92 protein-coding genes, 1 tRNA gene, 1 pseudogene and 1 riboswitch (1 of these 95 cut by a window edge) are annotated in these 102,315 nt (G+C 64.6%); of the genes and pseudogenes, 69 read left to right on the top strand and 25 right to left on the bottom strand.

Annotated elements, in window-relative coordinates:
• Positions 1–858 precede the first annotated feature (858 nt).
• From sucC to O3684_RS04460, 8 genes and pseudogenes are all read left to right on the top strand, one after another.
• Positions 859–2,046 carry an ADP-forming succinate--CoA ligase subunit beta gene (gene sucC / locus O3684_RS04495; RefSeq protein WP_500062569.1) on the top strand — a complete coding sequence of 396 codons (1,188 nt, stop codon included), beginning with the start codon at positions 859–861 and terminating at the stop codon, positions 2,044–2,046.
• A 27-nt stretch (positions 2,047–2,073) separates the two neighbouring features.
• Entirely contained in the window at positions 2,074–2,994 is a 921-nt protein-coding gene (gene sucD, locus O3684_RS04490; protein ID WP_500065301.1) for a succinate--CoA ligase subunit alpha, read from the top strand.
• A gap of 127 nt (positions 2,995–3,121) precedes the next feature.
• Positions 3,122–4,585 (top strand): cell division protein PerM, encoded by a 1,464-nt coding sequence (locus tag O3684_RS04485; protein ID WP_500065300.1) that lies wholly within the window; start codon positions 3,122–3,124, stop codon positions 4,583–4,585.
• Between the two features lie 3 nt (positions 4,586–4,588).
• Positions 4,589–4,673, top strand: a riboswitch (ZMP/ZTP riboswitch).
• Positions 4,674–4,696: 23 nt separating this feature from the next.
• The gene (purH, locus tag O3684_RS04480; RefSeq protein ID WP_500065298.1) at positions 4,697–6,538 is read left to right on the top strand and encodes a bifunctional phosphoribosylaminoimidazolecarboxamide formyltransferase/IMP cyclohydrolase; all 1,842 of its coding nucleotides are present in this window, start codon (positions 4,697–4,699) and stop codon (positions 6,536–6,538) included.
• 147 nt (positions 6,539–6,685) lie between these two features.
• A complete protein-coding gene (locus O3684_RS04475; protein ID WP_500065297.1) occupies positions 6,686–7,270 on the top strand; it encodes a biotin transporter BioY in 585 nt (194 codons plus the stop codon).
• 151 nt (positions 7,271–7,421) lie between these two features.
• Positions 7,422–8,978, top strand: a complete 1,557-nt coding sequence (guaA, locus tag O3684_RS04470) for a glutamine-hydrolyzing GMP synthase (RefSeq protein ID WP_500065306.1) — start codon at positions 7,422–7,424, stop codon at positions 8,976–8,978.
• Positions 8,979–9,241: 263 nt separating this feature from the next.
• Complete coding sequence (locus O3684_RS04465) at positions 9,242–10,021, top strand: alpha/beta fold hydrolase (protein WP_500065295.1); 780 nt, start codon at positions 9,242–9,244, stop codon at positions 10,019–10,021.
• Between the two features lie 86 nt (positions 10,022–10,107).
• Positions 10,108–10,266: pseudogene (locus tag O3684_RS04460) on the top strand (helix-turn-helix domain-containing protein); the annotation flags it as partial.
• Positions 10,267–10,381: 115 nt separating this feature from the next.
• Here O3684_RS04460 and O3684_RS04455 read toward each other — a convergent pair.
• Positions 10,382–10,651, bottom strand: a complete 270-nt coding sequence (locus tag O3684_RS04455) for a type II toxin-antitoxin system RelB/DinJ family antitoxin (RefSeq protein WP_500065293.1) — start codon at positions 10,649–10,651, stop codon at positions 10,382–10,384.
• A gap of 148 nt (positions 10,652–10,799) precedes the next feature.
• On the opposite strand from O3684_RS04455, the gene O3684_RS04450 reads away from it, so the two are divergent.
• The 3 genes from O3684_RS04450 to O3684_RS04440 all read left to right on the top strand — a co-directional run bounded on the left by O3684_RS04450 (position 10,800) and on the right by O3684_RS04440 (position 12,360).
• Positions 10,800–11,012: a type II toxin-antitoxin system Phd/YefM family antitoxin gene (locus O3684_RS04450; RefSeq protein WP_500065291.1), complete on the top strand. Its 213-nt coding sequence runs from the start codon at positions 10,800–10,802 to the stop codon at positions 11,010–11,012.
• Positions 11,009–11,392, top strand: a complete 384-nt coding sequence (locus tag O3684_RS04445) for a type II toxin-antitoxin system death-on-curing family toxin (RefSeq protein ID WP_500065290.1) — start codon at positions 11,009–11,011, stop codon at positions 11,390–11,392. The genes O3684_RS04450 and O3684_RS04445 overlap by 4 nt, the downstream gene beginning before the upstream one ends.
• Positions 11,393–11,490: 98 nt before the next feature.
• Positions 11,491–12,360 carry a DUF2262 domain-containing protein gene (locus tag O3684_RS04440; protein WP_500065289.1) on the top strand — a complete coding sequence of 290 codons (870 nt, stop codon included), beginning with the start codon at positions 11,491–11,493 and terminating at the stop codon, positions 12,358–12,360.
• On the opposite strand, the gene O3684_RS04435 is transcribed toward O3684_RS04440, so the two are convergent.
• Positions 12,357–12,905: a hypothetical protein gene (locus tag O3684_RS04435; protein WP_500065288.1), complete on the bottom strand. Its 549-nt coding sequence runs from the start codon at positions 12,903–12,905 to the stop codon at positions 12,357–12,359. The genes O3684_RS04440 and O3684_RS04435 overlap by 4 nt on opposite strands.
• A 435-nt stretch (positions 12,906–13,340) precedes the next feature.
• On the opposite strand from O3684_RS04435, the gene O3684_RS04430 reads away from it, so the two are divergent.
• Entirely contained in the window at positions 13,341–14,327 is a 987-nt protein-coding gene (locus tag O3684_RS04430) for a hypothetical protein (RefSeq protein WP_500065287.1), read from the top strand.
• A gap of 204 nt (positions 14,328–14,531) precedes the next feature.
• Here O3684_RS04430 and O3684_RS04425 read toward each other — a convergent pair whose 3' ends face one another.
• Entirely contained in the window at positions 14,532–15,380 is an 849-nt protein-coding gene (locus O3684_RS04425) for an aldo/keto reductase (RefSeq protein ID WP_500065285.1), read from the bottom strand.
• Positions 15,381–15,638: 258 nt separating this feature from the next.
• Between O3684_RS04425 and O3684_RS04420 the strand changes: the two genes are divergently transcribed.
• The 6 genes from O3684_RS04420 (at position 15,639) to O3684_RS04395 (ending at position 19,640) form a co-directional block, all read left to right on the top strand.
• A complete protein-coding gene (locus O3684_RS04420) occupies positions 15,639–16,229 on the top strand; it encodes a TetR family transcriptional regulator (protein ID WP_500065284.1) in 591 nt (196 codons plus the stop codon).
• Complete coding sequence (locus tag O3684_RS04415; protein ID WP_500065283.1) at positions 16,226–16,681, top strand: hypothetical protein; 456 nt, start codon at positions 16,226–16,228, stop codon at positions 16,679–16,681. The genes O3684_RS04420 and O3684_RS04415 overlap by 4 nt, the downstream gene beginning before the upstream one ends.
• A gap of 133 nt (positions 16,682–16,814) precedes the next feature.
• Complete coding sequence (locus O3684_RS04410; RefSeq protein WP_500065281.1) at positions 16,815–17,264, top strand: DUF3290 domain-containing protein; 450 nt, start codon at positions 16,815–16,817, stop codon at positions 17,262–17,264.
• A gap of 1 nt (position 17,265) precedes the next feature.
• Positions 17,266–17,925: a DUF421 domain-containing protein gene (locus O3684_RS04405; RefSeq protein ID WP_021611464.1), complete on the top strand. Its 660-nt coding sequence runs from the start codon at positions 17,266–17,268 to the stop codon at positions 17,923–17,925.
• A gap of 118 nt (positions 17,926–18,043) precedes the next feature.
• Complete coding sequence (locus O3684_RS04400) at positions 18,044–19,009, top strand: Fic family protein (RefSeq protein ID WP_500065280.1); 966 nt, start codon at positions 18,044–18,046, stop codon at positions 19,007–19,009.
• Between the two features lie 85 nt (positions 19,010–19,094).
• Positions 19,095–19,640: a GNAT family N-acetyltransferase gene (locus O3684_RS04395; RefSeq protein WP_500065278.1), complete on the top strand. Its 546-nt coding sequence runs from the start codon at positions 19,095–19,097 to the stop codon at positions 19,638–19,640.
• 138 nt (positions 19,641–19,778) lie between these two features.
• Here the strand turns inward: O3684_RS04395 and O3684_RS04390 are convergent, their stop codons facing one another.
• The gene (locus O3684_RS04390; RefSeq protein ID WP_500065277.1) at positions 19,779–20,792 is read right to left on the bottom strand and encodes an NADP-dependent oxidoreductase; all 1,014 of its coding nucleotides are present in this window, start codon (positions 20,790–20,792) and stop codon (positions 19,779–19,781) included.
• A 33-nt stretch (positions 20,793–20,825) separates the two neighbouring features.
• The gene (locus O3684_RS04385; protein ID WP_500065276.1) at positions 20,826–21,242 is read right to left on the bottom strand and encodes an Rrf2 family transcriptional regulator; all 417 of its coding nucleotides are present in this window, start codon (positions 21,240–21,242) and stop codon (positions 20,826–20,828) included.
• Between the two features lie 217 nt (positions 21,243–21,459).
• Between O3684_RS04385 and O3684_RS04380 the strand changes: the two genes are divergently transcribed.
• Entirely contained in the window at positions 21,460–22,593 is a 1,134-nt protein-coding gene (locus O3684_RS04380; RefSeq protein WP_500065305.1) for a glycosyltransferase, read from the top strand.
• Here O3684_RS04380 and O3684_RS04375 read toward each other — a convergent pair.
• The 3 genes from O3684_RS04375 to O3684_RS04365 are packed head-to-tail and all read right to left on the bottom strand — an operon-like array spanning position 22,590 to position 25,000.
• Positions 22,590–23,306, bottom strand: a complete 717-nt coding sequence (locus O3684_RS04375; RefSeq protein ID WP_500065275.1) for a TetR/AcrR family transcriptional regulator — start codon at positions 23,304–23,306, stop codon at positions 22,590–22,592. The two genes, O3684_RS04380 and O3684_RS04375, sit on opposite strands and share 4 nt — an antisense overlap.
• A 22-nt stretch (positions 23,307–23,328) precedes the next feature.
• Positions 23,329–24,090: an ABC transporter permease gene (locus O3684_RS04370; RefSeq protein WP_500065274.1), complete on the bottom strand. Its 762-nt coding sequence runs from the start codon at positions 24,088–24,090 to the stop codon at positions 23,329–23,331.
• Complete coding sequence (locus O3684_RS04365) at positions 24,077–25,000, bottom strand: ABC transporter ATP-binding protein (RefSeq protein WP_500065273.1); 924 nt, start codon at positions 24,998–25,000, stop codon at positions 24,077–24,079. Before O3684_RS04365 ends, O3684_RS04370 begins: the two co-directional genes overlap by 14 nt.
• A gap of 193 nt (positions 25,001–25,193) precedes the next feature.
• On the opposite strand from O3684_RS04365, the gene hemQ reads away from it, so the two are divergent.
• The gene (gene hemQ / locus O3684_RS04360) at positions 25,194–27,407 is read left to right on the top strand and encodes a hydrogen peroxide-dependent heme synthase (protein ID WP_500065272.1); all 2,214 of its coding nucleotides are present in this window, start codon (positions 25,194–25,196) and stop codon (positions 27,405–27,407) included.
• 94 nt (positions 27,408–27,501) lie between these two features.
• Here hemQ and O3684_RS04355 read toward each other — a convergent pair whose 3' ends face one another.
• Positions 27,502–28,509 (bottom strand): alpha/beta hydrolase, encoded by a 1,008-nt coding sequence (locus O3684_RS04355; RefSeq protein WP_500065271.1) that lies wholly within the window; start codon positions 28,507–28,509, stop codon positions 27,502–27,504.
• Positions 28,510–28,921: 412 nt separating this feature from the next.
• Between O3684_RS04355 and O3684_RS04350 the strand changes: the two genes are divergently transcribed.
• Both O3684_RS04350 and arfB read left to right on the top strand, forming a co-directional pair.
• Entirely contained in the window at positions 28,922–29,521 is a 600-nt protein-coding gene (locus O3684_RS04350) for a uracil-DNA glycosylase family protein (protein ID WP_500065270.1), read from the top strand.
• Between the two features lie 31 nt (positions 29,522–29,552).
• A complete protein-coding gene (gene arfB / locus O3684_RS04345) occupies positions 29,553–29,993 on the top strand; it encodes an alternative ribosome rescue aminoacyl-tRNA hydrolase ArfB (protein WP_500065269.1) in 441 nt (146 codons plus the stop codon).
• Between the two features lie 33 nt (positions 29,994–30,026).
• Here arfB and O3684_RS04340 read toward each other — a convergent pair whose 3' ends face one another.
• Positions 30,027–30,860, bottom strand: coding sequence for a class I SAM-dependent methyltransferase (locus O3684_RS04340; protein WP_500065304.1), 834 nt, complete (start codon positions 30,858–30,860; stop codon positions 30,027–30,029).
• Between the two features lie 140 nt (positions 30,861–31,000).
• Here O3684_RS04340 and O3684_RS04335 point away from each other — a divergent pair, with 140 nt between their 5' ends.
• From O3684_RS04335 to O3684_RS04325, 3 genes are all read left to right on the top strand, one after another.
• Positions 31,001–32,050 (top strand): threonine aldolase family protein, encoded by a 1,050-nt coding sequence (locus O3684_RS04335; protein WP_500065268.1) that lies wholly within the window; start codon positions 31,001–31,003, stop codon positions 32,048–32,050.
• Between the two features lie 106 nt (positions 32,051–32,156).
• A complete protein-coding gene (locus tag O3684_RS04330) occupies positions 32,157–32,414 on the top strand; it encodes a type II toxin-antitoxin system RelB/DinJ family antitoxin (RefSeq protein ID WP_500065267.1) in 258 nt (85 codons plus the stop codon).
• A 71-nt stretch (positions 32,415–32,485) separates the two neighbouring features.
• The gene (locus O3684_RS04325) at positions 32,486–33,208 is read left to right on the top strand and encodes a nitroreductase (RefSeq protein WP_500065266.1); all 723 of its coding nucleotides are present in this window, start codon (positions 32,486–32,488) and stop codon (positions 33,206–33,208) included.
• A 63-nt stretch (positions 33,209–33,271) separates the two neighbouring features.
• On the opposite strand, the gene O3684_RS04320 is transcribed toward O3684_RS04325, so the two are convergent.
• Complete coding sequence (locus tag O3684_RS04320) at positions 33,272–33,535, bottom strand: type II toxin-antitoxin system prevent-host-death family antitoxin (RefSeq protein ID WP_500065265.1); 264 nt, start codon at positions 33,533–33,535, stop codon at positions 33,272–33,274.
• A gap of 152 nt (positions 33,536–33,687) precedes the next feature.
• Between O3684_RS04320 and O3684_RS04315 the strand changes: the two genes are divergently transcribed.
• Complete coding sequence (locus O3684_RS04315; RefSeq protein ID WP_500065264.1) at positions 33,688–35,010, top strand: YkvI family membrane protein; 1,323 nt, start codon at positions 33,688–33,690, stop codon at positions 35,008–35,010.
• Position 35,011: 1 nt separating this feature from the next.
• Here O3684_RS04315 and O3684_RS04310 read toward each other — a convergent pair whose 3' ends face one another.
• Positions 35,012–35,617, bottom strand: a complete 606-nt coding sequence (locus O3684_RS04310; RefSeq protein ID WP_500065262.1) for a methylated-DNA--[protein]-cysteine S-methyltransferase — start codon at positions 35,615–35,617, stop codon at positions 35,012–35,014.
• Complete coding sequence (locus O3684_RS04305; protein ID WP_048775147.1) at positions 35,586–36,179, bottom strand: protoglobin domain-containing protein; 594 nt, start codon at positions 36,177–36,179, stop codon at positions 35,586–35,588. Before O3684_RS04305 ends, O3684_RS04310 begins: the two co-directional genes overlap by 32 nt.
• 218 nt (positions 36,180–36,397) lie before the next feature.
• Here O3684_RS04305 and O3684_RS04300 point away from each other — a divergent pair, with 218 nt between their 5' ends.
• Entirely contained in the window at positions 36,398–38,269 is a 1,872-nt protein-coding gene (locus O3684_RS04300) for a cation:proton antiporter (protein ID WP_285098597.1), read from the top strand.
• 13 nt (positions 38,270–38,282) lie between these two features.
• On the opposite strand, the gene O3684_RS04295 is transcribed toward O3684_RS04300, so the two are convergent.
• Complete coding sequence (locus O3684_RS04295) at positions 38,283–38,855, bottom strand: GNAT family N-acetyltransferase (protein WP_500065260.1); 573 nt, start codon at positions 38,853–38,855, stop codon at positions 38,283–38,285.
• 217 nt (positions 38,856–39,072) lie between these two features.
• Here O3684_RS04295 and O3684_RS04290 point away from each other — a divergent pair, with 217 nt between their 5' ends.
• From O3684_RS04290 to O3684_RS04205, 18 genes are all read left to right on the top strand, one after another.
• Positions 39,073–42,495: an ATP-binding cassette domain-containing protein gene (locus tag O3684_RS04290; protein ID WP_500065259.1), complete on the top strand. Its 3,423-nt coding sequence runs from the start codon at positions 39,073–39,075 to the stop codon at positions 42,493–42,495.
• Positions 42,496–42,606: 111 nt separating this feature from the next.
• Positions 42,607–43,191, top strand: a complete 585-nt coding sequence (locus O3684_RS04285) for a DJ-1 family glyoxalase III (RefSeq protein ID WP_500065258.1) — start codon at positions 42,607–42,609, stop codon at positions 43,189–43,191.
• Between the two features lie 50 nt (positions 43,192–43,241).
• Entirely contained in the window at positions 43,242–44,153 is a 912-nt protein-coding gene (locus O3684_RS04280) for a TatD family hydrolase (RefSeq protein ID WP_500065256.1), read from the top strand.
• Between the two features lie 222 nt (positions 44,154–44,375).
• Positions 44,376–45,533 carry a resuscitation-promoting factor gene (locus O3684_RS04275; RefSeq protein ID WP_500065255.1) on the top strand — a complete coding sequence of 386 codons (1,158 nt, stop codon included), beginning with the start codon at positions 44,376–44,378 and terminating at the stop codon, positions 45,531–45,533.
• Between the two features lie 96 nt (positions 45,534–45,629).
• Positions 45,630–47,069 carry an aggregation-promoting factor C-terminal-like domain-containing protein gene (locus O3684_RS04270; protein ID WP_500065254.1) on the top strand — a complete coding sequence of 480 codons (1,440 nt, stop codon included), beginning with the start codon at positions 45,630–45,632 and terminating at the stop codon, positions 47,067–47,069.
• A 589-nt stretch (positions 47,070–47,658) separates the two neighbouring features.
• Complete coding sequence (locus O3684_RS04265; RefSeq protein WP_500065252.1) at positions 47,659–48,228, top strand: DUF4230 domain-containing protein; 570 nt, start codon at positions 47,659–47,661, stop codon at positions 48,226–48,228.
• Between the two features lie 704 nt (positions 48,229–48,932).
• Positions 48,933–49,922, top strand: a complete 990-nt coding sequence (gene rsmA / locus O3684_RS04260) for a 16S rRNA (adenine(1518)-N(6)/adenine(1519)-N(6))-dimethyltransferase RsmA (protein WP_500065251.1) — start codon at positions 48,933–48,935, stop codon at positions 49,920–49,922.
• Positions 49,923–49,961: 39 nt separating this feature from the next.
• Positions 49,962–50,939: a 4-(cytidine 5'-diphospho)-2-C-methyl-D-erythritol kinase gene (locus O3684_RS04255; protein ID WP_500065249.1), complete on the top strand. Its 978-nt coding sequence runs from the start codon at positions 49,962–49,964 to the stop codon at positions 50,937–50,939.
• Complete coding sequence (locus O3684_RS04250) at positions 50,939–52,873, top strand: ABC-F family ATP-binding cassette domain-containing protein (protein WP_500065248.1); 1,935 nt, start codon at positions 50,939–50,941, stop codon at positions 52,871–52,873. The genes O3684_RS04255 and O3684_RS04250 overlap by 1 nt, the downstream gene beginning before the upstream one ends.
• Before the next feature lie 37 nt (positions 52,874–52,910).
• Complete coding sequence (locus O3684_RS04245) at positions 52,911–53,288, top strand: hypothetical protein (protein WP_500065247.1); 378 nt, start codon at positions 52,911–52,913, stop codon at positions 53,286–53,288.
• A complete protein-coding gene (locus O3684_RS04240) occupies positions 53,285–53,584 on the top strand; it encodes a pyrroloquinoline-quinone synthase (protein WP_500065246.1) in 300 nt (99 codons plus the stop codon). The genes O3684_RS04245 and O3684_RS04240 overlap by 4 nt, the downstream gene beginning before the upstream one ends.
• Positions 53,585–53,595: 11 nt before the next feature.
• Complete coding sequence (locus O3684_RS04235) at positions 53,596–53,937, top strand: lactate dehydrogenase (RefSeq protein ID WP_500065245.1); 342 nt, start codon at positions 53,596–53,598, stop codon at positions 53,935–53,937.
• A 28-nt stretch (positions 53,938–53,965) separates the two neighbouring features.
• A complete protein-coding gene (locus tag O3684_RS04230) occupies positions 53,966–55,711 on the top strand; it encodes a TNT domain-containing protein (protein ID WP_500065244.1) in 1,746 nt (581 codons plus the stop codon).
• Positions 55,629–56,222, top strand: coding sequence for an Imm61 family immunity protein (locus O3684_RS04225; RefSeq protein WP_500065243.1), 594 nt, complete (start codon positions 55,629–55,631; stop codon positions 56,220–56,222). The genes O3684_RS04230 and O3684_RS04225 overlap by 83 nt, the downstream gene beginning before the upstream one ends.
• An 81-nt stretch (positions 56,223–56,303) precedes the next feature.
• Positions 56,304–56,756, top strand: a complete 453-nt coding sequence (locus O3684_RS04220) for a glycohydrolase toxin TNT-related protein (protein ID WP_500065242.1) — start codon at positions 56,304–56,306, stop codon at positions 56,754–56,756.
• Positions 56,756–57,274 carry an Imm61 family immunity protein gene (locus O3684_RS04215; protein ID WP_500065241.1) on the top strand — a complete coding sequence of 173 codons (519 nt, stop codon included), beginning with the start codon at positions 56,756–56,758 and terminating at the stop codon, positions 57,272–57,274. Before O3684_RS04220 ends, O3684_RS04215 begins: the two co-directional genes overlap by 1 nt.
• 592 nt (positions 57,275–57,866) lie before the next feature.
• Positions 57,867–59,882 (top strand): glycosyl hydrolase family 28-related protein, encoded by a 2,016-nt coding sequence (locus O3684_RS04210; RefSeq protein ID WP_500065240.1) that lies wholly within the window; start codon positions 57,867–57,869, stop codon positions 59,880–59,882.
• 351 nt (positions 59,883–60,233) lie between these two features.
• Entirely contained in the window at positions 60,234–60,509 is a 276-nt protein-coding gene (locus tag O3684_RS04205; RefSeq protein ID WP_016461454.1) for a DUF1540 domain-containing protein, read from the top strand.
• A gap of 71 nt (positions 60,510–60,580) precedes the next feature.
• Here the strand turns inward: O3684_RS04205 and O3684_RS04200 are convergent, their stop codons facing one another.
• On the bottom strand, positions 60,581–61,213 hold the full coding sequence (locus O3684_RS04200) for a TetR/AcrR family transcriptional regulator (protein WP_500065239.1): 633 nt from the start codon (positions 61,211–61,213) through the stop codon (positions 60,581–60,583).
• Between the two features lie 111 nt (positions 61,214–61,324).
• Here O3684_RS04200 and O3684_RS04195 point away from each other — a divergent pair.
• The 6 genes from O3684_RS04195 to O3684_RS04170 all read left to right on the top strand — a co-directional run bounded on the left by O3684_RS04195 (position 61,325) and on the right by O3684_RS04170 (position 66,807).
• Positions 61,325–61,395, top strand: a tRNA-Gln gene (locus O3684_RS04195).
• A gap of 39 nt (positions 61,396–61,434) precedes the next feature.
• Positions 61,435–62,484 carry a bifunctional UDP-N-acetylglucosamine diphosphorylase/glucosamine-1-phosphate N-acetyltransferase GlmU gene (locus tag O3684_RS04190; RefSeq protein ID WP_500065238.1) on the top strand — a complete coding sequence of 350 codons (1,050 nt, stop codon included), beginning with the start codon at positions 61,435–61,437 and terminating at the stop codon, positions 62,482–62,484.
• 24 nt (positions 62,485–62,508) lie between these two features.
• Entirely contained in the window at positions 62,509–63,480 is a 972-nt protein-coding gene (locus O3684_RS04185) for a ribose-phosphate diphosphokinase (RefSeq protein WP_500062523.1), read from the top strand.
• Positions 63,481–63,647: 167 nt separating this feature from the next.
• Complete coding sequence (locus O3684_RS04180) at positions 63,648–64,253, top strand: 50S ribosomal protein L25/general stress protein Ctc (protein WP_500065237.1); 606 nt, start codon at positions 63,648–63,650, stop codon at positions 64,251–64,253.
• 78 nt (positions 64,254–64,331) lie between these two features.
• Positions 64,332–65,456, top strand: coding sequence for a mannose-1-phosphate guanylyltransferase (locus O3684_RS04175; RefSeq protein ID WP_500065236.1), 1,125 nt, complete (start codon positions 64,332–64,334; stop codon positions 65,454–65,456).
• Between the two features lie 169 nt (positions 65,457–65,625).
• Positions 65,626–66,807, top strand: a complete 1,182-nt coding sequence (locus tag O3684_RS04170) for a BMP family ABC transporter substrate-binding protein (protein WP_500065235.1) — start codon at positions 65,626–65,628, stop codon at positions 66,805–66,807.
• Between the two features lie 65 nt (positions 66,808–66,872).
• Here O3684_RS04170 and O3684_RS04165 read toward each other — a convergent pair whose 3' ends face one another.
• The gene (locus tag O3684_RS04165) at positions 66,873–67,646 is read right to left on the bottom strand and encodes a phosphomannomutase (protein ID WP_500065233.1); all 774 of its coding nucleotides are present in this window, start codon (positions 67,644–67,646) and stop codon (positions 66,873–66,875) included.
• Between the two features lie 139 nt (positions 67,647–67,785).
• Here O3684_RS04165 and dapE point away from each other — a divergent pair, with 139 nt between their 5' ends.
• The 3 genes from dapE (at position 67,786) to O3684_RS04150 (ending at position 70,050) form a co-directional block, all read left to right on the top strand.
• A complete protein-coding gene (gene dapE / locus O3684_RS04160; protein ID WP_500065232.1) occupies positions 67,786–68,967 on the top strand; it encodes a succinyl-diaminopimelate desuccinylase in 1,182 nt (393 codons plus the stop codon).
• A complete protein-coding gene (locus tag O3684_RS04155; protein ID WP_500062517.1) occupies positions 68,968–69,693 on the top strand; it encodes an LOG family protein in 726 nt (241 codons plus the stop codon).
• A 192-nt stretch (positions 69,694–69,885) separates the two neighbouring features.
• Positions 69,886–70,050 (top strand): DUF3117 domain-containing protein, encoded by a 165-nt coding sequence (locus O3684_RS04150; protein WP_500062516.1) that lies wholly within the window; start codon positions 69,886–69,888, stop codon positions 70,048–70,050.
• 63 nt (positions 70,051–70,113) lie between these two features.
• On the opposite strand, the gene O3684_RS04145 is transcribed toward O3684_RS04150, so the two are convergent.
• The 4 genes from O3684_RS04145 to O3684_RS04130 all read right to left on the bottom strand — a co-directional run bounded on the left by O3684_RS04145 (position 70,114) and on the right by O3684_RS04130 (position 73,957).
• Positions 70,114–70,743: an O-methyltransferase gene (locus tag O3684_RS04145; protein ID WP_500065303.1), complete on the bottom strand. Its 630-nt coding sequence runs from the start codon at positions 70,741–70,743 to the stop codon at positions 70,114–70,116.
• 194 nt (positions 70,744–70,937) lie between these two features.
• Positions 70,938–72,068, bottom strand: a complete 1,131-nt coding sequence (locus O3684_RS04140; RefSeq protein ID WP_500065231.1) for an Mrp/NBP35 family ATP-binding protein — start codon at positions 72,066–72,068, stop codon at positions 70,938–70,940.
• Positions 72,069–72,078: 10 nt separating this feature from the next.
• Positions 72,079–72,660, bottom strand: a complete 582-nt coding sequence (locus O3684_RS04135) for a DUF1003 domain-containing protein (protein WP_500062514.1) — start codon at positions 72,658–72,660, stop codon at positions 72,079–72,081.
• Positions 72,653–73,957: a magnesium transporter gene (locus tag O3684_RS04130; RefSeq protein WP_500065230.1), complete on the bottom strand. Its 1,305-nt coding sequence runs from the start codon at positions 73,955–73,957 to the stop codon at positions 72,653–72,655. Before O3684_RS04130 ends, O3684_RS04135 begins: the two co-directional genes overlap by 8 nt.
• Before the next feature lie 100 nt (positions 73,958–74,057).
• Between O3684_RS04130 and O3684_RS04125 the strand changes: the two genes are divergently transcribed.
• Positions 74,058–74,789 (top strand): YflT domain-containing protein, encoded by a 732-nt coding sequence (locus O3684_RS04125; RefSeq protein WP_500065229.1) that lies wholly within the window; start codon positions 74,058–74,060, stop codon positions 74,787–74,789.
• Between the two features lie 22 nt (positions 74,790–74,811).
• Here the strand turns inward: O3684_RS04125 and O3684_RS04120 are convergent, their stop codons facing one another.
• The 3 genes from O3684_RS04120 to O3684_RS04110 form a co-directional block, all read right to left on the bottom strand.
• A complete protein-coding gene (locus O3684_RS04120) occupies positions 74,812–76,320 on the bottom strand; it encodes an aminopeptidase P family protein (protein WP_500065228.1) in 1,509 nt (502 codons plus the stop codon).
• Positions 76,321–76,444: 124 nt separating this feature from the next.
• On the bottom strand, positions 76,445–77,443 hold the full coding sequence (locus O3684_RS04115) for an asparaginase (protein WP_500065227.1): 999 nt from the start codon (positions 77,441–77,443) through the stop codon (positions 76,445–76,447).
• 15 nt (positions 77,444–77,458) lie between these two features.
• Entirely contained in the window at positions 77,459–78,919 is a 1,461-nt protein-coding gene (locus tag O3684_RS04110; RefSeq protein ID WP_500065225.1) for an amino acid permease, read from the bottom strand.
• A 238-nt stretch (positions 78,920–79,157) separates the two neighbouring features.
• Here O3684_RS04110 and O3684_RS04105 point away from each other — a divergent pair, with 238 nt between their 5' ends.
• The 10 genes from O3684_RS04105 to O3684_RS04060 all read left to right on the top strand — a co-directional run bounded on the left by O3684_RS04105 (position 79,158) and on the right by O3684_RS04060 (position 90,734).
• Entirely contained in the window at positions 79,158–80,006 is an 849-nt protein-coding gene (locus O3684_RS04105; protein ID WP_500065224.1) for a PHP domain-containing protein, read from the top strand.
• The gene (locus O3684_RS04100) at positions 80,003–80,632 is read left to right on the top strand and encodes a MarC family protein (protein WP_500065223.1); all 630 of its coding nucleotides are present in this window, start codon (positions 80,003–80,005) and stop codon (positions 80,630–80,632) included. Before O3684_RS04105 ends, O3684_RS04100 begins: the two co-directional genes overlap by 4 nt.
• A gap of 201 nt (positions 80,633–80,833) precedes the next feature.
• Positions 80,834–81,403 carry an LPXTG cell wall anchor domain-containing protein gene (locus O3684_RS04095; RefSeq protein WP_500065222.1) on the top strand — a complete coding sequence of 190 codons (570 nt, stop codon included), beginning with the start codon at positions 80,834–80,836 and terminating at the stop codon, positions 81,401–81,403.
• Positions 81,404–82,132: 729 nt separating this feature from the next.
• Entirely contained in the window at positions 82,133–84,499 is a 2,367-nt protein-coding gene (locus tag O3684_RS04090) for a glycogen/starch/alpha-glucan phosphorylase (protein ID WP_500065221.1), read from the top strand.
• 170 nt (positions 84,500–84,669) lie between these two features.
• Complete coding sequence (locus O3684_RS04085; RefSeq protein WP_500065220.1) at positions 84,670–85,032, top strand: GntR family transcriptional regulator; 363 nt, start codon at positions 84,670–84,672, stop codon at positions 85,030–85,032.
• Positions 85,033–85,051: 19 nt separating this feature from the next.
• Complete coding sequence (locus tag O3684_RS04080) at positions 85,052–85,780, top strand: ABC transporter ATP-binding protein (protein WP_500065219.1); 729 nt, start codon at positions 85,052–85,054, stop codon at positions 85,778–85,780.
• A complete protein-coding gene (locus tag O3684_RS04075) occupies positions 85,780–86,592 on the top strand; it encodes a hypothetical protein (protein ID WP_500065218.1) in 813 nt (270 codons plus the stop codon). The genes O3684_RS04080 and O3684_RS04075 overlap by 1 nt, the downstream gene beginning before the upstream one ends.
• Positions 86,593–86,677: 85 nt before the next feature.
• Positions 86,678–87,667: an AlbA family DNA-binding domain-containing protein gene (locus O3684_RS04070; RefSeq protein ID WP_500065217.1), complete on the top strand. Its 990-nt coding sequence runs from the start codon at positions 86,678–86,680 to the stop codon at positions 87,665–87,667.
• Between the two features lie 50 nt (positions 87,668–87,717).
• Entirely contained in the window at positions 87,718–88,809 is a 1,092-nt protein-coding gene (locus tag O3684_RS04065; protein WP_500065216.1) for an ankyrin repeat domain-containing protein, read from the top strand.
• A gap of 50 nt (positions 88,810–88,859) precedes the next feature.
• A complete protein-coding gene (locus tag O3684_RS04060; protein WP_500065215.1) occupies positions 88,860–90,734 on the top strand; it encodes an ankyrin repeat domain-containing protein in 1,875 nt (624 codons plus the stop codon).
• A gap of 688 nt (positions 90,735–91,422) precedes the next feature.
• On the opposite strand, the gene O3684_RS04055 is transcribed toward O3684_RS04060, so the two are convergent.
• Entirely contained in the window at positions 91,423–93,216 is a 1,794-nt protein-coding gene (locus O3684_RS04055) for a DEAD/DEAH box helicase (RefSeq protein ID WP_500065213.1), read from the bottom strand.
• Between the two features lie 254 nt (positions 93,217–93,470).
• On the opposite strand from O3684_RS04055, the gene O3684_RS04050 reads away from it, so the two are divergent.
• Positions 93,471–94,100, top strand: a complete 630-nt coding sequence (locus O3684_RS04050; protein ID WP_500065212.1) for a ferritin-like fold-containing protein — start codon at positions 93,471–93,473, stop codon at positions 94,098–94,100.
• Between the two features lie 91 nt (positions 94,101–94,191).
• Here the strand turns inward: O3684_RS04050 and O3684_RS04045 are convergent, their stop codons facing one another.
• A complete protein-coding gene (locus tag O3684_RS04045) occupies positions 94,192–94,419 on the bottom strand; it encodes a DUF3107 domain-containing protein (RefSeq protein WP_500063540.1) in 228 nt (75 codons plus the stop codon).
• 78 nt (positions 94,420–94,497) lie between these two features.
• On the opposite strand from O3684_RS04045, the gene O3684_RS04040 reads away from it, so the two are divergent.
• From O3684_RS04040 to O3684_RS04030, 3 genes are all read left to right on the top strand, one after another.
• Positions 94,498–97,683 (top strand): PD-(D/E)XK nuclease family protein, encoded by a 3,186-nt coding sequence (locus O3684_RS04040; protein WP_500065211.1) that lies wholly within the window; start codon positions 94,498–94,500, stop codon positions 97,681–97,683.
• Positions 97,684–97,702: 19 nt separating this feature from the next.
• Positions 97,703–101,131 (top strand): ATP-dependent helicase, encoded by a 3,429-nt coding sequence (locus O3684_RS04035; RefSeq protein ID WP_500065210.1) that lies wholly within the window; start codon positions 97,703–97,705, stop codon positions 101,129–101,131.
• A gap of 292 nt (positions 101,132–101,423) precedes the next feature.
• Positions 101,424–102,315: the 5' portion of an ABC transporter substrate-binding protein gene (locus O3684_RS04030; protein WP_500063536.1), read on the top strand. It continues 362 nt past the right edge of the window; the window shows 892 of its 1,254 coding nt (coding positions 1–892); the start codon lies at positions 101,424–101,426; the stop codon falls past the right edge of the window.

The following is a 102,315-nucleotide window of genomic DNA, read 5'->3' as shown; positions in this document are numbered from 1 at the left end:
CCCCAGCCTGACCCTCGGCCCCTGCAGCGCGCTCGACACTGGTGGCGGTGGGGGTTTTGCGCCATGCGAAGCCCTCTGGCGGCGTGTCGCCGGCGTGTCGCACCCTTGCATGGCGCAATTCCCCCCGTTTGGTAGCGGCGCGGCCGTGGTTTGCAGTGGTGTGGCGCTCAAATCGCAGACCACCTCGGTGAAAAACACTGAAAACGGGCTGCTAGTGGCGAAGTGGTCTGCGTTGTGGGCACAACGATGTCTGGCATGGTGTGCGTGCTCGCACGTGAACCCGCTATTGCGAGTGTAAACCCGCTCTATCGCACGCAAACCCGCTATTGAGAGCGTGAGCGGGGCTGCCCAGGCTCGTATTAGCGAGTTAACGTGCGCATGAGAGGGACCCGGCTCGTATTAGCGAGTTAACGTGCAAATTGGTAGGACCCGCATAAGGCCGAGTCGCATCGTGAGAGCTGGCCTCGTCGCCGTGGGAGTGAGCATGTGAGGCAGTGGGGCAGTGGGAACGCCCTGCCTGCCCCAACGAGGTCGAGAACCTGCCCCAACGAGGTCGAGAACCTGCCCCAACGAGGTCGAGAACCTGCCCCAACGAGGTCGAGAACCTGCCCCAACGAGGTCGACAACCCGACCCCACGACGCCCGGAACCCACCCGGAACCCACCCGGAACACACCCCGGACCACACCCCGGACCACACCCGGGCAACCCACCCCGCAACGCAAAGCAAAGTCAAAGGAACAGTGTGCACGGGTCAAGGGGGTGACAAGCCTTCATAATGTAAGGAAATGGCGCGTTTGTGCCGGTTGCACGGTAGAATTATTGCGCTGACCACACCACGTTCAACGGAGGGAATAAGGTGGATCTCTACGAGTACCAGGCCCGGCAGATGTTCAAGGAGCACGGCGTGCCCGTGCTCGACTACCGCCTGGCGTCGACCCCCGAAGAGGCGCGCGAGGGCGCGCGCGAGCTGCTCGCGGAGGGTGCGTCGCTGCTGGTTGTCAAGGCTCAGGTGAAGACCGGTGGCCGCGGCAAGGCTGGCGGCGTCAAGCTCGCCCACACCGCCGACGAGGCCTACGAGAAGGCTGAGGCGATCCTCGGCCTCGACATTAAGGGCCATATCGTCAAGAAGGTCATGATCGCTGTCGGCGCGGACATCGCCGCCGAATACTATTTCTCGATCCTGCTGGATCGCTCGAACCGCCGCCACCTGGCGATGTGCTCGCGCGAGGGCGGCATGGATATTGAGACCCTCGCCAAGGAACGCCCTGAGGCGCTCGCCCGCGTCCCGCTGGATCCGGTTGTCGGCATCGACGCCGAGGTTGCCCGACGCATCGCGAAGGAAGCCGGTTTTGACGAGGCCACGGCCGAGGCCATCGCCCCCGTCCTCGAAACCCTGTGGACCGTCTACCGCGACGAGGACGCGACCCTGGTCGAGGTCAACCCGCTCGTCTCCAGCCCTGACGGCTCTGTGTGGGCCGTGGACGGCAAGGTGACTCTCGACGACAACGCCCGCTTCCGTCACCCCGGCCACGCCGAGCTGGTGGACGTGGCCGCGCAGGATCCGCGCGAGGCCGCAGCGAAGGCGGCTGGTCTCAACTACGTGCGCTTGGAGGGCCAGGTCGGCATCATCGGTAACGGCGCGGGCCTCGTCATGTCGACGCTCGACGTGGTCGCGATGGCCGGTGAGGAGTTCGGCGGCATGAAGCCCGCGAACTTCCTGGACATCGGCGGCGGTGCTTCGGCCGAGGTCATGGCCAAGGGCTTGGATATCATCCTCGGCGACGAGCAGGTTCGTTCCGTGTTCGTCAACGTCTTCGGTGGCATCACTGCGTGCGATCAGGTCGCCCGAGGCATCATCGGCGCGCTCGAGACGCTGGGCGATGCGGCCTCGAAGCCGCTCGTCGTGCGTCTCGACGGCAACAAGGTCGAGGAGGGTCGTGCGATTCTTGCCGAGGCCGCGCATCCGCTTGTCCACATGGAAGAAACGATGGACGGCGCGGCCCGGCGTGCGGCCGAGCTCGCAGCCCAGGCCTCGTCGAAGTAACGACCCGAGAATTCCAGGAGAATCATCATGACTATCTTCGTCAACTCTGACACCCGGGTCATTGTCCAGGGCATGACCGGCGCCGAGGGCCGCAAGCACACTCAGCGCATGCTCAGCTCGGGCACGACCATCGTGGGCGGCACGAACCCGCGCAAGGCCGGCACGACCGTCACCTTCGACGTGCAGGGCTACGGCCCGGGCACCGACAAGGTGACCGACGGCCAGGTTGAGATCCCCGTCTTCGGCACGGTCGCCGAGGCCCGCGAGGTCACCGGCGCGAACGCCTCCGTCATCTTCGTGCCCCCGGCCTTCGCGAAGGGCGCCGCCCTCGAGGCCATCGAGGCGGGCATCGAGACGATCGTCCTCATCACCGAGGGCATCCCCGTCCAGGATTCGACCATCGTCGTTGAGCGTGCACTCGAGGCGGGCGTGCGCCTGATCGGCCCGAACTGCCCCGGCATCATCTCGCCCGGACAGGCGAACCTGGGCATCACCCCAGCGGATATCACAGGACCGGGCCGCCTCGGCCTCGTCTCCAAGTCGGGCACGCTGACCTACCAGCTCATGTACGAGCTGCGTGACTTCGGTTTCACGACGTGCCTGGGCATCGGTGGTGACCCGGTCGTGGGCACCACCCACATCGATGCGCTGGCGGCTTTTGAGGCGGACCCCGATACGGATCTCGTCATCATGATCGGCGAGATCGGCGGCGACGCCGAGGAGCGTGCGGCCGCGTGGATCCAGGAGAACATGACGAAGCCCGTCGTTGCCTACATCGCGGGATTCACCGCGCCTGAGGGTAAGACGATGGGTCACGCGGGCGCGATCGTGTCGGGCTCGTCCGGCACGGCTGCCGCGAAGGCGGAGGCGCTCGAGGCCGTGGGCGTGCGCGTGGGTCGCACTCCTTCGCAGACGGCGCAGATCGCTCGAGAGATCCTCTCGCGCTAACGTCACAGCACGAATCGGCCCGGGGTCGGCGCGCAGCGTCGCGGCCCCGGGCCGATTCTGACACTATGGGCCTGTGAGCGAGCGCATCAGAGAAGTACCCAGACCCCGGCGGACTACGACCACGTACGTGGCGGATCGGGCGACGATCCGTGTTGCCGTCCCGCAGGGGTGGGCGCGCGGCGTGATAGCGGGTGTTGAGGCAGCCTTCGCGGGCTGGGCGCTCATCACGGTGTGCGCGATGATCGCCTACCTGACGCTGCGCTCGAATACGTGGATGAATGATACGACGCCGCGCGACGCGCTCGGATTGGGCGGCGACCTGTGGGCGGCTGTCATTGGCGGTACGTCGGTGGTTGGGGGAGTGTATTACCGTGCGATCCCGACGCTGGCGGGCGCGCTGCTGATCGTCCTCGTGCGCCTCCTGCTGCGCAATACGGCTGGTTTCCCGCGCAGTGCGGCGCTGTTTGCTGTGCCCGGTTTTCTGCTGACGTCCTGGCTGCTCGCGGGTACGTCGGGCACTCATGCGCACTGGTGGACGGGCACGATCGGCGGCGTGCTGATCCCGTTGATTGGCTCGGTCTGGTTTGTTGCGTCGAGGTATGCGCGCGATCACGAGGCTCCGACGATGCAGCACTGGATTTCGGGCGGCCTGAAGTTGGGGGGCGTGTCCGTTCTGGTACTCGCGGGCGCGTCGTTCGTTGCGTCGATCGTTGCGCTTGTGGCTGGGTGGAGTCGGATGGCTGGGATCCAGGAGATTCTGGGGGCGGCCTCGGGCGCGGATACGGCGTTTATTGTCGGCGCCCAGCTGGCGTTTGCGCCGACGGTCATGGCGTGGGCGGCTTCGTGGTGGTCGGGTGCGGGTTTCCTGACGGCGACGGATTCGCTGCATTCTCCCGCGGTGGCGGGCACTGGCCCGATCCCGCCCATTCCGCTCCTGGGTGCTGTTCCGGAGACGGCTCCCGGCATGTGGGTGGTTCTCGCGCCGATCGCGCTGGGGGTTGGCCTGGGCATCGTCGCGGCGCGTTCGTTCCGTCGTGAGCACCTGCTGCACCAGACTGCCCAGGGCCTTCTAGCCTCGTTGATCGTCGCGGCCGTGACGGCTCTGTGGATGTGGAGCGCGACGATGAGCATGGGCTCCGTGCGCCTGGCCTTGATGGGCCCGCGCGTGGGGTGGGCGACGCTCGCCCTGGTGCTTGAGATCGCCCTGCCCGCGCTGATTATCGCACTGGCGACACACCCGACGACGCGTGCGCTCCTCGGCGAGGGTGCGGGCCGGGTCCGCAACGAGGGCGAGGCGTTGCGTCGCCGCGCCGCCGAGCGCGCGTCCCGCGTGGGAGCCGCTGCCTCGACGATGGACGAGGCCTGGGCTGAGGCTTCCGACCCCGCTGAGGTGGGCGACACGGAAGCAAGCGCCGACGAGGCTGGGGCTGAGGATCTCGAAGCGGTGGCCGATGGGGGAGAAGCGGACGAGATGCCCGAGGAGACTAGTGAAACGGCCGCCGACGAGGCCGCGGATAGTGCGTCCGCGCAGGCCGAAGGTGACGCGGAAGACCCCGAGACGAAGGCGACGAGGCGCGAGGGCCTGAACTAGACTGGTGGTTGCCGCGACTGGCGAGGGTGGATCACCACCGGGGAGCGGCCGCACTTCCCGCGAGGCGTCGCCCGCCTGGGCGCCTGGGTTTGGTCTCAACCTGGAGGAACTATGTCCGTCTCCCTGGACAACCTGGAACCCATTGACGTGCGCCCCATTAAGCGGGCCCTGATCTCCGTGTATGACAAGACGGGCCTGGAGGATCTCGCTCGCGCGCTTGGCGAGGCCGGCGTGGAGATCGTCTCCACCGGCTCCACGGCAGCCCGCATTGCGGCCGCTGGCGTGGCCGTCACCCCGGTCGACGACGTGACCGGTTTCCCCGAGGTGCTCGAGGGTCGCGTCAAGACCCTGCACCCCTTCATTCATTCCGGCATCCTGGCCGACCAGCGTAAGGCCGCGCACCGCGAGCAGATTGCGCAGCTGGGGATCAAGGCGTTTGACCTGGTCGTGTGCAACCTGTACCCCTTCCAGGACACGGTTGCCTCGGGCGCGTCCTTCGATGAGTGCGTCGAGCAGATTGACATCGGCGGCCCCTCCATGGTGCGCGCCGCCGCGAAGAACCATCCGTCGGTCGCGGTCGTGACCTCGCCGGAGCGTTACGCGGATGTCGCCGAGGCCGCGGCGGGGGAGGGCTTCACCCTTGAGCAGCGCCGCGAGCTGGCTGCCGAGGCCTTCGCGCACACGGCGACCTACGACCTGGCGATCGCCGGTTGGTTTGCCGACGAGCTGGATCTTGAGGACGTGCGCGAGACCCTCGACGAGGCCGCCGAGTCCCACCTGGACGCCTCCGACGCGGCGTTCCTGGAGTCGCTGGGCTACCAGACTGAGGAAGACTACGTGGTGGAGGTCCCCGAGGAGGACGGACAGGCCTCGGGTATGCCCGTGTTTGTGGCCGACGCGTTCGAGCGCGTGGAGTCCCTGCGCTATGGCGAGAACCCGCATCAGGGTGCGGCCGTCTACCGCGAGATCGACGAGTCCTTCGAGGATGAGGAGACCGACGACGAGGCCCTGGCGCCGGGTATCGCGAACGCGCGCCAGCTGCACGGCAAGGCCATGAGCTACAACAACTACACGGATGGTGACGCCGCCCTGCGCGCCGCCTACGATCACGAGCGCCCCTGCGTCGCGATCATCAAGCACGCGAACCCCTGCGGCATCGCGGTGGCTGACGATGTGGCTGAGGCGCACCGCCTCGCGCACGCCTGCGATCCCGTGTCGGCATTCGGTGGCGTGATCGCCGTGAACCGACCGGTGAGCGTGGAGCTGGCCCGCCAGATCGTCCCGATCTTCACCGAGGTCGTGCTGGCGCCCGATTACGAGGAGGGCGCGCTCGAGGTTCTGAGTGCGAAGAAGAACCTGCGCGTCCTGCAGGTCGAGCCCCCGGCTCGCGGCTCGTACGAGTTCAAGCAGATCAGCGGCGGCCTGCTGGTCCAGGAGCGCGACGACATTGACGCGCCCGGCGATTCCCCGGAGAACTGGACGCTCGCGGCCGGCGCTCCCGCCGACGAGGCGACGCTGGCGGACCTGGAGTTCGCGTGGCGCACGGTGCGTGCGGTGCGCTCGAACGCGATCCTGCTGGTCAAGGACGGTGCCTCGGTGGGCGTGGGCATGGGCCAGGTGAACCGCGTGGATTCGTGCAAGCTGGCGGTTGAGCGTGCGAACACGCTGGGTTCGCGTTCGACGGGTGATGCGGCGGCGTCCACCGTGGACAGTGCGGGCGGCGCTCGCGCGTCCGAGGTTGTGGCCGAGGCTCCCGAGCAGCGTTCCATTGGCGCGGTCGCTGCGTCGGATGCGTTCTTCCCCTTCGCGGATGGACTGCAGGTGCTCATCGACGCGGGCGTGAAGGCGGTCGTCCAGCCTGGTGGTTCCGTGCGTGACCAGGAGTCGATTGACGCTGCGAACGCCGCGGGCATCACGATGTACCTGACGGGGACGCGTCACTTCGCGCACTGATCAAACCCGTTCATGGGCTCCAGGGGGCGAGCGCCGGTGTGGCGCTCGCCCCCTGTGATGTGCTCGGGTGTGCTTGACAGGGAGTGGCACACAGCATATCGTTCAAGTATTGAATTAAAGGCCGTTGGCCCAGTTGAAAGGTGTCGTATGACCGCCCTGACCGCTTCCCCCGTCGCCGCGCGCGAGAACCGCGTCCTCGCCGACCGCCTCGGCGGCACGATCGTTCGCGAGATTGCCCTGATCGCCGCGGGTACGATCGCCATGATCGTGCTGGCCCGTATCTCGGTCCCGCTGCCCTTCACGCCTGTGCCCGTCTCGCTCGGCACGCTTGGTGCCCTCTCGGTCGGTGCGACCCTCGGTGCGCGCCGAGGCCTCGTCTCCGTCGCCGCGTACGCCCTCCTCGGCGTTGCGGGCGCCCCGGTCTTCACCGGCACGAACGTCGGCTGGGCCTTCGCGTCCTTCGGCTACATCCTCGGCTACCTCCTCGTCGCCGCGATCGCGGGTCTGGCCGCCCAGCGCGGCGCCGACCGTCGCGTCCTCACGATGGCGCCGACCGCGCTCGTGTCCCTCTTCTCCGTGTACATCCTCGGCCTGGCCTGGATGATCCCGTTTGCGCACATGACGTTTGCGCAGGGCCTGGCCAAGGGCTTCGTGCCCTTTATCATCGGTGACCTGGTCAAGGCCGCCGTGGCCACCGGAGCCTTCCCGGTGCTGCGCTCCATCTTCCGCTGAACCGCGCGCTTCAGCGCGACGCGCGTCGGCCTCGTCCCTCTGTGGGGGCGGGGCCGTCGCCGTATCCGGCGTGCGCAGTGGTGACATGCGTAATGGAGCGCGACGGGGCGCGGCGCGCGCGGGTACCATTGGCAGGGTGAACGCTTCTGACATGCACCCCGTCCTCGTCGTCGACTTCGGCGCGCAGTATGCCCAGCTGATCGCGCGCCGCGTGCGCGAGGCCAACGTCTACTCCGAGATCGTCCCCCACACCATGAGCGTGGCGGACATGCTCGCCAAGGAGCCCGCCGCCATCATCCTGTCCGGCGGCCCGTCCTCCGTGTATGAGGAGGGCGCGCCCTCCGTCGATCCCGCGATCTTCGAGGCCGGTGTGCCCGTCCTGGGCATCTGCTACGGCTTCCAGACCATGGCCCACGCCCTCGGCGGCACCGTCGGTCGCACGGGCACCCGCGAGTACGGACACACCGAAGCCACCGTGGCCGGTGACTCCTGCCTGTTCGACGGCACCCCCGATGACCAGATCGTGTGGATGAGCCACGGCGACGCCGTCCAGGGCGCGCCCGAGGGCTTCACCGTCACGGCCTCCACGGCTGAGACTCCGGTTGCGGCTTTTGAATGCAGCGAGCGTCGCCTGTACGGCCTGCAGTGGCACCCCGAGGTGGGCCACTCCCAGTTCGGCCAGGACGCGCTGAAGAACTTCCTGTACAAGGGTGCTGGCCTGGAGCCCACGTGGACCGCCGGTTCCATCGTGGATGAGCAGGTTGCCAAGATCCGCGAGCAGGTCGGCGACGCGCAGGTCATCTGCGCCCTGTCCGGCGGCGTGGATTCCTCCGTGGCCGCGGCCCTCGTGCACAAGGCTGTCGGCGACCAGCTGACCTGCTTCTTCATCGACCACGGCCTGCTGCGCGCGGGCGAGCGCGAGCAGGTCGAGAACGACTACGCGCGCGGCATGGGCATCCGCGTTATCACGTGCGACGAGTCCGAGCGCTTCCTGTCCGCCCTGTCCGGCGTCGCCGAGCCCGAGGCGAAGCGTAAGATCATCGGCCGCGAGTTCATCCGTTCCTTCGAGGCCGCCCAGAATCAGGTCATCGAGGAGGTTGGCGCCGCCGGTGGCGAGGTGAAGTTCCTCGTCCAGGGCACCCTGTACCCCGACGTCGTCGAGTCTGGCGGCGGCGAGGGCGCGGCCAATATTAAGAGCCACCACAACGTGGGCGGCCTGCCCGAGGACATGACCTTCGAGCTGGTCGAGCCCCTGCGTACCCTGTTCAAGGACGAGGTGCGTGCGGTCGGCCGCGAGCTGGGCCTGCCCGACTACCTGGTGAACCGTCAGCCCTTCCCGGGTCCCGGCCTGGGCATCCGCATCATTGGCGAGGTCACGCGCGAGCGCCTGGACATCCTGCGCGCCGCTGATCTGATCGCCCGCGAGGAGCTCACGGCGGCCGGACTGGATCAGGAGATCTGGCAGTGCCCGGTTGTCCTGCTCGCCGACGTTCGTTCCGTGGGCGTCCAGGGTGACGGACGCACCTACGGCCACCCGATCGTGCTGCGCCCCGTGTCCTCCGAGGATGCGATGACGGCCGACTGGACGCGCCTGCCCTACGACGTCCTGGCCCGCATCTCGACCCGCATCACCAACTCGGTGCCCGAGGTCAACCGCGTCGTCCTCGACGTGACCTCCAAGCCCCCGGCCACCATCGAGTGGGAGTAGAGTAAGTTTCTATTATAAAACTGTTGAAAATACGGCGTTTCGGCATTTTGCCGAAGCAAAAAACTTTTAGTGATACTATTTTGATGCTAAAGGTAAGAAAAGTAGGTCTGAAAGGGAGTTGTTGAATTGAGCGAGTTTTACGAACGATACTTATTGAAATGGCAATAAGGTAGACAAATTGCCTAGAAAGCCTCCCATTATTTAGGTGGGAGGCTTTCGCAGAAATAGTGGGTAAGAAATTTGAAGTTGTGTAGGTGGTGAATATGATATTTCATGAATTTGGTGATAAGAATTTTCCACATATATTATTGATACATGGTGGAGGTAGTTCCTGGTGGAATTATCTTCGGCAGGCTCAAATGTTATCCGATAAATACCATGTAATTTTACCAACACTTAATGGTCATGGAGAAGAATATCAAAAAGATTACATTTCAACTGAAGATTCTGCACTGCAAATTATGGATTATGTAAAGAATAATTGTGATGGAAAATTGTTTGCTGTGGGCGGTGTTTCTCTGGGTGGTCAAATTGCAATTGAGTTATTGTCATTAGATAGTGGTGTAGCTCAAAAAGCAATAATAGATGGGAGTATTTGTATTCCTCAACGCAAACTAGCAAGAATTAGTATAGTAATTGTAAAGGTATTTGGAAAACTTATGTTTAGCAAAGTGGCATGCAAAAGCCAGTTGAGTCTAATGAAAAGAATGTATCCCAATATGGCTTATTCAGAAGAAATAGAAAATTACTATATGGAGGATATGCCAAGGATTCCTATTAAAACATTAGTTACTATGTACCAAACATATATGGGAAGATATGCACTTAAAAACGCTATTGCAGAAAGTAAAGCGCAGGTTTTATATATTTATGGCGAAAAAGAAATGAGTTGCGTTAAGGAGTCGGCTGAGTTATTTAAGAAAATGCATCCCAATTGTACACTATATGAAGCTAAAGGTTATAATCATGGGTATCTATCAGCTTATCTACCTTTAGAGTGGATGGCTCTGGTTAATCCATTTTTGGAAAAGGATATTTGTTAATAAAGCCTAAAGCTAAATTATAAAGTTGGCGGTCTCATTGGGTGTCAGCAATTATCGTGTAGCGATGATGCTTATGGAGGCTGGTTGTGGGTCGTCGTCGGATGCTTGGTGTCCAGGACCGCACGGCGATCATGGCAGGGCTGGAGGCGGGTTTGTCCCAGGCGCGTATTGCTCGCTTGATTGGGCATAGTCCTTCGGTGGTGTGCCGTGAGATCGCCCGCCATGCCGGCCCTGATGGGGCGTATTGAGCCGAGGGGCCCGTCCTGTGTGCGGGCGAGAACGAGGACCGGGCGAAACTTGTAGCTATGGTCATCGAAGTTAAAGCGTGCGTGCCAGATCTCCCACGGAGCGGGCGCCGCCTCACTCGTCGTCATCCCAGTCTCCCGGGAGCCGCGCGACTCCATTCGCATCCATGCTCGGGCGATAGGCGTAGCGCTCGAGTCCGTCAAACGTGGGAGTCTCGGGGCGCATGTCGAAGGGGAGGCCGCCGACCTCAATCGACTTGGCCAGGAAGATGTTGATCGCGTCCGACAGGCTAATTCCCCAGCGTGCGTAGACAGCTGCGGCGTCGGCCTTGATCTGTGCGGTCGTGCGGGTTTTCACCTCGGCGGTGCGGGTCATCGTTGGCATGGTCGCTCCTTTCGCTATCCATATTTTAGTCCCAGACCGGCACCAATGTGGGGTCGCTGTGGGGCGGCATTGACTAGTGCTATGCAGTGATCTGTTGATCTGAGGCCAGATTCTGGCCATAATTATGGCTAGAAGTGAAAGGGGTAGCATGTCGACACTAACTATGGGACTTGCCGAGGCGAAGAATAATTTTTCGCGGGTGACAGCAGAGGTGAACAGGACGGGGAAGCCTGTCACGATCCTCAAGAACAACAGGCCTTGGGTCGTCATTCAGCCTGCGCAGCAGTACGAGAGCGCCGTCGATGTCGCTGTCGATTTCATGGATGCCTACGCGGACGTGTTTGAAGAGCTCGCGAAGTGAACGCTTTCGCGTTTTCCCGGGACGATGTGTGTGCCATCCATTCGGCTGCGATCACTCGCTTCGGTGGTTTGGATGGTGTGCGAGACGAGGGGATGCTGGCCTCGGCTCTCGCCCAGCCGTTCCAGACGTTTGGGGGCGAGGAGCTCTACCCCAGTGCAGTTGAGAAAGCGTGTCGGTATGCAGTTGGGATCATTTCGGGGCATCCCTTCCTGGATGGAAACAAGCGAACTGGCGCAGCTCTGTTAGGCACGTATCTCAGGATGTGTGGTGTTGGTTTTGCGCCCGATCATGCGGCGTTTCTTTCGGCCATGCTGGGTGTAGCTGATGGGTCTATGAGTTATGAGGAACTCGTGGACTGGGTGAGGATCAACGTGGGGTAATCGCCTTCGGGTTTTGTGTTGGTGATTCAGTGGCGGAGTATTCCGTGGAGTAGGTTTGTCGTAGCGAAGCGGCAGCGCTGGATCAAGGAGGATGGCACGTGGATCTGCTCGAATACATGCGCTCGCAAAACAACGTGACGCAGGCCGAATGGGAGCGCACGTTTGAGGACGAGGCCGGGGAGATCGTCGTCCTGCTCGCCGGAAGCAGCGGGGCCGCAAAAAGGAACGGCTTCTGGGAGTCCGCGCACTCGTACCTGGCGTACGTGGACTGTGAGACCGGCACCCTGTGCGCGGATGATGGTCGGCTGGTCTACCCCGTGAGCGATGAGGAATATGCTGCTGGTGGCATCTTGGGTCGCTTCCGCGACGAGGAGATCTACCGCGTTGCGGCGCGCAAGAAGATCTCGCACGAGCTCCCCGAGGGCATGAGCGCCTCCTCGCAGAACCGTCTCCTGGTCGTGGAGGTCCTCGAAGAGAATCCTCCGTGCCCCGCTTTGGAAGAGGTGCTGGCCGAATACCGCAGGCCGGTAGTCCTCAACGACCAGGAGTTGGGTGAGCTTACTCTCGACAAGGACTACGACACGTTCGAGGGAGGCATTTCGTGGCGGGGTGAGGACATCGACATCTCGCTGGAGGTTGATTCGTCCAGCGAAGACACCTGGACTGCTGCCGTGGCCGCCATGAAGCAGATGATGACCGATCAGGACCGGTGGGATCGCGACATGCGAGCGTTCGCCGCGCGGGAGCTCACCGAACTCGCGTGCGACTGGCGCGAATCCGCCGACGAGGACGTCCCCGAGATCACCGAAGAGAGCTTCGCACAGCGGATCGAACTCACGAGCATCGCGATGGATCCGGAGGGTTCATTTTCCACATACTTCGATGATGATGAGATGTTCTTCGGCCACTGCGTCGTGGTGTACGGAACCCTGGAGGACGGGGTCTCGTCAGCGGTGATGGCAGGTTAAGCCTCCTGAGCGCTGGTCGGAGTGACGCTATCGAGTCGACGGAGGAGTAGGTAGAGCCTGATTGAGGAGATTAGGTCGGAGATGGGGAGGGCATGCCCTTGCTTGTACTTTTTCGCCGTTTCGGGGGAGATGAGTTGCTCCTCTCGCGCGCGGCTGATCGCCGCGAACCCGTGGGATGACGCAACGATCATGATGCCGTATGCCCCCAGGAGTGCAAAGGGGAGGATGAATGCCTGAGGGCCGGGGCCACCTGGGGCGAACAGATAAGCCCCCACGAAAAGTGTCAACAGGGACATGACAAGGAAGAAAGGGAGGAGGCTAAGTTTGATGACGAGGCCCCAGAACGCCAGATCGCGGGGCCTGCGCCTGTCGCGAGAGATTTGCGTGCAGATGACAGTGGCCGCAGCGCAGACGAGCATCACGAGAGGCCAGACGTCGATTCGGAGCGTCGGGTAGGGAGGGTAGAACGCCATGGTAAAAGGCCCGCCCGCGTAGGCCGTCGCGACAAAACAGAAAGAGGCTGCGAGGGAAACGATTCTGGACATGTTGGAACCCCTTGTCGATCATCGTTGACTGGACCCGAATATAGCAGCTCCTCACGCGCGAAGACTTTGATTTCGGTCGGTGGGTGAACGCTCCTAGCGTCTCGTCTGCGCTCGGGGGCGGCGACAGTGGTCGTCGGCTGGGTTGTGTCGAAATATGTGATGTAGTGGTCGGACGCGGGAGGGTCGTGGCCGCGAATATATTTGTATATGCCTGGCAGGGTTCGTCCAGTATTGCAACCGAGCATGTGTTGTCTATGCTGTGTGTCAGCTCTTGTTGCCGCTGGTGTTAACAAGGGTGTTCGAGCGTCTACATTTGCTACGCGCAAGCAAGAGGGGGAGCGCATGTCCATCGTTCCAGTTTATCGATACGCTTCATATAAGGAGTATAAAGCGAAGAATAGTATCGGCAGCTCTTATGTCAGTGCCACTTGCTCCATGGCTGACATCGTGAGATATTCGCTCGATAACGGAGATTTCGAGGGTCATGTCGTCACTTCACTATGGGGACAAATGTTCTACCGCTCAATTCCGCTATTTGCTCTCACTCCTGATATGACGTCGCGACGCTTTTTGGCGACCGATGACTATCGCCATGCTGAAGCTAGCTATAAAGGGGCCGTGTCATTCTATCTGGGCATGATTGGAGCGCGGCTTGTGTTTGAAGAATTCTTAGGGGGGAATAAGAGAAACTATCAATTGCTCCACGCGGGAGATAGTAAGTATTTCAGTCTTACGACATCTAACGGCCAGCGCAAGCCTGACTATGTTGCGATCAATGATCGAGGGGTTCCGTATGCGCTTGTGGAGGCGAAGGGAACGTCAGGGGCGAGGGTTCATTGGAAGCGTGTGAAGGAAGCAAAGGATCAGCTGCAGCTTGCTTCAGTAACAACCCTGAATGGTGCAGGGCATCCCTTGTGCGTGACGCCAGGAGCTGAGTTACAGAAACATGTGGTTGCATCAAGTTTCACTCGTGGTGTGGCGTCGAAGGGAAGCTTCTGGGAGTTGTGCGACGTGGATCCTGAAGGTGTTGGAGAGGGGGAACTGACTATTCAGTTAGATGGGGCCATTTATGCACATTACTTGCCGATGGTGCAACGGCTTTCCCTCGGCCATTCCCCCGATCCTTCTTACGGCAAAATGACGGAAGAATGCATCAATAATGTTGATTGTGAGCTTATCGAAATCAGTAAAGGTGTATCCGTGGGCTTAGTGAAAGGTCTTCGTGAGGTCATTGGCGATCAAGGAAATGTTGATGATTGCTTCCACCGTGTATCAGAGTTCTTCCGCTCAATGGAGGGGTTTCAAGGCTGGAGTGAGGGTGAGAATGTGTCAATGGGTGGAGATGGTGTCGTGGTCGTCCTGAGCGATGACTATGTCCAGGCTTTCGGCATGGAAGCGGATCGGGCTTCGGGGGTGTCGTGAGCGGACGCAGCCCTGGCCTGGCCCATTGTCAGGGGATGGGCGAGGGCTGCGTTCCGAGGCAAGGTATCGTTGTTGCTTGGCTCGAGCAAATGTCGGAGGCAATCGTGCTCACGCCCGCCGCGCACTTCCACGCAGGTAGAGGATTAGGGCGATCATGCTCGCCCCGATCAGGGCCGCGCCGAAGGTGGTGTTCGGGGAATGGGATTACTTCTGGCCCTCCACGTCGGGCACGTATGCGAGGAAGCCCGCCAGGACCTCGTCGTTGTGCTCGAAGAACGGCTTCCCCTTGTCGAGGGAATCGATCTGGGCCATGTCCTCGTCGGTCAGCGCAAAGTCGAACAGGTCGATGTTCTGAGCGATGTGCGATGGCGTCTTCGAGCCCGGGATGACGATGTGTCCCTGCTGGATGTGCCAGCGCAGCAGTACCTGGGCGGGGGACTTGCCGTGCTTCTCGGCGAGGGCCTGGACCAGCGGTTCGGTCATGATCGAGTCGTTGCCGCGTCCGCCCAGCGGGTACCACGCCTGCAGTGCGATGTTGTGCTCCTTGAGGAGTTCCTTGAGCTCCGTCTGCGGGAAGTAGGGGTGGCACTCGACCTGGTTGATCGCGGGGACAACCTCGCACTCGTCGAGGATGCGCTGCGTTTGCGCGACATTGAAGTTCGACAGGCCGATCGCGCGAATCTTGCCTTCCTGGTGCGCCTTCTCCAGGATGCGGTACCCCGCGACCGTGTCGCCGGCGGGCTGGTGCAGGATCATCAGGTCGATGTAGTCCGTGCCCAGGCGCTCGAGCGTCTCATCGACGGCGGTGGGACGTTCGAAGAACGACGGCCAGAGCTTCGTCTCGAGGAAGATCTCCTCGCGCGCCTTCGAGGATGCGCGCATTCCGCGCCCTACGGCGCGCTCGTTCACGTAGACGTTCGCCGTGTCGATGAGCGTGTAGCCGTTGTCGAGGGCGTAGGTCACCGCCGACTGGGCGTCGTCCGGCTTCAGCAGGTAAGTGCCGAGGCCGACCTGGGGGATGGTGACGCCGTTGTTCAGGGTGATGTGGTCCATGCGAACTCCTTTGTTGTCGTGAGCTGCGTGCGATGGTTCGGCAGTGCGGCGCTGAACCGTGCGGACGCTGCTGACTGCCAGCGTATTCCTATTCCAGGTTGGTGTGTATGGTGGTGGGCGTATCTGGATGTGTGATGTGCAGCCGTTTGTGGTGGCTGCGGCGTGATTCCATGGTTCTGCTGTTGACGTGAGGCTGGGCGACCCTATACTGAACACTGTTCATTATGGATTGCACAGGTAGCAGGACAGTAGGATTTCGTGCCCAAACAAGTGATCGACCCGGAGACGCTGGTCAGTCAGGCCTATGTCATCGCCTCGCGCGACGGTATCTCCGCGCTCTCCGTGCGCAAGGTCGCCACCGCGTGCGGCATCGCTGTCGGCTCCGTCTACGGCTACTTCCCGACCAAGGCGGACCTGACGGCCGCCGTGCTCACCCGCTTCTTCGACGAGAACCTCTCCGACGAGCTGTGCGCCGTGCGCCCGGGTGAGCGCTTCACCTCCTACGTGCGGAGATTCCGCGAGGCCCTGTGCGCCGCGCGCGCCGACATGAGCGTCGACTGGTTCGCCGAGATGCGCCGCCTCCCCAGCGCAGAACAGGAAGCCCTCGAAGCCGTGCGCGCCCCCATGCTCGCCCACATCGAGCGCGGGCTCATGCGTGTTCTCGACGCGGACGAGGCCGCGGACCGCTCCCGGCTCGTCGGCCCCATGAACGCCGAGGCCCTGTGTCGCTACGTGCTGCGCAGTATTTTCGCTTCGCTCATGGAGGGCGGCGAGTGCGAGACGCTGTTCGCCCTCCTCGACGCCGCCCTGTACGACGACACCGCAGACGAAAAGGACACTAAGAAATGAGTCGATTCCGCATCAACAAGCAGTCCCTGATCGCCGTCGCCGGCATCGTCTGGCTGCTCGCCGGTCTGAACGTCGCGATCCTCGGCGTGCGCGCGGCCATCGACATGCGCGGAGTTGCCGCGATTATTTTCCTGGTGCTCGCGGGCGGCGCGGTCGCCATCTTCTGCGCCTTCCACCCCATGTTCAGCAAGCTTGTCCAGAAGAACGCCCAGCGCATCGCCGACCTGGAGGGGGATCGTCACCACGTCGTCCGCTTCTTCGACCGCAAGAGCTACATGATGATGGCGTTCATGATGTCGTTTGGTATTGGCATGCGCGCCGCAGGGCTCTTCCCTGACTGGTTCATCGCCTTCTTTTACACGGGCCTCGGCCTCGCCCTGACGCTGGCGGGTGTCAGTTACATTGCGCGGGGCGCGCGCGGTCGCGCCTGGGCGTTTCACGGGACCAACTGAGCGTTTCACGCTCTCCCAGCCAAGGCCTCGTCAACGGGTGAGGCCGTCGTGCTCCCCAGTGCTGCTGCTTCGTGTGTTGGCTGCAGTGCTATTGTGACCCTGTTTGAGTGACCTGCAAAAATATGGATAGCGCATGAACTTCTATACCCTCGACTACATTGTGTCGCACCAGAGTTTGGATGCGACACGGCGTCTAGCTGCGATCATCGTCTTGCTCGTTGTGGCTCTCGCTTTCAGTGCCCTGTATTTGCATAACCGAGTGAAAACCCGCTGGCGTGACGCGGGCATTGGCCTCCTCGTGTTCTCGCTCGTCCTGCTGGGAATCCAGACCGAGCAATATCTGAAGGTCAGCGATCAGCAGTCGCAGGCGCAGCTGCTCGTGGGCTTCATGGAAGGTGTCGCCATCGATCATGGCGTCCAAGTGCGTGATGTCATGGTGAATAAGACGTCCCTGCAGGACGGGATGATCGTGCGCTTTAACGAGGAGGACTACACCGTCCATCTCAATAATGACAACAATTCCTTCACGCTTGAGCGCACGCACATCATCGACCATGGCATCTATGTGAACGGGGAGCGCTGACATGGACTTCTACACGCTGACCGCTATCAAGTTCGCGCTCGGTATCCTCACGATGCTGCTCCAGATCAACATCTTGGGAAAGCGCGACTTCTCGCTGAATACGCCTCTCAACCAGGTGCAGAACTACGTGCTGGGCGGCATCATCGGCGGCGTCATCTACAACTCGTCGATTTCCGTCTTGCAGTTTCTCGTCATCATCTTGATCTGGTCGCTCGTTGTTATCGCGACGAAGATCCTCATCGATACCAGCAAAACCTTTAAGAAGCTTGCGGCCTGTCAGCCCGAACTGATCGTTCGTGATGGTGAAGTGGATATTGCGCGCTGTGCGAAGGTGGGAATGACCGCGGAGGGACTGAGTAGGAGCCTGCGTGAGCAGAAGATTGCCAGCGTGGGTGACGTCGCCGCAGCGATCATGGAAACCAACGGGTCTTTGACGATTCGCGTGCGAGGTGACGGCTCTAAGCGCTCGCTCCTGCCGCTCGTGACTGACGGCCAGCTCGTACCTGATGGTCTCCTTCTTGCAGGCAAGGATAAAGCCTGGATCAAGGAGGAACTCAAGAAGTTGGGGTATTCCTCGGTCAAGCAGGTGTTCCTGGGTGAGCTCGTCTCTGGGCACCTCGAGGTGATTCCGTACCCGAAGACAACGAGTGTCAAGAGCTGACTTCACGGAGGCCTCGTCAATTGACGAGGCCTCCTGCCGTTTCGTGGACCATCTGCCCTTTGGCGCCACGCGATTACCGCCACTGGCGGTATAATTGTGGCGGTAATAGGAGGTGGTCATGGCCTACGAACCGTCGTTCGAACGCACCGACGTGATTGATGCGCTCTGCATGGAGATCGCTGAGCTCGTCGGCATGCTGTCACCTCAAGCCCCACTGTCGACCAGCCCGACACTGCGTCGGGAGCTGCGGATCCAGACGATCTACTCCTCGCTCGTCATCGAAGGTAACAAACTCGATGAGCGCGCCGTGAGTGCGATCATCGATGGCAAGCGGGTTCTCGGAGACCGGCGTGACATCCTCGAAGTCGAAAACGCACGCGCCGCCTACGACCTTATTTCTGAACTCGATCCTCATTCGGTGGAAGATTTGCTGCGCGTTCACCGCGTCATGATGGGTGGCCTCGTCCCCGATGCTGGGCGCTTTCGGTCGGGCAATGTCGGTGTGTTCAACGGGGGTACTCTCATCCATGCGGGGAGTCCGGCAGTCTACGTCCCCGAGGTCATGGGAGGCATCTTCGAGTGGCTGCGTGCGACGCGTTTGCATCCGCTGCTTGCCTCGTGTGTCTTCCACTTCGAGTTCGAGTTCTGCCACCCCTTTTCAGATGGGAATGGTCGGATGGGACGGCTTTGGCACACGCTACTGTTGTCGCGGTGGCGTCCGGTGTTGGCCTGGGTGCCCATCGAGTCTGCGATCAGGAGGCGGCAGGCGGACTATTACGAGGCATTGGCGCGTTCTGGTGTGACCGGTTCGTGTGAAAGCTTCGTGGAGTTTATGCTCGAAGCAATCAGGGAAGCCATACTTCCGTACGCGCGGCCAGAGAGTGCAGCGGACGCGGAGCGTGCCCGCGCGCTCGCTTTCTTCCGTGACAACACGCGGTCAACCGTTGCCCAGCTCGCGCAGCACCTCGGATGTTCGAAGAGGAGCGCCGAGCGCATAGTCGCACAACTGAAAGAAGAAGGCATGCTTGAGCGTCAGGGGAGCCCCAGGTCGGGTGTGTGGGTTGTCCGTGCGCCGAGACTCTAAGCTGCATCAGTAGTCCATGTGTCGGCGTTGAGACTCCGCAACTTCATAACGAGTCCAAGCCGCTAGGGAGACAAGGAAGCCGACGATGAGGTACGCCAAAACGGTGCTCTTAACGGGCGGGGTGGAACTCCTCGTGAGGAACGCCGTCGCGTCGGACGCCCGCGCGCTGCGCGAGACCACGCAATGCACGCATGCGCAAACCGACTACCTGCTGTCCTACCCAGACGAGCAGAGCGGTGACGATGAACAAGAAGCTCGTTCCCTCGAGGAAACGGAACGTAGCTGCAATGAGGTTGAGCTCGTCGCAATCATCGATGGGCGCATCGTGGGAAGCGCAGGAGTCTCAGCAGTGCGTAGTCGGCGCAAGGTCGCCCACCGGGCGCGCTTTGGGATCAGCATCCTCAAGGAGTACTGGGGGATGGGAATCGGCCGGGTCCTGATGGAAGCGAGCATTGACTGCGCTCGGCAGGCGGGCTACACCCAGCTTGAGCTCGAAGTGGTGGCGGATAACGAACGGGCGGCGGCGCTTTACCGTCGCGCCGGATTCGAGGAGTATGGGCGCAATCCCCGAGGCTACAAGTCTGCGGCTGTGGGCTACCAGGAGCTTGTGTACATGAGGCTGGAGTTGTAGCGCCCGAAGGTGGACCTGGTGTCGGGGACACCAAGGCTCATAGTTCTACGCATCCCCGCGAGGCTTCCGCGGACATCGCGCGGTAGGCGATCTGCGTGCCGTCGACGGTGATGAAGGAGGTGGGGGTGGTCAGGTAGCTCACTGGAAGTCTCCAATGCGAACGATGGTCTTGCCCTGCGAGCCGCCGGCGCGCACCTTGGCCAGGGCCTCGTTGATCTGGTCGAGGGTGAAAGTCGCGTCGATGGATGCGGTCAGCGGACGCTCAGCCGGGAACAGGGGGGCGATGCTCTCCAACTGCGCGCCGTCCTCGTGAACGAAGATGAAATCGTAGGTCTGCTTCTTGCGCGCGGCCATCGCGTCGTACTTGCGGCCCGCGAGGGACAGGAGGAAGCGCTTGTACCAGGGAAGTCCCATCCGTCGCGCGAAACGGCCGTTGGGCATGCCGCGCAGCGACACGAGGTGGCCGCCCTCCTTGAGGACCTTGAACTCGGTCGGCAGCTCGCGGTCGCCCAGCGTATCGAGCACCAGATCCACCTCGGACAGGACGTCCGCGTAGCTCTGCTTCTTGTAGTCGATAAAGATGTCCGCGCCGAGAGCGCGCACCCGCTCCTCGTTCTCTCCGTTGCCGTTCGTAGCGACCGTCAGGCCCAGGCTCTTGGCGAGGGGAATCGCCATCGCTCCGAGGGACCCGGTGCCGCCAGAAATGAACACCGTCTGGCCGGGCTTTGCGTCCATCAGCTCAAAGGACTGCATGGCGGTGAGGGCCGTCAGTGGCACGGTCGCCGCTTCCTCAAGGGAAAGGTAATCGGGGACGTGAGCCAGTGCGCCGGCGTCCACGGCCGCAAACTCGGCGAACGCGCCGATCTTGCCCAGAGGCATGCGTCCGTAGACGCGGTCACCGACCGCAAAACCGGTCACGTTCGCGCCGACCTCCTCGACGACGCCGGAAAACTCGTTACCCATGACGAGGGGGAGAGCGTAGGGGGTGATCAGCTTGACCTCGCCGCGCATAATCATGTTGTCCAGCGGGTTGACCGCCGCGGTGTGGATCTTGACGAGCACCTCATCCGAGGCGGGGGCGGGGGTAGGGATCTCGCGTACCTCGAGGTCGGTGGCGTTCTTGTCGTAGCGGGTGAGGATAGCTGCCTTCATGATGGTCCTTCGGTTCGTGGGGAGTCGTGTGGATCAGAGGTGTGAGCGCATGTGAGCGATGCAGTCGGCCAGGGTGGTCTGTGCGAGTTCGCGTTCGATGGCCTCGTTCTGCTTCTGAAACACGTCGGCGAGTGTCGGGCGGATGTGTGCCCCGACGATGCACTCGTCGTTCGGGTTCTCGTGAATGTCAAAAAGCTGGATCTGATCCGTGTCGGTGACGGCGCAGTAGACGTCGCGCAGGGAGATCTCCCGCGCGGGCTTGGTGAGCGTGAAACCGCCCGCCGCGCGGCTGGACTCGATGAATCCCGCCTTCGCCAGGGGGGCCGTCAGCTTGCGGATGTAGCTGGCGTTGGTGCCCACACTCGCCGCGATGGCGGTCGAGTTGATGGGGGAGTCGGCCTCGGAGATGAGGATGAGCGCGTGAATCGCGGAAGAGAATCGAGTGTCCATCACCTTGTCCGTTTCTGTATCAGATGCAGATACAGTATTTGGCTGGTCGGCATCCGTCAACGGATGGTGGTGTGACGTGTGCGTCTTTGGTGTATCGAGTTTCTCGGCCCCGGCCTCGTCCGTTCTGGTCAGAGACGAGGACTGAGTAGGGAAAACCGTGGCGGGCGCGCGGTTGTGAGTGACGTACCCTTGAATCGTGAAGGTTCTCGTCGTTCCCATGGTCGCCCGCTCGCGGATGGGCGGGCCGTGGTCGCGCGCGCAGCGCGTCGCCCGCGCCTTCCAGGACGCCGGCCACGAGGTCACGCTCGCGTGGGGAGACGACGGCAACTGCGCCGATCCCATCGCGCCCACGCTCGAGATTCCGGTGCCCTCACCCCTCGGACTTCCCGAGGCCATTGCGCGCCATACCTTCCCCCTGGCCTCGCGCCTCGGCCTCATGGGCCGCAAGCCCGTGCACAGCTTCGAGGAGGTCCTCTGGCTCACCGGAACCCTCGACGAGCGCTACACCTGCGCGGCCGTCGATATCCTCCGCGCCCACATGCGTGCCATCCGCCCCGACGTGGTCTACTCCGAATTCAGCCTCGCCGCCATCATCGCCGCCCGCGCCGAGGGAATCCCGTGCGTGGGCAGCGCCTCGCAGCCGACAACCGCCGCCTACGCCTCCAACCCGCGTAAATCCGCGGGAATTCGGCGCCTGCTACGCGACATGGGCATGCCCGCCCCGGCCTCGTCCCTGACGGTTCTCGAGGGGATGAGGCGCCGCTTCATCCTGAGCTGCCCGACCCTGGAACCGCGGGCAGGGGAGCGGGCTGTCTACTGCGGGTTCCTGGACGAGCCACCCGCCCCCACGGGTAAGCCTCGCGACTGCGCCCTCGTTTACCTCGGCGCGGGCAGCGTCCCCGCGGGCGTGGCCGTGCGCGCCGGACGAGAGCTCGCCGAGGCTCTCGACTGCGACGTCTACGTCGCGGGAGCGCCCGAGGCTATCCACGCCTCAGGCGACTACACGGTGCGCTGCGCGCCCCGCTTCGACGTCGCCGATCTCCTGCCACGCGCCCGCGTCTTCGTGCACCACGGCGGGCAAAACTCGATGATGGACGCCCTGTCCTATGAGGTCCCCCAGGTGATCGTCCCGGGTCGCGTCTTTGAGCGCCAATTCAACGCCGAGGCCGTGGAAAACGCGCGCTGTGGCCTGACCGTGCGCGCTTCCCAGCCAGCGCTCATTGCGCGCGCCGCCCGTGCCCTCCTCGACGAACCCGCGCTGACCTCGGGAATCCGAGGGCTACGCGAGGAACTGTCCTCTCTGGGAGGCACCAAGCGCATCGTGCGCGAGGTAGAAAAACTGATCAGCTAGGCCCAGCCGCGCAGGATCGCCTCCAGGCCACGCTCAAACTGGGCGTTAAAGTCGTAGCGGCCATCCAGGAGATCCTCGATGAGCGGGCGCAGAGCCTGCGCGTCCTCGGGGTCGAGCGCGGCGCTCGCGGCCGACAGGTCGACCGGCTGCTCGGGGGAGCCGCCCACGGGCGGGACGACCTCGGCGGCGACGAAGGCTGTCGTGTAGATCGACACGGCGTTGACCAGCCCCAGCATGTCCGCGTTCGGCGTGAAACCGCGCCGTGCGAGCGTCACGAACACGCGCGCCAGGAGCGCAAGCTGCTCGGGCGTCGACATGGGGTGCGTGAGTAGCAGCATGACCGCGCCCGGGTGGGAGCGCAGCGTGGAGGCCAGGCAATGCGCGTAGGCGCGCATGTAGGTCAGCAGGGGCGAGGCCGGGGCGCCCTCGGTCGTTTCTGAAACCGCGTGCGCCGGTGCCGCCGCTCCGTCGACTGCCTCGTTGTCGACGCGGCCCAGGAAGGCCTCGAACGTGAGGCGCCAGACCTGCTCGGCGATGCCCTCCAGGAGGGCGGCCTTGTCGGGGAAATGGCGATAAAAGGCGGCCTGGGAGACGCCGAGACGCTTTCCCAGGGACCGCAGAGACAAAGCGGAGAGCCCCTCCTCGTCGACCAGGTCGAGCGCGCTCGACAAGATGATGTCTCGCGATAGCGCGCGCTGGCGTGACGACGGCATGGGCTCTCCGCTTCGGTGGTCATTACTCCCTGTGATACCGGAACTGTACCAGTGCCAGCCCCGCGATCACCGCGAAGAAACCCCACAGGACGCCGATCCGCGCCCCGACGTCCGACAGGCTTGCCCCGTCCAGGCTCACCTCCTGAATCGCGGTGATCGCCCAGTACGCGGGGGACAGGCGCGCGGCGTGCTGCGCCCAATCGGGGAACGAGGAGACCGTGGAGAAAGAACCGCCGATGCCGGCCGCCAGCATGCCGATGATGTTCGACAACGACAGGGCCGCGTCGCGGCTGCGCGACCACAGCGCGAGCGTGACGCCGAGCGCCGACAGGACCGCGGAGAAACTGAGAAGAACCGCAGCGAGCGCGACGAGGGACCCGGTCGGCCGATAGCCGAAAACGAGAGCGCCGAGCGCGAGGACAACTGCGATCTGAACGGTCTGCATGAGGAAGGCGACCAGCGCCTTACCCGTCAGAATGGACGCGCGCGAGGTGGGCGAGGCCTCGAGGCGCTCCCATGTGCCCCACGAACGCTCGTTGAAGAACGAGCTGATGATGTTCTGCACGGCCAGGAACGAGAAGAGGATCGCGATCGATGGGACCGCCTGCTCGGCACCGGTGACGCCCGTGTAGCCGTCGGCCAGGAGCATCGACTTGAACGCCGGCATCATGAAGGGAATCAAGACGAGGGGGATCACCGTCAGGATCAGCGTGGGTGCCGGGTCGGTGAGCTGCAGGCGGATGTTCAAGCGGGTCATTGCCCCGAGTTGCTTAAGCTGCGACATGGTCATTCTCCTTGATGATCTGCAGATACGCGTTGTGCAGGCTCGCCTGCGCGATGCGCACGTCCATCAGGCGCGCGCCTTCGAGGGCGGGCGAGGCCAAGGCTTCGCCGATCCGCGAGCCAGGGTCGGCCTCGTCCCCGATGTGCCGGAGACACCTGTCGTCGGCGCTCCACCCGTCGATCGAGGGGACGGGGCGGTCGAACTCGAGGGTGACCTCGGCGCGCCCGTGGGCGGAAATGATGTCTTCGAGCGTGCCGCTCGCGACGATGCGTCCCTCGTTCAGGATCGCGACGTCGGAGCCGAGCTCCTCGAACTCGGCGAGGTAGTGAGAGGTATAGACGATGGCCGCGCCATCCTGCGCGAGCTGGCGCACCGCTCCCAGGATCTGGCTGCGCGCCTCCACGTCCGCGCCGACGGTCGGCTCGTCCATGAACACCAGGCGCGGGCGGTGCATGATCGCCATTCCCGCGTGGAGCCTGCGCTGCTGCCCGCCCGACAGGTGTGAGGCGCGCTGCCCTCGCTTCTCTGTGAGGCCGAGGAGGTCCATGACCTCGCCCGCGCGGGAGGTGGCCTCGCGTCGGCCGAGTCCGTGCAGCTCGCCGAAGGCTGCCAGATTCTGGGCGACGCTCAGGTCGGGGTAGATGCCCAGCTCCTGGGGTGCGTACCCGATAAGTCGTGCGGCCTCGGCGGATGCGGTGCGGTGGCCGCAGATGGATGCGGTCCCCGAGTCGGCGCGGCGCAGTCCGCACAGGATCGTGATGAGCGTGGACTTGCCGGCCCCGTTTCGTCCGAGCAGGCCGAGGATCTGACCGGGTTCGACGCGCAGGTCGACCCCGCGCAGGACCTCGTGGGCACCGTAGCTCTTGCGGATTTCCCGGACTTCTAAGGCCGGGGCGTGTGGGTGTGACACGGTTTCTCTCCCATCGGTTAACGCTGTTAACTTTGTGTCGCGACATAGGTTAACAGTGTTAACTTATGTGCGCAAGCCAGTGCTGCGTGCCGGGGAAAATGCTGATTTGCTGCGTTTTTCTGACAATCTGTCGCTGCACGGGGGAGAGGAGCGGCCCTACACTGTCCACGCTAGGCGTGAAGGAGGACTGAAAGTGCCAGGTCTGGAAACCTACGACGCGATCATGCTGCTGTCCTACGGTGGCCCGAACGGCGAGGAGGACGTCCTGCCGTTCATGCGCAACGCGACGCGTGGCCGCGGAATCCCCGACGAGCGCCTGCTTCAGGTCGCCGCCCACTACAAGCGCTTCGGCGGCGTCTCGCCCATCAACGCGTGCAACCAGCGCCTGATCGCGGACTTGTCTGCCGAGCTCGCTCGCCGTGGGCATGACATTCCCGTCGGGTGGGGAAACCGCAACTGGCACCCCTTCGTCACCGAAGGACTCGACGAGCTCGCTCAGGCGGGCGCCCGGCGCATCCTCGTCCTGCCCACCTCCGCCTACGCCTCGTACTCGGGGTGTCGCCAGTACCGCGAAGACCTCGCCGAGGCGGCGGCTGCCCTGCGCGACAAGTGGGGCACCATCGTCCTGGGCGCCGAGGACAGTGCTGACAACCCCGACGCCGACATCATCCTGGACAAGGTCCGCCCCTACTACTCGGCCCCCGGCATGGCGAGCGCGCAGATCACATCCGTTCGGCGCGCGTGGGAGGCCCTCGCGGCACGCGGAGTCGATCCGGCCGGGATCCGCCTGATCTTCGTCACCCACTCCATTCCCGTGAGCATGGAAGCTGGGTCCTCGCCCTTCCCCTTCCGTCCCTCGATCGACGAGGCCGTGGCGGCCTCGGACGGTCATGTCGAGCAGCGGGGGAGTGAGGCCTCGTCGCAAACGGGAACCCCTGCAACCGAAATCAGCTACGTCGCCCAGCATCACGCCCTCATCCAAGCGATCATGCCCGAGCTGCGCCGCGTCCTCGGCCGCGCGGATCTGGGCTACGACCTCGTCTATTGCTCGCGGTCCGGACCCCCGCAGGCCCGCTGGCTCGAGCCCGATATCAACGATTTCCTCGAGGAGATCGCGGCCGACACAACGCCGCTGACCGGTACTGTCGTCGTTCCGATCGGGTTCATCTGCGACCACATGGAGGTCGTCTACGACCTCGACACCGAGGCGAAGGAAACCGCCGCGCGCCTGGGGATCCCCTACGAGCGCGCTGACACCGTCTCCACCGACCCGGGCTTCGTGTCCTCCCTGGTCGACGTGCTCGAAGAACGCGCGGCCCAGGCGCGAGGCGAGAATCCCTCGCCCGTCACCGTGACGGGCACCGGCCCCTTCCACACCGTCTGCCCGAGCGACTGCTGCCTCTCCCCGGCGCGCCCAGGCCACCCCTCACCCGCCGCCGCGAGCGCCCACCCCGGCACCGCCCCTCATTCTTCCGGCGCGCCCGCCCGAGCCGCCGGTCAACCAGCCACAACTCAGGAGGACTCCATGTCTACCCCGCATCCCCACGCCGTCGTGCCGCCCGAGCAGAACCCGGAAAACCCGGGACATCCCGCGGGAGTGCCGGACCGCGTCGGTGAGCACGCCGCGCGCCACCAGGCCCGCCACGCGGGTACCGAGGCGACGCCCCACTCGCACGCCGCTCACGCCCGCGTCACCGACCCGCGCGACGCGACGGACGTCGACTTCGACGAGGTCAACAACAAGCAGCACTACGCCCTCTACTCCGTGTTTGCGCTCGGTGAGTCCCTGCCCGCCGACGATGGCGAGCGCGGCCGCATCGTCGCCGAATCCCTGGACTACGTGAAGGGCGCGGGCGCGGAAATCCGCGGCTTCTACGACGTGTCTGGCTTCCGCGCCGAGGCCGACCTGATGGTGTGGTGGCTCGACGACGACCCCGAGGTCCTGCAGGACGCCTACCACCGCCTGCGCGCGTCAGCGCTGGGCAAGTTCCTGGACCCGGTGTGGTCCTGCATGGGCCTGCACACCCCCGCCGAATTCAACAAGCGCCACATTCCCGCCTGCTTCGGCGGCGTCGCCCCCCGCGACTGGGCGATGGTCTACCCCTTCGTGCGCTCCTACGACTGGTACCTCAAAGCTCCCGAAGAGCGCGCCCGCATCATGGCCGAACACGGCCGCAACGGCTTCGCGCAGTACCCGGACGTCAAGGGTTCGACCCTGTCGGCCTTTGGCTTCTCCGACTACGAGTGGGTGCTCGCCTTCGAGGCTGACACCCTGGATCGCCTCGAGGGCGTCATGCACGCTCAGCGCTACACCGAGGCGCGCCTCTACGTGCGCGAGGACACCCCGTTCTTCACGGGTCCGCGCGTGAGCCTCGGCGAGTGGGCGGAGCGCCAGCCCCGCGCATAAGTCCCCCTTATCTGCGAGCCTGCCCCGGCCTCGTCCCTGAGAAAAGGAACGAGGCCGGGGCTGCGTGTGTCGCGCTCACGCGGCGCGGCGTGCCCTACTTGCCCGGGAAGAGCAGCGGCAGGTTGTGCTCGACCTGGTTGGCGATCGAGGTCATTGAGTGGGTTTCGCCGTCGTCGATCCACAGCTGCAGGCTGTCCTCGGTCATGACGTCGGGATAGTCCTCGCGGAGCTCATCAATCTGCGGGGTCATATCCCACAGGGCTGGGTCCTCCGAGCCGACCGACGCGAGAATGAGGAAGTCGCGTGGCCCGTAGTGGGCGCGTGTGACGCCGGCGGTCACCAGCTCGGCGATGCGCGGGGAATCCGCGTCCTCCTCGCGCCCGATCCACGACTCACCGGCCATCGGCATGTACCCGTAGAAATACTGCGGACGCAAGGCAAAAACATCCCACGTGGTCGTCGCGCCCATCGAGAAACCGCCGAATGCGCGGTGCTTGCGCGAGGCTCGCAGCGACTGGTCGGACGTGTCGCCGCGGGCGAACGTGGTGTAGCGAGACTCGACCGTGTCGATCAGGGTATCGATCTCGCTCGTCGCGAAGAAGCGATTGAGGGTGTAGTCCTCCTCGTAGTCGTCCGTCGCGAAGGACCGATCCGGATAGTAGGTCGCGAAAACGACCAGCGTCGGTGCGGCCTTGCCGGCGGTCTCCAGCTCGTCGACGACCGGCGCGACGCCGTCAGCCAGACCAGCCGCGTTACCCCACCAGCCGTGCGTCAGATAGAGGACGTTCGCGGGTGTGTCCGAGGCGTAGGACGCGGGAACGTACACGTAGGCCTGCTTGGTGTAAGTCGTCCCCTCATAGCTCTGCTCGTAGGTGATCGTGTCGATCGTGCCGTGCAGAGACTTGGCCGTGTCCATGAGTGAGGCGACGCCCTCGGGCAGGGGGTCCTCGTCCTCTTCATAGGCAATGGCCGTGGGGTCTTTCTGTCCGTTGCCCGAGCGGTTGAGCGCGAACGCCGTGACCCCCGCGAGGGCGAGCAGGCACAGCGCGATGATGGCGGTGATGCGGAACCTATTGGTTTGTCGTACGAGTCGTGTTGTCACTGGCTGCGCCTCGTCCCGTTCGTCGTCATGCGTTCTGCTGTCCTCATGCGGTCCACTCTATGCCCGCTTGATGTACCGCTACCAATTAGTGTGGTGATTCCCGCGTCATCGTCCTTGCCGTTTCTTTATGGTTCCCCCGCCGTCCCCTTGTCGTTTCCCCTGAACCTCGCACGTCCTTCCCCACCAATTTCGCATGCAATTCCCCCGCAGATCTTTCAGAATTTGAATTGTGATCGTTGAAATTCCGCGGTTTCTGGGAGGGTGTTGAAATGGCCGGTTGGGGAATTGCATGCGGAATTTGGGGTGTGTCCGTTTTTTTGGGGACCATCTGGTGCCTGACGTGCGTGCGTTAGCGTGTGACCTCCAAGGCGTTGGAGGCGGAGTGCGTGCGGATGTGGCATACGCTGGGGGTATGACACCGGAGATCACGGATCCGCGCTTCCAGAAAATCGCTGACGATATCAAAAATGATCCCGAGAACGCCTCGTTTACGAAGCGTGGGATTGACCCGCTGTTCTTTGCGGGCCCGCAGTGTCGCATCATGATCGTCGGCCAGGCGCCTGGGCGCGTCGCTGAGGAGACCGGCATCGTGTGGAACGACCGCAGCGGCGACCGGCTGCGCGACTGGATGGGCATCGACCGCGACACCTTCTATCACTCGGGCAAGCTCGCGATCGTCCCCATGGACTTCTACTTCCCGGGCACGGGCAAGAGCGGCGACCTGGCACCGCGCAAAGACTTCGCCGACAAGTGGCACCCGCGCCTGCTCGAGCTGATGCCGCACCTGGATATGACGATCCTCGTCGGCGCATACGCGACCAGGCGCTACCTGGACCTGAAGTCCTCGGCCTCCCTCACGGACGTCGTGCGCGACTACAAGCACTACCTGCCCACGTACTTCCCGCTGGTCCACCCCTCGCCGCGCAACCAGATGTGGATGAAGAAGAACCCCTGGTTCGCCGCCGACGTGCTGCCTGACCTGAAGGAGCGGGTCGCTGAGCTCATGAAGTAACGAGCCTGGGCGGGTAGTGCACACTAGTCCCATGGACGATCTGCGCATTCCCGCTGGGCCCGGCTGCCCGCGCGGCCTCGTCGTGCCCGCGGGGGAGCTGGTCGAGCGTTTCTCCCACGCCTCGGGCCCCGGCGGCCAGGGCGTCAACACGGCGGATTCGCGCGTCCAGCTCAGCCTGGATCTGGCGACGACGACCGCCCTGAATGACAAGCAACGCGAGCGCGCCATGTCCGTTCTCGGGGATCGCCTGACGGGAACGCTCCTCACGATTACCGCCGCCGAGCATCGCTCCCAGCGCCGCAACCGCGCCGCCGCGCGCGAACGCCTCGCGCACGTCCTGCGTGCAGCGCTCACCCCGCCCACGCCTCGTCGGGCGACGAAGCCGACGCGCGCGTCGAAGCTGCGCCGCCTTGCTGACAAGAAGAGGCGCTCGGAGGTCAAAGCGCGCAGGCGTCGCCCCGACGCGGACTGAGAAGGCGGCTTTGAAGGACGAGGCCGGGGCCCGCTATGCCCATGCGCTCCCATCGGTGCGCCAGCCGATAAACACCCAGGTGACGGGCAGCTTGTAGTCGAGGATCCATTGATCGTCGCTCTCGCCCGAGGTGCCGGTGGCGGTCTCGCGCATGAAGTGCTGGGCGGCGTACGCGTCGAAAAGCCTCTGCTCGCGCACGGTGAACGGCTCGGGGCCAGCTAGGCGACGAAGGTCTGAGCGGGCCTCGTCGAAGGAAGAAAAACGCATCGGGCGGAAGGTTCGTGTGGTCGCGAAAGCCGGGATCCGCCCCAGGGACGTGAGCGCGCGGGTTACGTCGCGGACGATGCGCGCTCTCCTCGTCGAGCGCCCCAGGTAGGTGAGGATGCGCGGGTCGCGAGAGGGGAGCAGGCTGCCCGGCACGACGACGGCCGCGCGCGAGCGTGCTGCCGAGTCGAGCTTGCGTACTGCGGAGAAAACGTTCCCACTCATGAGGGAGCGTGACGCGAAGGCGACATCCACGCTGTTCTGCCCGAGGCCCGCCTCCTCCCAATCGTCCTCCCAGGCGAGCAGGCGGGAGATGATCGGCAGGTTTTCTGCTGCCGCGCGCTCGTCGAGGATCGCGAGCATGGCCTCGGCGAAGTCACAGCCGTGGACGCGGTGCCCGGCGCGGGCGAGGGGGACGGCGAGTGTGCCCGTCGCGCACCCCATGTCGAGGATCTCCTCGCCCGCCTCGAGCGCGAGCAAGTCCAGAAGCCAGTGCTCGTAGTCGCTGGTCGCGTTGCGTGTGAATGTCGCGGCCCGCTTGTTCCAATAGGCCTGCGAGTCCCGGTTGATTGTGCTCGCCTGTTCTCCGTGCGTGGTTGGCATCATGCGATGCCCTCACTTTCGTATCGGGAAGCCTGGCAGCATCGCCCGGCGAAAGTCAGGATAGTCCTTCAGATCCAGCGAGAATAGATCTTCGTGAGGAAACGGGAATTATCTGGTCAAGCGCGTGGAATAATGGCCCAATGACTTTTTCTGCCACGCTGCCGAACTTCTCCAGCGACTACCAGGAGGGCGCGCACGCTCGGGTGCTCGATGCCCTCGTCGCCACCAACATGGAACAGTCCTCTGGCTACGGCACTGACGAGCACTGCGAGCGCGCCCGCGACCTGATCCGCGAGGCCTGCCAAGCCCCCGACGCTGACGTGTACTTCCTGGTCGGCGGCACGCAGACGAACGCGACTGTCATCGACGCGATCCTCCTGCCCTGGCAGGGCGTCATCGCCCCCAACACCGGCCACATCAACATGCACGAGGCCGGCATCGTCGAGCGCGGCGGCCACAAGATCCTCGACACCCCCGCCGTTGACGGCAAGATCAACGCGGCCGACGTCGAACGCATCTGCGCAGCGTGGGAGGGCGACGGCGCGCGTGACCACATGATCGCCCCCGCCCTCGTCTATGTTTCGCAGCCTACCGAGTACGGCACCCTCTACTCCCTGCGCGAGCTCGAGGAGCTTTCGGCCGTGTGCCGCAAGCGCGAACTCAAGCTCTTCGTCGACGGCGCGCGTCTCGCCTACGCGCTGGCCTCGCCCTCCAACGACGTGAGCCTGGCCGACCTGGCGCGCCTGACCGACGTGTTCTACATCGGCGGCACCAAGTGCGGCACGCTCTTTGGCGAGGCCGTGGTAATCCCTGAGCGCGGGTCGATCCGTCAGTTCGTCACCCATATGAAGCAGCACGGCGCGCTCCTGGCGAAGGGGCGCCTCCTGGGCGTGCAGTTCGAGGCGCTCTTCGAGGACGGCCTCTACCTGACGATCGGCGAGCCCGCCGTCAAGGCGACCGCCCGGATTCGCGAAGCCCTTAAGCGCGCCGGCTACGTTGTCACCATGGATTCGCCGACCAACCTGACCTTCGTGGCCCTCGACCAGGCCGGGCATGAGCGCCTGTCGGACAAGGTGCGCTACAGCATCTGGGAGACCCTGCCCGACGGTCGCTATCTTGCGCGCATCGGAACCTCGTGGGCCACGCCCGAGGAGGATGTGGTCGCCTTCGAGGAGGCCCTGGCCCGGTAAAGGCAGTTTTTCTGCATTCTCTGGGTGGAGTACGCTCTCATAGTCTTTAATATGCTATTGATCTGATAGCATGTAGCTATCTATATGTCGATTGTGGAGGTATCAAATGGCGACCGCTACGGTGACTGTTCGACTCGATGCTGAGGATAAGGCCGCGATGGAGCGCGCCTGTAAAGAAATGGGCCTCTCCATGAATACTGCTTTCACGATCTTCGCGAAGAAGGTGGCGCGGGAGCAGCGGATTCCCTTCGTTCTGGAGGTTGATGGCTTTTACTCGCGCGCCAACCTTGCTCACCTTGACCGCGGTATCGCGGAGCTGGAGGCTGGGCGTGGGGTGTCGCGAGGGCTGAACGGGGATCGCTAGCTGGCAAACCGACGGCCGTCCGGTGGGCGGGCCGGGTGGATCGGGGGACGAGGCCGGGCTAGCCTGGGTGCATGACAGTCACTGCGCAGACGAACGATTTTTCCGCCCTGACCGCCTCGCGCCGCTCGACGCGCGCCTTCACGGACCGGGAGATCCCCGCCGAGGTCCTCGACGCGATTCTTGCCGACGCGACGACCGCGCCGTCCTGGTCCAACACGCGCGCCTTCCGCGTCGCCCTGGCCACGGGTGAGCGCGCCCAGCGTCTGCGTGAGCACTACGGCCGCCTCTTTGACGAGGAGATCGCCGCCCACGCCCGCAAGGCCGAGGATCCCACCGTTGAAATCCCCGTGCCCGACGGCGACTTCCCCGTGCGCAAGCGGTACCCGGACGAGGTGCGACCTGCCCAGATCGAGGTCGCAAAGCTCCTCTACGGCATCCACGGTATCGAGCGCGCCGACATTGAGGGGCGCAACCGTGTTGCCCGTCGCAACGTCACGGCCTTCGGCGCGCCCGTCATGGGCTTCGTCTTCGTCCACGAGGACATGCTCCCGTGGAGCGCCATGGACGCCGGCCTCATGCTCCAGACCCTGTTCTTGTCCGCCAAGTCGCGCGGCGTTGACTCGTGCCCGATCGGCTTCCTTGCCATCTGGCGTGAGCCTGTCGAAGCCGAGTTCGAGATTCCCGAGGGCTACCAGTTGATTACCGGTTTCGCGCTCGGTTACGCGGATCCCGAGGCCCCGATCAACGCGATGCAGGCGCCGCGTCCGCCGATCCAGCTCCTCGAAGGCAAGTGACGCTACGAGCGGTAGACCTCGCGGCGGTGTGCGACGCGCACGACCGTCACAACGAGGGCGTCGCTAGTCGTTGAGCTCAGCGCGCAGGTCGTCCAGGCTGACGCGCTGCCCGTCGTCGTTGCGCACTGCCTCCTGGTAGGCCGCGAGATCGCGCGCGTCCTCGAGTTCTTCCAGGGCCAACAAATCGTCGACGCCGATCACGATCGCAGTGAGGCGACCGTTCTTCGTCACTCCGATACGCTCGCCGCCGTATGAAGCTCTCCCGAGGACGTCGGAGAGGTTCGCGCGCAGCTCGCGAGTCGAGAGTGTCGTGGCAAGTGTGTTCATAGTGTCATTTTAGTACAATGTGTACACATCTACGCCTCTTCCGGCCCTCCTGAGCGTGAACAATTTCCCACGGACATACCTGACGCCCGGGGGAGCGTCTACCGTGGAACGAGGCCCCGGCCTCGTGAAACGTCCGCAATCGGAAGGACCCTATGTCCAAGAAGTACCTCTCTGTCGCCTTCGCCTACGTGGGAGTCATCATCGGCGCGGGCCTGGCGAGTGGCCAGGACCTGCTCCAGTACTTCCTGTCCTTTGGCGCGAAGGGCCTGATCGGTATCGCAGTCCTGGGCGTCCTCAACGTCATCTTCGGCGTGGTCGCGCTCCAGCTCGGCTCCTACTACCGCTCCGGCCACCACGACGAGGTCTTCGAACGCATCACCCACCCGGCGCTACGCCGCGTCATCGACGTCGTGCTCGTCTTCTCGGGCTTCGCGATGGGCTTCGTGATGCTCGCGGGTGCGGGCGCGAACCTCGAGCAGCAGTTTGGCCTGCCCGCGTGGGCGGGCAGCGCCCTGTGCGCCGTGATCGTCGTTCTCACGGCCTTCCTGGATTTCGACCGGATCATGAAGGTGATCGGTGTCTTCACGCCCATGATCATCGTCGCGATCACGATCCTCACCATCTACTCGCTGGCCACACCGTACCCGGGCGTCGCCGAGCTGAACGCCGCCGCCACCCAGGTCACCCCGGCGCTGCCCAACCTGTGGCTCTCCACGATCAACTACTTCGCTCTGTGCGTCGTCAACGGCATCGCCATGGCCTTCGTCCTCGGTGGGTCCGTTCTGCGCATCGGCGAGGCCCGCCGCGCCGGGCGCATTGGCGGCACCATCATCGCGCTCGTGATCGGCGGCGACGCCCTGAGCCTGTACCTGAACATGGATCGGATCTGGGACGTTGACGTTCCGGCGCTGGAAATCGCCCGCGCGATCCATCCGGCCTTCGCCTTCATCTACACGCTCATCATTTTCGCACTCATCTACAACACAGTGTTCTCGCTGTTCTACGCGACGGCGCGCCGATTCTCGGGCGGGTCGACCACTCGCATGCGTATCGTCCTCGTTGGTGTCGTCGCGGTGGGCTACGCGGCTTCGCTCATGGGCTTCAAGAAGCTGATCGGCGGCATGTACCCGATCATCGGTTGGCTGGGCGTCGCCCTCCTCGTCGTCCTCGCGGTCGGCTGGCTGCGCGAGCGCTCCGCCGTCCTACGCGAGGAGAACCTGCGCCGCAAGCTCATCCGCGTCCTCGTGCGCAAGCACGCCGATGACCTGGAGTACACGGACGAGCACCGCGCCCAGGCCCGTACCCTCGCGCAGGCCTCGGTCGTCGATGGCGCCGAGCTGCGCCGCGAGGCCGACACGATCGCCGAGCAGATCGCGGACACCCAGGATGATGCCGCCGCTTACGCTCGCGCGGCCCTGCCCGTCGACGAGGCCCTGGTCGAGGAGGCTCTCGAGGCCGACCGCTCGAACTCCTGAGTCAGCTCACCGACGAGGCCGTGGCCGCCTCGTGCGCGAGCAGCCAGGCTTTTGCGTCGCCTCCCGCCGCGTAGCCGCCCGGGCCGCTGGCCGCCACAACGCGGTGGCAGGGGCGGATGAGGAGTAGAGGATTGCGACCGACCGCGCCGCCGACCGACTGAGCGGAGGCGGGCGCGCCTGTTTCGCGCAGCTGGGCGACGATCTGCCCATACGTACGCGTCGCGCCGTAGGGGATAGCGTCCATCGCCTCCCACACGCGCCTCTGAAAGTCCGTACCCGCGGGCGCGAGGGGGACGGTCGCGGGGGAGGGGGCCTCGCCCGCGAAATAGTCGTCCAGCCACGAGGTAGCCGCGTGAAGGGCGCGCGCATCGGCCTCGTCCCACCCGGCTTCGGCGCGGACGCTGTCCCGAGAAACGGGCGAGGTCAGATCGAGCGCGGAGCGAGCCACGGCCTCGTCGATGCCGTAGGGGGAGCCGAAGAAACGCTGCCCGGCCCCCCACAAGCCGATGAGCGCACCGCCCCGCGCGGCCAGCGTGAGGCTGCCGATGGGGGAGTCGTAGGTGGCGAGTGCCGGATCAGAACTGCTCGGGGTGCTCTCGGTAGGCATACGCCCACACTGTCACGGCGACAGTCACAGCGCGAGTCCAGGCATCACGGACGGCGCTCAGTTCGTCACCCTCGAAGCCCTCCGCGAGGAGACGGTGACCGACCTCCACAGTGGGCGCGATGAAGGCGAGCACGTAGCGCAGGGGCACGAATGGTGTCGAGTCCGCCCCATCCGCCGCGTTCTTCGCTGCGGACATGTGCCGTGCGCCGATCAGGTACTGGTAGTCCAACCACGCCTGGTCACGCTCGCGCGTGCACATGTCGATGATCCACTGGGCGAAGCGCGGCTTTGACGCCTGCGCGTACTCGGGGTTTGGCTGCCCGTCCGGGTGCGCGGAATGTGCTGCCAGATACGTCTTTTGAGCCAGAATTCCGCGCCACGTGTCGACCATTTCCATAGCGTGTGGCGCCAGGATGGGTTCTGCTCGTGAGAGCAGCTCTGCGTCACCGGGCTGGACGTGTGCGGCGGCCTCGATCTGGCGTAGATCCTCGAGTGTGAGCGGGGATGTGGGGACGGCATCGGTGCCGTAGGTGTACCCCGACGAGTGGTCGTAAGCGGTCATGAGAACCTCCTTGAAACGATGCGTCGATTGTAGCACGTGCTCTGATCGTGTGGGTCTGTTTGACATTCGGGGATGGTGTCGAGGCCATGCGGGCGGGGCGTGGTACGCCGCGCGAGTTCGCGGCGCGCGTAGCCGCTGTAGTGAGATGGCAACGGCGCTGGTGGGGTTGCTCGCAATACAATTGACCTGTGGAACCCCTTCTTATTGCCGTGGCCGGAATGCTCATCATCGTGGCCTGCCAATTCATCGCCCCGAAGGTGGGCGTGGCATCCCCCCTGATCCTGCTGGTCGTTGGCCTGGTGATCGGGTTCCTGCCGCAGGTGGGGGCCATCGAGATTGAGCCGAACATCATCCTCGAGATGGTGCTGCCGCCCCTGCTGTTCTCGGCGGCCGTGCGTATGCCGACCATGGACTTCCGGCGCGAGATGCAGGCCGTCGCGATGCTCGCGATTCCCCTCGTGTTCCTGTCCGCCTTCGCGGTCGGCTTCGTCATCAACTGGCTGGTCCCCGCGATCTCCCTGCCCTGGGGTGTCGCGCTGGGCGCGGTCCTGTCGCCGACCGACGCGGTCGCCATCTCGATCGCGAAACGCTCGGGTGTCTCCCACCGCATCATCACAGTCCTCGAAGGCGAGGGGCTCTTTAACGACGCGACCTCGCTGGTCATGCTCTCCGCAGCGATGAGCGCCGGCCTGGCCGCTGACGAACACGCCCTCCACCCGGGCCCGCTCATCGGTAAGGTCGCCATCGCCCTCGGTATCGCTGCGGGTATTGGCTGGGTCGTCGGCGAGGTCGGCGTGCGTCTGCGCGCCCTCATCAAGGATCCCTCGGCCGACACGGTTTTCTCCTTCGCGATGCCCTTCATCGCATCGGTCCCCGCCGAGCACCTGGGAGGGTCCGGCCTCGTTGCGGCCGTCGTCGCCGGACTGGTCGTCTCGAGCCGACGCGCGGCCGTTATCTCCGCGGCGAACAGGCGTTTCTCCCAGCAGAACTGGCAGACCATGACGCTCGTCTTGGAGAGCGGGATCTTCCTGACGATGGGCCTGCAGGCCTTCGGCATCGTTGAGGAGACCGCCGCGTTCTCCGGTGGCCTGGCCTTCGCCGCGTTCCTCGCCGTCATCCTCGGCGCGCTCATCATGGTCATGCGAGCCATCTTCATCGCCATCATGCTCGCCTGGCTGGACCACCGCCGTACCCACCGTCAACGCCGCTACGAAGTTGAGAACTCGCGAATCGCGCGCTTCGAGAAACGCATGAACAAGGCCTGCGAAGTCGACGCCGACATGCTCGAGGCCCGCGACCTGAGCCCCGAGCACTGGGAGAACGCGCTTAACCACTATCGTCGCCGCCTCAAGCGGCGCGCGCGCCGTAACGCGATGCGCGGATCGGACCTGGACTACTTCGCGAACGAGCCGCTGGGGCCGCGCGAGGGCAGCGTCATCGTGTGGGCGGGCATGCGAGGCGCGATCACCCTGGCCGCCGCGCAAACTATCTCGACGCATGCGCCGATGCGCGCGCTGCTGCTCACGATCGCCCTGTTCATCGCGGCGGGTGCCCTCGTCATCCAGGGCCTGACCCTCCCCGGACTCATTCGCATCGTCAAACCCCAGATGGCCACGGGCGATATCTCCGAGGAGGAACGCGCCAAGCTCCTGAAGGTGATGGGCTCCGCGCTGGTGGACACCGCCCTCGCCCAGGCGATCCACGAGGTCGACGGCCAGACCCTGCTCTCCGCGGGTGTCTCGCGCACACTCTCCCGGCTGGGGCATGCACTTACTGACGAGGCTATGGGTGAGCAAGCGCGGAGTGCGCACGCCGCTGACCGCGTCCTCACGGACATCCTCCAGGACGCCGCCGGCGACAGCGACGACGATGGCCACGGCACCGTCGACATGAGCGAGGAAGAGGTTGAGCGTTCCTTCACGCGCGACCAGATCCGTGAACTGGCGCTGGAGGCGATCCACGCCCAGCGTGACGCGCTCCTGCAGGCCCGCGATGAGGGCATCTTCTCCTCGGCGGCACTGGAAGGCGCGCTCGCACGACTCGACAACGAGGAAATCCTCCTGGTCTCCAGCGGCGGCGTCGGCCACTGATTGCGCGCAGACGTCAGTCCGTTGTCACCCGCGAGGCGTAAGCCGGGTTCTCGCTCACCGAGTTGAGTGCCTCCTCCAGGCGCTGCGGGGTGACGACGCCGTCGCGCGCCAGGACCCGGTAGGTTTGGCCGGCCTCGTGCGTGAGCATGTTCGTCACCGTAAAGCCGTTGCGCTCGTAGAACGCCAGGCGTCGCACGCGCTGCTGGTAGTTCCCGGCCTCGCGGACGACCGGCTCGATTTCGAGCAGCTGCGGCACGTCGCCGTAGCGCTCGCGGATGTGCGTGAGGATGCGCGTGCCGTAGCCCGAGCTGCGCGTGCGACCATCCACCGCGAGGAAACCCAGGTAGAACAGGTCCGGGAAAGCGAAGGAGAACGTCAGGGCGACCACGTTGCCCGCCCCGTCCTCGCCCGCAGGGAGGGAGGGGTCGATCCAGGCAAGGAAATCGACCTCGTCGCGCAGAGCGCTCTGCGCCAGCTCGGGAAGGGGGACCTGCTCCTCGGGCGGGAAGGACCGCTCGTAGATTTCCTTGACTTTGTCGGCGATCGGCCCGTCGTTGGGCACGGGAATCGGGGTGAGGTCGGTCATGGAACCAGTCTACTCGCTCGGTCTGTTGCCTCCAGGGAGCGGGCCCGATGAACGAGGCCGGGGCGGGGTTTCGACCAAGGGACTGTGGCGTGCGGAACTGTCGTCAGGGTCGGGTCAGGGGACGATCAGGGCCCAGTGGGTGAACAGCGACGGTCGGGTCGAGCGCCCACTCGCCTAGACTTGTAGGCACAATCAACAGCAGATGTGAGGATGAAGCGTGCTAGAGCTCAAGGAGATCGTCAAGGCCTACCAGACCGCCAACCTCGTGCAGGTGGCGCTCAACAAGGTCTCCGTGGCGTTCCGCGACAACGAGTTTGTGGCCGTGCTGGGCCAGTCAGGCTCCGGCAAGACGACGATGCTCAACGTCATCGGTGGCCTCGACCGCTTCCAGAGCGGCGACCTCGTCATCGACGGCATTTCGACGAAGGACTACAAGGCCCGCGACTGGGACGCCTACCGCAACAATCGCATTGGCTTCGTCTTCCAGGCCTACAACCTGATCCCGCACCAGAGCGTCCTGGCGAACGTCGAGCTGGCCCTGACCCTGTCGGGCGTCTCGCGCTCCGAGCGCCGCAAGCGGGCCCTCGACGCCCTGGAACGGGTCGGCCTGAAGGACCACGTCAACAAGAAGCCCTCGCAGATGTCGGGCGGACAGATGCAGCGCGTCGCCATCGCGCGCGCCCTCATCAACGACCCCGAGATCCTGCTGGCCGACGAACCCACCGGTGCCCTCGACTCCAAGACGAGCGTGCAGGTCATGGACCTGCTGCGCGACGTGGCCCGCGACCGCCTCGTCATCATGGTCACGCACAACCCCGAGCTGGCCCACCAGTACGCGACCCGCATCGTCGAGCTGGCCGACGGCTGCATCGTCGCCGACTCCGACCCCTTCGTGCCCGCCGCCGAGGACCGGCGCGAGGCCAAGCCCGCGCGCCGCACGTCGATGGGCTTCCTGACCGCCCTGTCCCTCTCCTTCAACAACCTGATGACGAAGAAGGGCCGCACCCTCATGACCTCCTTCGCGGGGTCCATCGGCATCATCGGCATCGCCGCGATCCTCGCCCTGGCCAACGGCACGAACGCCTACATCGCAAAGACCGAAGAAGAGACGCTGGGGGCATACCCGCTGACAATCCAAAAGACCGGCATCGACATGACCGCCGCGCTGTCCGTGTCGGCCTCGGACTCCCAGGACTCCAAGCCCGCACCCGACGGCAAGGTCGGCGTCTCCAAGCTGCGCACCTTCGCCGACACGATCCGCGACGCGAAGACGAACGATCTGGCCTCGCTCAAGACCTACCTGGACAACAACGGCGGCGACATCAACTCGATGGTCAACGCGATCGAATACGACTACGACATCGTCCCGCAGATCTACCAGTCCGACACGTCCAAGGAGACCGTGCAGGTCAGCCCCGACCAGTCGATGAAGCAGATGGAGGCGGGTTTCGGCGGGGGTGCCTTCGGGTCGATGGTACAGACGAACGCCTTCTACCAGATGCCCGCCACGACCTCGCTGTACACCTCCGCGTACGACGTGGTCGCCGGCTCCTGGCCGACCGGCGCGAACCAGGTGGTCCTCGTCCTCGATGAGGACGGTAATATCCCCAACGTCTTCGAGTACACGCTTGGCCTGAAGAACCACAAGGAATTCGATGACCTGATGCGTCAGTACTATCAGGGCGCTCTCACGGGCAAGAGCCAGTCCGGCGCGCAGTCGGGCACCCAGTCGGGGGCGAGCACCGCCACCTACGACTACTCTACGATCCTGGGCACCACCTTCCGCCGCGTCAACGCCTTCGACAAGTACACGTGGGACGACACCTACAAGGTGTGGACCGACCGCTCCTCCGACGCGGACTTCATGAAGAAGCTCGTGGATGGTGGCCAGCAGCTGACGATCTCCGGCATCGTCAAGCCCAACTCCGACAAGGGCGGCGCCCTGCGTCAGGGCATCGCCTACACGCCTGCCCTGACCTACCAGATCATCGAGGAGGCGGCCGCCAGCCCGATCGTCAAGGCGCAGCGAGCCAAGCCCGACGTCGACGTGTTCACTGGCAAGACCTTCAAGGAACTGGCGGACAATCAGAAGAGCCAGTCCGGCGGCTTCGACATGTCCTCCCTGTTCACGGTGGACGAGTCCAAGCTTTCCGCTGCCTTCCAGATCGACCCCGAGAAGATGCAGATGGACCTGTCGGGCCTCGATTTTTCCGGCATGGACCTGTCGGGCCTCGATTTTTCGAACCTCGACATGTCAGGCCTGGACCTGTCCACCATCGACCTGTCGGCCCTCGCCGCGCAGTCCGGTGCCCAGTCGGGCGCCCAGTCGGGCATGACCTTTAATCTGTCCGGCCTCGACTTCGGGGAGCTGAGCAAGGACCTGCCGCAGCTAGCCAACGTGGACTTCCCGACGATTATTCGCTCGGCCCTGGCCGACGGTGCCGTCAAGGATGGCGCCGCCGACTACCTGAGCGCGCAGGCGTCCCAGATCGCCCAGGGGTTCCAGGACTACGCCCGCGAGCAGATCGAGGCGGGAGGCTCGACGGACTTCGCGACCCTGGCCTCGGCCTATTTCTCCCAGCCCCAGGTGATGGAGCAGTTGCGAGCGGCCGTCTCCTCCGACCAGGTCGTCGACTCCCAGAAACTCGCGGCGAACCTGACGAAGGCCCTCGGGGACGATCCAGCCCTGGCCCAGATCGGCACCGACGTGTCCACCCAGGTCATGAACGCGATCTCCGCGCAGATCGCTGCCCAGCTGGGGACCACCCTCACGAAGGGGGTGAGCGCCGTCATCGGCCAGGTCATGCAGGAAGCGATGACGAACGCGATGACCTCGATGATGACGCAGCTGTCGACCACGATCGGCAACCAGATTGGTGCCACCATGGAGCAGTTCGCCACCAACATGTCGAGCGCGTTCTCCATGGACCCGCAGGCGTTCGCCGACGCTTTCCACTCCAACCTGGATGAGAAGTCCCTCGCGGCCCTCATGGCGACCATGTTCTCCACGAACGTGCCGACCCTGGAGACGAACCTGAGGAACCTGGGCTGGGCGGATATCGCCTCCCCGTCGAACATCTCGATCTACCCCAAGTCCTTCGCGGACAAGGACAAGGTGAAGGCCGCCCTCGACGCCTACAACGCCGACAACAAGGCGGCGGGCGCGACCGACAAGGTCATCACCTACTCCGACGTCATGGGTGCGCTCATGAGCTCGGTGACCAAGATCGTCGACATCATCTCCTGGCTGCTCATCGCCTTCGTGTCGATCTCTCTCGTGGTCTCCTCGATCATGATCGCGATCATCACCTACATTTCGGTGCTCGAGCGCCGCAAGGAAATCGGTATCCTGCGGTCGATCGGTGCCTCGAAGGGCGACGTGTCGCGCGTCTTCAACGCCGAGACCGTCATCGAAGGTCTGTTGGCCGGTGTGATGGGCGTGGGCGTGACGTACGGGCTGTGCGCGATCGCCAACGGTATCGCTCACTCCTCCTTCAACGTGGACAACATCGCCCAGCTCTCGCCCGTCACGGCGCTCGTCCTGATCGGCGTCTCCGTCGGCCTGACCGTCATCGCCGGCATCATCCCGGCCTCACGCGCCTCGCGTCAGGACCCGGTCGAGGCCCTGCGCTCCGAGTGAGACACGCGGCCTCGTCCCACTGTGGGGCGAGGCCGTGGCGCGTTTTCGGGGTGGGCTCGCCTGCGCTAACCTGGACGTAACGCTTGTTGTAGCCGTGAGGAAAGAGGAATCATGCCCACTCCCGAGAAGCTTGCCACCGACGCCACCGTCGCCATCATGTTGGCCGACGGCTTCGAAGAGGTCGAGGCCCTGGCCGTCGCCGACGTCCTGTACCGCGCCGGTGTGCGCTCGGACCTGATCTCCGTGACCGACGCGCGCCACGTGACCAGCTCGCACGGCATCCGCGTCGTCGCCGACCTCATGCTCGAGGACGTGGACCTGTCCACCTACACCATCCTCTTCCTGCCCGGCGGCATGCCCGGCACCCTGAATCTGAAGGCCACGCCCGCGATCCAGACCGAGGTGCTGCGCCGCTCCGACGAATCCCAGCCCATCGCGGCGATCTGCGCGGCCCCCTCGATCCTGTCCGAGCTGGGTGTCCTCGACGGCCGCCACGCGACCGCCAACCCCGCGTTCGTCAAGGCCATCGCCTCCGGCGGGGCGATCGTTCACGAGAACCCGGTCGTTGCCGACGAGTTCATTACGACCAGCCGAGGCGCCGGAACAGCCCTCGAACTCGGCGTCGAACTCGTGCGCCAGCTTCTGGGTGACGAGGCCGCCGAAGAGGTATCCCGCGGCGTCGTGCTCGCCCGCTGACGTCCGCCACGCCCCCTCGCCTCGTTTCCCCGAAAGGTCACTGTTCTCGCATGAGCCCGCGTAAGCCTCGTCCCTGGCCCGACGCGCCCGCGCCCCTGGCGGTGCCCGTGGTGGACAACCACACGCACCTGCCCACCCACGTCGGTGAGATTCCCCGGCGCGAGGGCGTGGCGCTCAGCCTCGAGGAGCAGCTGGAGCGTGCCCGCGAGGTGGGCGTCACCCGCATGATTTCGAGCGCCTGCGAGCTGCCCGACTTCGACCCGATGATCGAGCTGGCGCGTGCCCACAACGGCGTGCGCGTCGCGATCGCGATCCACCCCAACGATGCGGCCCTGCACGCGGGCTGCGCCGACCCCTCGCCCGACGGGCTGGTCCCCACCGTGCGCGACTACCACGTGCCCCTCGTCGAGGCGCTGGTTGAGGTCGAGAAGCGCCTCGGCGACCCGATGGTCGTCGCGGTGGGGGAGAGCGGCCTGGACTACTTCCGCACGGCCGAACCCGGCCGCGAGGCACAGAAGGAGTCCTTCCGCGCACACATCGAGATGGCGCAGCGCACTGGCCTGCCCCTCCAGATCCACGACCGCGACGCCCACGAGGACACGCTGGAGATCCTCCGCGAGTGCGCCAGCTCGGACCAGCGCATCGTCTTCCACTGCTACTCGGGGGATGCTGCCATGGCCGAGCGTCTCGCCGAGCGCGGCTGGTACGCCTCCTTCGCCGGCCCCATCACCTACCCCGCGAACTCCGACCTGCGTGCCGCGCTCGCGGTCCTGCCGCGAGAGCTCGTCCTGGTCGAGACCGACGCTCCCTACCTGACGCCCGTCCCGTGGCGCGGATGCCCCAACGCCTCCTACGTCATGGCGCACACTGTGCGTTTCATTGCGGACCAGTGGGGCGTCAGCGAAGCTGCGGCGTGCGACCAGCTACGAGCGAACACTGAGGCGGTCTACGGCAGCTGGTGAGGGGCCTTTTGCCCGCGATGACGCGGGTTTGACGAGGCCTTCGCCTCGTTTCGGGCCGTGCTCACATGCTGGTGAATTGCGTCAAAGTGGTCGCGCAACGGTAACAAATTGGTTACGGTGGGTGTGTCAGTCCAATTCGAGCGACTCGCCCGCACACGCCGCAGCCCGCGGCAAACGCGGTGATGTGACCCTCGAAGCGGAACCTTCAACGTCTGGAGACACGTGAGCGTTCAGCCCTCCCGCACAACCGTTATTTCCGTCGCCGCTGCGACGGCCCTCCTGGTGGCCGGCACCGCTGCTACCGCCATCGGCACTTCCTATCGTCACGTGACCGTCGAAGTTGACGGCGTCACGCGCGACGTGTCCGGCTTCTTCACGACCGCAGGCGACGCCCTGAGCACGGCCGGTGTCTCCGTCGGCGCTCATGACCTCGTCGCCCCCGCCTCCGATCAGAGTGTTGCGAACGGCGATACCGTCGTCGTGCGTACCGCCACCGAATACAACGTGACCGTCGACGGCAACCAGACCACCGCTTGGTCCACCGCCTCGTCCATCCACGGCGTGCTCGCGGCCCTGCCGGCGTCTGCCTCGTCGATGGCCGCCGACCGCTCCTACACCCGCGCCGAGATGCCCGTCGCCGAGGCCGGCGAGACGATCCACGTCATCGCCGATGGTGCCACGACCGACGTCGTCGCTTCCTCCGACGAAGGCACGACCGCGATCCTCGAGAAGGCCGGCATCAGCGCCGGTCCGATCGACCGCGTCACCCTGGAACACAACGGCGGCGAGGCCACCTTGCGCGTCGCGCGCGTCGTGCGCGGCAACGTGTCCTCCACGACCGAGATCCCCTACGAGACCGAAGAGCGTGAGGACGCCGAGGCCGAAGAAGGCACCGAGAAGACCGTCCAGGAGGGCGTTGCCGGCTCCGAGGTGACCCAGACATACCAGGAGACCGTCGACGGCAACGTCACCGTCTCCGCCGTCCTGTCCACCACGCGCACCGAGCCCACCAAGCGCATCGTCTCCAAGGGCACGAAGGCCAAGAAGGCCGAGGATACCGCCTCGAAGTCGTCCTCCTCGTCTGATTCTTCAGGTTCCTCCTCATCCTCGTCCGGCTCTGCTCCCGCCGCCGTCTCCGGCGACGATGCGGCGATCTGGGCTGCCATCGCTCAGTGTGAGTCCGGCGGTAACCCCTCGATCAACACGGGCAACGGCTACTACGGCATGTATCAGTTCTCGCTGCCGACGTGGCGTTCCGTGGGCGGATCCGGCCTGCCCTCCGATGCTTCCGCCGAGGAGCAGACCATGCGTGCGCGCATGCTCCAGCAGCGCTCCGGTTGGGGCCAGTGGGGCTGCGCCTACAAGCTCGGCCTCGTCTGACGTGACATTGCCCGCTGGCGCGCCAGGACTCTGGCGTGCCAGCGGGCGCTCACGCTAAGCTGACCAGCAGTACCAAGAGCGAGTAACTGGAGAATTGTGAGCCATCATCTGAGCACCTCCCTGAGTGCGTCCGCCGCCAGCGCCCTGCACGTCCTCGGTGGCCGACTGCGCTCCTTTGCACCCTCCCAGCGCGTCGTTCTCGGAGCCGCGGCCCTGACCTCGGCAGGCGTCTTCGCTATCGCTGGCGTCGGCGTCGCCTCCTCGCACACCTCCGTCATGCTCGAGGTCAACGGCGTATCCCGCCCTGTCACCTCGTGGGGCAACACTGTCGGCGATGCCCTCAAGGCCGCCGGCGTGAGCGTTGGCAGCAACGACCTCGTGCAGCCCGGCCCGGGTGAGGCCGTGCGCGACGGCGACACGATCGTCGTGCGCACCTCGAAGGCCTACACGGTCAGCGTCGACGGGCAGACGCGCACCCTGTGGACCACGGCCTCCTCAGCGGACAGCATCCTCGCCGACGCTGCGCCGCTCGGCTCGGCTGTCTCGCTCGCGGCGGACCGCTCCTCGTCCCGCGATGAGCTGACCCCGCTCGTCTCGCGCGCCCGCAACGTCTCGGTCACGGTGGACGGCTCGACCCGCGAAGTCGCCGCACGTCCCGGCCAGGACGCGCGCGCCATTCTCGAGGCCGCCGGAGTCTCCGTGCACCCCCTCGACCGCGTGACCGTCTCCAACGGCCCCACCGGCGAACTCACGATCAACGTGAGTCGCGTGACCCGCGGCGAAGCCACCGAAACCGTTGAAATCCCCTTCAGCGAGACGACGACGACCAGCGCCGACCTGTTCGTGGGCGAGTACCAGGTGACCACTGCCGGCGTCAATGGTGCGACGACGTGGACCGTGTGGCAGGAAAAGAATGGCGACGAGGTCCTGACCTCCGTGCCGATCACCGAGCATTCGACCTCGCAGCCTGTCACCCAGGTGCGCAGTGAAGGAACGAAGGAAGCGACCCCGGCCGCCCTCGTTGCCGCAGGCATTGATCCCAAGGCCACCCTTGAGGAGAAGACCGAGGCGGACGGCACCACCTCCGTGCGCTATCGCGCGAAGCTCGGAACGATCTCCACGAAGGAAGAGATCGCCGCGATCGCTGCCGACACGAAGAACGCGGACTCGGCCACTGCCGCCGCTGCTGCGGCTGCTGCCGCCGCGGCGGGTGCTGTGCCGACAACCTACTCGGGCGAGGATCCACGTTCGCTGGCCAAGCCTCTCGTCGCAGCCCAGGGCTGGGGCGACAGCGAGTACCAGTGCCTGGTCCTCCTGTGGAACCGTGAGTCGCAGTGGAATCCCTACGCCGAGAACACGTCGTCGGGCGCCTACGGTATTCCGCAGGCCCTGCCCGGTTCCAAGATGGCGTCGGTCGGCGCTGACTGGCGCACCAACCCGATCACTCAGATCAACTGGGGCATCGGCTACATCAAGGGCCGCTACGGCACGCCGTGCTCGGCGTGGGCGCACTCGAACACGGTGGGCTGGTACTAAGTCTGAGAGCTAGTGAGGGCCGGGCCTGACAACTTTTGTTGTCGGGCCCGGCCCTTTGTGTCGGAGGTGCGTCGGTGTGGTGGTGTGTCGGTGTGGTGGTGTGTCGGTGCGCTCCCACCGCAATTTCGCACGTAATTCCCTATCAGCTGTTTCAAGATTTGAAATCGCATCGTTGGAATCATGCGGTTTTGAGCCGTGGCTAGAAACTGAACAGTTTAAATTACGTGCGAGATTGTTGGGGAAGGTGAGATTCTGGCTCGCCGTCGGTTTGCGGATAGGTTATGAAGACGTGGATAGGTTATGAAGATGCGGATAGGTTGTGACGATACGGATAGGAAAATAACCTATCCGCATGTCGATAACCTATCCGGATACGGCTAACCTATCCGCGTAGATGCGGCAGTTGCGCGCGAAGAGACATCCCTTGTCACCCATTGACCCTTACTGTACAATCAGGCACATTAGGTTACTCAATACTTATCCCGTTGGTGTCAGTGAGGTTGTCGTGGGTTTGATGGGCGCGATTAAAACTGGTGGGGCTGTTATCGGTGCCATCGCATGCTTTGCAGGTGGGGCGAACATTGGGCCGATGCTTGGTCTGGGTGCGTCGCAGGAGGAGCCAGCCCCTGTCGTCACGGTAGATACGACCGTTGTAAAAAACTCTTTTGCCGACATTGGTGAACTCGCCACAGAGTCCTACAACTTCACCCAGGTGGGGAAATACTCTGAGGAGGGAACCAAGGTGTTCGGCATGGAAGTGCCGGGCACAGGCTCCCATTACCTCATCACGTATTCGGGAGAGGTCAAGGCTGGAGTGGCCGACGTGAGCCAGATTCAGGTCGAGGTTGACGAGGCAGGTCATGTTGTGACGGTGACCGTACCTGCCGTCGAAATTCTCTCCGCGTCCATTGACCCTGCCTCGGTCGAGACCTACGACCAGTCTTTCTCCCCCGTTAACCAGATTGAGGTTGGAGAGGTTACCTCCTTTTTGGCTGATCGAGAGGCTGCCGCGAAAGACGAGGCTGTCTCCAAGGGCCTGCTGGACAAGGCGCAGGGGCGTGTGGAAGACGTCGTGAAGAAGCAGGTCAACGCCGTTCTGGGTGAGCAGGCCAGCAAGTACGAGGTGCGTGTCGTCCTGCCGCCCGCCCCCGCTCAGTGACGCTCCGAGCCTCGCAGGGCACCTAGCCTGAGCATCGCGCTGCGGCCCGCATCGTGCCTGTCCTTGCTGTCAGGGGTTTGATGGGCGAAGGGCTGGCCTTCGGGGCGCGCACATGCGGATAGGTTGTGAAGATATGGATAGGTAATGAGCATCCGGATAGCTTATTAACCTATCCGGATAGCTTATTAACCTATCCGGATGCGGCTAACCTATCCGGATGCGGCTAACCTATCGGGATGCGGCTAACCTATCGGGATGCGGCTAACCTATCCGGATGCCTGGAACCTATCCGCGTAGAGCGATTGTCATCGCCCGTCGCGCGGGTTCATGAGGCCTCCCTGTGCCGTGCTGCCGCAATTTCGCATGCAATTCCCCGTCGAGTATTTCATGATCTGAACTTCAGGCGTTGGAATCATGCGGTTTTAAGCCATACCTAAAATCTGACCAGATTAAATTACATGCAACATTGTTGGGTAAGGTGAAATCTGGGCACGCGTCAGTGATGCTCTAAGCCTCTCAAGGGCTGATGCTCTCAAGGGGCTGATGCTCTCAAGGGGCAGATGCTCTCAAGGGCTGATGCTCTCAAGGGGCTGATCATCTCAGGGAGCTGAACCTCACCGGGCGGACATCGTGCCATACGCGGGCCGCGCCTCACAGGGCACCTAGCCTCGGCCTCGTCCATTCCGTGCACTAGACTTGCCAGCGTGAGCCGATCCTCCAGCCCCCGTAACCAGCGCGATGCGCGCCGCCGCCTCGACCCGACCCTGCCCGAGGGTGCCGTCCCCTCTGAGACGGGCCTCCTCGGTCCCCTCGAAGTGAAGGCCATCTCCGAGGCGCTCGGTATTCGCCCCACGAAGGTGCTGGGCCAGAACTTCGTGCACGACGCTGGCACGGTACGCAAGATCGTCGCAGCCGGCGGCGTCGAAGAAGGTGACGAGGTCGTCGAGGTCGGCCCTGGCCTCGGCTCCCTGACGCTTGCACTCCTGGAAGTGGGCGCGCGCGTGCGTGCCGTCGAAATCGACCCGCCCCTGGCTGCCGCCCTACCCGAGACTGTGCGCGCCCGCATGAGGGAGGCCGCCGAACGCTTCCACGTCGTGACCATGGATGCCACGGAGATCAGCGGCGTCGATGACTTCGGCGTGGACTGGCCCGCCCCCACGAAGCTTGTCGCGAACCTGCCGTACAACGTGGCTGTGCCGGTTCTGCTCAACATGCTCGAGGCCTTCCCCTCCATCCAGGTCGTCGTCGTCATGGTCCAGGCCGAGGTCGCGGACCGCCTGGCTGCCGGCCCCGGATCGCGCACCTACGGCGTGCCCTCGGTGAAGGCCTCCTGGTATGGCTCGGTTGAGCGCGCGGGGACGATTGGTCGCTCGGTGTTTTGGCCGGTGCCCGGCGTGGATAGTGCCCTCGTGCGCCTGACGCGCCTGGAGACCCCGCGCGGGGACGACGAGCTGCGCCGCGCGACCTTCGAGGTCACCGACGTGGCCTTCGGGCAGCGCCGCAAGACCCTGCGTGCGGCCCTGAAGAACTGGGCGGGCGGCCCCGAGGCCTCCGAGGCCCTCCTGTCGGCCGCCGGCATTGACCCGACGCGCCGCGGCGAGACCCTCTCGATTGACGAGTTCGTCGAACTGGGACGCGCCGTCATCGAGGCTCGCGCCAACGGCACCCTCGAGGCGTCGACCGCGGCCCGCTGACGGCGGCTGGGAAGACAATCGGCAGGAAGAAGGAACGCCATGCGTGAAGTGCGCGCCAGTGCGCCTGGAAAAGTCAACCTGACCCTGCGCGTCGGCGCGCCCACGCCCGACGGCTACCACCCCCTGGTCACGGTTTTCGAGGCCCTGAACCTGCGCGAGACCGTCACCGTGCGCACCTCGAAGACGCCGGGCGTGCGCGTCGAGACGACCGCGTACCTGCCAGACGGGAGCATCGACGAGGCCACGACCCGCGCGATGGCTGACCTCGACCCGCAGACCCACCTGGCCGTGCGCGCCGCGCGCGTCCTTCAGCGCCTCGCTGCCGCTGGCCCCTGGGCGTCCACCGCCGCGGGCCTGAGCATTCGCGTCGACAAGCGCGTCCCCGTCGCCGGTGGCATGGCCGGCGGATCGGCTGACGCGGCCGCCGCCCTCGTTGCCTGCAATGAGCTGTGGGAGCTGGGCCTGGGCGCCGAGCAACTCGAGGCGATCGGCCGCTCGCTGGGCGCCGACGTGCCCGCCTGCCTAGCGGGCGGCATCGCGCTGGGAACCGGGCGCGGTGACCACATGAGCGTCCTGCGCGACGGGGACGAGGCCGGGGCTGGGCACCACTGGGTCATGCTCCTGGCCCACGAAGGCCTGTCCACCCCCGAGGTGTTCCGCGAGTTCGACCGAGTCGACGCAGAGCATGCGCCCGCCCTCGCCGAACCCACGCCCGAGGAGGTTGCCGCCCTGTGCGCAGGACCCGAGGAACTGCGCCACTGCCTCGTCAATGACCTGCAGGCACCCGCCCTGCGCCTGCGCCCCGAACTGGCCGACACGATCGCCGCCGCGAAGGGTGCGGGAGCCCTGGCCGTCACCCTGTCCGGGTCCGGCCCGACCGTCGCCGCCCTCGCGCGCGACGCCGAGCATGCCCAAGCCCTCGCTGCCACCCTCAGCGACGCGCCCACGGTTGCGCGCGCGATCCCCACCCACGGGCCCGTGTGCGGTGCCCGCATTGAATCGACGGAGGCCATCTGATGGCGCACCTGCTCGGAACTCAGAACGTCGGCGCCCTCGCGGGCTCCCGCAAGCTCCTCGAAGGGGTCACGGTCGGCCTCGACGACGGCAGTCGCGTCGGCATCCTCGGCCCCAACGGCGCCGGAAAGTCCACGCTCCTGCGCATCGTCGCCGGCACGCAGGAGCCCGACGGGGGAGTGGTGACCCGACGCGACGGCGTGCGCGTCGCCGTCCTTACCCAGGCGGACACCCTCAACCCCGAGGACACCGTCATCGAGGCCGTTCACCCCGGCATGGAGGAGTACGAGTGGGCCTCCGACCCGGATGTGCGCGACATCCACGCCGGCCTCCTCGCCGACATCAACCCCGCGGCCCTCGTCGGCACCCTGTCGGGCGGTCAGCGCCGCCGCGTCGCGCTCGCCCGAGTCCTCGCGGCCCCCGCCGACATCGTGTGCCTGGACGAGCCCACGAACCACCTCGACGTCGAGGGCGTGGCCTGGCTGGCCGCGCACCTGAACGCCCGCTTCGCCCGCCCCGGCGCGTCCGGCGCGCTCCTGGCCGTCACCCACGACCGCTGGTTCCTCGACGCCGTGTGCGAGCACATCTGGGAGGTCGTCCCCGGCGTCGACCCGGGCGGTGACCGTCCGCAGATCGCCGGGCATGTCGAAATCTACGACGGCTCCTACGCCGCGTACACGCTGGCCCGCGCCGAGCGCGTGCGCCAGGCTGACGTGGCCGCCGCTAAGCGCGCCAACCTGCTCACCAAGGAGCTCGCGTGGCTGCGCCGCGGGGCACCCGCCCGCACCTCCAAGCCGAAGTTCCACATCGCCGCCGCCGAGGCCCTCATCGCCGACGTGCCGCCCCCGCGCGACACCGTCGAGCTGGTCAAGATGGCGACCGCGCGTCTGGGCAAGGATGTCATCGATCTCGAGGACGTCTCCGTGTCCTTCACGCGCCCCGATGGGTCGCGCCTGGACATCCTTGAGGGCGTCACCTGGCGCCTGGCTCCCGCCGAGCGAGTCGGCATCGTTGGCGTCAACGGCGCCGGCAAGACGACGATTCTGAACCTGCTGCGCGGCGACCTCGAGCCCACCTCGGGGCGCGTCAAGCGCGGCAAGACCGTCCAGGTCGCCACCCTCTCCCAGGACACGCACGAGCTTGACGCCCTGGCTGACATGCGCGTCGTCGAGGCCGTCGCCGACGTCGCCCAGACCGTCATCGTGGACGGCAAGGAGGTCAGCGCCTCCCAGATGACGGAGCGCATGGGCTTCACGCGCGCCCGCGCCTACACGCGCATCAGCGAGATCTCGGGCGGCGAGCGCCGACGCCTCCAGCTCATGCGCCTGCTCATGAGCCAGCCGAACGTGCTGCTCCTCGACGAGCCCACGAACGACCTCGACACCGACACCCTGGCGTCCATGGAGGATCTGCTCGACACCTTTCCGGGCACCCTCGTCGTTGTCTCCCACGACCGCTACCTCCTCGAGCGCGTCACCGACCACCAGGTCGCCCTCCTCGGCGACGGCCAGATCCGCGCGCTGCCCGGCGGTGTCGAGCAGTACCTGCAGATGCGCGCGTCCGGCGACTTCGGGGCGTTTGGGGCCTCCGCTCGCGCCGACGAGGCCGGCTCCGCCTCCCGCTCCACCGCACCCTCCGCGGACGCCTCATCGGGAGAGGAGAGTGCGGGGCAGGGGAGCGCTCGCGGCGGCGTGAGTGACGCTGCGGCGCGGCGCGCGGCCAAGAAGGAAGTAGCTCGCATCGAACGTAAGCTGGAGCGCCTGCGCGCCGAGGCCTCGAGCCTGGAGGCGAAGCTGGAGAAGCTGTCGATCCAGGTGGCCTCGGACCCCTCGGCGGTGTCTGAGCTGACGAAGGTCTCGGCGGCCCACCAGGACGTCCTGTCGGAGATGGACGAGCTGGAGGAGGCCTGGCTCGAGGCGGCGGACTTGCTCGAGTGAGTGGTGCTGTGATTAACTACAACGTTCGACTGAACAAGTGGTTGAACGAGTGGTGTTAGCCGCTCTCTCTCCGATGAAGGAGGAGCGTGTTATGAGTGGACCTGGCTTCGGACTTGTTATCGGTGCACAAACGAAGGCTGCTGGTTATGTGGTCGACTTCGAGAGTAAGCTCGTGGACGTAGCAGACATGCTTGAGTCCTGCATTCTCGATGACGTTGCGCGAGTGAATGGGCCCTATGTATCGGTTCTAAGTGATGCCCTACAACGGTGGGGTGAGGGCGCAAACGCACATCAGGCCGACCTAGAGCGCTATACGCAGGCACTGATCTCAGTTGATGAAGCACTTGTGGCAGCGGAGGAAGATGCGAGCGGGAATCTGAACGACATCGCGCTGAGCTTCAGGAGTGCATCATGAGTGGGAATGACCTTGTCTTCAATGAGACTGCTGTCAATTACATCATGGACGATGTCGAGCGTGCGGCGTTGAAACTGCGGGAAGGGGGCACCGAGATGTCGGACCTCGTGGAGCATGAGCTTATCGAATGGACGGATAGCTCCGAGGCGCGGCAGGCGCAAATGGAATGCGGGCAACGTATGGATGCTCGAGTGGAAGACATGGCCGCTGCCTTGGATTCCCTGAAGCAGGCATTCGAAGAAATCCGTCAGGCCGGCATTGACGCCGAAACCCGTGCATTCGCTGCCGTTGATTAGGGTGAAGTGGCATGGGAAGTCATGATTTTGAAGTCGATCTTGAGGCGTTGGGTACTGCCGTATCGGAATTGAGCGACCTGCAGGAACGCAATAGAACGTATGACGTCGCGGACTATACGCCCAACTCTGGGATGGTTGGCGATCCCGTCGTAGCTGGAGCGCTGGAGAGCTTTAATACGAAGTGGGATCAGGGACTCAATGGGATGCTCCGAGACATTTCTGAGGCCTCCGGACGATTAGGTAGAGTTGCGGGGATCTATTCGGATTACATGGACGCGTGTGAGGAAGCGATGACGCGAGCCCGCGATGCGGCAGCTGGTATCTCGATCCAACAACTGGTGTTGGGAGGCTGACATGAGCGTGAGACACACGGGGGCTCCCGTGTTCGAGATCGAGGGCGATCCCGGCTCCATTCGAGGACGTGTTGCGGTGATGCGTGATCGCGCATCCGACTGTGAGAGCATCGCGTGGTCACTCCAGGAGATTTCAGTATCCGGCTGGAGTGGGCGTGCAGCTGATCGTTTTCATGAACACTTCAAGCTACAGCCGGAAAAATGGTGGTGCGCCTCAGCGACTTTCGGTCGGGCGGCTGATGCGTGGGAGAACTACGCCTCGACGCTCGAGCAAGCACAGGCACGCGCTGCGGAGGCGAAGATTTCATACGAGGCAGGCGTTGCTTCCGTGGAAGCGGCACTTGCCGAGCAGCAATGGGCATCAGCGCATCCGAAGGTGGGCATCTTCGGAATGCCCGTTTATGACCTGTCATACCATCCTGAGCGTGACACGCGTCCTGGCGAGGCAATCAAAACGCAAGCTATTGCGGACTTCGAAGCCGCTGTGAGTGACGCTGATGCCGCTGGCGAGGAACTCGCGAACACGCTGTATGAACAGGCGAACCGTTCTCCCGATCCGTCGTGGGCCCCCGTTCATTTTGCGAAACGTACGATAGCGGGCATCTTTGATGGCGTTTGGAGCCTCTTATCCATGCAGTATGGCATGGCTCTTGAAGGCATGTGGGACTATGGGCGGTACATGCTGGGGTGGATCACCTGGGATGAACTGCAAGCGAAGCACAAGCAAAATACAATCTCGGCTGAGGACTTGTTTGCGCTACGTGACGCGATCATGGCAGACCCCGCAGGCTTCGCGAAGAAAATGTGGGACGCGCTGATCAACGTTGATGGCTGGAAAGACGATCCCGGTGCTGCACTCGGTGAACTTGTACCGGCTGCAGTTCTTGCTGCGCTCACCGCTGGCGGTGGAAATGCGGCTCGGGCTGCTGCAGTGCTTGAATCCCTCCCTCTCATTGGTGAAGGCATGATGCTGCGGGATATGGGAATGGGGTTAGGGACTCTTGCTCTGAAGGGTGCTGGCCGTCTTGGCCTTGGTGCGGATGGGGTCGTGGGGAGATTGTCTTCGCATCTGGATGATTACCTGCGTACGCACGGGATGGAAGATCTCGCCAACGAATGGAAAGAAAAACGACTACGTGTCCTTCCTCGAAGTGCGGACGATCTCATGGAGAGAATTCCTTTGACTGACAAACAAGCGGGTGGTGGCGAACCGCCTACTGAAGGCTTGGTAGACGGAGTGAAAGGTGGAGACCTTGCAAAACAGCGTGAAGTGGTATTGGGTGTAAAGCCTGATGGGTCTTCGTATACATACGACGAGTGGAAGGCGGAAAATGGAGAATTCGCGGTAAATAAGCATGGGAAGAAAGAATGGGTAGATCATTGGCCTCCGAATGACGGTTACGAGGGTGAGCCGACAGTCTATTCCTCGGTTGCTGAATATGTGGAGGATTTTGGTAAAGATGTTGACCGTATCGGACATCCAAGCGGAAGTTATTTGGGAGCGATAAAAGATGGGGTTCCGGCTTCTTTTGAAGAGCGATCGCTTCGTCCAACATCTGTCAATGACTACTACTATCAGTATGAGTTCACTGAGGCTCCTCTGCCCGAGGGCTGGACAATCAAGTCAGGAAAGGCTGCCGCGTGGAACCAGCAGCCAGGTGGAGCTGCGCAGTTGCAGGTTATGAAGAGCGATGGTGAACCTGCGAGTGTTCAGGAACTTCTTGCAAACGGCATTCTTAAGGGGAAGGATAAACCCGTTGGAATTCATGGATGAATATGCATCAGTAATGAATCGATATGTGAAGATTGAAGTTCGCAATAGATTCAATGAGGAGGGTGCTGATCTGTCTCTCAACTTTGGGGGTGGCGATGGGTGGCTACTATGGCTGGAGGACGGCCGGTACTGCTTCGATGAGAAAGAACGGGGGAAAGTTAGGAGAGGCGGACTATTTAATTCACAGTCAATTGAGCTGACACAAATTGTTATGGTGAATTGCACAGTGTCCTATTTGCGACATGCGCTGGGTTTTTCAAGCTTGTCTGTTCCTAGTGCAATTGACGAGCTGCCGGTGGGGTGGTCAGTCTATAAGACTGCATCTGCTTGTTATGAGAGTATGACAGGTCCGACCGGCGAGTTGCTTGAATTTGTGACTTGGAATCCCGCTCATTGTGTCCCGCTCGCGTGGCTCTATGGTGTCTCCCCGTCTGAACTGCTGCACGCATACATGCTTCCCGATGGTGGGCCGCTGCTTCGTCGGTGGCTGGGGAGGCCCTATGTTCGATGAGCGTCTCATGTGGATGAGCATTGCTGAAGCACGTAAGTAAATTAGCTTGCGCAAGTGAATGGAGTAGAAAGGAATAGAAAGATGGACGCCAGTCAGATCCCTGATGTTCACTCGCCGAACTTCCCCAATTCGGGAGTCTTGAAATGGGTGCCGGACGGGTCGACAGTGCTCGCCCGAATGGATAGAAGCACAGTGAAGACCTATACGAGTTTTCTCGCCTATACGAAGACATTTGGCCCCTACGTCGATAGACTCGGACTCCCGTACGGAAAGTATTTCTGGCAGCTGCCAGAAAATGGAAGTCCCTTTTCGCTGGAAGAGCGATCCCTCGATATTCTTGCGGTGAATGACCCATACTATCAATATCAGATTGTGAAGTTGCCGATCGGTTTCTCTATCCGAACAGGAATTAATGTCCCGCAGTTCTCGATGCCGGGGGGAGCGCGGCAGGTGCAATTCATGCTTGGCGACTATCCGCTGACGGCGAGCGAATGTCTGCAACTTGGAATTCTCGAAGCAAAAGGAAATAACTAATGTCCGTCACAGAAGATCTCATTAACTTTGCGCGTGAAAGTGGTGCGCTTTCGTCTGTCTACAACGGCGATGGGGTGGCCATTACATGGGATTCGGGACGAAGCTGGCAGCACATTTGGGATACGAAGAATTCGCGTCGCCCTCAAGCGTTCTACGGTGAGAGCGAGTATTTGGAGCCACGCGTCCCGACCATGATTAGCGACTATGGCGAGATCATGCTGAAATGGGCGATCATGCGTATCGGTGAAAAGGCGCGGTGGCGTCGCCGGTGGCCGCGAATCGGTGTCCCCTTGGCGCTTGAAAGTGTTTCGCCTCAGTGGGGTTTCGAACAGCTCACCCCTATCACTGGTCGCCTAACCTTGGATGGTGCATATATTCCGATGGAGATGCGCACAATTTTCCCTGTGCATCCGGAGCTCAATCAACTCTCACAGGTGATGCAAATAGATTTCGATGAACTCCTCGCTGGATATATGGATCCATCAGGGGGTGCTCTCCTGCGTCAGTGGGTCTCCTGACGCCCTTCGTGTCGGCTCGGCTGAAGGGGCTGGCCTTTCGCGCGGAGCTATGGCCGCCATGAAGGCGTGATCTTTCAGGATGTTGATGGCTACGCTAGTCGGCTCTCGTGGGTCCATGACCTGACCCCGCCGCAGTTACTCGACGCCTATGCGAGTGAAGATGGTGGCGTGCTTCGTCATTGGGTAACCCATGAGGAGCGTAGGGATGCTAACCGGTATTGGGCGGAGTGGCGGAAGTCCGCTCTTCGGCTTGAAAGCTGATGGGGTTTCTGTGGTGGTTGTGGACTTCCTCAGTTGACGCCTCGCGCTGGTAGTAATCGCCACAAGCGCAGCAACGGCCGAGGCCTCGTCGCCTCGTCCTCAATCTCTGCCACGCTATCGGAATCTCATATTTATAATTACAGTGCAAATATTGACTGTCGGTCTAATCTGCAGTATTCCACGGTTCTTGACTGGGGAAATTTCCGAGCAACTCTTTGACAGTGGTCAGATTCCGCTACTATGTGCCCGTGTTCCTTCCAACAAGTGGAACCTAGGAGCGAAGCGGCGCTTCGAGCGTCCTTCAGGGCATGAAAAGAGGCTTGAGAGTCAGATGAAACGCGGACCATTTATTGCCGGTGCAGGCCTGCTCGGCGTCATCGCGCTGGTGCCCGCACTGGTTCCCAGTGCGGTTGCGGCCGACGACCAGTACGGCGCGAGCGTCCCCTACACGCGATACGAGGCCGAGGAGGCGAGCCGATCCGACGGGACGACGCTCGAACGCTCCGACGACCTCGAATCGACGGCTATCGAGGCCTCGGGCCAGTCCTACGTGGCCCTGAAGGACCAGGACTCCTCTCTGGATTTCACCGCGACGTCCGCAGCCAACGCCCTCGACCTGCGCTTCACCCTGCCCGATCACAAGTCAGGTCAGGTGCAGGTCTACATTAATAACGATCTCGCTGCGACCCTCACCCTGTCCTCGGAAACCGCCTGGCAGTACGTCTACAAAGAGAGCGTCTACGACGAGCCGACCCTGGCCCCTGGTACTGCACACAAGCGTTTCCGTTTCGACGAGGTGCACACGCTGCTTAACGGTCAGATCCAACAGGGTGACCATGTGCGCATCGTCAAGGTTGATAAGAACGATACTGAGTATGGCATCGACTTTATCGAGCTCGAGCAGGCCGCACCGGCCATCGAGCGCCCCGAAGGTGCCGTGAGCATCGCCGACTACAACAGTGCAAAACCCGGCGATGGCGTTGCTGACGACGCAGCTCTCGCCGCGGCCATGGACGCGGCTGCGAACACCGCGTCCAAGACCGTCTATATTCCCGCCGGGACCTGGGAGTTCTCCCGCAAGATTGGCATTAATCACCCCGGTCTGACCTTCCAGGGTGCGGGCCTGTGGTACACCAACATCTTCTTCACCTCCGATCAGAGGGAGGGTGGCGGCATCGTCTTCAATCCCGGTGCGAGCAATGAGACGCTGACCGACTTCGCCTTGTCCTCGAACCTGAAGTCTCGCTTTGGCGAGGATGCTCAGTACAAGGGCTTCGCCGGTGCGGCCGGTGAGAACACCCGCGTCGCCAACGTGTGGGTCGAGCACTTTGAGTGCGGCTTCTGGATGGGCGACTATCGTGAGCACAAGTTCATGACCTACACCGACGGGATGGTCATCGAGAACTCCCGCATCCGCAACAACTTCGCCGACGGCGTCAACTTCGTGCAGGGCACCAAGAACTCCACCGTCCGCAACTCTTCCGTGCGCGGTAATGGCGACGATAGCCTCGCCTCCTGGGCGAGCAACGATCTGCGTTCACAAAGCAATTCCGAAGCTTCGAAGTTCAACTCGTTCATCGGCAACACCATCGAGCTGGGATGGCGAGCAGGCGGTATCGGACTGTTCGGTGGCGAGGGGCACGTCGTCAAGGACAACCTCATTGTCAATAACTTCTCCGGAGCGGGCATCCGTATCAGCACCGTCTTCGAAGGCCGCAACTTCACGTACAACCACGCGGGCATGACGATCACCCATAACAAGCTCGTCCGCACGGGTACGACCGATGACTTCTATGGCAAGAAGCGGGGCGCGATCGACTTTGAGGAAAACCTGGAAGTGGGACAGGTGCTCAACGTCTCCGTGACGGATAATCTCATCGTGCGCCCCTACGTCGAAGAGATCAGCGCGAACTTCGATCTCGATTCTGAGACTCTGAGGAAGCGTGGCATCACGCTGCGCGACAACAAGCGTGACGACGAGGCCATGGACACCGCGCAGGCGAAGGTTGTTAACTACGTGCTCGTGGGCGACCAGGTTGTGCGCACCGTTCCCGAGTCTGAGAACTACAGCCTCTACTGGTACCAGCGCGACGAGCGCGGCAATGACGGCACGATCAACCGCTACTGGGTGTCCAAGGCGGATGGCCTGACCATCACCCCCGACATGGAGTACTCCGTGGAGGGTGGCAAGCGGGTCTACAACGTGACGCTCGGCGACCTGCCCGAGTACCTGCCCGTCTCGACGACTGATTTTACCGGTTCCTACAACTATGTTGCGGACCTGGAGCGCTCGCAGCCGGCCGACGATGGCACCACGATTGTGGTCCGTTTCTGGTCTGCGAAGTGATCGTTTCCTGATCAGCGGCTCTGTGTTGGATTCGCCCGCGCTGCCTTATGGTGGCGCGGGCGTTTCCTTGCCCTGACGTGCATCGGGGTAGGTGTGCCATACCGGTGCAGCGCAGGCTCACCTACCCGAATTACGCAAAGGAAATGCCGCATTTATTTGCGTAATTAGTGACGGTGTGAATGCGAAAATAGCCCCGTCATGCCCCAGGAGCATCGTTGGAATTGCAACGAAAACTCGCCTCGTTTGGGAAGTGTTGCGAAAAGGCGTATCACTGGTGTCAACAGCGCGGCCAACCTGGTCGCGACCGGCTACATTCAGGCCCCACGGGGCCACGTTGAAAAGGACACTCTCATGGCAGATATGCCCCGCATCCTCGACTGCTCCGTCACCTCCTGCTCCTACAACAAGGAGAAGAACTGCGGAGCCGCCGCTATCACCGTCGGCTACTCGACCTCCTGCACGACCTTCATCCCGCTGACCGTCAAGGGCGGCCTCGGCAAGTCCGAGACCTTCGTTGGCGCCTGCCAGAAGGCCGACTGCGTCCACAACTCCGCACTCGAGTGCACCGCCGCCGCCATCTCGGTCGGCGCGGGCACCGCTGACTGCCTCTCCTTCGAGGCGCGCTGAGTCTCACTCATCGGCGAGGCCGTGGCAGGGATGACCCGCCACGGCCTCGTCGTATGGAGATGACGATAAGCTCAGCGTCCCTCGCCCGACCGCACCCGCAGCGTGGGGTGGGGGCGCAGGCCGCGCTGGCCGTTCCAAATGAGGTTGACGACGTGGGCGGCGACCTCGTCCTTCTTCATGCGCCGGTCATCGAGCCACCACTGGCCGACCTGCGCGATGAGGCCGACGAGCATCTGCGCGTACAGCGGGGACCAGGTCGTATCGAAATCCGAGCGCTTGAACTGCTCGGCGATGATGTGCTCGACGCTGGTCGCCACGTCGCCCATGACGGAGGAGAAAGAACCCGCCGTGCGATCCGACGGGGCGTCGCGCACGAGGACGCGGAAGCCGTCCGTGTTGCGCTCGATGTAGTCGAGCAGTCCCAGGGTCGCGTTTTCCAGGATGAGGCGCGGGCGCTGGGAGGACTCCAGGGACGTCTGTAGGGAAGAAATGAGCGCCTGCACCTCGCGGTCGACGATGACCGCGTACAGGCCTTCCTTGCCTCCGAAGTGCTCGTAGACGACGGGCTTGGAGACCTTCGCTCTGGCGGCGATCTCCTCGACGCTGGTCGCGCCGAAGCCCTTTTCGGCAAACAGAGAGCGCCCCACAGTCACCAGCTGCTCGCGGCGTGCGAAGCCGCTCATTCGTGTCCTCTTCTCAGCCATGACCCCAGTATCACACGAGGCCTGGGCTGGGCCGCGCGTAGACCACGGCGCGGGCGCGCGGCCGCGTTTGAAAGCGCACGCGGGGTGCAGGTATCATCACAGTGGACGCATTCCGCCTTGGTGTAACGGCAGCACAGAGGTTTTTGGTGCCTTTAGTCTAGGTTCGAATCCTAGGGGCGGAGCGACCGGTCCCGATGGGACCGCAGACCCCGAGGAGGAACATGTCTCGCCCCGCCGCCGTCATCGTCCTGGCCGCAGGTCAGGGAACGCGCATGAAATCCGCTCTCCCCAAGGTCGTTCACTCCCTGTCTGGCCTGTCCATGATCGGACATGCCCTGCGCGCCGCCCATGGCCTTGACCCCCAGTACCTGGTTGCCGTGGTGCGCCACCAGCGCGACGTCGTCGCCGCCGAAATCGAGCGCGTCCTGCCCAGCGCCATCATCGCGGACCAGGACGAGATCCCCGGCACCGGCCGCGCCGTCCAGTGCGGCCTGGAAGCACTCGATCAGGCCGTCGAGCCGGTCTCCGGCACCATCGTCGTCACCTACGGCGACGTCCCCCTCCTCTCCACCCACACCCTGGCCGAGCTGGTCGCCACCCACGAGGCCGCGGGCCATGCCGTCACCGTCCTGACCTCGCGCGTCGAGGATCCCACCGGATACGGCCGCATCATCCGCGACGCCTCCGGTACCGTCACCGCCATTGTTGAGCAGCGTGACGCCACGCCTGAGCAGGCCGCGATCAACGAGATCAACGCGGGCATCTACGCCTTCGACGCCGATTTCCTGCGCGCCTCCCTGGCCTCGCTGGGCACCGACAACGATCAGGGCGAGGTCTACCTGACCGACGTCCTCGCGGCAGCCGCCCCCGCCGGACGCACCGCGGGTGCCCTCGAGCTAACCGACCACTGGCAGAGCGCGGGCGCCAACGACCGCGTTCAGCTGGCCGAGCTTGGTGCCGAGATGAACCGTCGCATCTGCGAGGCGCACATGCGCGCCGGCGTGACGATCGTCGACCCGGCCTCCACCTGGATCGACGTCGACGTGCGCGTCGGCGCGGACACCACCATCTACCCCGGCACCTGTCTGCGGGGGACAACCGTCGTTGGGGCCGACTGTGAAATCGGTCCTAGCGCCACGCTGATTGATGCGGAAATCGGGGACCGCAGTGTGGTTCCCACCGCGTGGATCGGCCAGGGCTGCGTCGCAGCCGATACGATGGTTGCGCCATATAGCACCATCGGCACATTGATCGCGGCGCCCCGCGCCTGATCCAACACAAGGAGAGACAACCGCATGAGCGGACTGGTGACCACCGGAGAGAAGAACCTCGTCCTCGTTTCTGGGCGAGCTCACATGGACCTGGCTCACGCCGTGGGCGAGGAAATCGGATGTGGGGTCTCGCCGGTGACGGCCTACGACTTCGCCTCCGGCGAGATTTACGTGCGCTTCAACGAGTCCGTTCGTGGCGCCGACGTGTTCGTCTTGCAGTCCATCGCGGGCGACATCAACAAGTGGCTGATGGAGCAGCTCATCATGATCGATGCTGCCAAGCGTGCCTCCGCCAAGCGCATCACCGTCGTCGCTCCCTTCTACCCTTACTCGCGTCAGGACAAGAAGCACCAGGGCCGCGAGCCTATCTCCGCTCGCCTCATGGCTGACCTGTACCGCGCTGCCGGCGCCGACCGTATCATGAGCGTCGACCTGCATGCCTCGCAGGAGCAGGGCTTCTTCGACGGCCCGGTCGACCACCTCTTCGCCATGCCGGTCCTCGTGGACTACGTGCGCGGCCGCGTCGACCTGTCCAACACCGCTGTCGTCTCCCCGGACGCGGGCCGCATCCGCGTCGCCGAGAAGTGGTCGAAGAAGCTGGGTGGCACGCCCCTGGCCTTCGTCCACAAGACCCGCGATACCACGCGCCCGAACGTCGCCGTCGCGAACCGCGTCGTTGGCGACGTTGCTGGCAAGGAATGCGTCCTCGTGGACGACATGATCGACACCGCCGGCACGATCACCGAGGCCATCAAGGTCCTCATGGACGCCGGCGCGAAGAAGGTCATCGTCGTGGCCACGCACGGTATCCTCTCTGACCCGGCGGCCCGTCGCCTCTCCGAGTCCGGCGCCGCCGAGGTTGTCGTCACCGACACCCTGCCGATCCCCGCTGAGAAGCGTTTTGATCAGCTCACCGTCCTCTCCATCGCGCCGCTCCTGGCTCGCGCGATCCGCGAGGTCTTCGAAGACGGTTCGGTCACATCGCTCTTTAACTGAGCGGCTCCCGCTTCACATCCGCCCTCGTCGTGAGGTAACCTATTGGGGTTGCTCCGGCGAGGGCGGATCCGTATCCGCCGTTATCGACAGGGCTTGAATTGAAATGCCTCGCGTTTCCTTCACTCTGCCGACACCGACGCCGGACCTGAGAAACGAAGGAAAGACACATGAGCGACAACCCCGTCCTGCTTGCCGAAGAGCGTTCCGAGTTTGGTAAGGGTGCTGCCCGCCGCGCCCGCCGCGCTGGCAAGGTCCCCACGGTCCTCTACGGCCACGGCGCCGAGCCCCGTCACCTGGACGTTCCCGCCCACGACCTCTTCCTCATCGTCCGCGGCTCCAAGAACGCCCTCGTTGAGCTGAAGATCGACGGCAAGACCCAGCTGGCCCTCGTCAAGGACGTTCAGGTTCACCCCGTGCGCCGCGACATCCTGCACGCCGACTTCCTGGCCGTCAAGGCCGGCGAGAAGGTCGACGTCGAGGTCCCCGTCGTCGTTGTTGGCGAGCCCACCCCCGGCACCGTCCACTCGCTCGACGAGTTCACCATCCTGGTGAAAGCCCCCGCCACCTCCATCCCCGAGCACCTTGAGGTGTCCATCGAGGGTCTTGAGGTCGGCTCCGCCGTCCACGTCTCTGACCTGCAGCTGCCCGCCGGCGTTGAGGTCGAGCTCGATCCCGAGACGGTCATCGTTTCCATCCAGGAAGCCGCCGCTGAAGAGGCTGAGGAAGCCGCTGAGGGCGAGGCTGAGGCCGCCGCCGAGGGCGACGCCGAGTGACACTCGCGTAGCACACGCTTTCCACGAGGGGGCGGGGCTGGTGCCTCGCCCCCTCGTCGTATCTGCGATACTGGGGGCATGAGTGACCTCCACGTGATTATTCCCGCCGGCGGAGCCGGCACCCGCCTGTGGCCGCTGTCGCGGCGCCGTCGTCCCAAGTTCCTCCTCGACCTGGCGGGCACGGGACGCACCCTCCTGCAGGGTACGGTGGACCGCTTGGAGGGGGTGGCCTCGTCGGTGAGTATCGTGACCGGCCAGGCGCACCGTGACGGCGTACTCGCCCAGCTGCCCGAGTTCGCTTCCTCGCACGATCGCACGCTCCTCATCGAGCCGTCGGGCCGCGATTCCATGGCCGCGATCGGCCTGGCCGCCTACGTCGTGCGCGAGCGCTTCGGGGACGACGCGATCGTCGGTTCCTTCGCGGCCGATCATCTGATCGCCCGTCCCGAGCTGCTGCGTGACGCCGTCGAGACGGCGATTGGCGCCGCCCGCGACGGCTACGTCGTGACCATCGGCCTGACGCCCACCGAGGCCTCGACAGCCTACGGATACATCGCACCCGGGCCCGCGCTGAACGATGGCGACGAGGCCGGGGCTGCCGACGCTGAGTGTGGCGCCCGCCGGGTCGCCGAGTTCGTGGAGAAGCCGGATGCTGGGACCGCTGCTCGCTACGTAGCGGCGGGCTACCTGTGGAACGCGGGCATGTTCATCGTGTCGGCGGGCGTGCTCGCCTCCCATCTGGCCCGCCTGCTGCCCGACATGCACGCGCGCCTGGAGACCATTGCGCGCGCGTGGGGCACCCCCGCGTTCGAGGAGACGCTGGCGGAGAATTGGCCGCACCTGACGAAGATCGCGATCGACCATGCCATCGCTGAACCCGTCGCCGCCGACGGGGGAGTGGCCGTCGTTCCCGCCGACGCGCAGCTGGGCTGGACGGACCTGGGTGATTTCGAGGCCCTCACCGGCATCGTCGCGGAGGCGGGCAACCTGGGTGAGGCGCTGCGCGTGGACTCCGACGGCGCGGCCGTCTTCGCTTCGTTGGGAGACGACAGCGAGGGGCCGCTCGTGGCGCTCGTCGGCGTGCCCGACGTAGCTGTCGCGCTCACCCCCGACGCGATCCTCGTCACGCGCCGCGACCACGCTCAATCCGTCAAGGCAGTCGTCGACCAACTCGCCGAACAGGGGCGCTCGGACCTGCTCTGACGCGTCGTTTCCGCGCCGCCCCCGCAACCGTCGGCGCAGCTCCCGTGAGGGGCCGGCCTCGTCGCGCCGCGTTCGCTCTCGGGTGAGGTGCGCCGCCCCGCCCGCCGCGTGGGGGCGTGGGGCTGGTAGCGTGATTGGGAGCAAGAAGCCCCGACGAAAGGCATCACACGTGAACAAGCGGACCATCGCCGCCCTCGTAACCACCGCGACCGCGGTTACTGTGGCCCTTGGAGCTTGCTCGACCACGCCCGCCGCCACACCCGCGGCCTCCGCGAAGGTCTGCGCCGCCATCTCAGGAGCCCACGGCGACGCCGCCGCGGACCCCGTCGCGGCCGCGCTCGCGGGCGCTGCTAACGACGCATCGGTCGCCTTTGAGGCGGCCAGTGGCGCGGAGGCACCCGCCTCGCTGGTGACCTCCGGCTGCACGTTGATCGTGGGCGCGGATTCGACCATGGCTCCCTCGATTTCCGAGGCCGCGCGCGCCAATCCGAAGGTGCGCTTCGCCCTCGTGGGTGCTTCCTTCGTCGATAGCAAGGGAGCCGCAACCTCCCTGAAGAACGGGTCCATCGTCGACGTGGATGCCTCGCAGGCCGCCTACCTGGCCGGCTACGCGTCGGCGGGCATGACGACCACGGGCACGCTCGCGGTCATCGGTGGCGCGCGCGACAACGTGACGAGCTCGCAGATGTCCGCATTCTCCCAGGGCGTGGACGCCTACAACCTGGCGAACGGAACGTCGATCAGCGTCCTCGGCTGGAACCCCGCGACGAGCGACGGCACCTACGCGGGCAGCGCCGACGAGGTACGCGGCGCGGCTGCCGACTTCATCGCCCGGGGGGCCGACATCATCGTGCCCTTCGCCGGTGACGCGAACGAGGGTGCCGCGCGCGCCGTCACCGAGGCGGCCAACCCGATGGTTCGCCTCGTGTGGTCGGGCCTGACGAAGGCCGATCTCAAGGGCCTGACCCGCGATGAGGCGCAGTCTGCGGAGACTGCTCCGATGTCCGGTCAATCCGGCGTGACGGCGACGCAGCAGGCCGACACGCAGTCCTTCGCGGACGCGTTCAGCTACATCCAGATCTCCAACGAGGTCCGCTCTGCCATCGGTGCGCCCGTGCTGACGGGCATCGTCGTCGACTACCAGAGTGCGATGGAGACGCTCATCGAGCAGGCGAACGCGGGCGCTCAGGCGTCCGTCGTGCCGGTGTCACTGGCCTCCGGTGGCGTTATCCTCACCGGATTCGGTGCCTACACGCCGATGCTGTCCTCCGACTTGAAGCTGGGTCTGTCCGACATGGCCGGTCAGATCGAAACGGGCGGCATGGTCATCTCCACACCTTTCGACGTGTGAGTTGATCGAAGAGATCGTTGTGCCCCGGGGACGCGTCCCCGGGGCACAACTGTTTCAGTGCGGTCTTAGTCTCCCAGCGCAGCCAGCGCCGCCCCCGCGCACAGGGCGTCCGCGTCGAGGACGAAGGCCGGGTCCACGCAGTACAGGCCCGGGCCGTGTGGGACGGCCGGTGAGGTGGTCAAAGCATCGGCCAGCGCCGTGCGGACATCCTGTTCAGGTAGGGACGTCGTAAGAGTGCGTCCATCTGCGGAGACGGCGAGAGACAGGGTGGCGCCCTCCTCGACAACCGGAACGCCCAGGCGCTCCAGGAGGGTCACCAGCAGGCCCGAGGCCTCGTCGATTGACACGGATGCCGGACGCGTGCCGGACGCCTCCACAGATGCGATACGCGATGCGCAGCGGTCGACGTAAGCGCCGATCATTCCATCTCCCACGGACTCCCAGCCGTCCTCGGCACGCGGGAGGGACGCCTCATCCCCGAACGTGGCCACGGCCTCGTCGATGAGAGCGAGCTCGGCGTCGGGGGCCAGCGCGCCCTCACGCGAGCGGTCGATCGCGCGTCCGCCCAGGTAGATGAGCGCCTCGCCCGACGCGCGCACGTACACGGCACCGTCCGCCATGACCATGCGCACCGAAAATGCCGTGAGGGGAGCGGGGAGCGCGCGCGGCATGAGGAGGGCGTGTCCGCCGGCTGCTTCGATGATTGCCGCGCCGTCGCGCGCGCTGTCCTGATCCTCGGGGGCCTCGAAGCCAATGATGAGGCGGAAACGGCCGCCGGTGCGCGCGGACAGGAAAGAAGCGATACCCGCAAACAACGACGGGCGAGCACAGCGTGTCATGTGCTGAGGGTAACACTGTGGGTGCCTTGCGTAAAAACCGGTATCAGGAACGAGGCGTGGGCGTGCCCTGATGCAACGGCGGGAAGACGCAGGTGGGGGGCCGCGCCGGTATCCTGGAGGCATCCACGAAGGAGGAATCATGCAGCTGACGAACGTGATGGATGCCGTTGAGCTGACACGCCAGATGATCGACATCCCCTCGGTGTCGGGAGATGAGGGCCCACTGGCTGACGGCGTTGAAGAGGCCCTCCGAAGCGCCGGATTCGGGTCGGTTCCGGCCCTGGAGATCCTGCGCGACGGGGATGCCGTGTGTGCGCGGACCCGGCTCGGCCTCACCCAGCGCGTGGTCCTCGCCGGCCACCTCGACACCGTTCCGATCGCGGATAACGTCCCTGGCCGCATCGAGGAGCGCGACGGGGTCACGGTCCTGTGGGGGCGTGGGTCGGTCGACATGCTCGGCGGTTGCGCGGCGGCGCTCGCACTCGCCTGCGAGGTCGGGGCGGCCATCCGCGAGGGTAACGACGCCATGTTGAATGCCGATGTCACGTGGATCTTCTACGACCATGAGGAGGTCGCCTCCCATCTCAACGGCCTCGGGCGCGTCCAGCGCAACCATCCCGAGTGGCTGGCGGGCGACCTGGCGCTGCTGGGTGAGCCCACCGCCGCTCACGTGGAAGGCGGCTGCAATGGCACGCTGCGCGTCATCGCGCACTTCCCGGGCCGCGCGGCTCACTCGGCGCGCGCGTGGATGGGGGTCAACGCGATTCACGCGATGGCTCCCGTCATTGAGCGCATCGCCGCGTACGCAAACCCCGTCGTCACGGTCGACGGACTACAATTCCGTGAATCCCTGTCGGTCGTGCGCGTCGAGGGCGGCATCGCTAATAACGTCATCCCCGAGGCGGCCTCGATGACCGTCAACTATCGTTTCGCCCCCTCCACGCGTGCCGAGGATGCCCTGGAGTGGGTGCGTGGGCTCTTCGAGGGGACGGGTGCCACGATCGAGGTTGACGACCTGTGTGAGGGCGCCAGGCCGGGCGCGGACTCGCCCCTGGCCCAGCGGTTCCTGTCCGTCGCGCGCTCCGTGGCCCGCGCGCAGGGCAGCGAGCTCCAGCTCAGCGCGAAGGTCGGGTGGACCGATGTCGCGCGCTTTGGCGAGATCGGCGTGCCCGCCATGAACTTTGGCCCCGGTGATCCGCTGCTGGCGCACACGCGCGACGAACACGCGCCCGTATCGGATATTGTCAGAGTGCACGATACGCTGCGCGCGTTCGTGCTCGCATCGATCGGCGATGACGCCGACACACACGAGGAGGCATGAATGACCAAGCCGACGCACACCTATCGCCGCGGATCCGTCGTCCTACGCGGGGACCAGATTCCGCGCCTGACGGCAGACGCGTCCCTGCTTCAGTCCGAGCAGAGTGCCGACTGGAAGCACGAGGACCCGTGGCGCGTCCTGCGCATCCAGTCCGAGTTCGTTGAGGGCTTCGAGGCGCTGGCCGAGGTCGGTCCCGCCATCTCCGTCTTCGGGTCCGCACGGACGCGTCCCGAGGAGCCCCTCTACGAGTGCGCTCAGCGGATCGGCCACCTGCTCGTCGAGCGTGGCTACGCGGTCGTCACCGGCGGTGGTCCCGGCATGATGGAGGCCGCGAACCGGGGCGCCTGGGAGGCCGGTGGCACGTCCGTGGGGCTGGGTATTGAGCTGCCCCACGAGCAGGGGATGAATCAGTGGGTGAACCTGGGTGTTAACTTCCGTTACTTCTTTGCACGTAAGACGATGTTCGTGAAGTACTCCCAGGGTTTCATTGTGATGCCCGGCGGCTTCGGCACGATGGATGAGCTCTTCGAGTCCGCGACGCTGGTGCAGACGGGGAAGATTCGTTCGTTCCCGTTAGTTCTCGTGGGCGCTGCGTACTGGTCGGGTTTGGTGGAGTGGATCCGTTCCTCGATGGTCGAGGCCGGAATGATCTCTCCGGGCGATGTGGACCTGCTGCGTGTCGTTGATGATCCGGAGGAAGCGGTTCGTCTCGCGACGGGTGCCTAGTAGTTAGTTCCTCTTTCTGAGGGTCCGAGAATTGCGCTCAATGCTGCGATAATCGGTCTAATTGATCGGACGGCCTATTTTCTTTTGATTTCTCTTTGCGAGCTGTTAAGGAAAAACGGCGCTTTTCCGGTAAAATGGATATGTTACCCCGCCTGTGGAGGCGCGGGCATAACTCTGAGAAGGAGTACTCTCATGGCAGCAATGAAGCCTCGTACGGGGGACGGCCCCCTGGAAGTCAGTGCTGAAGGTCGCGGCATCGTCATGCGGATTCCCACGGAAGGGGGCGGGCGTCTCGTCATCGAGATGACTCCGGACGAAGCTACGGAACTCGCCAGAGCGCTCGGCGCAGCCATCTGATCCAATACATAGAAGCGGTGGGACAGGTCCTCCTGTCCCACCGCTTCCTTGTTGTCTGTGGGCTCAGCGCTTGACCGCGACCGCCAGGCCGTCGCCGACGGGCAGCAGCGCGGGCACGAACTCCTCGGAGTCGCGCAGGTAGTTGACGACCTCGCGCGCGACAACGGTGTGCGCGTCGCGACGAGCCGGATCGGCAACCTGATCGTGCCACAGCGCGTGCACGAAGGCGATCGTGCCACCGGGGCGCAGGATGCGAACGGCGTGATCGAGGTACTGCGGGGTCTCCTCCAGGTCACCGTCGAGAACGACCATGTCGTAACCGCGAGCGGCCATGCGCGGCAGAACATCGAGGGCACGCCCGGCGATCAAGCGCGTGCGGTGGGAGGACAGGCCCGCTGCGGCGAAGTTGCGACGTGCATGACCCAGGAGCTCGGACTCGGAGTCAATCGTCGTCAGGACGCCATCGGAGGCCATACCATCGAGGATCCACAGCCCCGAGACGCCGGCACCGGTACCGATCTCGAGGATGGCGCGTGCCCCCGACACCGCGGCGAGCATGCGCAGGGCCGCACCCGTCCCCGGGGAGACAGGAGTGGCACCCATTTCCGTGGCGACGGCGCGTGCGGCGGTCAGCGCGTCGCTCTCCGCAACATAGTCCTCGGTGTACACCCACGTCTGGGCCTTGTCCGCCATCGCCTTGATCCTCACGTCGTATTGGTCGCCTCGGCGAGAGGCACGCACGCGCTGCGCCCTCCCCATGCATCAGCGTACAGGCGGCGTGACGTCAGGGCGCGGTGGCACTCCGATTCCCAGCGAAAACAGCGCGTGACGAGCAGTCAAAACCCCGGCCTCGTCAGGTGGACGAGGCCGGGGAAGAGCACGCGGGCTCAGTGCTGGATGGGGGAGACGCCCAGGGGGCGGCCCGCCAACCCGCGATGGGCCGAGGAGAGCTGCTTGGCGAGGGCCGTCAGCTCCTCGGCGGCGGGACCCGAGGCGACGGACACGGGCTCGCCGCGGTCGCCGCCCTCGCGCAGTGCGATATCGAGGGGTACCTGAGCGAGCAGCGGCACGGAGTAGCCGAGCTGGGCGGTCAGGCGCTGCGAAACGGACTCGCCGCCGCCCGCGCCGAAGATCTCCAGACGCGAGCCGTCGGGCTGAGGCAGGAAGGACATGTTTTCGACGACGCCGATGACCTTCTGGTTCGTCTGGGCGGCGATCGAACCGGCGCGCTCGGCGACCTCAGCGGCCGCGACCTGCGGGGTCGTCACCACGAGGATCTCCGAGTTCGGCAGCAGCTGCGCGATCGAGATCGCGACGTCGCCCGTGCCCGGAGGCATATCGATGAGCAGGACGTCGAGGTCGCCCCAGAACACGTCCGCGAGGAACTGCTGGAGCGCGCGATGCAGCATGGGGCCGCGCCAGATGACGGCCTGGCCGTCGGGCACGAACATGCCGATCGAAATGACCTTGACGCCGCCGGCGCCCACGGGCGGGATCATCATGCCGTCGATGACCTGCGGGTCGTGGTCCACGCCGAGCATACGGGGAATCGAGAAGCCGTAGATGTCCGCGTCCATGACGCCGACCTTGAGGCCCTGCGCGGCGAGCGCGGCGGCCAGGTTCGCGGTCATGGAGGACTTGCCGACGCCGCCCTTGCCGGAGGTCACGGCGATGACGCGCGTGAGGGAGTCGGGACGGGAGAAAGGAATCTCGCGCTCGGGGCGACCGCCGTTGAGCTTCTCACGCAGGGCCTTCTTCTGAGCGTCGTCCATGACGCCCATCTCGACGGAGACGTTGTCGACGCCGTCAAGGGCACCGACACGCTCGGTGACGTCCTTCGTGATCTGGGTACGCAGAGGGCATCCAGCGGTGGTGAGCAGGACCTTGATCGCGACGGACGAGCCGTCGATGGTGACCAGGTCGGGGGTCACCATGTTCAGGTCGGTAATGGGGCGGCGGATCTCGGGGTCGATGACCTCACCGAGAGCCTCCATGACGGAATCAAGCGTGACTGGCATGGACTCCACTCTACTGGCCGGTGTGCCCATCTTCTAGGGGACGAAGGGCTTCGTCGGACTCGTGATCGCTCTCTGTCTCATCCTCATGCGCCGAGGCGTTGGCAGCGTCCGCGGCGATCTCGGCGCGCAGGTCCTCGAGCATGTCGCGCAGTTCGGAGCGCACGAAGTCGCGCGTGGCGACGTCCTGGAGGGCCAGGCGCAGGCCTGCGATCTCGCGGGCGAGGTACTCGGTGTCGGCGAGGTTACGCTCGGCGCGAATGCGGTCCTGTTCGGCGACCACGCGGTCGCGTGCATCCTGGCGGTTCTGCGCGAGCATAATCAGCGGGGCCGAGTACGAGGCCTGGGTCGAGAACGCGAGGTTCAACAGGATGAAGGGGTAGGGATCCCAGGCAGCCTTCTCGCTAATTCCCGCGAGGATAAGGTTCGCGCTGATCCAGGCGACGACGAAGATCGTCATGTACAGGACGAACTTCGGCGACCCCATGAAACGTGCGGTGGCCTCGGCGAAGCGGCCGAAACCGTCGCCGCTACCGGAGGAGCGGCGGAAGAAAGACCGACGCTTGTCGAGGGGATTATCCAGACGATCAGCCATCGATGCTCCTTGCCATCATGCGGTCGGTCACGTCGTCGTCGAAGTCTCGCCAGTCCTCGGGCAGCAGCTCGTCGAGGACGTCATCGACCGAGACGGCACCGTGCAGGTGCCCGTCCTCGTCGACGACGGGCAGGACCGTCAGGTTGTAGGTTGCGAGCAGACGGGTCACGGTCGCGATGTGCGCGTTGGGGTCCACGGACTCGATGTCGCGATCCAGGATCGTACCGAGCAGCGTCTGCGGTGGCTCGCGCAGCGCGCGCTGGATGTGGACCATGCCCAGGTACTGTCCGGTCGGCGTCTCCTGGGGCGGGCGTGCGATGAAGGCGACGGTCGCGATCGAGGCCGGGATGTCCTCGCGTCGCACGGCCGCGAGCATCTGCGCGACGGTCGCGTTGGGACCGAAAATGACGGGTTCGGTGGTCATGAGCGAACCCGCGGTCGACTCGTCGTAGGTCATGAGTCGACGCACATCCTCGGCCTCGTCGGGGCCCATGAGTGCCAGCAGGGACTGCGCTTGTGCCTCCGGCAGCTCCGCGACGAGGTCCGCCGCATCGTCGGGCTGCATGACGTCCAGGACGTCGGCCGCGCGCGCAGCCTGGAGAGCCGAGACGATCGCGACGCGGTCGTCGTCACCGAGCTCCTCGAGCACGTCTGCCAGACGGGCATCCGTCAGCTGCTGAGCGACGGCCATCTTACGGTCCTGAGGCAGGCTGTGGATGAAATCCGCCAGGTCGGCCGGGCGCATGTCCTCCGTGTACTGCAGGAGCGCGGTGGCCGCCTGGTTGGAATCCGTCTTGAGCAGCCCGGATACCTCGTTCACGTCCACCGTGAGCATCTCGCCGCTGCGCGTGAAACCGAGGGAGGAGGTGCGCACGCGCTGGACATGCAGCGTGGAGATCACCCAGTCCTTGGGGCGGCGCTGACGCATGGCGACGTCGAGGATGCGCACCTGACCGGAGCCGTCGTTCATCGTGACGACGCGGTCGAAAAGCTCGGAGAGCACGAGGGTTTCGATGGGGCGCTGCGTGAAAGCACGGATGTTGAGCAGGCCCGTCGTAATGACTGACCCGGACTCGATCGAGGTCACGCGGGTGAGCGGCAGGAAGACGCGTTTACGCGGGCCGACCTCGACGACGAAGCCGATGACGTTGGCTTCAGATTTCAGCCGAAAGATGACAACGACATCGTGAATCTTGCCGACCTGATCGCCCAGAGGGTCGAAAACACCGGTGCCGGCGAGCTTTCCGATGTACACGCGGCGGCCCTTGGTGCCGACCTCAATAGATGCAATGCTCACCTAATCATCTTAGGCTGTTGACAAAGAAAGAGTAACGATGAGCCGGTCGCTGCATGAACAATGCGTTCCATGCCACCGAGGCCGGGACGAAGGAGAGAGTATGGCTGTCGTGATGGATCCGCAGATGCCCACGGGCACGGAGGTGGCTTCCTACCAGACCTACGCCCAGGCGCGTGCGGCCGTTGATTTTCTGTCGGACAGCGGATTTGACGTCTCTTCGATCACGATCGTGGGAACGGACCTGCACCTCGTGGAGCGGGTGACGGGACGCCTGACGATCGCCCGCGCGTCGATTTCTGGCGCGTCGAGCGGCGCGCTGTGGGGCGCCCTCGCCGGCATGTTCATGTCCGCAGGTCAGAATGCTGGCGGTACGGGAGCGTGGGTCGTGGGCGGCATCCTCGTCGGCGCGCTGACGGGCATGGCCCTGTCCGCCCTGGCCTTCATCATCCGAGGACGCAGCCGCGACCTGGTTTCCTCTCAGCAGGTTGTCGCCCTGAGTTACGCGGTCCTCGCGTCGGCCGATATCGACCGCGCGTACCAGCTTCTGCAGCGCACCCCCGGTAACCGTGCGCGCGTCGTGCGTCCGCGCACGGAGGAGCAGCGTCAGAAGAAGGATTCCGTCGGTTTCTTCCCCGACGGTCGCCCCCGCTTCGGCGCGGCGACCAAGGACGGTGAGGTGCCCGGGGGCTTGCCCGACACCGATGCGCACGAGGCCGTGGCTACGCCTTCCGCGCCCGAGTCGCCAGCGCCCGCGGTGACCACCCCCGAGAGCGCGCCCGCCGCACGCGAGGACGCCCCGGCCTCGTCCCGAGAGGACCAGACCGAGGCGTAACCTCAGCGTCTACGCGCCTAGCTCAGCGGGACTGAACCGAGGCGATCCACTCCTCGACGTCCGCGATCGTGCGCGGGATGTCCTCGGAGATACGCGTGACGGTGCCGTCGGTGTTCACCACGACGTCGTCCTCAATGCGCACGCCGATGCCCCGGTACTCCTCGGGGATCAGCAGGTCGTCGGCGCGGAAGTACAGGCCCGGCTCGATCGTGAAGACCATGCCCGGCTCGAGAAGCGCGCCCTGGTAGAGCTCCGCGCGTGCCTTCGCGCAGTCGTGCACGTCCAGGCCAAGGTGGTGGCTGGTGCCGTGCGGCATCCAGCGGCGGTGCTGCTGGCCGGTGGTTGCCAGGGACTCTTCCGGGGTAACGGGCAGGATGCCCCACTCATGCAGGCGGGCGGCGATGACTCTCATGGCCGCGTCGTGCACGTCCTTGAAGCGGCAGCCCGGCTCGTTCGCGCGTGCCAGGGCGGCCTCGCAGGCGTCGAGGACAGCCTGGTAGACGCGGGCCTGGACCTCGGTGAAACGGCCGTTGACGGGCAGGGTGCGCGTAATGTCGGCCGTGTACAGGGAATCGACCTCGACGCCGGCGTCGACGAGCACGAGGTCGCCGTCGCGCACCTCGCCGTCGTTGTCGATCCAGTGCAGGGTGTTCGCGTGGTTGCCTGAGGCCGCGATGGTCTCGTAGCCCTCGCCGTTGCCCTCTTCTCGGGCGACCGCTCGGAATGCGCCCTCAATCACGCGCTCGCCGCGACGGTGACCCACGGCGCGGGGCAGGACGCGGATGATGTCCTCGAAGCCGGCCTTGGTGACCTCGACCGCGCGGATCATCTCCTCGAGCTCGAAGGCATCCTTGATGAGGCGGATCTCCGAGAGGTGTTCTTCGAGGGCCTCGTCCTCCTTGCGCGCATCCTCTCCCGCGGGCAGCGAAGCCTGCGTGCGCACCTCGTTCACCATCGCCTCGACGCATCCATCGACGCCGCGCACGATGCGCAGCTGCACGGTCCCGGCGTCCTTCGCCAGCACGTCGCGCAGCGTGTCGATGTGGCGGGTCTCCAGGCCGGTCTGCGCGCTCAGCTCCTCGAGCGAGGGGCGCGCGCCCACCCAGAATTCGCCGTAGCGCGGATCCGCGTAGAACTCCTTGGAGGAACGCGATGCACGCGGCTTAAAGAAGAGCAGGGGAGTGTGCGTGCCATCCTCGTTCGGCTCCAGCACCAGGACGGTGTCCGGCTCCTTCTCGCCGCCCAGGCCCGACAGGTGCGCGAAGGCGGAGTGCGCGCGGAAACGGTAGTCGCAGTCGTTCGAGCGGACCTTGTAGGGGCCCGCGGGCACGACGAGGCGCTCGCCCGGGAAGGGGGCACCGGCCTTGAGGGCGCGGTCGGTCAGGAAGTCGGCGACGCGTTCGCGCTCGGGCAGCTCGGAGGGGCGAGGCCCCCACCCGGTGCCAATGAAGTCGCGGAAGGCAGAGGACTGAGGCTGGCGGGATCGGTTTTGGCCGCGGTCGGCCATGGACTGGGGCGCTTCTTCACTCATGGTCACTATTCTACGGCCGCTTCGTCCCGGGGGAGGACCCGATGGTCATGACAAACCCCGGCCTCGTTCCCAGGTCGCGCGGTGGGCGCTGGGACGAGGCCGGGGCAGGTCAGGTGGGAGAGGATCAGTCCTGGAGGGTGAGCTCTCCCGCGATGGACAGGTCCATCCAACGCTTGAAGTCCGCGCCGCGCTTGCCCTGCGAGAGCAGGAAGACGGTCTTGGCGTAGAGGGCCTCGAGCGTCATGTCATGCGCGCCGATCGCGCCCAGCTGCGCGAGGGCGTTGCCGGCCTCGTAGTGGCCGAGCATGACCTCGGACTGGTAGCACTGGGAGGCGACGATGATCGGCACATCCGCGTTGGCGAGCTCGGTCAGGACATCCACCAGGCCCGGCTCGGACGCGGGGATGTTACCCACGCCGAAGGTACGCAGGATGACCGCGTCCGGGTGGGGCGTCGTCATCGCGCGCAGCCGTGCGGCGCTCATACCGGGAACCACGTCGATGACGGCGACATCCTGGCGCGTGTACGGGCTGGGATCGGTCCAGCCGGTGCCCGGATGGGGCGCGCCGTACCAGCGCCACGGGGCGCCCGTGCGCGCCATCGGGGACACGGAAGGTGACTCGAAGCCACGGAAGGCCCACGACGAGGTCTTCGTGGCGCGATTGCCCGCCAGGAGCTTGTGGCCAAAGAACAGCATGACCCCGCGAGCGCGCGGCGAAATCGCTGCGCGTAGCGCGCCCGTGACGTTCGCCGACGCGTCCGAGCCGACGACGCCGAGCGGGTACTGGGAGCCGGTCAGGACGACAGGCTTGCCCATGCTTGCCAGCGCGTAGGACAGGGCCGCGGCCGAGTAAGCCATCGTGTCCGTGCCGTGCAGGACCAAGAAGGCGTCTGCTTCGTCGGCGTGCGCGGTAATGTCGTCGATGATGGCCTGCCAGTCCTCGGGGGTGGCCTCCGAGGAGTCGATGAGCGGGTCCAACGTCGACATGGAAATGTTCGACGCCAGCTCGATGCCCTCCAGCTGGGATCCAAACCAACCCTGCAGGTCAGCGCCGGGGCGCAGCCCCTCGGGGGAATCGACCATGCCGATGGTTCCACCGGCATACGTGACGTGAAGACGCACGGTGAGTCCTTTCGATCAGTCGCCCGACACCAGGGTCTCGTCACCCTGGAGCGAGGCGGCGGCCTCGTCGGTCAGGTTGCCGACGCGCCCGCGCACGAAGTACCAGCCCGCGACCATGAGGACGACGACGACTGCAAACAGTGCGAGGGTCCAGCGGCCCGACTCGGAGGTCACGTTCGAGGCCACGACGACAGTGAAGAACAGGAGCGCCAGGTAGTTGGTGTAGGGGGCGCCGGGCATACGGAACGAGGGACGCTCTGCCTCACCGCGCTTGACCTTGCGCAGGAACGCCAGGTGCGAGATGAGGATCATCGCCCATGTGCCGGCGATGCCGATGCCCGCCAGATCCATGACGATGTTGAAAGCGTTCTCCGGAACGAAAGCGTTGAGCAGGACGCCCAGCAGGCCGAGCGACGCGGTGATGATGATGCCGCCGTAGGGCACGTGGTTCTTGTTCAGACGCGACGCGAAGCGCGGTCCTTCGCCCACGAGCGCCATCGAGCGCAGCGTGCGGCCGGTCGCGTACAGGCCGGCGTTCAGCGAAGAGAGGGCCGCGGTCAGGACGACCACCTGAATGATGTCGCCCGCGTGGGGCACACCGAGGCCGGAGAAGAACGTCGTGAAGGGGGACTCGTTCGACGAGTAGGCGTTGTAGGGCAGCGCCAGGGCGAAGAGGACGACGGAGCCAACATAGAAGAAGAAAATGCGGATGACCATCGAGTTGATGGCCTTGGGCAGAATTGTCGCGGCGTTCTTGGCCTCGCCGGCTGCGACGCCCACCATCTCGGTGCCGCCGAAAGCGAAGACGACGCCCAGCGTCAGAGCAAAGACGGGGGCCAGGCCCTCCGGGAACCAACCGCCGGACTCGGAGATGTTGTGGACGCCCGCGCTGTAATCGCCGACGTGCGCCTGCGTGATGATCGCCCAGATGGCGACAGCCATGAAGATAAGGATCGTGGCGACCTTGATCATCGCGAACCAGAACTCGGCCTCGCCAAAGGCCTTGACGCTGAGCATGTTCAGGACGAACACGAGGGCCAGCGCGATGAGGGCGATGACCCACTGTGGGACGCCCTGGAACATTGTCCAGTAGTGCATGTACAGCGCCACCGCGGTGATGTCAGCCATGACGGTGACAGCCCAGTCCAGGAAGAAGAACCAGCCGGTGACGAACGCGCCCTTCTCGCCCAGGAACTCGCGGGCGTAGGACACGAACGCGCCCGACGAGGGGCGACGGACCGCAAGCTCGCCGAGGGCGCGGACCATCAAGAACGCGAAGACGCCACACACCGCGTAGGCGAAGGCCAGTGCGGGGCCACCCTGGGCCAGACGACCGCCGGCACCCAGGAACAGGCCGGTGCCAATCGAGCCGCCGATGGCGATCATCTGGATGTGTCGGTTTTTCAGAGCCTTGTTGTACCCGGCATCTCCCGCGTCGGTCGCGGTGGATACCTGGGTCTGATCCTTGTCAGACACGCATGTACTCCAATCGGTGTTGAGGGAGGCCAAACGGCCGTGTGATGCCAGTTTCCTACAGTCGGGAGCCGACCGCTGCAGGTGAGCCGGTGGTCAACATCGTGTGGGCCGCGGTGAGAGAACGTACAGAAAACACGGTCAAGATCGGGCAAAAACCGGTTTTTGACGAGGCCGCGAGGCGCTCGCGGGGGCGTCTCTCGTACGCGGTTGTGTGATGGGATTAATGGGGTAATCTCAAATGGTGAAGCGAATTGACCCCCATACTCATAGCGCGTATTCCGATGGGACGGATACGCCCGCCCAGCTCCTGGCGATCGCCGCGCAGGCCGGGCTGGACGCCATCGCGCTGACCGATCACGACACGACGGCGGGATGGGACGAGGCCGCAGCTGCCGTCTCGAGCACCGGCGTGAGCCTCATCCGTGGTGCTGAGATGTCGTGTTCGTCCTCGGGGATCACCGTGCACCTGCTGGCCTACCTTTTCGACCCGACCAGCACCGGCCTCGTCGATAATTTCCGCCGGACCCGTGAGGACCGCGAGACGCGCGCCGCGCGCATGGTGGAGAACCTGTCGGCGGACTACCCGATCACGTGGGAGGACGTCCTTTCCTTCGCGCCCGAGGGAGGCCCCGTGGGGCGCCCGCACATCGCCGACGCGCTCGTCGCCGCCGGTGCCTTCCCCGACCGCAGCGCCGCTTTCGTCAAGGCCCTGCACCCGTCGGGTCCGTACTACGTGCACCACTGGGCGCCCGACCCGGTCGAGGCCGTGCGCTGCGTGCGCGAGGCCGGGGGAGTGCCCGTCCTGGCCCACCCCCGCGCTCGCAAGCGCCAGCGCCTGCTGCCCGAGGGAGTCATCGCCGACATGGCGGCGGCCGGCCTCTTCGGCATCGAGCGCGACCACCGCGACCACGCGCCCGAGGACCGCGCCGACGTCGAGCGCATGGCCCGGGAGATGGGCCTGGCGATGTTCGGCTCCTCCGACTACCACGGCACGGGCAAGCCGAATCGCATCGGCGAAAATACGACGGACCCGCAGGTCATCGCCGAGGTCGTCGCGCAGGGATGCATCGAGGTGGTCGAGCCGTGAGCCTCTTCGACGTCACCCTCTTCGCGACCGCCTTCGCGACGCTGACGGTCATCATGGACCCCGTCGGCACCGTCCCGATCTTCCTGGGGCTCACCTCGCGCTTTACGCAGCCGAAGCAGCGCCGCGCCGCCATCCAAGCCACGCTGGTCTCCTTCGGTGTCATCCTGACGTTCGCGATCCTCGGCGGGCAGATCCTGCGCCTCCTGCATATTTCTATGGAGGCTCTGCAGCTCTCGGGCGGCGTCCTGCTCTTCCTGGTCGCTATGGAACTCCTCATGGGTACCGACTCCTCGACGCCCGATACGGGGGACGAGGGCGTGAACGTCGCGCTCGTGCCGCTGGGGACACCGCTCCTGGCGGGGCCCGGCTCGATCGTCGCGGTCATGGTGGCCGTCGGGCAGGCCGGCACCAACGTCGGCTCGTGGATTGCGGTGATCGTCGCCGTAGTCCTGGCCCATGTCGTCATGTGGTTCACCATGCGTTTTTCCCTGGTGGTCTCCCGGTTCCTGGGTCCCGGCGGCATCATGCTGCTGACAAAGATCTCTGGTCTGTTGCTGGCGGCCATTGCGACGCAGCTCATCATGGAGGGAATCTTCCAGTTCATCGCGGCTGCGAAGCTCTCCTGACCTGGCGGTTTTCCATCGCGGCGGAGTCGATGAATGCCACACGAAAGAGTGGAGTGCGACTCGCCGATGCGTGATTTTCGAAAATCTGTGCGTATCGGTCAGGAAGTGTTGTAGGGTGGGGGAGAACGCCGTGACACGACACGGCCTGCACTGGTCAGGGTCACGCATTCATCCCTCACCACATCCGTACCAGGAGTAACAATGAAGAAGACGACCTCGTCTCTGCTCGCCGCGACTGCGGCGCTCGGCCTGATCGCTGCCTCGGCTGGTGTCGCTTTCGCCGCCGAGACCCCCGTCACCGAGCAGCCCTCGACCCCGGCTACCGAGGCCCCCTCCACCGAGACCCCCTCGACCCCGGCCACCGAGGATCCGGCCCCCGATCCCTCGACCCCGGCCACCGAGGACCCGGCCCCCGAGCCCTCGACCCCGGCCGACAACAACACCGGTGGCTCCGCTGAGATCCCGACCCCCTCCAACGATTCTCCGGCTCCCGCCCCCGTCGCCGATCAGGGTGGCGCAGGCGCGGCCTCCGGCCCCGTCGGCAACGCTGGCGTGTCCACCCGCGGCCAGATTGCAACCGGCAACGGCCCGGCCCCCGTTTCCGCTCGTGGCGGCATCCGCAACACGAACGCTCCGGCTTCGTCCGGTGCTCAGGGTGGGGCTGCCCCGACCCTGGCGAACACCGGTTCTGCCGCTTCGATCGCCGCTGGCGCTGGCGTCATCGCCCTGGCTGGTGGCGTGACCCTCGTGATTGCTCGCAAGCGTCACTGAGGCGTCTTCGCCTGACAAGCACCGCGGGCCCGCTCGTTTCGAGCGGGCCCGCATTTTGTCTAGTTTGCGCAGATCGACGATGATTTATGCACAAATGTGCACCTAAGAACCTCGAATTTGCACCGAAAGATACCCGTTTCGCCTTGATTTGATGCGTGCGTCACAGGCGCAATGGAAGTACCGAAAGTCACCATGAATTGAGCCCTCATGTTGAACCGGTGATGGAAAGTGGCACCGCTCCATCGAGGGGTGCCACTTTCCTGTATGCGCCCCTGCGGGCAGTGCCCCCGCAGGGGCGCTCCCTGTCGCCCGTGTCCGGGTCTGGTCGCCGAGTCGAGTGCTGTGCCTGGCATCTTTTGTGATGTTGTATCCGGGTGGCGTCTGGTGCCGGGCGATGCGATCTGTTGGAACGGATCTTTCGTGACAGGACCGTTGTCGTCACGTGGGACGAGTCTGGGTGGCCCGTGGTGCCCTCTAGCCTGTGAATCGCGTGTCTTGATGCAGCTGTTATCGCATGTCAGTGTGACGCACGACGAGCTGGGTGGGTCTTTAGTCATAGGGGGTCTCGTGGTGGTGTAGTCGGTCACGTGGGTGGGGGTGGTGAATCTCCCAGAGGGCGATCACAACAGGGAATTAGCTGCTCGGATCGGTAATCTCTAAGGTGAGGCCCGATCCCTATCCGGGACTCGCCGCTTGGCGGGAGGGCATAGACACAAAAAAGGAAGTCATATGACGCTGGATCTGACGCAGTCGCTGCCCTCGCATGTGCGTGCGACCTCCGGGCGCCCCGTTGAAGACTCGACTCTGATGGAGGTGTGGCAGGGACTCTCCGCCGCAATCGTCGATCAGATCGCCGATAACTGGGCCGCCACCACCGAGCGTTACGCCAAGGGTCGTCAGGAACACTACTTCTCCGCCGAGTTCCTCATGGGCCGCGCCCTGCTCAACAACCTGTCGAACCTCGGACTCGTCGAGAAGGCTCGCGAAGCCCTCGCCGCCTACGGCCTCGACCTCGGTCAGGTCCTCGAAGAGGAGCCGGACGCCGCCCTCGGTAACGGTGGCCTCGGCCGCCTCGCTGCCTGCTTCCTCGACTCCTGCGCCACCCTCGACCTGCCCGTGCGCGGCTACGGCATCCTGTACCGCTACGGCCTGTTCAAGCAGCTCTTCGACAACGGCTTCCAGACCGAGCATCCCGACCCATGGATGGAAGAGGGCTACCCCTTCGTCACCCGCCGCGAGGAGCTCTCCCGCATCGTCTCCTACGCCGACCTGACCGTGCGCGCCGTCCCCTACGACATTGCGATCACCGGCTACGGCACCAAGAACGTGGGTACCCTGCGCCTGTGGAAGGCCGAGCCCATCGAAGAGTTCGACTACGACGCCTTCAACTCCCAGCGCTTCACCGACGCGATCATCGACCGTGAGCGCACCATGGACATCTCCCGCGTCCTGTACCCCAACGACACCACGTTCGAGGGCAAGGTTCTGCGCGTGCGCCAGCAGTACTTCTTCTGCTCCGCCTCGCTGCAGGAGATCGTCGAGAACTACGTGCGTCACCACGGCACCGACCTGAATGGCTTCGCCGAGTACAACGCCGTCCAGCTCAACGACACCCACCCGGTCCTCGCCATCCCCGAGCTCATGCGTATCCTCATGGATGAGCACGGCCTCGGCTGGGAAGAGGCCTGGAAGGTTGTCTCCAAGACCTTCGCCTACACGAACCACACTGTTCTGGCTGAGGCCCTCGAGACCTGGGATATTCACATCTTCGACCGCCTGTTCCCGCGCATCGCCGAGATCGTCCGCGAGATCGACCGCCGCTTCCGGATCGACATGGCCGAGCGCGGCCTCGATCAGGGCACCATCGACTACATGGCCCCCGTCGCCGGCAACACCGTGCGCATGGCCTGGATCGCCTGCTACGCGTCCTACTCCATCAACGGCGTCGCCGCCCTCCACACGGAGATCATCAAGCGCGACACCCTCAAGGAGTGGTACGCCATCTGGCCCGAGCGCTTCAACAACAAGACCAACGGCGTGACCCCGCGCCGCTGGCTCAAGCAGTGCAACCCCCGCCTGGCCGCCCTCCTCGACGAGGTGACCGGTTCCGACGCGTGGGTCCGTGACCTCACCGTGCTCTCTGACTTCACCGAGGCTGGCACCGACGAGGTGCTTGAGCGCCTGGGCGAGATCAAGCACGCCAACAAGGTCGACTTCGCCGCGTGGATCAAGGAGCGCGAGGGTGTCGAGATCGACCCCGACTCGATCTTCGACGTTCAGATCAAGCGTCTGCACGAGTACAAGCGCCAGCTGCTCAACGCCTTCTACGTCCTGGACCTGTACTTCCGCATGAAGGACGATCCGACGCTGGACACCCCCAACCGCGTGTTTATCTTCGGTGCGAAGGCCGCCCCCGGCTACATTCGTGCGAAGGCCATCATCAAGCTCATCAACGCCATCGCGGAGCTGGTGAACAACGACGAGGACATCAACGGTCGCATCAAGGTCGTCTTCGTTCACAACTACAACGTCTCGCCCGCCGAGCACATCATCCCCGCCGCCGACGTCTCTGAGCAGATCTCGATGGCCGGCAAGGAGGCCTCGGGCACGTCCAACATGAAGTTCATGATGAACGGTGCCCTCACCCTGGGCACGCTGGATGGCGCGAACGTTGAGATTCTCGAGGCCGTGGGCGCGGACAACGCCTACATCTTCGGTGCGACCGACGATGAGCTGCCCGAGCTGCGTCGTCACTACGACCCCCGTTGGCACTACGAGAATGTCCCCGGCCTCAAGCGCGTCATTGACGCCCTGACCGACGGCACGCTCGACGACTCCAACTCCGGCTGGTTCCACGACATCCGCCACTCGATCCTCGAGGGCGGCTACGACCCGGCCGACGTGTACTACGTCCTGGGCGACTTCGCCGCGTACCGTGAGACCAAGGACCGCATGGCCGCCGATTACCGCGACCAGAAGGCCTGGAATAAGCGCGTGTGGGCGAACATCTCCCGCTCCGGCCGCTTCTCCTCGGACCGCACGATCTCCGACTACGCTCGCGAGGTCTGGCACATCGAGGGTGAGTCGATCGACTGACGCATTCGCGTAGGGGAGGCCCGGAACCGCATGGTTCCGGGCCTCTCTTGTTGCCGGGGGGAGCGCAGTTGTATCGGTCTGTGAACCAACTGTATTACTGGGTTGACACAGTTGAGTATCTGTGTCATTGTATTAGTGTATTAATACAGAAAGACAGGAGGGACGCGTCGATGCGCATCGATGACACCCGCCCCATCTGGATCCAGCTGGCCGACAGCTTCCGCGCCCGCATTACTGACGGCACGTGGAAGCCGGGCCAGAAGATCCCCTCCGTCCGCGACCTCGCCATCGAGGCCGGCACCAACCCCAACACCGTCCAGCGAGCCCTCGCCGCCCTTGACGACGAAGGGCTCACCGTCCCCAAGCGGACGGCAGGACGATACGTCGCCACCGACGACACTGCGCTCAATGCTCTCCGCCAGGAGGGCGCACGCGCGGCAGCAGACGCATTCATCCGCGCCTGCCGAGCCCTCGGTGTCGAGCGCGAAGGTGCCCGCGGCCTCGTCGATGAACGCTGGAACGCGGACCTGTAACCCAGGAGGACACACTCTCATGACCACCCAACCCACAGGCGCTGCCGCGGCTGGCCCCGACCTCGTTAAGGTCACCGGCCTGACGAAGAGCTACCGCTCGACCCCCGCACTGCGCGACTACAACCTGAGCCTCGAATCCGGACACATCGTCGGCCTCATGGGCCCCAACGGCTGCGGCAAGACCACGCTGCTCAAGATCCTCGCCGGAGTCCTCTCCGACTATGAGGGCACCGTGACCATCGACGGACACGCGCCCGGCGTCGCCACCAAGGAGATCGTCTCCTACCTGCCCGACGCCGACTTCCTGAACACCGAGTGGACGGCAGAGGACGCGATCCGCATCTACTCCACGTTCTTCGCCGACTTCGACGCCGACAAGGCGGCCTCCATGGTCGACTTCTTCGGACTGCCCACCGACCGCCGCCTCGGCCAGATGAGCAAGGGCATGGGGGAGAAGCTCCAGATCAGCCTCGTCATGTCCCGGCACGCCCGCGTGTTCCTCCTCGACGAACCCATCAGCGGCGTCGACCCCGCCACGCGCGACGTCATCCTCGACGGTATCCTGCGCGAGTTTGACCCCGCCTCGCTGCTCATCATGTCCACCCACCTCATCTCCGACATCGAGCACTTCGTCGACTACGCGCTCTTCATGAAGGAAGGACAGGTCCTCCTGCAGGGCGACGCCGATGACCTGCGCGCCTCCCACGGCGATTCCCTCGACGCCATCTTCCGGAAGGAGTACCGCTGATGTTCACCAAACTGCTTGCCTACGAGATTCGCTCGCGTTACCGCGTGGACGGGCGCTCCTTCGGGGCGTTCATCGTCACTATTGCCATCGCGTCGGGAATCGTCGCCGCGGGGCTGCCGGGGATCAGCGGCTCCACCGCTGTCCTCGCCTACGCCCTGTGTGCGCTCACACCGGTCGCCTGCGCGATCGCGGCCCTGGCCGACTACTGGAAGACCCTGTACGGGCAGCGCGGCTACTTCACGATGAGCCTGCCGATCTCCGGAAAGGTCATCTTCTGGGCGAAGAACATTCGCATTATGATCGAGTGCCTCCTGGCCCTCGCCCTGGCCGTCGGCGGAATCCTTGCCGTCGCTTCGGCCGCCGCGTGGAGCGACGGCATTAGCCTCGCCGAGTACACCGCCGGGCCGCGTTCCGTCGCGGCCGGAATGCCGACCGCCACCCTCGTTATCATGATTGTGGTGCAGGTGCTCGTGTCGTTGTCGTGGCTCGTGCAGGGGAGTGCCGTCATGTCCATCGGTGCGGAAGGGCGCTTCAATCACATGGGTTTCGGCGCGCCGATCATCGGTTTCGTCCTGCTGTACATCGTGAACCAGGTGCTTTCCACGGTTGGCACGTTCTTCCTTCCGCTGTCTGTTACAACCGACGGACACTTCTCCACCGAGATCATGTGGACCTCGTACCGGGCCACGATGGGAACCGAGGGGCACCCGAACGTCATCGGCATCGGCTCCTATGTCCTCGTGCCCCTGTTTGCGCTGGCCATGGGCCTGTGGGCCTCTCGCTCGATCGAAAAGCACACGTCCTTGCGCTGATGGTGTGATGCGCTGAGGGGTAGTCGGCGGTGGGATAGGGTTGTTGCATCCGATCCCGCCGCCGACTTGTCCGTGAGGAGCGCAGATGACCGCCGATGGACCTCGCTTTGGGGCTACGCCGCAAAATCCAGACCTGCTGCGGTGGATCGGCATTCAGGTCCTTCTTCTCGTCATCGCCTGGGTGATTGGTCTGGTCGTGCGGCGCCTCCTGGCCTCGCGCATGACGATGTCCACGGCCTCGGCGACCCTCACCGGCCTGGGTGGCCTGTGGGGCGGCCTGCTGGTCGCAGGCTGGATCTTCTCCTCCTCCGACATGTGGCGCCCCGCGATGCTCGGTGTGGCCGCGGCGGTGGCCCTCGTTGTGGTCGTCATCGTCTCCCTGATCGTCGCGTACCTGCATCCGCGCCCCGGCCTCGAGCCCATCGCCGAGGTCGCCAAGCGCGGCGAATCCGACTCCCTCGAATTCAAGTCGAGTGCCCGCTGGAACATGCGCGCCGGAAAGCGTGATGATGCCATGGAAACCGTCATCGCGAAGACGGTCGCCGCGTTCATGAACTCCGGCGGCGGCACCCTGCTCATCGGCGTGGACGACGACGGTCGCCTCATCGGGCTGGGCCCCGACTATGCGACCCTCAAGACACCGGACGCCGACCGCTTCGAGCTGTGGATCCGCGACCTGTGGGGCCAGCGCCTGGGGACCAACGCGGCCGCGCTGCCCCTCCTCGACTTCGCCGAGGCCTCGGACCCCCAGGAGGGCTACGAGCGCCAGGAGGTGTGCCGGGTGACGATCCCGCCGTCCGCGCGTCCCGTGTACCTGAAGGGCCCCAAGGGTAAGGGCGAGGCCGAGCTGTGGGTGCGCGTCGGCAACTCGACGCGGCGCCTCGAGGTCGCCGACGCCGTGCAGTACGTGGCCGCGCGCTGGCCCGAATCCGTGCGCGTCTCGCCGCTGACCCGCGCGCGTCTGTTCTTCACGCTTCGTCGCCACCGCGATACCCCCACCCGCCTGCCGCGCGTCGTCGAGCGCGTCCTCGTAGAGCGTGCGAAGCACGGGGCATCGGGTGCTGACGGGGAGTGAGCCGGGGCGGTTAGACTGGCATCAGGCACTCAGAGAGGAGAGTGGTGGGTGTGAGCCTGCGCAAGACCCTGCCCGAGGACATCGAGCAGATCATCGCCTCCGGTGACGTCGAGGCCGTCGCGCGCGCGGTCGCGCGCTGCGAGGTCGGCGCGTACCTGCGGGGCTCCGCCTATGAGTCGCGGCTCATGCACTTCCCTGCCTCCGAGGAGATCACGGACTTCCTGCTGGCACGCGGCGAGGATATCAACTCGCGTGACCGGTATCAGCGCACTCCGATTCACGCGCGCGTGAGCTCGCGATGCCTCGATCAGATCCCGTTGTTGATCGCTCGCGGAGGCGACATTAACGCCCGCGACACGTCCGATCAGACGGCGTTGTTTGGCGTCGTCGAGCGTTTCCCTGTCGCCGACGTGTCGCGGATGATGTCGTGGGGCGCGGATCCGCTGGTTGTTGCTGATTCGCGAGTCTATGGCAAGGCGACGCTTGTCGAGAACGTGGTGTCCTGGCACAACTTCCTGGACGCCCCGCGCGCGCTCGCGGTGATTCGGTTGCTTCTGTCCGTTGGGGCACCTGTCGGCGAGCGTGTGCCGACCGCGCTGCGGGCCATGGACCGGATGCGCTGCACGTTCATCACGCACGGGCTGCCGGAGACGGTGTCTCAGGAGGAGTTCGACGAGGCCTCGGCTGCGTTGTCGGAGCTGTGTTCCCTGTTTGGGGTGGAGCAGCGTGAGGCGAAGCCTGCGCCTGTAGTGGGGGAGCGGCTCACGCTTGATCCTTCCGTGCCTGCTCTGCGTCAGTATGGGGAGCTGTGGGATCTTCTCGTGCCCGACAGTGGCCAGTGTCAGACGCTGCAGGGCGAGGTCATTCGCATTGCGGGTCGGGTTGGCCACGAAGTGTACGACAACGGCGGTATCAACTGGGATCGTTCTTTTGGGGCGCTGCTGGACCAGTATCTCTGTGTCGTGCGTTCAGGCCTGCCGATGCCGCCTGACTCTCTCGCGCGCGCCGAGGCCGCGGTCGCCTCCCTCAAGTCCCGTTCGATGTCCTACCAGGCCGTCGACGACATCACGGAGCTGGCGGTAGCGTGGGTGCGTTTGAACCCCGTTCTTGTGGAGGCGAATCTGCCCGACGTGGGGCGGTAAGCAACGGGGCGGGCTTCAGAGTGTAAAGCGTGCCACGTTACACTGTGAGCATGGGTAAACGAATTCTCGGATGGCTGCGACAAAGGCGTGTTGCAGTCGTGAACTCTAGTAAGAGCGGCACTGTCGATGGTATTGAAAGCGCCCTAATTCATGAGTGTGTTCGACGTATGCGCTTAGATCAAATTCCTGCGCTCATTAGACGCGGAGCTGATATCAACGCGCGAAATGCATCCGGCGAAACCCCCTTGTTTGAGGTTGTCAAAAGCTTATCTGTCGTTGACGTCGAACAAATGATCTTGTGGGGTGCAGACCCGCGAGTGACTGCTAGCTTGCAGAATTATGGCGAGGTGACGCTAGTCGAATACATATTAAGTAAGTCTGACTTCGTGGATACTCCTAGAGTGCTTGCTGTTATCCGATTGCTGCTGTCTTTCGGAGCTCCTGCTGGAGATAGAGTAATGCAGATGCTGCAATCGAAAGATCGAGAGCGCTGTAGGTTCATCACGCACGGTCTTCCACAAAATATAACTCGAGCAGAATTTGATGCTTCTGTAGAATCCTTGAGAAAGCTATGCGCGCTATTCGGGCTGGAGCAGCGGGAAGCGAGACCTGCCCTAAAAATTGGGGAGCGACTAGATCTTGACTCGTCAGTGCCGCCTCTGCGGCAGTATGGCGAGCTATGGGACCGTCTAGTACCTGATAGTGGTCGGTGCGAAACGCTGCAGGGTGAGGTAATTCGTATTGTTGGCGAAATTAGCAATATAGTATGTGGTGAGGGGCGAGAGAAACGGGGTTCTTCACTTCGAGTGCTGCTGAATCAGTATATTCGTCTTATTTCTTTTAATAGCTCCTCTTCGTCGCTTTATTTGTCTCGTGCCAAAGCTGTTGCAGTCTCGCTCCAGTGCCATAACGCGGGTATGAAATCTGTTAATGAGATCGTCGAAATTGCGGTCGAATGGGTGCGACTGAATCCGGTGCTGCGTGCAGCTGATTTTGCATTTCAGGTTCCATTATGGAAAAAACTTGAGACGGTGAGGTATCGGGTGCTAGATCTTATGCTAGTAGTTGCCATTCTGGGTATCTCTTCGGCTAGTTTGGCTGTGCTCTTATCGCGTGTTAATTGCGAAAGTGGCAAAATTTTGGCTGTGATGTATATTGCTCCCGTCGTTCTCCTTCTTGTCGTGACTTATTTGGCGCGTGTGCGAAATGCTGGTCAAAAACGCTTTGTAACCACAATGCGTTTGATTTTCATTTGTGTATATGTATTGACTTTTTTGCTCGTGTGCCAGCTCCTTCGTGGCGAGGGCATGGCGTTTTATCTTGGATTTGGCGAGGTCGGGCTGAGCCTTGTGTCAACCTATGAGGTATTCTTTGTCTACTGTATTTTTTGTATATGTTCACTGTTCCAGTGCTGTTTGGTAGATAGTGAAAACTGGCGCATTGAAATGCGGACGATTGTTGGAGGGGGGCTCGCCATCGTTGGTATTTTGATGCCGAAATTGCTCGAGTCTTATTCGATCCTGCGTGCATATTGTTCTAATAGGTGGTGTCCGGTGGATGGGGTCGAAGGTTCTGTATTGTATGAGATGGGGATTGCGTACACTGTCTCCTTGTTGATGTTATTTGTTGTCGGCCTGTTCCCCTCGTGGTTCATTAGTGTTATTCAGCAAATTGCGAATGTGTGGATTGAGACGCATCGTCCTGTATCCCTTTATCTGTTTGAGCGGCCTTTGGGGGGCTTGGGATCTAGGACTTTGCCCGTAAAGTACTTTGAGGGAAATGGTAAGGGCCATGTCACCACGCCGGCTGCTCCGCATAGACCTCATAGCGAAGCCGTATCGAGGTCGTTGGTTGGTTCTACAGTTGGAGGGGTTATTGTGGCGGCATTCTTAACTATTATTGTGCGCTACGGCTTCCGGCGTTGAGCGGTGATCAGTGGGGACTCATCTCATCTGATTTTGTTCTGTTCGAGAGTGTTGTAACGCTCGCTAACTCGTGTAATGCTCCCTAACTGGTGCAGCGCTGCACGGCCTGGGTCTGTTGCGCGTCAGTGGAGGTCGTAGGTGCCGCCCAGTTCCGCGACGGGGCTTGTTGGTTAGTGGTGTTACACCACTTAGCGGGGTGTTACACCAGCTCGGAGGCGGTGTAATGCTCCCTAACTGGTGTAATGCTCCCTAAGTGGTGCAGCGCGGCACGGCCTGGGCCTGTTGGGCGCTGGCATGTGCAGTGTCAGCGAGGAAACCCGCGCGTGGGCTTGTTTCCAAGTGGTGTTACACCACTTAGCGGGGTGTTACACCAGCTCGGAGGCGGTGTAATGCTCCCTAACTGGTGTAATGCTCCCTAAGTGGTGCAGCGCGGCACGGCTTGGGGCTATCGGACGCCGACGTGGGCGGCGCCAGCGAGTAAACCCGCGCTCAAGGTTGTTACCGATGAGGTGTTGCACCCGATCGGGAAGATTCAACCCCATCTGATCGGGTTGAATCTTCCCTAACGGGTTGAATGTTCCCGATCAGGTTGAATCTTGCCGTGCCCTGAGGCCTCAAACAGAGGAGGGGCCCAAGCCTTGCGGCTCGGACCCCTCCTCATGTCGTATCGGCGCGGTGCGCTAGCGCCTCACTCACCGCCCTTGCGGCGGCGGATGCGCTTGCGGGCGCGGGGAGCACCCTCAGACGCAGCGCCACCATCAGTCGAACCCGAACGCTGCGAGTGCTCGCCGCGGCCACGGCCACGCGTGCCGCGGTCGGAGCGGCCGCCCTTGCCGGCGTTCAGCGTGCGATCGCCGTCCTGGGAGCCGCGACGCGACCCGCGCGAACGCGACGCGTCGGAAGAAGACGCCGAACCACCACGCGACGAACGACCGCGGCCACCACGTGAGCCACCACGCGAGCCACCACGCGAACCCGAACGCGACCCGGAACGGCCGCCACGGCCTCGTCCTTCGGAGTGGGGGGAGGAGCCGCCCAGGTCCTCAAGGACCTCGGCGTCCAAGCCCGCGCGCGTGCGCTTGGCGCGCGGCAGGCGACCGGTCGTGCCCTCCGGGATGTCCAGGTCGGTGAACAGGTGGGGGGAGGTGTGGTAGGTCTCGAGCGGATCCGGCACGCCCAGGCCCAGGGCCTTGGAGATGAGCGACCAGCGTGGCGTGTCGTCCCAGTCGACGAAGGTGACGGCCGTACCAGAGTGTCCGGCGCGGCCCGTGCGGCCGATGCGGTGGATGTAGATCTTCTCGTCTTCGGGGCACTGGTAGTTGATGACGTGCGTGACGTCGTCGACGTCGATGCCTCGCGCGGCGACGTCGGTGGCGACCAGGACGTCGACCTTGCCGTTGCGGAACGCGCGCAGCGCCTGCTCGCGGGCACCCTGGCCGAGGTCGCCGTGCAGCGCGCCGACCGCGAAGCCGCGGGCGGTCAGGTCCTCGCCCAGGCGGGCGGCGGTGCGCTTGGTGCGGCAGAAGATGACGGTGCGGCCACGACCCTCGGCCTGGAGGATGCGCGAGACGACCTCCACCTTGTTCATGGCGTGAACGCGGTAGATGACCTGCTTGACCGTGTTGACGGTCTGGTTCTGGTCGTCGGGATCCTGCGCGCGGATGTGGGTCGGCTGGACCATGAAGCGGCGGGCGAGTGCCACGACGGGGCCGGGCATGGTCGCGGAGAACAGCATGGTGTGACGGTTCTCGGGGACTCGGCTGAGCAGCGTCTCGACGTCGGGCAGGAAGCCCAGGTCGAGCATCTCGTCGGCCTCGTCCAGGACGACGTTCTCGACGCCGGACAGGTGCAGGTGGCCCTTGCGCAGCAGGTCGATGAGGCGGCCGGGCGTGCCCACGACGATGTCGGCACCACGCTGGAGGGCCTCGATCTGGGGCTCGAAGGCGACGCCGCCGTAGATTTCAACGATGCGGGTCGACAGGTACTTGGCGGCCTCGCGCAGGTCCTGGGCGACCTGCTTGGTGAGTTCGCGGGTCGGCAGGATGATGAGCGCCTGCGGCTGGTTCGGGTTGAGCAGGTCCTCGTAGCCCTCTTCGTCCGGCGCGATGACGTCCTCGAGGACGGGGATGCCGAAGCCGAGGGTCTTGCCGGTGCCGGTCTTGGCCTGGCCGATGATGTCGTGGCGGTCCAGCGCGGGGCCGAGGGTCAGGGCCTGGATCGGGAAGGGGTGCGTGATGCCCTTGTCTTCGAGGGCGTCAACGATGGGGTCGGTGACGCCGAAGTCGGCGAAGGACTTCTTGTCGAGGTCCTCGCCCTTGCCGGTGATATCCGGGGTGGCTTCTTCCTCTTCGGGAGCTGCGGGCTTGATGTTGCCGAGGCGGACGACGCCTGCGGAGTATTCGACGGACGAGGCCGGGGTGGCCTTTTCGGTGGCGTCGACGTCGGGGGTGGGCACGGTTGCCTCAGTGCTCGTGTTGGTCACGATCTACCTTGTCTCCCGGGCTATTCCGGGGTTGGGGTCGGTGCCGATCGCGCATTATCTGGCGCGGGGATTCTCGTCCGCGCGTACGTGTTACTTATTCAAAAATGCGACCGGTCGTCCGGTGGTCGTCTTTCAGTGTAATGGTGTGGGAGGAGTTCGCGGGCGAGGGGCTGGTCACAGGGAAGACCGCCAAATGTCAAGAAGAGGGGCGAATGCACCACACCGCGCGGCTTGTCAGGCACTATGCTGGAGTCATGGCACACGAGTTTGATTCCGTCCCCGCCGACGACGCCGAAGTCCTTGGTATTCTCGCCTATTCGTCGCTCGCGTTTATGACGCGCTTGGCGAAGGACGGTGAGCAGGCCCCCACGTTCGAGGCCCACGTGGAGCATGCGCGCATGGCGGCGCGGTGCTTCAAGCTCTACCAGCAGCTGGAAGTGTGGAGCGAGCATCGCGGTTTTGACCTGCTGGCGGCCGCCGACGCGTTCTCGGGCGCGTACGACGATCTGGATGCGCGCACGCGACCCACGACGTTCGCGGAGCGCGCTGTCAAGACGTTTATTACGCGCGGCATGCTGGGCGACATGCTGATCCGCGTCGCGCAGGTGCACGGCCTGTTTGAGGGGATCGAGGACGTGTGGCCCTTCGAACAGGGACACTGGGTGCGCGCGCATCTGGGCCCGCAGATCGAGGCGGATGAGCAGTTGTCCTCGCGTCTGTCCCTGTGGGGTCGTCGCGTGGCGGGCGAGGCCCTCGGCCTTGTGCGCGCGACGCTGTTCACCTACCCGTCGCTGGCGGCGTCCCCGGAGAACGTCGATGAGATCACGGAGTACGTGATTAAGCGCCACGGGGAGCGCATGAGGGACATTCACCTGAAGGCCTGAGGCCGCAGGCATTGACGAGGCCGGGGTTCCTCGGGCGGTATCGTGTCCGCTCGGGTTCCCCGGCCTCGTTCGTGTGGGCGCGATCAGCGCATCAGTGGATCGCGAAGCCGACGCGGCGCTCGGACTTGGCGGCGACCTGCACGTATGCGAGGGCCTGGGCGGGCACGAGGGTGCGCTGGCCCTTGGTGTCGGTGAGGTCGAGGACGCCGTTGGTGGCGGCAAGGGCCTCGTGAACCTTGGCCATGAGCTCGCTTTCGGTCATGTCGACGTCGAGACCGAGCTGACGCGTGTTGTCGCGGATGCCGATGAAGATCTCCATGATGACTCCTTGCTGGTAAATGTCGTCACGCCCATCATATGTGCCGCAGATGTGGGTGGGGTCTGCGAGTATTGCGTTATGAGCGAAATTCAGGTCAGGTTGCGTAGCCGTGGCGCCGATTGGTGGCGTCTGCCGGAGCTGAACGCGCGCCAGCGTGCGGTTGTGGACGCGGCGCGCTTGGGTGACGTGATTGCGCGTGGTGCCCCGTCGTCGGGCCGCTCGACGTGTGCCCTGGCCGTGTTCGAGCAGGCGGCCTCTCGGGGGCGCAGCGCGCTGATTCTTGCTCCCGATCGTACGCGAGCCGATGTGCTGACTCCGCGCGCCCAGGCTCTCGGCCCGGACGTGGTTCGCCCGGTGCGCACGCCCGCCTCCTTCGCGTATCAGGTGGTGGCCACGTGGCGCACCCAGCGCGACGTGCCGTTGGAGGGCGTGGAGCTGGTGACGGGCGCGGCCCAGGATCAGATGCTCGCCGAGGCCCTGGAGTCGGTGGAGGCGCCGTGGCCAGAGGATATCGGCCCGCAGATGCGCGCGATGCCGGCGTTCCGAGCGGAGCTTCGCAACCTGGTGGCCCGCGCGGGCGAGGCCGGGATGGACGCGTCCGCCCTGTCCGAGGCCGGGGCCAGGTTTGGTCGGCCGGAGTGGCAGGGGGCGGGCGCGATCATCGCCGCGCTGGAGGAGGGGCCCGAGCACTCCCTGGAGTACCCGCAGACCCTGCGTGTGGACCTGTCGCGCATCCAGGCGCTCGCGGCTGAGCTGATCGATGCGTGGGAGAAGGATGCGCCCTCTCGCGGGGTGCAGGCGCCCTGCCCGGTGCCCGACGTGGTGATCGTTGATGACCTGCAGGATTGCACGCCGTCGACGTTGACGCTGCTGGCAGCGTGCCGCGACGCGGGTGCCCGAATCGTCGCCTTCTCGGATTCCGACGTGGCCGTGGCCGGATATCGCGGCGGCGAACCGCACCTGGACCGCAGGCTCGCTTCCCTCCTCGGCGTTGAGATTGCGGAGCTCGGCCAGGTCTACGACATGTCCCGTGCCGTGCGTGAGCTGGCGCGCCAGGCCTGCGCGCGCATCGCCCAGTCGGGATCGCCCGCCCGGCGAGAGGCCGGTGTCTCGGACGATGCGCCCCAGGGACGCCTGGTGACGCACCTGGGTGCCACGCCCTCGCAGATGGGTGCGCTCATCGCGCGTGCCCTGCGGGCCCACCACCTGCACGACGGCATCGATTTTTCGGAGCAGGTCGTCATCGTGCGCAGCTCGTCGATGGTCGCCGAAACTAGCCGCTACCTGGCGCGCGGGGGCGTGCCGGTCGCGGGAGGTAGCCGTGCCTTCGACTTCGCGACTCAGCCTACGACGCGCCTGCTGCTGGACCTGGTGACCATGCCGACGGGACAGAGTGACACGGAGGCGGCCGCGCGCCGCGAACTCGCCGAGCGCCTGCTGCCCTCGCCCCTCGTGTGCGCCGACGCCCTCGCCGTCCACCGCCTGCTGCGCCGTCTGAACGCCGCGCGCGCCCAGGCCGCCGAGGAGGCGGGCGACGAGGCGCCGCTGATCCCGCTGACCATGGCGGACCTCGTCAGTGACCCGCAGACGTGGCGGCCTGCCCTTGAACAGGCTGAGCAGGCGGGCGGCAAGCGTGCCCAGGCCGCCTCCATGCTCGCGCGCCCCCTCGAGACCGCGGTACGCCTGTGGGAGCTGGGGATGAGCGGCAGCGCTCGCCCCCAGGAGCGCCTGTGGTCGCTCTGGGAGGCCTCCGGAGTGGCGGGCGAATGGCGCGCGCGGGCTATCGCGTCGGATGAGTCGTCGGGCTGGTACGACGATCAGCTGGACGCTGTCGTGGCTCTCCTACGCGTTGCCGACGTGTGGGAGCAACGCAACCCCGCGGGCTCCGCCGTCCGCTTCGCGTCTGAGCTGCTGTCCGGCTCGGTTCCCATCGACACCATCTCGCGCGTGGGCGTGCGCCCCGGTGGCGTCGAGGTCCTTACCCCCGCGCAGGCGATGGGCCGCCACTGGCAGGTCGTCGTCCTCGCTGGCCTGCAGGACGGGGCGTGGCCGAATCTGCGGCTGCGCGACCGGATCCTGCGCGCCGACCTGCTTGCGGACGTGGGTGCGGGTCGCGTCGCCGTGGGCGAGGATGGGCGCGAGGAGCTCATCGACTCGACGCGGGCCGCCCGGCGCGCGGTTTTGGACGATGAATATCGCCTGTTTGTCGCGGCCGTGACGCGCTCACGGTGCATTGTGCATGCCGGTGCGGTGCGCTCGGAGGACGCGGCGCCCTCGGTGTTTTTCGATCTGGTGGCACGCCTGGCGGGCACGCCGCGCGAGAACGACATCGTGCCGGTGGATCCGGTGGAGGCACCTCTGTCTCTGTCCGGGCACATCGCGGACCTGCGGGCGCGCGCCGCCAACCCCGACGAGCCAGCCGATGCGCAGCTGGCCGCCACCCTGCTGGCACTCATGGCGCGCGAAGGTGTGCTTGCGGCGCAGCCGGATCGCTGGCTGGGGGCAGGCGGTACCCCGACGACTCAGGAGGAGTACACGGGTGAGATCACGCTGTCTCCCTCGCAGTTCGAGCGTGCGCTGTCGTGCCCGCTGCGATGGTTCCTCACCACCATCGGAGCCGACGGACCGTCGAACGCTGCAGCCAGCTTGGGTACCCTCGTTCACGCGGTCGCCGAGGAACATCCACACGGCACGCCAGAGGAACTGACCGAGGCGCTTGAGGCGCGCATCGATGAGCTGGGCTACAACCTGGACACGTGGGCGGGGCGCGTCGCCGACCGCCACGCGCGCGACATCGTGAACAACCTGGCGTCCTACGTGGAGGGCGTTCCCGGCCGGGTCGAGGTCGAGCAGTCGGTTTGCGCTGAGGTTGATGGCGTCACGATCCGCGGCCGTATGGATCGCCTCGAACACGTTGATGAGGGCGTGCGTGTCACCGACCTGAAGACGGGAAAGAGCGGATATACGGCGAAGAACGTCCCCGATAACGCGCAGTTAGCGGCATATCAGATGGCCCTGATCGCTTCGGGCGAAAAGGTCGCGGGGGCTCGCATTGCCCTGCTCGGTGGCGATAAGCCAAAGACCTTCGACCAGTCAGCCCTGGAGGGCGAGACCCTGCAGGAATGGCACACCAAGCTTCGTGCGGTCGTGGCGGACGCGCGTGGACCCTACTTTGAGGCACGCCCCTCGGAGACGGCGTGCCTGTTCTGTCCCTTCGATCGGCTGTGCCCGGCGCGCGAGCGCGGCCACAAGGTGGTGGAGTGACGTGGCAAAGGATAGTGCAATGAATCTCGGTGCTCTGCAGATCCAGGCAATCGTCGATGCGACGAAGACTCCGACGCCAGAGCAGGTGCGAGTAGTCGAGGCCCCGCGCCGTCCCCTCCTCGTCGTGGCGGGGGCGGGGTCTGGTAAGACCGAGACCATGTCCATGCGCGTGCTCTGGCTCCTGGCGAACCATCCGGACCTGAGCCCGTCGTCGATCCTGGGTTTGACCTTCACGCGCAAGGCTGCGGGTGAGCTGGGGGAGCGCCTGCGCGAACGCATCCGCCTGCTGTCGCGCGAGATGCCCCGGCTGCGTGAGCGCCTCGACGAAGACCCTGTGGCACTGACATACAACTCCTTTGCGGAACGCATTGTCTCCGAGCACGGGATGCGCATCGGCCTCGACCCCGATTTCTCGATGCTCTCCGAGGCTGGCGCGATCGACCTGATGACTCAGATCGTCGAGGCGTGGCCCACCGACCTGGATGACACGCTCACACCGACCGGCGTCGTCGAGCAGGTACTGCACCTGGCAGGCGAGATCGCAGAGCACGGATACACGGTGGGCAGTGCTCGTGAGGCGTTGGAGGAATTCGGGCGCGAGCTGGAGCAGGTGGGGCGCGGGAACAGTAAGTCTCGCGATGCCATTGACGTGAATCGGCGTCGCATTGCCCTCCTCGACCCCATCGAGGTCTACCAGCAGCGCAAGCGTGACATGGGCGTCCTGGACTTTTCCGATCAGCTGGTCCTGGCCACGCGCATCGTGCGCGAAGCTCCTGCGGTGCGTGAGTCTCTACGCGAGGAGTTCCGCGCGGTCCTCCTCGACGAGTTCCAGGACACCTCCGTCATCCAGATGGATCTGCTGTCGATACTCTTCGCGGATCACGCGGTGACCGCGGTGGGCGACCCGAATCAGGCCATTTACGGCTGGAGAGGGGCCTCGGCCTCTTCGCTGGAGTCTTTCCTGGATCGTTTCCAGACGGGCGCGCCCGAAGAAGGACAGACGCTCACGCTGTCGACCGCGTGGCGCAACGATGTGTCGATTCTGGACGCTGCGAACAGGGTGGCAGCACCCCTGCGGGAGGTACCTTCCTTCCAGGTGAGCAAGCAGCAGCTGAAGGCACAGTCTCCGGTCCTGGTCCCCAGGGGCGGGGCGGGTTCAGGAACCGTCGACATTGCCTTCACGCAGGACTACGACGAGGCCCTGGGCGCGATGGTTGATTTCGTGCGGCGGGTGCGCTCACAGCCGACTAAGGGCGGTCAGCGCCGGAGCGTCGCCGTGCTCAGTAGGCAGCGTCGTGATTTTCCGCTGATCGATGACGCGCTGCGCGAGGCGGGCATTCCCACGGAGATCGTCGGCCTGGGCGGTCTGCTCGATCAGCCGGCCGTCCAGGACGTGCGCGCCGCGCTGGAGCTGGCCTACGACGTCGAAGCGTCCCCGTGGCTCGCGCGTCTGCTGGCAGGCATTGACCTGGGGGTGGCCGACTTGATGGCTCTGGGTGACTGGGCTCGGATCCTGGCGCGCGGGGAGGGGGCAAGCCCGCACCAGGCCGTGCTCTTGGATGCTGTCGATAACCCGCCAGCGCCCGGTTGGGCGGCTGAGGGACATCCCGCGATCAGTGAGGAAGCAGTGCGCCGCGTGCGGCTGCTGGGCCAGCGCCTGCATCAGGTTCGTGAGGGCGTGGGGCGTTCCATCACCGAGCAGGTCGAGCGAGCAATCCTCATCATGGGCACGCTCGATGACGTGATCGCGGATCCGCTGTCGATGGGTGGGCGCGCGGCACTCGATGAGTTCATTTCTGTCGCTGCGGCATACGAGAAGGAAACGCCGGGTGCGTCCCTCGGGTCCTTCCTGGCGTATCTGGACATGGCAGAGAAACGCGAGGATGGGCTGGATGCGCCGCTGGGCGAGCCGGATCCGAACGCTGTCCAGATCTTGACGGTCCACGGCTCGAAGGGCCTGGAATGGGACGGGGTTGTTGTCTTCGCTTTGGCCGATGGCTCCTTCCCGATGCATAAGAGCAAAAGTCGGTCGTGGATCGACGATCCTCCCGCGAATACCGCATGGGTGACCAGTGCTGGTGCACTACCGCACCCGTTGCGCGGGGACCGCGTGGACCTACCGCCCTTCGAATTTGACGTTGATGGGGAAAAGAACCCGTCAACTGCCTTCAAGAAGTGGCTGGAGGGCGAGTATGGCGCGTCCCTCGGGGAACACGCGGAGCGCGAGGAACGGCGCCTGGCCTACGTGGCGATGACGCGCGCGCGTAGCGCTCAGCTGCTGGTGGGTTCGTGGACGTCTGGCTTTAACAAAAAGGTGACGCATCCGTCGCGCTACCTGATGGAGGCCAGCGCGCAGTTGTTTGGGCATACTCCGGATGCCTCGTCTGGCTCGGTTGGCACCATCGAAGACCCGCAGATGTGGTCCAACGGGCGCTGGCGTGACCTCGCCGGTGAGTCCTCGGTGGGGGAGGGCAGGTGTCTGATAGCCCCGATTCCGCATCAGGACGAAGACGATGAACCCGCCGCGGGGGTGCGCGAGTTCGAGACTTTCCCGCAGGATCCGGGGCCTTCGCGTCAGCGCGCCTCGGCAGCGGCGCAGGCAGTTGAAGCGCAGATTGACGCGATGCCTGAGGATCAGGACGTGTACGAGGCCTTGGCGCAGTTGGGTGATGATCCCGCGGTGCGCGATACGGTCGCTCTCATCGAGGAGTACCACCTGTCTCGGGAAACGCCGATCGTCGACCTGTGGGCCGAGCGCGTTCCGGCGACGTCCGTGTCGGCACTCCTGCAGGATGCACAGGAGTTCGCACGCGATATGCGTCGCCCGATGCCGACGCGTCCCAGTTCGTTCTCAGCGCTGGGCACGGTGTTTCACGCGTGGGTGGAGCGCGAGCTTCACCTGGCCTCCGCGGACCCGGCCTCGGAGATCACTGCGGGTGCCGACGTGGTCGCGGGCGATGACACGGCGCTGGCTAGCGGCGACGATGGGGCGGAGGAGGCCCTGCTGACGGATGGTGAACGCGAGCGCCTAGAGCGGCTGCGCGAGAATTTCCGTGCCTTTGTGGCGGGAGTGCTGTCGGACTACCGGGCCGTCGCGATTGAGGAAGCCTTCTCGGTCGAGGTGGGCGGCGTGTCCGTCCAGGGCCGTATCGACGCCGTGTTCGAGCGCGTACGCGGCGATGGGCCGCGCTACCTGGTCGTCGACTGGAAGAGCGGCCGCCCGGTGACCGATTCGACCAAGCCGGACAAGGTCGCCTATTTCGTGACTCAGCTGCGCCTGTACCGGCGCGCGTGGGCGGCTCGCATGGGAGTGGATCCGGCGGAGGTCGGTGCGATGGTCGCCTTCCTGGCAGGCCCGTCGCACTACACGCTCGAGAGCCTGGAGGCCATGATTGGTGGCGCGGAGATTTCCCTGGATGAGGCGCTGCGAGGTGTGCTCGCAGACTAAAATCCCTCTTTAATCCAGCTGAATGAGTGACAGATCGGCAAGAGTTTGATGGAAACGATTGAAAACCCTGTTGCCTGCGTTCCTACGAAGTTTCATAGGATAGTGAGAGTTAATGGATGAATGTGATCGAAGTTAAAATCAGGGTTGTGTGCGCAGGTTGGGGAATGGTATAGTTGTCCTGTCAATTTCAATGACGAGAGACGGCACGTGAGGGTAGGTTCCCCAAACCGCGTTACAGAGAGGCGACGCGACCACTGGAACTCCCGGTGCCCTGACAAGGAAGGAGCGCATCGTGCGCCCCACTATCTCCAAGTTCCTCGCACTCGGTGCGACCGCCTCGGCCTTCGCCCTGCTCGCAGGCGCGTGCGGATCGGGAAGCACCTCGTCCAGCGGTGGTTCCGGTTCCGATCAGGTCCACCAGATGTACACATGGGTCTCCACGGACAATGACCGCGCCCAGTGGCAGTCCTTCATCGATGCTGCCAAGGAGAAGGACCCTAACTTCTCCCTGACCTTCGACGGCCCGGCCTTCAACGATTACTGGACCAAGGTCAAGACTCGCATGGTTGCCTCGGATGCGCCCTGCATCCTGACCACGCAGGCGGCTCGTGCGCAGGAGCTCTCCGGCCTCCTCGAGCCTCTCGACTCCTACATGGAAGCCGCTGGCATTAAGGCCTCGGACTACAACGCTGCGATGATGCAGGGCATGACGGTCGACGGCAAGGTGCTGGCCCTGCCTTACGACGCCGAGCCCGACGTCCTGTACTACAACCGTGAATTGTTCGAGAAGGCTGGTCTGGCGGCCCCCTCGACCTCGTACACGACCGACCAGTTCCTCAAGGATGCCAAGGCTCTGACGGGGGACGGCAAGTATGGCATGGCGGTCAAGCCGCTCCTCCTGGGCAACGCGCCCGGTGACTTCGGCATTTCTTTTGGTGGACAGGTCTCCAAGGATGGCAAGAACACGCTGACGGATCCCAAGTTCGTCGAGGGCGTCCAGTTCGCTTTCGACCTGGTCCACAAGGAGCAGGTCGCGGTTGCTCCGAACGCTGCGGACAACGACGGCCCCGCGCAGACCGCCTTCACCTCCGGCACCGCCGCGATGATCGTGGACGGCCCGTGGATGTACGGCTCCTTCGAGAAGGAGCTGGGCGATAAGCTCGGCGTTGCGGTCATTCCGACCC

This window comes from Pauljensenia sp. 20925_1_27, from assembly GCF_041432835.1.
Classification (GTDB): domain Bacteria; phylum Actinomycetota; class Actinomycetes; order Actinomycetales; family Actinomycetaceae; genus Pauljensenia.
Note: the sequence above shows the minus strand (reverse complement) of the source record. Positions and strands in the feature narration are given on the sequence as shown.

What these genes read in the sequence shown, in the direction of transcription:
- sucD (WP_500065301.1), top strand. Translation starts at nt 2,074, where the DNA reads ATGACTATCTTCGTCAACTCTGACACCCGGGTCATTGTCCAGGGCATG.
- purH (WP_500065298.1), top strand. Translation starts at nt 4,697, where the DNA reads ATGTCCGTCTCCCTGGACAACCTGGAACCCATTGACGTGCGCCCCATT.
- O3684_RS04475 (WP_500065297.1), top strand. Translation starts at nt 6,686, where the DNA reads ATGACCGCCCTGACCGCTTCCCCCGTCGCCGCGCGCGAGAACCGCGTC.
- guaA (WP_500065306.1), top strand. Translation starts at nt 7,422, where the DNA reads ATGCACCCCGTCCTCGTCGTCGACTTCGGCGCGCAGTATGCCCAGCTG.
- O3684_RS04465 (WP_500065295.1), top strand. Translation starts at nt 9,242, where the DNA reads ATGATATTTCATGAATTTGGTGATAAGAATTTTCCACATATATTATTG.
- O3684_RS04455 (WP_500065293.1), bottom strand. Translation starts at nt 10,651, where the DNA reads ATGCCAACGATGACCCGCACCGCCGAGGTGAAAACCCGCACGACCGCA.
- O3684_RS04450 (WP_500065291.1), top strand. Translation starts at nt 10,800, where the DNA reads ATGTCGACACTAACTATGGGACTTGCCGAGGCGAAGAATAATTTTTCG.
- O3684_RS04435 (WP_500065288.1), bottom strand. Translation starts at nt 12,905, where the DNA reads ATGTCCAGAATCGTTTCCCTCGCAGCCTCTTTCTGTTTTGTCGCGACG.
- O3684_RS04430 (WP_500065287.1), top strand. Translation starts at nt 13,341, where the DNA reads ATGGCTGACATCGTGAGATATTCGCTCGATAACGGAGATTTCGAGGGT.
- O3684_RS04425 (WP_500065285.1), bottom strand. Translation starts at nt 15,380, where the DNA reads ATGGACCACATCACCCTGAACAACGGCGTCACCATCCCCCAGGTCGGC.
- O3684_RS04415 (WP_500065283.1), top strand. Translation starts at nt 16,226, where the DNA reads ATGAGTCGATTCCGCATCAACAAGCAGTCCCTGATCGCCGTCGCCGGC.
- O3684_RS04410 (WP_500065281.1), top strand. Translation starts at nt 16,815, where the DNA reads ATGAACTTCTATACCCTCGACTACATTGTGTCGCACCAGAGTTTGGAT.
- O3684_RS04405 (WP_021611464.1), top strand. Translation starts at nt 17,266, where the DNA reads ATGGACTTCTACACGCTGACCGCTATCAAGTTCGCGCTCGGTATCCTC.
- O3684_RS04400 (WP_500065280.1), top strand. Translation starts at nt 18,044, where the DNA reads ATGGCCTACGAACCGTCGTTCGAACGCACCGACGTGATTGATGCGCTC.
- O3684_RS04395 (WP_500065278.1), top strand. Translation starts at nt 19,095, where the DNA reads ATGAGGTACGCCAAAACGGTGCTCTTAACGGGCGGGGTGGAACTCCTC.
- O3684_RS04390 (WP_500065277.1), bottom strand. Translation starts at nt 20,792, where the DNA reads ATGAAGGCAGCTATCCTCACCCGCTACGACAAGAACGCCACCGACCTC.
- O3684_RS04385 (WP_500065276.1), bottom strand. Translation starts at nt 21,242, where the DNA reads ATGGACACTCGATTCTCTTCCGCGATTCACGCGCTCATCCTCATCTCC.
- O3684_RS04380 (WP_500065305.1), top strand. Translation starts at nt 21,460, where the DNA reads ATGGTCGCCCGCTCGCGGATGGGCGGGCCGTGGTCGCGCGCGCAGCGC.
- O3684_RS04375 (WP_500065275.1), bottom strand. Translation starts at nt 23,306, where the DNA reads ATGCCGTCGTCACGCCAGCGCGCGCTATCGCGAGACATCATCTTGTCG.
- O3684_RS04370 (WP_500065274.1), bottom strand. Translation starts at nt 24,090, where the DNA reads ATGTCGCAGCTTAAGCAACTCGGGGCAATGACCCGCTTGAACATCCGC.
- O3684_RS04350 (WP_500065270.1), top strand. Translation starts at nt 28,922, where the DNA reads ATGACACCGGAGATCACGGATCCGCGCTTCCAGAAAATCGCTGACGAT.
- arfB (WP_500065269.1), top strand. Translation starts at nt 29,553, where the DNA reads ATGGACGATCTGCGCATTCCCGCTGGGCCCGGCTGCCCGCGCGGCCTC.
- O3684_RS04340 (WP_500065304.1), bottom strand. Translation starts at nt 30,860, where the DNA reads ATGCCAACCACGCACGGAGAACAGGCGAGCACAATCAACCGGGACTCG.
- O3684_RS04335 (WP_500065268.1), top strand. Translation starts at nt 31,001, where the DNA reads ATGACTTTTTCTGCCACGCTGCCGAACTTCTCCAGCGACTACCAGGAG.
- O3684_RS04330 (WP_500065267.1), top strand. Translation starts at nt 32,157, where the DNA reads ATGGCGACCGCTACGGTGACTGTTCGACTCGATGCTGAGGATAAGGCC.
- O3684_RS04325 (WP_500065266.1), top strand. Translation starts at nt 32,486, where the DNA reads ATGACAGTCACTGCGCAGACGAACGATTTTTCCGCCCTGACCGCCTCG.
- O3684_RS04320 (WP_500065265.1), bottom strand. Translation starts at nt 33,535, where the DNA reads ATGAACACACTTGCCACGACACTCTCGACTCGCGAGCTGCGCGCGAAC.
- O3684_RS04315 (WP_500065264.1), top strand. Translation starts at nt 33,688, where the DNA reads ATGTCCAAGAAGTACCTCTCTGTCGCCTTCGCCTACGTGGGAGTCATC.
- O3684_RS04310 (WP_500065262.1), bottom strand. Translation starts at nt 35,617, where the DNA reads ATGCCTACCGAGAGCACCCCGAGCAGTTCTGATCCGGCACTCGCCACC.
- O3684_RS04305 (WP_048775147.1), bottom strand. Translation starts at nt 36,179, where the DNA reads ATGACCGCTTACGACCACTCGTCGGGGTACACCTACGGCACCGATGCC.
- O3684_RS04300 (WP_285098597.1), top strand. Translation starts at nt 36,398, where the DNA reads ATGCTCATCATCGTGGCCTGCCAATTCATCGCCCCGAAGGTGGGCGTG.
- O3684_RS04295 (WP_500065260.1), bottom strand. Translation starts at nt 38,855, where the DNA reads ATGACCGACCTCACCCCGATTCCCGTGCCCAACGACGGGCCGATCGCC.
- O3684_RS04285 (WP_500065258.1), top strand. Translation starts at nt 42,607, where the DNA reads ATGCCCACTCCCGAGAAGCTTGCCACCGACGCCACCGTCGCCATCATG.
- O3684_RS04280 (WP_500065256.1), top strand. Translation starts at nt 43,242, where the DNA reads ATGAGCCCGCGTAAGCCTCGTCCCTGGCCCGACGCGCCCGCGCCCCTG.
- O3684_RS04265 (WP_500065252.1), top strand. Translation starts at nt 47,659, where the DNA reads ATGCTTGGTCTGGGTGCGTCGCAGGAGGAGCCAGCCCCTGTCGTCACG.
- O3684_RS04255 (WP_500065249.1), top strand. Translation starts at nt 49,962, where the DNA reads ATGCGTGAAGTGCGCGCCAGTGCGCCTGGAAAAGTCAACCTGACCCTG.
- O3684_RS04250 (WP_500065248.1), top strand. Translation starts at nt 50,939, where the DNA reads ATGGCGCACCTGCTCGGAACTCAGAACGTCGGCGCCCTCGCGGGCTCC.
- O3684_RS04240 (WP_500065246.1), top strand. Translation starts at nt 53,285, where the DNA reads ATGAGTGGGAATGACCTTGTCTTCAATGAGACTGCTGTCAATTACATC.
- O3684_RS04235 (WP_500065245.1), top strand. Translation starts at nt 53,596, where the DNA reads ATGGGAAGTCATGATTTTGAAGTCGATCTTGAGGCGTTGGGTACTGCC.
- O3684_RS04225 (WP_500065243.1), top strand. Translation starts at nt 55,629, where the DNA reads ATGGTGAACCTGCGAGTGTTCAGGAACTTCTTGCAAACGGCATTCTTA.
- O3684_RS04220 (WP_500065242.1), top strand. Translation starts at nt 56,304, where the DNA reads ATGGACGCCAGTCAGATCCCTGATGTTCACTCGCCGAACTTCCCCAAT.
- O3684_RS04215 (WP_500065241.1), top strand. Translation starts at nt 56,756, where the DNA reads ATGTCCGTCACAGAAGATCTCATTAACTTTGCGCGTGAAAGTGGTGCG.
- O3684_RS04210 (WP_500065240.1), top strand. Translation starts at nt 57,867, where the DNA reads ATGAAACGCGGACCATTTATTGCCGGTGCAGGCCTGCTCGGCGTCATC.
- O3684_RS04205 (WP_016461454.1), top strand. Translation starts at nt 60,234, where the DNA reads ATGGCAGATATGCCCCGCATCCTCGACTGCTCCGTCACCTCCTGCTCC.
- O3684_RS04200 (WP_500065239.1), bottom strand. Translation starts at nt 61,213, where the DNA reads ATGGCTGAGAAGAGGACACGAATGAGCGGCTTCGCACGCCGCGAGCAG.
- O3684_RS04190 (WP_500065238.1), top strand. Translation starts at nt 61,435, where the DNA reads ATGTCTCGCCCCGCCGCCGTCATCGTCCTGGCCGCAGGTCAGGGAACG.
- O3684_RS04185 (WP_500062523.1), top strand. Translation starts at nt 62,509, where the DNA reads ATGAGCGGACTGGTGACCACCGGAGAGAAGAACCTCGTCCTCGTTTCT.
- O3684_RS04180 (WP_500065237.1), top strand. Translation starts at nt 63,648, where the DNA reads ATGAGCGACAACCCCGTCCTGCTTGCCGAAGAGCGTTCCGAGTTTGGT.
- O3684_RS04175 (WP_500065236.1), top strand. Translation starts at nt 64,332, where the DNA reads ATGAGTGACCTCCACGTGATTATTCCCGCCGGCGGAGCCGGCACCCGC.
- O3684_RS04165 (WP_500065233.1), bottom strand. Translation starts at nt 67,646, where the DNA reads ATGACACGCTGTGCTCGCCCGTCGTTGTTTGCGGGTATCGCTTCTTTC.
- dapE (WP_500065232.1), top strand. Translation starts at nt 67,786, where the DNA reads ATGCAGCTGACGAACGTGATGGATGCCGTTGAGCTGACACGCCAGATG.
- O3684_RS04155 (WP_500062517.1), top strand. Translation starts at nt 68,968, where the DNA reads ATGACCAAGCCGACGCACACCTATCGCCGCGGATCCGTCGTCCTACGC.
- O3684_RS04150 (WP_500062516.1), top strand. Translation starts at nt 69,886, where the DNA reads ATGGCAGCAATGAAGCCTCGTACGGGGGACGGCCCCCTGGAAGTCAGT.
- O3684_RS04145 (WP_500065303.1), bottom strand. Translation starts at nt 70,743, where the DNA reads ATGGCGGACAAGGCCCAGACGTGGGTGTACACCGAGGACTATGTTGCG.
- O3684_RS04140 (WP_500065231.1), bottom strand. Translation starts at nt 72,068, where the DNA reads ATGCCAGTCACGCTTGATTCCGTCATGGAGGCTCTCGGTGAGGTCATC.
- O3684_RS04135 (WP_500062514.1), bottom strand. Translation starts at nt 72,660, where the DNA reads ATGGCTGATCGTCTGGATAATCCCCTCGACAAGCGTCGGTCTTTCTTC.
- O3684_RS04125 (WP_500065229.1), top strand. Translation starts at nt 74,058, where the DNA reads ATGGCTGTCGTGATGGATCCGCAGATGCCCACGGGCACGGAGGTGGCT.
- O3684_RS04120 (WP_500065228.1), bottom strand. Translation starts at nt 76,320, where the DNA reads ATGAGTGAAGAAGCGCCCCAGTCCATGGCCGACCGCGGCCAAAACCGA.
- O3684_RS04105 (WP_500065224.1), top strand. Translation starts at nt 79,158, where the DNA reads ATGGTGAAGCGAATTGACCCCCATACTCATAGCGCGTATTCCGATGGG.
- O3684_RS04095 (WP_500065222.1), top strand. Translation starts at nt 80,834, where the DNA reads ATGAAGAAGACGACCTCGTCTCTGCTCGCCGCGACTGCGGCGCTCGGC.
- O3684_RS04090 (WP_500065221.1), top strand. Translation starts at nt 82,133, where the DNA reads ATGACGCTGGATCTGACGCAGTCGCTGCCCTCGCATGTGCGTGCGACC.
- O3684_RS04085 (WP_500065220.1), top strand. Translation starts at nt 84,670, where the DNA reads ATGCGCATCGATGACACCCGCCCCATCTGGATCCAGCTGGCCGACAGC.
- O3684_RS04080 (WP_500065219.1), top strand. Translation starts at nt 85,052, where the DNA reads ATGACCACCCAACCCACAGGCGCTGCCGCGGCTGGCCCCGACCTCGTT.
- O3684_RS04075 (WP_500065218.1), top strand. Translation starts at nt 85,780, where the DNA reads ATGTTCACCAAACTGCTTGCCTACGAGATTCGCTCGCGTTACCGCGTG.
- O3684_RS04070 (WP_500065217.1), top strand. Translation starts at nt 86,678, where the DNA reads ATGACCGCCGATGGACCTCGCTTTGGGGCTACGCCGCAAAATCCAGAC.
- O3684_RS04060 (WP_500065215.1), top strand. Translation starts at nt 88,860, where the DNA reads ATGGGTAAACGAATTCTCGGATGGCTGCGACAAAGGCGTGTTGCAGTC.
- O3684_RS04050 (WP_500065212.1), top strand. Translation starts at nt 93,471, where the DNA reads ATGGCACACGAGTTTGATTCCGTCCCCGCCGACGACGCCGAAGTCCTT.
- O3684_RS04045 (WP_500063540.1), bottom strand. Translation starts at nt 94,419, where the DNA reads ATGGAGATCTTCATCGGCATCCGCGACAACACGCGTCAGCTCGGTCTC.
- O3684_RS04040 (WP_500065211.1), top strand. Translation starts at nt 94,498, where the DNA reads ATGAGCGAAATTCAGGTCAGGTTGCGTAGCCGTGGCGCCGATTGGTGG.
- O3684_RS04035 (WP_500065210.1), top strand. Translation starts at nt 97,703, where the DNA reads ATGAATCTCGGTGCTCTGCAGATCCAGGCAATCGTCGATGCGACGAAG.